A 96,857-nucleotide genomic window follows, 5' to 3' on the forward strand; every position below is an offset into this window, starting at 1 on the left:
AGTTCCGCGAACTGGCCCCCGATATGGATATTGTGATCACCACTGCGCTGATCCCGAACCGTGAGGCGCCCGAGCTCTGGACGCCGGACATGGTCGCCGCGATGAAGCCGGGCTCGGTGATCGTGGACCTCGCCGCCGAGAAGGGTGGCAACTGCAAGCTCACCGTCATGGACGAGAAAATTGTCACCGACAATGGCGTGACGATTGTCGGCTACACGGATTTCCCCAGCCGGATGGCCAAGCAGTCCTCCAACCTCTACGCGACCAACATCCGTCACTTCCTGACCGACCTGACCCCCGAAAAGGACGGCCAGATCGTGCATGACATGGAAGACGACGTGATCCGCGGCGCGACCATCACCCATGAAGGGGGCGTGACCTTCCCGCCACCGCCGCCAAAAATTCAGGCGATCGCGGCGCAGAAGAAGGAAAAGCCCAAGGAGCTGACGCCCGAAGAGAAGAAAGCCGCCGAAGCGGCCGCATTCAAGGCGCAGACCAAGCAACAGGTGACCCTGATCGCCGTGGGCGCTATTCTGCTGCTGGGCGTGGGCCTCGTGGCTCCGGCGAGCTTCATGCAGCACTTCATCGTCTTCGTGCTGGCGGTGTTCGTGGGCTTCCAGGTGATCTGGAACGTTGCCCACTCGCTGCACACACCGCTGATGGCGATCACCAACGCGATTTCCTCGATCATTATCCTCGGGGCGCTCATGCAGATCGGCTCGGGATCCTTCCTGGTGATCCTGCTCGCGGCACTGTCGGTCTTTATGGCGGGTGTGAACATCTTTGGCGGTTTCATGGTGACCCGGCGCATGCTGGCCATGTTCCAGAAGTCGTAAGGGGAACAGACACATGGAATTCGGATTTACGACAGCAGCCTATGTGGTTGCAGCAGTGCTCTTCATCCTCGCACTGGGCGGGTTGTCGGGCCAGGAAAGCGCCAAGCGCGCCGTGTGGTACGGCATTGCCGGCATGGCGCTGGCCGTGGTGGCGACGCTCATTGGCCCGGGCTCTGGCCTGTGGTTCGTGTCAATCATCATGGTGGCGCTTGGCGGCGTGATCGGTGTCCAGCTCGCCCAGCGGGTGCAGATGACGCAAATGCCGGAACTGGTCGCCCTGATGCACTCTCTGGTGGGTCTCGCGGCGGTGTTCGTGGGCTTTAACGCCCATATCGAGCTGGGCCGGGTCATGGCCATGGACGAGACGGGGCGGAAGGCTCTGGAAGGGTTTGCCGCGCTCATCGCCAAAAAGGAGCCCGTGGAGATCTCGATCCTGAAGGTCGAGCTGTTCCTCGGCGTGTTCATCGGTGCCATCACCTTTACCGGCTCGCTGATCGCCTATGGCAAGCTCGCGGGTAAGGTCGACGGCAAGGCGAAAAAGCTGCCCGGCGGTCATGCCCTGAACGCGGGCGCGGCGGCGATCTCGCTGCTGACCCTGATCTGGTACACCAACACCGGTGGTTGGTTCCCGCTGATCCTGATGACGCTGGCCGCGCTGTTCATCGGCTATCACCTGATCATGGGCATCGGCGGCGCCGATATGCCGGTGGTGGTGTCGATGCTGAACAGCTACTCGGGCTGGGCGGCGGCGGCGATCGGTTTCAGCCTCGGCAATGACCTCCTTATCGTGGTGGGCGCTCTGGTGGGCTCATCGGGTGCGATCCTGAGCTACATCATGTGTAAGGCGATGAACCGGAACTTTGTCAGCGTGATCCTTGGCGGCTTCGGCGGCGGTGGCGGCGAGCAACAGGCAGTAGAAGGCGAGATGATCGCCATCGATGCCGATGGTGTGGCCGACGCGCTGAAAGAAGCCGACAGCGTGATCATCGTGCCGGGCTACGGCATGGCCGTGGCGCAGGCGCAGCAGGCTGTGTCCGAGCTGACCAACAAGCTGCGCGGTGATGGCAAAGAGGTGCGCTTTGCCATCCACCCCGTTGCCGGTCGTCTGCCGGGGCACATGAACGTGCTTCTGGCCGAAGCGCGGGTGCCCTATGACATCGTGCTGGAGATGGACGAGATCAACGAGGATTTCCCGCAGACGGATGTGGTCATCGTGATCGGGTCCAATGACATCGTGAACCCGGCCGCTCAGGACGATCCGAACAGCCCCATCGCAGGGATGCCGGTGCTGGAGGTGTGGAAGGCCAAGCAGGTGTTCGTGTCCAAGCGCGGGCAGGGGGCGGGCTATTCCGGCATCGAAAACCCGCTGTTCTACAAGGACAACACGCGGATGTTCTATGGCGACGCAAAGGCCAGCGTGAATGCGCTGCTGCAAAAGCTGGGCTGAGGGAAGCTGACTGAGGCCGGGGCTCTGCCCCGGACCCCGGGGTATTTCCGGACACAAAGAGATAGGGGCGAGTTCTGCGGGGCCCGCCCTTTTTCGTTGGTCTATGCTCGCCGCGCCTTGGTGTCGCGGGGTGTGGACTTGCCCTTGGCGCTGTCTGTGGGCATAGGACAAGTAATCGCCGTTAGCGCGAACCACCTGTCCTGAGACCCCGGGAGATTTCACAGATGACAGCCCAGAGCAGCAGCCCGTTCGATTTATTTGTGATCGGTGGCGGGATCAACGGAACCGGGATTGCCCGGGATGCGCAGGGTCGGGGGCTGAAGGTCTGTCTGGCGGAGATGGGGGATCTGGGCGAGGCGACCTCGTCCAAATCGACGAAGCTGTTCCATGGGGGGCTTCGTTATCTGGAGTTCTTCGAGTTCGATCTGGTGAAGAAGGCCCTGATCGAGCGGGAGGTGCTCTTGGAGGCGATGCCGCATATCTCCTGGCCCATGCGTTTTGTGCTGCCCTACAGTCCGGACATGCGGTTCGAGGGGGATACTCCCACCTCGCGGCTTTTGAGCACCGTGATGCCCTGGATGAAGGGGCGGCGGCCTGCCTGGCTGATCCGGCTGGGCCTGTTCCTTTACGACCACATGGGCGGGCGAAAGTATCTGCCCGGGACGAAGACGCTGGATCTGGCGTCCGCGCCGGAGGGCAAGCCCCTGCGGTCTAGATTCGCCAAGGCCTTTGAATATTCCGATTGCTGGGTGGAAGATTCGCGGCTGGTCGTGCTGAACGCCCGGGATGCGGAGCAGCGGGGGGCACGGATCATGGTGCGCTCGAAGGTTGTTTCTGCAGAGCGGCAGAGGGGCCTTTGGTCCATCACCGTTGAAGATGTGGCGACAGGCCAGCGCGAAACGGTAGAGGCGCGCGGACTGGTGAATGCGGGCGGTCCCTGGGTCGAGAATGTGGTGCGCAACACTGTGCGGATGAACACCTCCGAGGGCGTGCGTCTCGTGCGCGGCAGCCACATCGTAGTGCCGAAGCTCTACGACCACGACAAGGCGTATTTCTTCCAGGGCGAGGATGGGCGGATCATCTTTGCGATCCCCTATGAGACGGATTTTACCCTGATCGGAACGACCGACAAAGATCATGGCAACGACCCTTCGGTGCCAGCGGAATGCACGCCGGAAGAGGCTCAGTATCTGTGCGATTTCGCGGCGAAGTATTTCGAGCAGGCTGTCACGCCCGAGGACATCGTCTGGACCTATTCCGGAGTGCGCCCGCTTTATGACGATGGTGCGAAATCGGCCACGGCGGCGACGCGGGACTACGTTCTGAGCGTCGACGCGGGGCCCCAGACTGACGGGCCGGTGGGGATGGAGCCGCCTCTGCTGAATGTCTTTGGTGGCAAGATCACCACCTATCGCAAGCTCGCCGAGCAGGCTTTGGTGAAGCTGAAGCCCTATTTCCCCCAGATGGGCGAGAAATGGACGGCGGGTGTCGCGCTGCCGGGGGGCGATTTCCCGGTGGACGGGGTGCCTGCGCTGGTGGCTGAGTTGCAGGGCGCCTGCCCGTTCCTCGAGCCCGCTCACGCGGCCCGGTTGGTCCGGGCATATGGCACCGAGGCGCGACAGATCTGCGAGGGGGCGGACAGCTACGCTGTGCTGGGCCGCGATTTCGGCGGCACGCTCACCGAGGCCGAGGTCCGCTGGCTCATCGACCACGAATATGCCCGGAGTGCCGACGACGTGGTCTGGCGCCGGACCAAGCTCGGTCTGCGGATGAGCGCTGAGGAGATCGGGGCTGTGGACGAATGGATGCAGGCGGTCCTTGCCGAGGCAGCCTGATGCGCTCACCTGGCTAAATTTCTTAGTGTGACTGCTCTGGCCGGTATGGCTGGCGCAGGGCATCCCGGCGCGATAGCCTTCTGAGAGAAAAAGTGGCTTTTGCGGGGGAACGTGAGATGGCAGCCGATCTGAGATGGGGAATCGTTGGGGCGTCGGATTTCGCACGCCGAACCATGGCCCCGGCGCTGCATATGGCGGCCGGCGCGCATGTGGTGGCATTGGCCACCCGGGACGCCTCCAAGGCCGCGCCGTTTTCGGCCTACCTGCCGGGACTGCGCGTCGAGTCCGACTATGAGGCGCTGCTGACAGCGGACGATATTGACGCCCTCTATGTGCCTTTGCCGAACCATCTCCACGTGGAGTGGGTGCTCAAGGCCCTACAGGCGGGCAAACACGTTCTTTGCGAAAAGCCCATCGCCATGGCCGCCTCTGAGTTCGATGTGATGATCGCGGCCCGGGACAGCAGCGGGAAACTGGCCGCCGAGGCATACATGATCGTCCATCACCCGCAGTGGCAGCGCGCCAGAGATCTGCTGGCATCGGGCGCCATCGGGACCTTGCGCCACGTGGAGGCGGTGTTCAGTTACAACAATCCCGACCCTGAAAATGTCCGCAACAAGCCCACTATGGGTGGCGGCGGGTTGCGCGATATCGGGGTCTACACCTTCGGCTCCACCCGCTTTGCCACAGGGCAGGAGCCGTTGGACCTGCACGCGACGCTGGAGCGGGAACATGATTTTGATACCTTTGCCGAGGTGACGGCGCGCTTTGACGGGTTTACCTTCCACTCGGTGGTCTCGACCCGGCTCTGGGACCGGCAAGAGGTCGTGTTTCACGGCGACAGCGGGGTGATGGCCCTGACCGCGCCGTTTAACGCGGGGCGCTACGATCAGGCGGAGCTGGTTCTGGAGACGGCGCGCAACACGCGGACGGTGGAGCGCTGGCCCGGGGTCAATCAGTATGTGTTGCAGGTCGAGGCGTTCTGCCGCTCTGCGCAGACGGGCGAACCTTATCCCTGGACGCTCGAGCAGGCGCGCGGCACGCAGGTCATGATCGACGACGCGCTGCGCTATCTGCCGGATCAGTGAGGGTCAGAGCAACCACTCGATGGGGAGAATGCCCAGAACGACGAGGGTGATCTGCTTGACCCAGCTCGTGCCGGGCTCTTCCTGATAGATCTCCGGCAGCTCCTGACCCTCGATCGGCTCGCGCCAGAACATCTTTTCGCGCGGCGTCAGTCCCGGCTGATAGCTGACAAAGGGCAGGGGACCTTCGAAGATATCGCGCAGTTGCTGCGCCATGGTCGGGCTGTTGATCAGGAACCCCATCTCGCAATTCAGTCGCACCGAGCGCGGATCGAAGTTGAACGACCCGATGAAGATCCGATCCTCGTCGATGGCAAAGGTTTTGGCGTGGAGGGCCGCGCCTGACAGACCGAACGGGTGCGGGTTGAAATCCGCCTCAAGCATCTGGCCCCGCAGTTTCAGCTCATAGAGATGGACTCCGGAGGACAGCAAATCGCGGCGGTACTTCGTGTAGCCTGAATGGACCACCAGATGATCCGTGGTGTTCAGCGCGTTTGTCAGGATGCTCACCTCGCGCCCATCCTCGGCGAGGCTGGAGAACAGTTCAGTCCCCTTTTTCCCGGGGACGAAATAGGCGGAGACCACGTCAAGGGACCGTTCCGCGCCCCGGAGAATCTCGGTCATCCCCGAAATCATCAGCTGCTCGTCGGTGGCTTTGCCGAGGCCCTTGACCGGATCGTCGGCCAGCAACCTGACTTCGGTCCATTCCATGGTGGCCCGCCCATCGAGAAAGGCCGCGAGACTGCTGCGGGAGGTGTTGATGACGGGTTGCACGTCCTCGTCCGCGCGGGCGGTGTCGGCGGCTGTACGGAACGCCTCCATATCGCCGTCACCGGAGATGATGCTTTCGACCTCAAAGACCGAGCGCGCATTCCAGTAGCTGTCAAAGCTGTTCAGCGTATCACCCACAATGGGACCGGCGGCGAGGACATCCATATCAATGAAGAAGTTGTTTTGCCCAATCTGGAAATACTCGTTTCCGATGTTGCGCCCCCCGATCACGGTGGTGATGCCATCCACGGTGAAGGACTTGTTGTGCATCCGGCGGTTCATCCGCAGCCCGTCGATCAGATACCCCAGCCCCTTGGGACTGCGGATCGTGGCGGGGTTGAAGAGCCGGATTTCGAAATTTTCATGGGCGTTCAGTGCAGCGAGATAGGCGTCCATTCCCGGCACGCCGTTATCATCAAGCAGGAGCCGGACGCGCACCCCACGCTCTGCGGCGCGCCAGAGCGAGTCGAGCAGCAGCATCCCCGAGGTATCGTCGTGCCAGATGTAATACTGCGCATCGATGGAGACCTCGGCGGCTTCGGCCAGCGCCAGCCGCGTCGCCAGCGCATCGCCTCCGTTCAGGAGGGGGATGATGCCCGATTTCCCGGGATGCTCCGCCGAGACGCTATTGACCCGCTGGGCCAATGCGGTGTCCGCACTGGTGGTGAGTGCCGTGCTTTCGGGACGGTCCGACAGATCGGGCAGGGGGAACAGCACACGCAGGACGACGACAGCAGCCGCGATCGCAGCCAGAAAAAGGAGGAGAAGCTTCAAGATCATACTCTTATGGTCAGCGTGGGCCGGTTGGGGGCGGTCTGGGTCCAACGGGTGGGTCCCGATCTGGTTCCACCCTGACCGAAGGGAAAGCGCCCGGCAGCTTGGCCGGGCGCGTCCGCGTCAGTCTTCGAGGGCTTCGAGTTCGTCGATCATGGCTTCGATCATCGACAGCCCCTTGTCCCAAAAGGCCGGGTCGGAGGCGTCGAGGCCAAACGGAGCCAGCAACTCCCTGTGGTGCTTCGAGCCGCCGGCTTTCAGCATGTCGAAGTATTTCTCCTGAAACTCTGGCGTCCCCGATTCGTAGGCCGCGTAAAGCGCGTTCACCAGACCGTCGCCAAAGGCATAGGCGTAGACGTAGAACGGCGAGTGGACGAAATGGGGGATATAGGCCCAGAAGGTCTGGTAATCGTCCATGAAGTCGAACGCCGGTCCGAGGCTTTCGCCCTGCACGCTCATCCACAGCGCGCTGATCTCGTCAGGCGTCAGTTCTCCCTCCCGGCGGGCATCGTGAAGCTTGCACTCGAAATCGTAGAACGCGATCTGCCGGACCACCGTGTTGATCATGTCCTCGACCTTACCGGCAAGCAAAACCTTGCGCTGGGCGGGGGTTTCGGCCTCCGACAGGAGCTTGCGGAAGGTCAGCATCTCCCCGAACACGCTCGCGGTTTCGGCCAGCGTCAGCGGCGTGCTGGACAGCATTTCGCCTTGGGCGGCGGCAAGGCGCTGATGGACCCCGTGACCCAGCTCATGGGCGAGGGTCATCACGTCGCGCGGCTTGCCCAGGTAGTTCAGCAGAACATAGGGGTGCGCGTCAGTGACGGTGGGGTGCGCAAAGGCCCCGGGTGCCTTGCCCGGCGTCACGCCCGCATCGATCCAGCCCTTGTCAAAGAACGGCTCCGCCAGCTCTGCCAGTTGGGGCGAGAAGGTCGCATAGGCGGACAGCACAGTCTCCCGCGCCTCGGTCCAGCCGATCTTGCGGTCATCTTCCATGGGCAGCGGCGCGTTGCGGTCCCAGACCTGCATCCGGTCCAGCCCCAGCCATTTGCGCTTCAGCTCGTAATAGCGGTGGCTCAGACGCGGATAAGCGGCGACGACGGCATTGCGCAGCGCCTCCACCACCTCGGGTTCCACGTCGTTGGACAGATGGCGACCGGTCTGGGGCGAGGGCATCTTGCGCCAGCGATCCTCGACCTCCTTCTCCTTGGCCAGCGTGTTGTGTACGCGGGCAAAGGTTTTGACGTTGGCCGAAAGGGTCTCACCCAGCGCCCGCGCAGCCTTTTCACGAACCGAACGGTCCTGTTCGCTCAACAGGTTCAGGGTCGCCTCGATCCCCATCACCTCGCCATCGACCTCGAATTCAAGGCCGGAGATCGTCTCGTCGAACAGCTTGTTCCATGCCGACGCGCCAACGACGGACTGGTCGTGCAGAAACTTTTCCAGCTCATCCGACAGCTGGTAGGGCCGCATCTTCCGCAACTTGTCAAAGACCGGACGATAGCGCGCCAGATCGGCGTTCTGGTTAAACAGCCGGTCCAGATGCCCGTCTTCCAGCCGGTTCACTTCGAGCCCGAAGAACACCAGAGGAGCGGTGTGGGCGGTCAGCTTGTCCTGACAATCGGACAGGAACGCGGCGCGTTCCGCATCTGTGGTCACCTGATAATAGCGCAGCCCGGCATAGGACATGATCCGTCCGGCCACCGCATCGATGCGCTCCTGACGCCGGATCGCGCCCAGCATTCCTTCGGCATCAAGCCGGGACAGATTGCCTTCGTATTCCTTCGCAAAAGCGGCGCATTCACTCTCCAGCCACGTCAGATCAGCCTCGATCTCGGGCGCGTCAGGTGCCGGATAGAGGTCGGTCAAATCCCAGACCGGCAGGTCACCAAGCCCGGACCCGCCAGCGGCGGCCTCAACGGTGTCAAAAACGGCGGTGCGGTGCATGAAAACTCCTGTCATCGTTCCGCTTTCACATAAGCGCCGCATCCCGGCCCGCCAAGCCCGCCTGGCTTCATCTTTCCCGAAATACCCCGGGGGTCGGGCCGTCAGGCCCGTGGGGGCAGCGCCCCCTCAGCCATATGCCGCAAGCATCGCCTTCAGATCATCGAGCGTATTGGCCTCTGACACGGGCTTGTCGTGCCTCCACCGGGACATCCGAGGAAAGCGCAACGCGACGCCGGATTTATGCCGGGGGCTCTCCCGGATGCCTTCAAAGGCGATCTCGAACACATGCTCCGGCGTCACCGAGCGCACTGGGCCAAACCGTTCGACCGTATTGCGCCGAACCCAAGCGGTGATCTGCGCAAACTCACGGTCAGTGAGGCCGCTATAGGCCTTGGTAAACGGGACCAGCCGGCCGGCATCCCACACCGCAAAGGTGAAATCGGTAAACAGGTTAGCCCGCCGCCCGTGGCCCTGCTGAGCGTAGATCATCACCGCGTCGATGGTCAGCGGATCGACCTTCCACTTCCACCAGTCGCCCTTGCGCCGCCCGTCGCGATAGGGGGCGTCACGCCGTTTCAGCATCACCCCTTCGGCCATCAGATCCCGGCTGCGGGCACGTTCCGACGCGAGAGTGTCCCACGTCTCGAAGGCGATCAGCGGCGAGACACGGAGTGGCGCGTCGTTGGGCAAGGTCTCCGCCAGAGCATCGAGCCGCGCCCTGCGCTCTTCATAGGGCCGCTCTCGCAGATCCTCTCCTTGCCATTCCAGCAGGTCGTAGGCGTAGAGCAGTGCAGGTGCTTCGGACAGCAGCTTCTTCGGCACTGTCTTGCGCCCGATTCGCTTTTGCAGCGCGTTGAAGGCCATGGGCGCGCCGTTCTCCCACGCGAGCACCTCACCATCGAGCACCGTCCCCTCCGGCACGACGCCAATAAGCCGCTGAAATTCGGGGAAGCGGTCGGTGATCAGCTCCTCTCCCCGCGACCAGAGGAAATGCTCCGCGCCGCGCAGGATGAGCTGCCCCCGAATGCCGTCCCACTTCCACTCCGCCGCCCAGTCGCCCGGATCCCCGAGGCTCTCGGGGCCGTCCTCCAGCTGATAGGCGAGGTAGAACGGGTAGGGGCGGAACAGGTCGCCCCGTGGGTCGGGCGCATGGATCAGCCCCTCCCAACTCGTCGCATCCGGCGTCCAGTCGCCCATCAGTCGGTGCGCCAGTTCCGGCTCCTCGATCCCGGTGGCGCGGGAGAGGGCGCGGGTGGTGAGCTTCTGGCTGACGCCCATGCGAAACCCGCCGGTGATGAGCTTGTTGAACACGAACCGCTCCCGCCCGCCGAGACCATCCCAAGCCTCAAAGATCGCCGCCCGTTTCGCAGCCTCATCTTCGCCCGCCAGCGCCCGGATGCGGGTGATCCACTCGGTCAGGCTGAACTCAAGGCTGCGGGCGGGTTCGGGCAGGACCAGCGCGATGGTCTCCGCCAGATCGCCGACGATAGGATAGCTCTCCTCGAACAGCCACAGCGGGATGCCCGCCCGCTCCGCTGCCCATTGGCGCAGGAGCGTCGTCGTCACCGCGCGCTTGGGCCGGCGACCGGACAGGAGTGCGATGGTCCAGAGCCGGTCGCTCTCGGGGGCCTCGCGGAAATACGTGGCCAGCGCATCGACCTTGGCGTTCGTCTTCGTCGTCTGGTCGAGCGCGGCAAACAGGGCGGCAAAGCGCTTCATTCCGTCTCCTCCGCGCCGCTCTCGGCCTCGTCGCCCTCATAGGCTGTTTCGACCACTGCCGCGTCATAGCCTTGCTCCGAAAGCCAGCGGCGGAAGATCGCGGTATATCCGTGGGTGACAAAGATCCGCTCCGCCCCGGTCTCCGCAATGGCGCTGTTCAGTCCGGCCCAGTCCGCGTGGTCCGACAGCACAAAACCCCGGTCGGCGGCCCGCCTGCGGCGCACGCCCCGGAGCGCCATCCAGCCCGATGCGTGGGCGGTGGAGGCCGGCCCGAACCGCCGCGCCCATCGGCTGCCCAGCGCGGAGGGCGGCGCGACCACGAGTGCGCCGGGGTGGGCCTTCGGATCCAGATCCGGGGTCACGCGGATCGTGTCGGGCAGGGGCAGGCCCTGAGCGCGCAGGACCTCGTTTGTCGCCTCGACAGCGCCGTGGGTCAGGATCGGACCGATGGACGGGTCGAGCGCGGCCAGCAGGCGCTGCGCTTTGCCGAGCGAGTAAGCGCCGAGGAGGCTGGCCTTGCCCTCCCGCGCGTTTGCCGCCCACCAGTCGTTAATCTCCGCCGCGACCTGAGCTTGCGGCTGCCAACGGAACACCGGCAGGCCGAAGGTGCATTCGGAGATGAAGGCGTGACAGCGCACCGGCTCGAAGGGCTCGCAGAGACCATCGGGCTCGACTTTGTAGTCACCCGAGACGACCCAGACCTCGCCGCCGACCTCGACCCGGATTTGCGCTGAGCCCGGCACATGGCCCGCCGGATGGAACGACACCCGCGCGCCGCCCAGATCGAGGGTCTTGCCATAGCGCACCGTGTCGAGCGTGATATCCCCCAACCTGTGGCGCATCACTGGCGCGGCGGCCTCGGTGGCGAGATAGCGGCCCATGCCGGGACGCGCGTGGTCGGCGTGGCCATGGGTGATCAGCGCGCGGTCCACAGGCCGCCACGGGTCGATAAAGACATCGGCGGCAGGGCAGTAGATGCCGCGGTCGGTGAAGGTCAGAACGGGTTCGGTCATCGGATGCTCCCGGAGACGAAGGCTAGCGCGCCGCGTGTCGGCGTCCAGCACCTGCGTTCAGGCATCCGGTGGCAGGAGGCCCAGACCGCGCAGATAGATGCCGATGCTGCTCTCCAGAAGATCTTCGGGCGGGAAGGGGACCTTGGTGCCGGGGGAGTTCCGCGCGAACAGTTCCACCACCCCGTGGCACATGGCCCAGATATGGGAGGACACCATGGTGGGCGGCGGGCGCTTGGCCTCGGGGATGTGCTGGGACAGCGCCTCGGCGGCGGTCTCCAGCACCCCGTTGGCGCGGGAGGCCACGGCGTAGAGCTCGGGCGAGCGCGCCACGGAGATGCCGGACTCGAACATCGCCACGTAATGGCCTGGATGGGTGCGGGCAAAATCGAGATAGGCGCGCCCCGTAGCGGCAAAGGCGCGCAGGGCGGAGGGCTGGCCGCTCTCATAAGCGCGGGTCATCTCGTTGCCGAAGATCTCGTAGCCTTGCCGCGCGCATTCAGCGATCAGCGCCTCGCGACCGTCGAAATGACGGTAGACGGCAGCAGGGGTGACGCCCGCGCGTTTGGCCGCCTCGGAGAGGGTAAAGCCCGTGGGACCTTTCTCCTCGATCAGCGTCAATGTCGCCGTGATCAGTGCCTGCCGGAGATTGCCGTGGTGATAGCCGCGTTTAGCCATCGTCGTGATGGGACCAGATCTCCGGGCCGCCGGCGATCTTCGGGTCGGGTCCGGCGTCCAGTTCCGGATCACGGCCATCATAGTGCACCTGCTGCAGGATGGTGCGAATCACGGCGATGCGGGCGCGGCGTTTGTCATCGGCGCGGATTACCGTCCAGGGGGCGTGGTCGCTGTGGCTGCGTTCAAAGGTTTCGGCAATGGCGGCGCTATAGGCATCCCAGCGCTCCAGCCCTTTGACGTCGATGGAGCTGAGCTTCCACTGCTTCATCGGGTCGCCCTCTCGGTCGAGGAACCGGCGGAGCTGCTCGGCCCGGCCTACGTTCAGCCAGATCTTCACCAGCGTGATGCCTTCCTCGACCAGCATTTTCTCAAACGGGTTCACCTGCTGGAAAAAGGTCTCCCGCTGGGCGTCGGTGCAAAAGCCAAAGACCTTCTCCACCACTCCGCGATTGTACCACGAGCGGTCATAAAGAACGATCTCACCCGCCGCGGGCAGGGTGTTCACGTAGCGCTGAAAATACCACTGGGTCTGCTCGCGGTCGGTGGGTGCAGACAGAGCGACGACGCGGGTGACGCGAGGGTTCATGTTCTCGCGGATGCGCTTGATCGCGCCACCCTTACCGGCCGCATCGCGTCCCTCGAACACCACGGCGACCCTCTTGCCTGTGGCCTTCACATCGGCCTGAAGCCGGACGAGCTGCATTTGCAGGTCCTTCAGGGCAGCCTCGTACTCCTTGCGGTCCATCCGCTCGGGGTAGGGATAATCATCGGTGATGATCTGGCCCTTCTTGCGATGGGAAATCGCGCGGCGGATCTCTGCGGGGGCGGTGTCGTAAAAGCGGCTGATGGCGCCGTTAAATGGCAGGGGCATGACATCTCCTGTTTTGCCTCAGGTTATGCGCGCCAAACGGCAGGTGCAATCACCCGTGATTTGCGCCAAGAGGAGTCGCGAGCAGAGGGAGCGCGGGATGGCACTGGCACGGGCGGCAATGTGGATGTCGGGGGCGGTGGTGTCCTTCTCGACCATGGCTGTGGCGGGCCGGGCGGTGAGCGCAGAACTCGATACGTTCGAGTTGATGACCTACCGGTCGCTCATCGGTATCGCGCTGGTCTGCGCCATCGGAGGGATGTCGGGCACGCTGGGTCAGATCCGCACAGACCGGCTGGGGCTACACCTGATCCGCAACGTGTTTCACTTTGCCGGGCAAAACCTGTGGTTCCTCGCGATCGCGCTGATCCCGCTGGCGCAGGTTTTCGCATTGGAGTTCACTTCACCCATCTGGGTTGCCCTCTTCGCGCCTCTGGTGCTGGGGGAGCGGCTGACACCACGCAACCTGCTGGCGGCGGTGATCGGGTTTTGCGGCATCCTGATCGTCGCGCGCCCCGGCGCGGCGGAGATCGGGCCGGGACAGATCGCAGCATTCTGCGCAGCGCTGGGGTTTGCGGGCTCTGCGCTCTTCACCCGCAAGCTCACCCGCCATGAGCGGATCACCTCGATCCTGTTCTGGTTGACGGCGATGCAAGCGGTGATGGGCCTCATCTGCGCGGGAGCGGATGGGCAGATCGCCTGGCCCTCATCGGCGATCTGGCCGTGGCTGATCCTCATCGGATGCGCCGGGCTTTCGGCACATTTCTGCCTGACCTCGGCGCTCGCCATCGCTCCGGCCCCGATGGTGATGCCGATGGATTTCCTGCGGCTGCCGGTCATCATGGTCGTAGGTTTTTATCTCTACAGTGAACCCGCCGAAATCGCGGTGTTCTTCGGGGGGGCGATTATTATTGCCGCGAACGCGATAAACCTGAGGGCACCAGCCAAATGAGATGGTCAGCGCTCGGGCATACTCAAACGAAAACGGCCCCGGAGATCCCGGGGCCGTTTCTCTGTTAACGGATCGTCCAAGGCTCAGAAACGATAGCCAACCTTCATGCCAACCGCGACGATGTCGTTGCTGTCGAAAGTGGCCCGCTCTTCGCGGGGGATGCCCGTTCCGACGCGGGTGTCGTTCAGCGAGATATAGGTCACGCCGCCCGAAATCGTCACGGCATCCGTTGCCTTGTACGCAAGGCCCAGAGCGATCGACTTGAAGCCGTCGCTGGCCGGGTTGAGCGGGGTCAGGACGTTGTTGTCCTCATCGGGCTCATAGCCGAGCGTAATCGAGCCGGCGAGCTTATCCGTCAGCTGGCGGCCAACACCGATTTTCAGGCTCCACTTGTCGGAGGCTTCGGTCAGGCTGGTGCCGTCATTGCCAGGATCCGCAGCTGCGTCAAACACCCGAGGCGAGGTCTGGAAGTCCTCGTACCACGCATAGCGGAGCTGACCGAACAGCAGCGTCTTGGGGTTCAGACCCATCTGGAAATCCAGGTTCACCGATTCCGGGATTTCGACCGTGGTCGTGGAGGTCACCTGAGCGGGGAGGCCAAACGCCCCCTGAAGTGCCAGAGGCAGATTTTCCTCGGTGTGCAGCTTGTGCTCGGTCTTGCTGTTGTAGGTCAGCGCGACCCGCAGAGCCAGTTCCGGGCGCTCATAGGCGGCACCGATGACGTAGCCGAGATCCCAGTCGTCCTCGAAATCGGCCGAATACCCGCTCAGCCCACCAAAGGCGAGACCGCGTAGCGTCACATCCGCTTCGACGTTGGTATAGCGCAGACCGCCATGCACCGAGTAGTTCTCGTTGAACTTGTAGCGTGCCAGCGCGGTGATCGCCTTGGACTTCAGCTTTGCTTTGGTTCCACCCAGCAGGTTGGACGAATCGCCACCGGGCGTGGGCACGGACGGCGCGTCGTCATATTCCCCGTCCGACCCGAACGGCTTGTCGAAGATGAGAGCGAAGGACAGCTTGTCGTCGATGTCCATCTTCAGCGCGGCGCCGAACTGGTTGAAGTCATTGCCGACATTGTCAATGTCTGCACCGCCCGGAAGCGCAAGGACATTGGGGGCGGCGTAGAGGTCAGAGTCCTCACCCGTCACGTCCGGCATACCATGGGCAAAGCTGAGCTCCGCGTAGTTTCCTTTTTCAAACAGCACGGTGATGTTCTGGCCCGTGCGGTCGACGCCCAGTGCCGAAGCCGCTGCCGGCAACAAGGCTATCGTCGCAGCTGTTGCCAAAAGTTGAGTTGATTTCATCGCGTTTCCTCCAGGTTCCCTTGCGCTGTCTCGCGCACCCTTCCCCACGCATAAGAGCGCTCTTCTGTGGCTCAAACTATGACGGAGCGTCATTTCTTGTGGATTTGTTCAAAATCGCGGCTAAGTCGTCACTGTTTTGCGACAGAATGACAGCAGTCGGCTGAACCGGGATCATTCTTGTAGCAAAGGCGCGACACTCGAACCGTCGTCCGGGGAAATTCCACTCCAATTGACGTTTAGTCATAGTTTGATGGGGCGTTTGGCGGCCTTATTGGTCGCTAGGTGCGCGCGGAGGGGCGCGAGGGACTTCGGAGGACACGCTATGAAGAGAACCCAACTTTTGGCAACGGCCGCGACGGTTGCGCTGCTGCCGGCCGCAGCGTCCGCGATCGGGCTCGACCGGTCGGGGCAGGATGTCGGGGTCCTCTTTTCCGAGGGCAACTATTTCGAATTCAGCGCAGCGCGCGCTTTTGCCCATGTCGATGGCCGGGATGTTAACCAGTATGTTCCGGGAACGGGTATCGTCGCATTCCCCGGCGGAGCAAAATCCGGCGATGCGGCTGGAGATTTCAACCTGTTCGGCGCAGGTCTCAAATACGAGCTGAACGACCAGTGGTCCTTTGCCGTCATTCTGGACCAGCCTTTCGGATCGGATGTGAAATACAATGATGGCCCGGCAATCCCGACACCCGGGGCAGACCGTTCGAACCTGCTCGGCGGCACCAGCGCCAGCGTAGATTCCGAGGCGATCACGGCTCTGGCCCGCTACAAGTTCAATGACAACTACTCAGTTCATGGTGGTTTCCACTACACCCGCCTCGACGCCGATGTCAGCTTGGGTGGCCTCGCCTTTGCGGAGCTCAACGGCTACAAGGTCGATTTCGACAAGGATGGGGATTTCGGTTTTGTCGTTGGTGCCGCCTACGAGCGTCCGGAACTCGCGCTCCGCGTTGCGCTGACCTATCGTCAGGGCACAACTCACAAGATGCACACCAAGGAAGACGTGCCAGCCTATTTCCAGCAGTTTGGGCTGCCGTCGCGCATCACGTCGACCACCGAGATTGACACCCCGGATTCGGTCAATCTCGACTTCCAGACCGGCCTGAACGAGAAGACGCTGCTCTTCGGGCAGATCCGTTACGCGTGGTACGAAGATGTCAAAGTCGCGCCCGATTTCTTCGATGCGGTCGTGGATCCGTCGAATGACGGCGACAGCATTTCCGATATCGACGATGGCTACAGCCTCACCCTCGGCGTTGGCCGCAAGCTGACCGACCGTCTCTCAGGTTCGATCACCTTTGGTTACGAGCATCGCGATGACGACGATCTCGTCTCGCCGCTTTCGCCCAGCAATGGCCAGAAATCCATTGGTCTGGGTCTGGCCTATCAGGCCACCGACCAGATCCGGATCGCCGGGGGCGTACGGTACGTCACCCTGGGTGATGCCAAGCCCGAGACCGGAACCCCGGACGTGGCCCGTGCCAAGTTCGACAACAACCATGTCATCGTCACAGGTATGGAGATCGGATACAGCTTCTGAACGCGACCAACGTGTCAGCAGAACAGAGCGGCCCCGGTTTTCCGGGGCCTTTCTTATGAGACGCGTAGAGTCTGGAGTTTCGGCAAGCGCGACAGGCCTTCGTCTTTATCATCGGAACGGCCGACGACCGGTACGAAGGTCACCTTGTCCGTGATGATTGTTGGAGCGCTTGGAGAAAAAGACGACGCCCTGTGGCGGGCGTCGTCGCTGACACAGAAGCGATATCAGGAGTGGATTGGCCCGTCGCCGCAGGCCAGCGCCGCTTCGCGCACCGCTTCCGAATAGGTCGGGTGAGCGTGGCAGGTTAGGGCGAGGTCCTCCGCCGCCGCGCCGAACTCCATGGCCACGCAGATCTCGTGGATCAGGTCGCCTGCCATGGGGCCGATGATGTGGGCGCCGAGGATCCGGTCGGTGTCCTTATGTGCCAGCAGCTTGACGAAACCATCGGCGGCGAAATTCGCCTTGGCGCGGCCGTTGCCCATAAAGCTGAACTTGCCGACCTTGTAGGGAATCCCTGCGTCTTTCAGTTGCTCCTCGGTCTGGCCGACGGTGGCGACCTCCGGGTGGGTATAGATCACGCCCGGGATCACGTCGTAATTCACGTGGCCTGCCTTGCCCGCGATCACTTCGGCCACGGCCATGCCCTCATCTTCGGCCTTATGAGCGAGCATCGGACCGGTGATGGCGTCGCCGATGGCGTAGATGCCGGAGACATTGGTGGCCCAATGGGCGTCGGTCTGAACCTGACCGCGCTGGGTCATCTCGACACCGAGCTCCGCGAGGCCCAGCCCGTCCGTGTAGGGTTTGCGACCCGTGGCCACGAGAACTGTGTCTGCCTCGACCGTGTGCTCGCTGTCGTCTTTCTTCAGCTTGTAGGTGACGGTGGCCTTCTTGTTCTTCACCTCGACGCCCTGCACGGCGGCACCCATGGTAAAATCGAGACCCTGACGGGACAGCAGCCGCTGGAAGGTCTTTTGAACCTCGCCATCCATGCCGGGTGTGATGACGTCGAGATACTCGATCACGCTCACCTCGGCGCCGAGACGGGCGTAGACGGAGCCGAGCTCCAATCCGATGACGCCTGCGCCGATGACCACCATCTTCTTTGGGATCTTCGGCAGGCTCAGCGCGCCGGTGGAGGAGACCACGATCTCTTCGTCGATCTCGACGCCGGGCAGGGTGGCGACATCGGAGCCGGTGGCGATGACGATATTCTTGGCCTCATGGACCTCGTCGCCTACCTTCACCTTGCCTGCCTCGGGGATCGAGCCCCAGCCTTTCAGCCAGTCGACCTTGTTCTTCTTGAACAGAAACTCGATGCCCTTGGTGTTCTGGCCGATGGTGTCTGCCTTGTACTCCTGCATCACCTTCCAGTCGACCGAAGGGGATTTGCCCTTCAGGCCCATTTTCGCAAAATTGTGCTGGGCTTCGTGGAGCATCTCGGTGGCGTGAAGGAGCGCCTTCGACGGAATGCAGCCGACGTTGAGGCAGGTGCCGCCGAGGGTGTCGCGGCCTTCGACGCAAGCTGTTTTCAGACCAAGCTGCGCGCACCGGATGGCGCAGACATAGCCGCCGGGGCCAGAGCCGATGATGATGACGTCATAAGAAGCCATGGGGTGAGTCCTTTCTCATGGGTCCGGGTTGGGGGCGCTGCCCCCGTCGCTGACGCGACTCCCCCGGGGTATTTTCCTGACACAAAGAGGAGAGATGAGCGGGTGTCGAGTCCTGATATGTCCGATCTGGCGGATCACAGGAGGGCTGCGATCAGCAGGACGAGGGTCGCGCCCCAGCCTGCCATGAAGATGAGGGAGCGGGCGGGGACCCAGCCGAAGGCATAAGCGGGGATGTAAGCGATGCGGGCCGCGAGGTAGATCCACGCGCAGGCGGCTGTGATGGCGGTCGACTGCCCGGTGACGGTGATGATGCCGGTGGCAACGGCGAAGAGCAGGAGCGCTTCGTTGTGGTTGTTAAAGGCGCGCAGGAGGCGACCGGTGCGGGTGGTGAGTTGCTCGGCGATCGGGCGGGGCTGCTTTTCCGGGTCGCGGGGACCCATCGTGGTCTGTGCGCCCAGTTCCAGATTGGCAGGAACCGCGTAGAGGATAAGCTGCACCATTTGCAGGAGCGCGGCGAGGGTGAGGGCGGTGAGTTCCGGGGTCATGGTCAGGCCTCGCAGATGAGGGGAGCGGCAAGGACGCGGTCTTCGTATTGCGCGCCCTGGGCAGCGGTCTGGGCTTCGATCCGGGCGCGCGGGCGGTCTGCCCATGTGCAGCCGGGCTCACGAGCGATTTCTTTTTTCGCCAGTGCGATGCGGGCGTCGAGGTCGCGGGGCTCGTCCGGGTCAAAGAGGAAAATATGCCAGCGCGCGCCATCGCCGGCCGTCTCGGTGGACGCGAAGTGGCGGACGGAGACCGGTTCGCGTGGGGTGGTGACGCAGGCGGAGAGGAAGATGGCAGAGAACAGTAAGAGAAAATTCGGCTTCACTTCAGGACCCGTCGTATTGTAAGCCAGCTGATTGAAATCGGTAATACGACGCACGCAATTATAAGCGTCACGTATATTATCTGATTTTTCCGAAGCATATCAAGCCATTCGGCTCGTGTCGGATGAAGATATCGGCCAAATTCAGTCATTCGGTCCATAGCGTACTTTGCTTCAGCAGAAGAGTAATCCCACGAATTGGTTTCTGCATTCCATTCAGGTGGACCAGGGGGTGCTGGCAGGCTAGTTGGTAAGTACCAAAGTGCAAAAGAAAAGACTGGCAGATATAAGACTGCCAGCAATATTGCGGGCCATATCGCCTTACGGCGCCCTGTCCGGATCCAGAAAAAGACCATTAAGCAGACACCAACGTGAGCAATTATCAACCAAGTTGAGGGCGTCAGTAAACCGTTAATCGAAACTCTCGACGAGTAGCGTACGGCATCAACGAAGTCCATTCCTCCGACGCCCGAAAATTTCTGGAGCACGGTTTCCAGAGATCTGATCAGCGGAGGTAGTAAGAGCATTGCAATAGCCGAATAGGCAAGCCTAATTAGAAAACGGTCTAATGGGCGTATCGACATTTGTTGCGAAGATGTCATTCACCTACCTTACGAAGTTCCCCCGCCGACCGGCGGGGGCGCTCTCAAGATTAATGGTGCGACGATCCATCACAAATCCATCAACAGCCGACGCGGGTCCTCGAGCGCTTCTTTGACGCGGACGAGGAAGGTCACGGCGCCTTTGCCGTCGACGATGCGGTGGTCGTAGCTGAGGGCCAGATACATCATCGGGCGGGCGACGATTTCGCCATTCACCACCATTGGGCGCTGCTGGATCTTGTGCATCCCCAGAATACCCGATTGCGGCGGGTTCAAGATCGGCGAGGACATGAGCGAGCCGTAGACGCCGCCGTTCGAGATGGTGAAGGTACCGCCCTGCATCTCGGCCATGGAGAGCTTGCCGTCGCGGGCCTTTTTGCCAAGCGCGTTGATCTCTTTCTCGATCGCGGCAAAGGACATCTGGTCGGCATCGCGCACCACGGGGACCACAAGGCCTGTGGGGGTGCCCACGGCGATGCCCATGTTGACGAAGTTCTTGTAGACGATATCGGTGCCGTCGATCTCGGCATTGACCTCGGGAACTTCCTTCAGCGCGTGGCAGCAGGCTTTGGTAAAGAAGGACATGAAGCCGAGTTTCACACCGTGCTTCTTCTCGAACAGGTCCTTGTATTCGCTGCGCAGCTCCATGACCCTGGTCATGTCCACCTCGTTATAGGTGGTGAGCATGGCGGCGGTGTTCTGCGCGTCCTTCAGGCGGCGGGCGATGGTCTGACGCAGGCGCGTCATCTTCACCCGCTCCTCGCGGTCGGCATCCTGCGGCGCCGAGGGGGCGCGTGCGGGCGCGGCGGCCTGCGGGGCGGGGGCGCTGGCGGCGGAGACGGCCTTCATCACGTCTTCCTTCATGATCCGGCCATCCTTGCCCGAGCCCTGCACCTGATCGGCGGAGAGACCTTTTTCAGCCATCATCTTCTTGGCCGAGGGGGCGTCCTCGGTTGCGGAGGCGCTGGCAGCCGGCGCAGCGGTCTCGGCCTGTGCGGCAGGGGCGGCAGCGGCCCCGGCACCGCCGGAAAGAACAGCGAGCTGGCCACCGGCCTCGACGGTCTCGCCTTCGGCCTTGAGGATCTTTGTCAGGATACCGGCGCCGGGCGAGGGGACCTCGACAGACACCTTGTCGGTCTCCAGCTCGGCCAGCATTTCGTCGGCCTCGACCCGGTCGCCTTCCTTCTTGAACCAGGTGGAGATGGTGGCCTCGGTGACGCTTTCGCCGAGGGTCGGGACCATGACGGCGATCTCCTGCGCGTCACCGGCATCCGCGGCGGGGGCTTTCGCCTCTGCCTTGGGGGCCGGGGCTGCGCCTTCGCCAGCGTTGATATGGGCCAGCAGCGCGTCCACGCCGACGGTTTCGCCTTCGGCGGCGACGATCTCGCCCAGCGTGCCGGCGGCGGGGGCGGGGACCTCGACGGTCACCTTGTCCGTTTCCAGCTCGCAGAGCATTTCATCCGCCTCGACCGCATCGCCGGGCTTTTTGAACCAGGTCGCCACGGTGGCTTCGGTCACCGATTCGCCCAGGGTGGGCACACGAACTTCGGTCATGGTCTTATCCTTCGATCCCGAGCGCGGCATTCACCAGCGCTTCTTGTTGTTGCTTGTGTTGCGAGGCCAGACCCGTGGCGGGCGACGCCATGGCGGGCCGTCCGGCATAGACCGGGCGGCTGTGCTTGGCCTTGATGCGGGTCAGCACCCATTCGATATTCGGCTCGACAAAGAACCAGGCCCCCTGGTTCTTCGGCTCTTCCTGACACCAGACGATCTCGGCGCCTTTGAAGCGCTCCAGCTCCGCCACAAGGCTCATGGCCGGGAACGGGTAGAACTGTTCGAGACGCAGGATGTAGGTGTCGTCGAGACCTTCGGCATCGCGTTTTTCCAGCAGGTCGTAATAGACCTTGCCAGAGCACATGACGACGCGCTTGATCTCGGCGTCGGGCTTCAGTTGCAGCTCAGAATTCCCGTATTGAGCATCGTCCCAAAGTACCCGGTGGAAGGACGAACCTTCGGTGAACTCTTCCTTGCGGCTGATCGCCATCTTGTGACGCAATAGCGATTTCGGCGTCATCAGGATCAGCGGCTTGCGGAACGAGCGGTGCAACTGACGGCGCAGGATGTGGAAATAATTGGCCGGCGTGGTGCAGTTGGCCACGATCCAGTTATCCTGACCGCACATTTGCAGGTAGCGCTCCAGACGGGCCGAAGAGTGCTCGGGGCCCTGACCCTCATAACCATGGGGCAGGAGGCAGACGAGACCCGACATGCGCAGCCATTTCGACTCGCCCGACGAGATGAACTGATCGAACATGATCTGCGCACCGTTGGCGAAATCGCCGAACTGGGCTTCCCAGAGGGTCAGCGCGTTAGGCTCGGCCAGCGAGTAGCCGTACTCAAAGCCCAGCACCGCATATTCCGAGAGCATCGAGTCGATGACTTCGTAATTGGCCTGATCCTCATGGATGTGGTTCAGCGGGAAGTAGCGATCCTCGCTCTCCTGATCAATCAGCGCCGAATGACGCTGACTGAAGGTGCCGCGACCGGAATCCTGACCTGCGAGACGCACCGGATAGCCCTCGGACAAGAGCGAACCAAAGGCCAGCGCCTCGGCGGTCGCCCAGTCAAAGCCCTCGCCGGTCTCGAACATCTTCTTCTTGGCATCGAGGAGACGGCCCACGGTCTTGTGCAGGTTGAAATCGCCCGGCACCGTGGTCAGGGCGCGGCCGACTTCCTCGAACCGGTCCTTTGAGATGGCGGTCTGGCCGCGCTGGTATTCCTCACCGTCACGCGCGAGGTGGGACCAACGTCCATCGAGCCAGTCAGCCTTGTTCGGACGGTATTTCTTACCGGCCTCGAACTCCTCCGACAGGTGGTTCTGGAAGCCCGACTTCATATCCTCGATCTCGCCCTCGGGGATCAGCCCGTCGCGGACAAGACGTTCGGTATAAAGGGTCAGCGTGGTCTTCTGCTGCTTGATCCGCTTGTACATCTTCGGGTTGGTGAACATGGGCTCGTCGCCCTCGTTGTGACCAAACCGACGGTAGCAGATCATGTCGATGACCACGTCCTTGCGGAACTTCTGCCGGAACTCCGTGGCGACCTTCGCGGCGTGGACCACGGCCTCGGGATCGTCCGCATTCACGTGGAAGATCGGCGCCTCGACCATCAGAGCGATATCCGTCGGATAGGGCGAGGTGCGCGAGAAATGCGGCGCGGTGGTAAAGCCGATCTGGTTGTTCACCACGATATGGATGGTGCCGCCGGTGCGGTGACCGCGGATGCCAGAGAGCTGGAAGCACTCGGCCACCACGCCCTGACCGGCAAAAGCCGCGTCCCCATGCAACAGGATCGGCAGCACTTCGTCGCGATCCGCATCACCGAGCTGGTCCTGCTTCGCGCGGCATTTGCCCAGCACGACCGGGTTCACCGCCTCAAGATGCGAGGGGTTCGCAGTGAGAGACAGGTGGACGGTATTGCCGTCGAACTCCCGGTCGGACGAGGCACCGAGATGGTATTTCACGTCGCCGGAGCCTTCGACGTCGTCCGGCTTGAAGCTGCCCCCCTGAAACTCATTAAAGATCGCGCGATAGGGCTTGCCCATCACGTTGGCGAGCACCGAGAGGCGGCCCCGGTGGGGCATGCCGACGACGATCTCCCTGACCCCCAGCGCGCCGCCACGCTTGATGATCTGCTCCATGGCCGGGATCAGCGCTTCGCCGCCATCGAGGCCAAAGCGCTTCGTGCCCATGTATTTCACATGCAGGAACTTCTCGAAGCCCTCGGCCTCAACCAGCTTGTTCAGGATCGCGCGGCGACCCATCTCGGTGAAGGTGACTTCCTTGCCGTAACCCTCAATCCGTTCCTTGAGCCAGCCCGCTTGCTCCGGATCGGAGATGTGCATGTATTGCAGCGCGAAGGTGCCGCAATAGGTCCGCTTCACGATCTCAAGGATCTGACGCAGCGTGGCCACTTCGAGCCCCAGGACGATGTCGATAAAGATCTTTTTGTCCATATCGGCTTCGGTGAAGCCATAGGATCGGTAGTCGAGCTCGGGGTGGTGATTGGTTTCACGCAAGCCCAGCGGGTCGAGATCGGCGATCAGGTGCCCCCGGATACGGTAGGCGCGGATCAGCATCAGCGCGCGCAGACTGTCGGTGACGGCGGCGCGGATCTGGTTCTGGTCAGGCGCGGCGCCGGTCTCGGCGGCCTTCACCTCCAGCTTCTTCGCGAGCGCTTTGGGGTCTTTTTCCGCCGCCGGGGCAGGCCACTGGCCGTCGAGCGCCGATGTCAGCTCGTCACTGGGCTGGGGCGGCCAGTCATTCCGCGCCCAGGAGGGACCGGCAGCCTCGGCCCGCGCGGCCTCGGCGTCGGTGTCGAGCTGGCGAAAGAACTCCTGCCAACTCTGATCCACCGAGGACGGATCCTCGGCGTAGCGCGCCTGAAGCTGCTCCAGATACGCAGCATTATGCCCCTGCATGAAGCTCGAGGCGTGGAACTGATCGTTCGATGAGTGTTCGGTCATTGTGTCACCTCATGCGGGTTGGGACCGTATTTGTTGGGGCCGGGTTGAGAAGGGCGGGTGAGCCAAATGATCATGGCGATATGAGCCGCAAACACGGCCAAGATGGTGAATACAAAGATACCGTTTGAACTCGGGACGACCACCGTCTGAGGGAGGAGACCGTCGGCAATGTACTCAGGATCAACAGGAACCTCCGTACCGAAGCCGAACCATACGATGAAGGGCAATGAAAATGAGATAACCGGAATCAGAATGCGCCATCCTGACTTTTCAGTGTCGTGCAATCGTCTGACAGATACGGCGACAAGCGGCAGGAGAGTCGCAATGCTAAAAATCGTTTCAAGCCAGCCACCATCATATGAAATGCGCGTGAAGCTGGACTGAGTTTGTTCGCCTTGTTGGTTCACCGCGACCTGCCAGTTCTCGGTCACAGTTGGGCCAAAGATCGATACATTTATGGCCGTGAGAAGAACTGAAGCCAAAAAAAGAAAAAGCACAAACCACCAAAGCTCCGCCCGGGAGGCCCGACCGGAAAAGGTAAAATACTTTTCAAAGCACGTGCGCACAGCGTTGGTAAAGCTCATCGCTCCCTCCTCTGCCATGCAGTCCTTCGGTCTATCATCGTCCCCGCCCCACTATCTCAAATTGGGTCGCGCCCGAATGGGCGCAACCCCGTGTCGCGCTTAGCCGATGGCCTTGAGCACAGCCTCGCCGAGACCCGCGGGGCTCTCGGCCACGACGATGCCGGCCTCCTGCATGGCCGCGATCTTGCTCTCGGCGTCGCCCTTGCCGCCCGCAACGATGGCGCCCGCGTGGCCCATGCGACGGCCCGGAGGGGCGGTGCGTCCGGCGATAAAGCCCGCGACGGGCTTTTTGCGGCCCCGCTTCGCCTCGTCGATCAGGAACTGGGCGGCTTCTTCCTCGGCAGAACCGCCGATCTCGCCGATCATGATGATCGAATGGGTCTCGTCATCTGCGAGGAACCATTCCAGCACGTCGATATGCTCGGTGCCCTTGATCGGGTCGCCGCCAATGCCAACGCAGGTGGACTGACCCAGACCCACGTCCGAAGTCTGCTTGACTGCCTCATACGTCAGCGTGCCAGAGCGGGAGACCACGCCGACGCTGCCGCGACGGTGGATGTGGCCAGGCATGATGCCGATCTTGCAGGCGTCGGGGGTGATGACACCGGGGCAGTTCGGGCCGATGAGCGTGGTTTTCGAGCCTTCCAGCGCGCGCTTCACCTTCATCATGTCGAGCACCGGAATGCCCTCGGTGATGGCCACGACGAGCGGGATCTCCGCGTCGATGGCCTCAAGGATCGAGTCGGCGGCAAAGGGCGGCGGGACGTAGATCACCGAGGCATTGGCACCGGTTTTGGCGACGGCCTCGTGGCAGCTGTCGAAGACCGGCAGGTCCAGATGGCTCTGACCGCCCTTGCCGGGGGTCACGCCGCCGACCATTTTCGTACCGTAGGCGATGGCCTGCTCCGAATGGAACGTGCCCTGCGAGCCGGTGAAGCCCTGACAGATAACCTTGGTGTTTTCGTCTACGAGGACTGCCATGTGGTGGCTCCTTTGCTAATCAAAGTTGGTCGGGGCGCATCACGGCGCCACCGTATTCGGTTTGCGAGACGCCGCCGCCAGAACGGCGAGGGCGAAGGTGATGGGGATGCCGAGTTCCCAGAGTTCTTCCAGCGCGGCAAAGCGGCGGTCGAGCACGTCGGAGATGTCGATGCCGAAGGGGGCGAGCTTACGCCCGATGCCGTCCACGGATTTCGAGATCACCACCAAAACGAGGCCCGTGGCCAGATACCAGGATTGGGCGACCCCATCACGCAGACCCCGCAGGAACTCCCCTCCGTAGCGCCGCGCGGCGAGGAACAGGCAGGTGAGGATCACCAGCAGGATCACCAGCGAGATCAGCTTTTCGACGCCCGGCACCTGATCGCCCAGATATTGGCGGCTCTTGAACAGGCCCAGCGTGAATGGACGCTTGTCCAGATCCAGCTCCCGACCGAACATGGCCAGCAGGATCACCACCAGCGGCCAGGTCTGACGCGTATCGTCCCGGGCCATGGCCCACACCAGCATTCCCGCGACCCCCACATATCCCAGTGCCGAGGCCGTCTCGATGACGCCCCCTTCGCTCAGGAGCGCTTTGCCAACTGACTCGGGCAAGCTCAGCAACACCGCCGCCGCAAGGGCGAGGGCGCCGAGCAACCCGAGGATCGTCAGGATGACGCGTTTATGGGGAGGACGCATTGCAGAACTCAGCCCTTGACCGCCTTCACGATCTTCTCGGCGCCGTCTTTCAGGTCGTCGGCGGCGATGACGTCGAGGCCGGAGGTGTTGATGATCTCCTTGCCCTTCTCGACGTTTGTGCCTTCGAGGCGGACCACCAGCGGAACCTTCAGCCCGACTTCTTTCACCGCGGCGACCACGCCTTCGGCGATCACGTCGCAGCGCATGATGCCGCCGAAGATGTTGACGAGGATACCTTTGACGTTCTCATCGGAGGTGATGATTTTGAAAGCCTCGGTCACCTTCTCCTTGGTCGCACCGCCGCCCACATCGAGGAAGTTGGCGGGCTCGGCGCCGTAGAGCTTGATGATGTCCATGGTGGCCATGGCCAGACCCGCGCCGTTTACCATGCAGCCGATCTCACCGTCGAGCGCGATGTAGTTCAGGTCGTATTTGGAGGCTTCGAGTTCCTTGGGGTCTTCCTCGGTCTCGTCGCGCAGCTGGGCCACGTCGGGGTGGCGGTAGAGGGCGTTGGAGTCAAAGCCCAGTTTCGCGTCCAGCACCTTCAGGTCGCCGCCTTCGGTGACGATCAGCGGGTTGATCTCCAGCTGCTCCATGTCCTTCTCGACGAAGGCTTTGTAGAAAATGCCCATGAGCCTGACGCATTGCTTGACCTGCTGGCCTTCGAGCCCCAGGGCAAAGGCGATCCGGCGACCGTGATAGGGATGGTAGCCGGTGGCCGGGTCCACGTCGAAGCTGAGAATCTTCTCCGGGGTCGACGCCGCGACTTCCTCGATATCCATGCCGCCCTCGGTGGAGCAGACGAAAGAGATACGGCTGGACTGACGATCTACGAGAAGCGCAAGATACAACTCGCGGGCGATGGGCGAGCCGTCCTCGATATAGACGCGGTTCACCTGCTTGCCGGCGGGGCCGGACTGGTGGGTCACGAGCGTGCGGCCCAGCATCTTTTTGGTCTCTTCGGCAGCTTCTTCGACCGATTTGGCCAGACGCACGCCGCCTTTTTCACCCGCATCGGCTTCCTTAAAGGAGCCTTTGCCGCGGCCACCGGCGTGGATCTGCGCCTTGACCACCCACAGCGGCCCGTCGAGCTCACCGGCGGCGGTCTTGGCATCTTCGGCGCGGGTCACGACACGACCGTCAGAGACCGGAGCCCCGAAATCGCGCAGAAGGGCCTTGGCCTGATATTCATGGATATTCATGGGGACGCACTCCGGCTGGTTCCTGTTGCCCGGTTTGTCGCACCGGGTTGGCGATCTGACAAACTTTATCGACAGGAATTGGGGCTGGGGGCGCTAACGGGGTCTGCATGTGATCACAGGGAAAAAACGTGTGATCACAAATCGGCGGATCCGTGCAGGTCGTTGGGCGCAGGACGCGTTGAAAACCGGCGGCATCCTCTCTAAGAGGGTTCAGTGCCGAGACGCGGGAGAAGCAGCATGATGCAAACGGTCGAGCGGGTAGGGCCCGAAAAGGTTGCCGGAGATGCTGTGCCGGTGCTGTTCCTCGCCCATAACGAGCGCCGCCTCCTGCCGGACTTCCTGCGCCATTACCGCAGCTTTGGCAACGTCACCTTTCTGGCGATTGATGATGGTTCGGATGATGGCACACGGGAATATCTGCTGGAGCAGCCGGATGTGACAGTGTTCGCGCCCGCACAGGGCACGGCCTACGCGACCCACAAGGTCGATTGGCGTCGGGAAGTGCTCGACGCGTATGGAACGGGGAAATGGTGTCTCGTCCCGGATGTGGATGAACATTTCATCCACGTGGAGACAAGTTTCGACGCAATGCTGGATAAGCTGGACGGCGAGGGGGCGGAGGTTCTGCTGACTGTGATGGTCGATATGTATGCCGACCGTCCGTTGCGCGATCAGCCTATGCCGGAAGAGGGTCAACGGCTCACTGATCTCTTCCCGTATTTTGATGGCCCGCGCGCGATGCCCGGATACGTTCTGCGTCCGGCGGGCAAGAAGAAGTTGCAGCAGCACCCGACACCAACGGTGAAGATTTTTGGCGGGATGCGTGAACGCGTGTTCAACATTGCGCAAAAGGAGCTTGGCTGGCTCGACCGCTTTGCCATGCAGTATTTCGCCATCGACAAAGATCCCAGCTGGAGCGGTCCCATGCGGATCGTGAGCAAGGCTTTGTCGAAGCGCATCAATGGCGTGGTTGCCGATGCGCAAAAGATGAACAAGGTCGGTCTGTTGAAATGGCGGCGCGGCGGGCAGTTTTCCGGCGGTCCCCACGCCATTGATCAGAAGCTGGCAGAGAGTTCCGGGCGGGCGGCGTTTCTGCACTTTACCTTTGCCGGGGGCGAACAGGCGTTGCGCTACACGGCAGAACGCGGCAGCCATTACGAGGGCGGTCGGTATTACAAGCGGATGCTCGATGCCGAGGATACCATGTCCCGCAGCCCCGTCATCGCTGAGTCTGTGCGGTACGATGGGCCATCGGCGCTGACGGGCATCATCAAGCAGATCACCTGATAGGAAAAGGGGGCCGACATGGCCCCCCTCGGTTTTTCTGGTGTGGGTCGTATCAGCCGAGGGCCACCGCCCGTACATCTTCGTCGATATGGCTCTCGTACTGGGTGAAGTTTTCCGCGAACATGGCGACCAGCTTCTGTGCCTGGGCGTCGTAGGCGGCGCCGTCTTCCCAGGTGCGGCGCGGGTTCAGCAGCAGATCGGCCACACCAGCCACGCTTACCGGCACGTCAAAGCCGAAATTTTCGTCCTTGCGGAATTCGGCGTCGTCGAGGGAGCCATCGAGCGCGGCAGTCAGGAGCGCGCGGGTCGCCTTGATCGGCATCCGGCTACCGGTGCCATGAGCGCCGCCGGTCCAGCCGGTGTTGACCAGCCAGCATTTCGCACCGTGACGGGCGATCTTCTGCTTGAGGAGTTGCCCGTAAGCTTCTGGCCTGCGTGGCATAAATGGCGCGCCGAAGCAGGTCGAGAAGGTCGGCGTCGGCTCGGTCACGCCACGCTCGGTCCCGGCGACCTTGGCGGTGAAGCCCGACAGGAAGTGATACATGGCCTGCGCCGGGGTCAGCCGGGCAATCGGAGGCAGCACGCCGAAGGCATCGCAGGTGAGCATGATGATGTTCTTGGGCTGGCCGCCCAGCGCAGTTGAGGACGCGTTGGAAATGTATTCCAGCGGGTAGGCACAGCGCATGTTGGCGGTCAGGCTGTCATCTTCGAAATCAAGTTCCCGCGTGGCATCGTCATAGACCATGTTCTCGATGATCGTGGCGAATTTCTGCGTGGTCGCGTAGATCTCCGGCTCGGCCTTGGGGTCGAGCCCGATGGTTTTCGCGTAGCAGCCGCCCTCAAAGTTGAAGATGCCGCGATCGGACCAGCCGTGTTCATCATCCCCGATCAGAACCCGGTTGGGGTCGGCTGACAGGGTCGTCTTGCCGGTGCCCGAGAGCCCGAAGAACACCGCGGTGTCGACAGGATTGCCGGGGGCATGGTTGGCGGAGCAGTGCATCGGCATGACGCCCTTGCCCGGCAGCAGGTAGTTCAGGACGGTGAAGACCGATTTCTTGTTCTCGCCTGCATATTCTGTGCCACCAATCAGAATCGTTTTCGCGTCGAAATTCAGCGCGATGACCGTCTCGGAACGGCAGCCGTGGCGGGCCGGGTCGGCCTTGAAGGACGGGCAGTTGATGATGGTGAAATCAGCGGTGAAGTTGTCCAGCGATTCCCGGTCGGGACGGCGCAGCAGGTGACGGATGAACAGGGAGTGCCAGGCCAGCTCGGTGATCACCCGGACATCCAGACGATGGGCTGGATCGGCGCCGCCATGGAGATCCTGCACGAAATAATCGCCGCCCTGCATATGGGCGAGCATATCGGATTTCAGCACGTCGAAGAAGGCGGGCTCCATGGGGGCATTGTTTTCCCACCAGATGGTGTCCTCGACCGAAGGGGTCCGCACCACGAATTTGTCGTTGGGGGAGCGGCCGGTATGCTTGCCGGTCTCAACAAGAAGAGTGCCCCCCTGACCGAGTTCGCCCTCTTTGCGGGCCAGCGCGGCTTCGACCAGCTGTGGTTCACGGAGGTTATAATAGACCGTCCCAAGCCCCTCGATCCCCTGATCTGCGAGCGTGAAGTTCGGGTTGACGCGTCCGTTGGTCATCGTGCCAGTCCTGATAACTTTATTGCGGGAAAAGGTCCCTGAGGGAACCTTCGTGACCCGCCTAACATGGAGGCTCGGCCCCCGAACACCCACCGTTAGCGCCACCGCAGGGGTTTAACGTTATCATCGCCATTCGAACAGTGCGGCAGTTAAGCCAGCATCAAGGAAATTCGGGCAGGTTTGTGGCTGTCGAACGGCGGTGTTGTGCAATTTCGGTTGCCTCATCGCAGTCAGAGCGGGAATATGCGTGAAAACCGGGCATAAGACCCGCGAGCAGTACGAGGAGTCAGTCATGTCGAGGATCGCACTCGTCGACGACGACCGGAATATCCTGACTTCGGTGTCGTTGACGCTAGAGGCAGAGGGATTCGAGGTCGAAACCTACAGCGACGGTCAACAAGCGCTTGAAGCGTTTGAGAAACGGATGCCCGATATGGCGGTGTTCGACATCAAGATGCCCCGTATGGACGGGATGGATCTGCTGCAACGGGTGCGACAGCGCAGCCAGATGCCGGTGATCTTTCTGACCTCGAAGGATGACGAGATCGACGAGGTTCTCGGACTTCGGATGGGCGCTGATGACTACGTGCGCAAACCGTTTTCCCAGCGTCTGCTGGTCGAGCGGATCCGCACGATCATGCGTCGTCTGGAGGTGCTGTCGGGCGACGAGCCGACAGCAACCGAGACCAGCCAGATTATCACCCGCGGCCCCCTCACCATGGATCCGGCGCGTCATATCGTGACCTGGAACGGCCAGCCAGTGACGCTGACGGTGACGGAGTTTCTGCTTCTGCACGCGCTGGCCCAGCGCCCTGGCTTCGTGAAGAGTCGCGACCAGCTGATGGATGTCGCATACGACGATCAGCTCTATGTGGACGACCGCACAATCGACAGCCATATCAAGCGGCTACGGAAGAAGCTGCGCAGCGTCGATCCCGATTTCGCGGCCATCGAGACGCTCTATGGCATCGGCTATCGCTTTAGCGAAGTCTGACCCTCATGTCTCTGCTCTCGGATCAGGACATGTCAGATGGCGGAAGGGCACTTGGGCCTGTCTCGGCTCGTGGGGAAGGGGCGCATGCGTTCGAGGGGCCAACTGCTACCCCGTTTCGCGGTTGGCCGCTCGCCCGCCGGATTGTGCTTCTTAACTTTGCAGCGCTCTTGATCTTTGCCGCCGGACTGACATTGTTCAATCCGTTCCGCGCCCCGCTTCTGACGGACCGGGAGCAGATCCTGACCCAGCGCGCGGAACTCATGGCCTCGGTGTTCGAGGCTGCTCGGTGGGAGGGGGACGCGGCCGCAGCGGGACGTCTTCTGGGGTCGCTCGACCTGACTGGACTCGTGGCAGTCTCTGTGCATTCAGCCAGCGGGCGCGTTCTGGTCCTGCGCTCCGGCCCTGAGGAGCAGCGGTCTGCCGGGTGGATATCCCGGGCATACGCCAAGCTCTCGGGCTCTGCGTTGACCACCAGCGTCCGGCCGGTGCCCGAGGTGTTGGCCGTAACGGCAATGCAAAACGGCGGAGTCGAATTACTGAGACCGCTCGAAAACAGCGGCACCCGGCTCGTAGGGATCGCTGTTCCGGTCTATGGACCTGACAAGATCGCGGGGGCTGTGGGTCTGGTCAGCGATACAGCAGAGCTGTCAGCGCTGCTGGGAGAGGAGCGGCGGCTGGTTCTGCTGATCGCAGCGCTCGCACTGGCGGCATCTGCGGCACTCAGCGTGCCGCTGGCCTCGGCCATCGCGGAACCACTGGCCGATCTTGCCGCCGCGGCCCAGATCCGGGACGGGACAGGTCGCGATGATCGGATCAGCCTGCCCGATCTCTCGGATCGCTCCGATGAGATCGGCGAGTTGTCCGTCTCCCTGCGCGGGATGGTGTCGGCCTTGCACACAAGGATCGAAGCCAATGAACAATTCGCCGCTGACGTGGCTCATGAAATCAAGAATCCGTTGGCCAGTCTCCGATCCGCCGTTGGTGCCCTCCAGATCGTGGACAAGGAACCTCAGCGCACCCGTCTGATGGAGATCATCGACATGGATGTGCGGCGGCTCGATCGGCTGGTCAGCGATATCTCGAACGCCTCTCGTCTCGATGCCGAGCTGGTGAAAGAACAGGAAGAACCGTTCGATCTCTCGAACACGCTGACCCAGATCGCCGATCATATCGGGCTGGATGCGGCGAACCGTGAGATCACCTTTATCGCCGATTTGCCAAGCCATGACGTTCGGATGAACGGGCTCGAAAGCCGCCTCGCACAGGTCTTCGTCAATCTGCTGACGAACGCGCTCTCCTTTTGCAAAGAGGGCGATACGATCCGCATCTGGTGCCGCCAGCGCGATCACCGGGTGATCGTGGTGGTCGAGGATACCGGCCCCGGTATCCCCGATGCGGCGCTCGAAAAAATCTTTGAGAGGTTCTATTCTGAGCGGCCAGAGGATCAGTTCGGAGCCAATTCCGGTCTTGGGCTGGCGATCTCCAAACAGATTGTTGAGGCTCATGGTGGCGTGATTTGGGCGGAGAACATCCGGCCCAGTGGTGCCGGACCAGAGACGCCGTCTCTGGGCGCGCGTTTCGTGGTCGGCTTGCCTGTATGATGCCGGAGCCTCAGGCCACGCTTCATGCGAGCACAGTGGCTGTAGACGGGCAGGCTGTTCTCCTAACGGGGCCGTCAGGGTCGGGTAAATCCTCGCTGGCATTGGCACTCATGGCGCGCGGCGCCACGCTGATTGCGGATGACAGGGTGCATGTGGCGGCGCGCGGCGGGCGGCTGATCGTGTGGGCGCCGCAGAGCATTCTGGGCTTCATCGAAGCGCGCGGCGTTGGGCTGTTGCGCGCCGAGACCGCCCCGCCAAGCCCCGCCGTTCTGGTCGTCGATCTGAGTCGCCCCGAGCCCGAGCGGCTGCCTCCGGATCGCCATAAGGTGATCTGCGGGTGCCGGCTGGATCTTGTATTCGGGGCCGGACACCCCAATTTGTCTGATGCAATCCTGCAATTGATGAAAGGCGGCCGCGCCGAAAATCCTTGAGCCAGACCCTCCCTCCGTCCCGTTTGATCCTCGTCACCGGCCCCTCAGGCGCCGGGCGTACGACATCGATGCGGATCCTTGAGGATATGGGGTTCGAGGTCATCGACAACCTGCCGTTTTCGCTTTTCGATGCGTTACTGGAGCAGGGAACCGCCGGCCGCTCCATGGCGCTGAGCGTAGATGTCCGTAACCGGGATTTCTCCGGACCTGAACTGGTGCGGCTACTGGATCAGGTCTGCGAGGATTCACGGATTGAGGCGGAAGTCCTGTTCCTCGATGCCACGCTCGATGTGCTGATCAACCGCTATTCCGAGAGCCGTCGTCGCCATCCTCTGTCACCAGAGGGCGGTCCGCGCTCTGGCCTGACCCGCGAACTGGAGATGTTGGCGCCTGCCCGTGCCAGGGCCACTGCGCGGATCGACACCTCCCATCTCAGTCCTCACGAGCTGCGCAGCGAATTGCACAGGGTATTCGGGACGGGTCACGATCCAGGGATCGCGATCACGGTCACCAGCTTCTCCTACAAGCAGGCCATGCCGCTTGGGGTTGATCTGGCATTTGACATGCGGTTTCTGCGCAATCCCCATTGGGAAGCGGAGCTGAGGTCGCTGACGGGTCTCGACCCGGCCGTACAGGATTATGTCAAAGCGGATCCGCGATTCGCTGATCAGGTATGCAAGATTTACGAGTTGGTTGAGGCGCTCCTGCCAGAATACAATCTAGAGGGGAAAACGCATCTAAATATCGCCTTTGGTTGTACCGGCGGGCAACACCGCTCGGTTACCGTCACGGAATGGATGCGAGATCGCCTTGAAAAAGCCGGTTGGCGGGTGTCCACTCGACACAGCGTACTTGAGAGGCGCACGCAGGTCGCGTGGCCGGGCAGGGGGGCGCAGCCGTGATCGGCATTGTCATAGTGGCACATGGGGGTTTGGCTGGCGAATTTCTCGCCTCCGTAGAGCACGTGGTCGGCACGCAACCCTCCATTACCGCGATCTCCATTGCCCCGGAATGTGATCGTTCCGCAAAGCAAAGAGAGATCTGCGCTGCCGCCGATCTGGTAGACACGGGCAGCGGCGTTGTGATTGCCACCGACATGTTCGGCGGTTCCCCCTCCAACCTGAGCCTCGCGGCGACCTGCAAATGTGACCGCAGAATAATTTACGGGGTCAATCTTCCCCTCTTGATCAAACTGGCCAAATCCCGTCATCTTCCAATCGCGGACGCGGTTGCGGTGTCGCTGGTGGCAGGCCGGAAATATCTGGATGCCGTCTACACGCCCCAGCCCGACCTGCGAATGGTTGCTGGACAGGAATAATATGTGCATTCGCCAACTTGAGATTGTGAATGAAAAAGGGCTTCATGCCCGCGCCTCGGCCAAGTTGGTTGAGGTGGTCGAGAATTTCGACGCGGAAGCCGAAGTGCGCCATGACGGACAAAGCGCTTCAGGAGACAGTATTATGGGTCTTCTCATGCTGGCCGCGCATCGGGGCACGACGATCGAGGTGGAAACCTCCGGCCCGCAGAAGGATCAGCTCGCCGATGCGCTGGCCGAACTGGTGGCGAACCGTTTCGGCGAGCATATGTGACGCAGGCCCGCGAGGGCCTGCTCACTCTTCACACCAGACGGTTCGGGATTTCGCGCCCTGCGAAATGGGCGTCCAGAGCGTCGGCGACCATCATCCCCATGGCGACCCGCGTCTCGACGACGGCGGAGCCCATATGCGGCGCCAGTACGACGTTTTCCAGCACCCGCAACTCTTCGGGGACATGGGGCTCCTGCGCAAACACGTCGAGCCCGGCAGAGCCCAGCTTGCCCTCCTGCAAGGCCGCGATGAGGGCAGGCTCGTCCACCACCGTCCCGCGCGCGGTGTTGATCAACATCCCCTCGGGACCCAGAAGAGCGAGTTCCTCGGCTCCGATCAGCCCGTCCGTCCCGGCACCTCCCGGAACGTGGAGCGAGACGACATCCGCGCGCTCCATTACCTCGGCGACGGTTCCAAGGCGCTCGCCCCCCGGTTTCTCCGAGCGGTTATAATAGACAATCTTCATGCTAAAGGCCGTCTGCGCAATCCTTGCCACCTCCTGGCCGATCCGCCCCATGCCGATGATCCCCAGCGTCTTTCCCCTCAGACCCCTGCCCAGCAGGTGGGTTGGGGTCCAGCTCTCCCATGCGCCGCGCCGGAGCTGGCGTTCCCCCTCGGAACTTCGGCGAGCCGCCGACAGCATCAGGGTGATCGCCATGTCCGCCGTGGCTTCAGTCAGCACATCGGGGGTGTTGCTGACCGCGACTCCGGCGGCCTTCGCGGCGTCGAGATCGATATGGTTCACGCCCACACCGAAATTACCAATGATCCTCGCTCGCTGGTTCTTATGGATCACATCGGCCCCGACGGTATCGGTGACCGTCACGCAGACGGCGTCGTAGCTGTCCATGGCGGCGCGCAGCTCTGCCGCCGAGAGCGCCACATCCGCGTCATTCAGCGTCACATCATAGTCCCGCGACAGACGCTCTTCGCAGGGCGCCGGCCACTTCCGTGAGAGCAAGACCTTCGGTTTCATGGCATCTTCCTTTTCGGGTTTCGGTTCGGGCCGACAGATTGTCGCAATTGGTCCTTTGCACACCTTCGCCCCGTGTCAAACGAGGCGCAAGTTCAAGGGAGCAAAAACATGACTCAGCCCAGTGATATCGAGATCGCCCGCGCCGCGAAAAAACTTCCCATTCAGGAGATTGGCGCCAAGCTGGGTCTTGCACCCAAAGACCTGATCCCCTTTGGTCACGATAAGGCCAAGATCGAACCCGAGGCGCTGGCCCGGCTGGACGACCGCCCGGATGGCAAGCTGATCCTTGTCACCGCCATCAACCCGACCCCGGCGGGCGAGGGCAAGACGACGACCACCGTGGGCCTGGGCGACGGTCTGAACCGGATCGGCAAGAAGGCGATGATCTGCATCCGCGAAGCCTCCCTCGGTCCGAATTTCGGCATGAAAGGCGGCGCGGCCGGCGGCGGTCACGCGCAAATCGTGCCCATGGAGGACATGAACCTCCACTTTACCGGTGATTTCCACGCCATCACCTCTGCCCACAATCTGCTGTCGGCGATGATCGACAACCACATTTACTGGGGCAATGAGCTGGAGATCGACATGCGGCGCGTCGTCTGGCGCCGTGTGCTCGACATGAATGACAGGGCCCTGCGCCAGATCACAGCGTCGCTTGGCGGCGTGTCCAACGGCTTTCCGCGTGAGGCGGGTTTCGACATCACCGTGGCCTCCGAGGTCATGGCGATCCTCTGTCTGGCGAAGGATCTGGCCGATCTGGAATCCCGTCTGGGCGACATGATCGTGGCCTATCGTCGCGACCGCTCGCCCGTTTATGCCCGCGATATCGGTGCCCACGGCGCCATGGCGGTGCTCCTGAAGGACGCGATCAAGCCGAACCTCGTGCAGACGCTGGAAAACAACCCCGCCTTCGTCCATGGCGGCCCGTTTGCCAACATCGCCCATGGTTGCAACTCCGTCGTCGCGACCCGCGCCGCTCTGAAGCTCGCAGACTATGTGGTGACGGAGGCCGGGTTCGGGGCCGATCTGGGCGCCGAAAAGTTCTTTGACATCAAGTGCCGCAAAGCCGGTCTGACCCCTGCCGCATCCGTGCTCGTAGCCACCATTCGCGCGCTGAAGATGAACGGTGGCGTCGCCAAGGAAGATCTCGGTGCCGAGAATGTCGAGGCCGTGCGAAAGGGCTGCGCCAACCTCGCGCGTCACATCGAGAACGTCAAAAGCTTTGGCGTGCCGGTTGTGGTGGCGATCAACCACTTCTCGGGCGACAGCGACGCCGAGATCGCCGAGGTTCAGAACTACGTGAAAACCCAAGGAACCGAAGCGATCATCTGCCGCCACTGGGCCGAGGGCGGTGCCGGGACCGAAGAACTGGCCCGCCGCGTGGCCGAGATCGCCGACAGCGACATGTCTCACTTCGCGCCGCTCTACCCAGATGAAAAGCCGCTGTTCAAAAAGATCGAAGAGATCGCCAAGCGCATCTACCGCGCCGATGAGGTGATCGCGGATAAGAAAATCCGCGACCAGCTCCGTGAGTGGGAAAATCAGGGCTACGGCAACCTGCCGGTTTGCATGGCGAAGACCCAGTACAGCTTCTCCACCGATCCGGCCCTGCGCGGCGCGCCCACGGGCCACACCATCCCGGTCCGCGAAGTGCGGCTGTCGGCGGGGGCGGGCTTTGTGGTGGTGATCTGCGGTGAGATCATGACAATGCCCGGCCTGCCGCGGCACCCGGCGGCAGAGAAGATCTGTCTCAACGACGCGGGCGAGATCGAAGGTCTGTTCTGACCACCGGGTCTTGACCTCCCGGACCGGACCGGCTTTGCGGTTGCGCAACCGGTGCGGTCCGGTATCAAGTGCAATACAAGCGCGCAATTCGCGCTAAAGATGATTCAGGAGCGAACATGACGGCGAAGCTGATCGACGGAAAGGCTTTTGCGGCAACCATTCGCGGGCGGGTCGCAGACCACGTCGCCCGGCTGAAAGAAGAGCACGACCTGACCCCCGGTCTCGCCGTTGTGCTCGTCGGCGAAGACCCTGCGAGTCAGGTTTACGTCCGCTCCAAGGGCAAGCAGACCAAGGAAGCGGGCATGGCGAGCTTTGAGCACAAGCTCCCTGTAGATGCCGATCAGGAGACGCTTCTGAAGCTCATCAATGACCTGAACAATGATCCAGAAGTCCATGGTATTCTTGTGCAACTCCCGTTGCCGTCACACATGGACTCGAGCCTCGTGATCAATGCGATCGCGCCGGAAAAGGATGTGGACGGGTTCCATGTCATCAACGCCGGGCGGCTGGCCACCGGGCAGGATGCCATGGTGCCCTGCACGCCGCTGGGCTGTCTGATGATGCTGCGGGATCACCATGGCGATCTGTCAGGGATGAACGCGGTGGTGCTGGGGCGCTCAAACATCGTGGGCAAGCCTATGGCCCAGCTGCTCCTCGGCGAAAGTTGCACCGTCACCATCGCCCATTCCCGCACCCGCGATCTGGCGGATGTGGTGCGACAGGCCGATGTCGTCGTTGCTGCCGTGGGCCGTCCGGAGATGGTGCCCGGCGACTGGATCAAGCCCGGCGCGACTGTCATCGACGTGGGCATCAACCGTATTCAGGACGGCGAGAAAACGCGCCTCGTGGGGGATGTGGAATTCGACAGCTGCGCCGAGGTGGCCGGGGCGATCACGCCGGTGCCCGGTGGCGTCGGTCCGATGACCATCGCTTGCCTGCTGGCCAATACCGTCACGGCTGCGTGTCGCGCAAATGGCCTTGCCGCGCCGGAGGGCCTGACTAAGTGATTGCAGAGATTTCATAAGAGAGACGTTGATGAACGATATGTCCCCGAACCCGTCCCGCCGCCGCGATGTGTCCAAGACGCGGGGACGACCGCTCGATGATACGGCTCTCGCCGAGGTTGCTGCGCTGGTCGGCGACGACCTCCGGCGCGATCTGCTGATCGAATATCTGCATCTCATTCAGGACCGCTACAGGCATCTGTCGGCGGCCCATATCCGGGCTCTGGCGGAGCTGATGAAGATCGGACAGGCCGAAATCTACGAGGTCGCAAGCTTCTACGATCATTTCGATCTGGTGAAGGAAGGCGAGACCCCGCCGCCGGCTCTGACCATACGGGTCTGTGACGGCATCGCGTGCCAACTGGCTGGGGCTGAGGCCCTGCATAAGGCGCTGGAGCAGGGCGTGGACGCCGCACAGGTGCGTGTGGTGCACGCGCCCTGCATGGGCGGGTGCGATGTCGCGCCCGCGGTTCGTGTGGGGGACCGGGAGATCGGGCAGGCGGCGGTCGAGGGCGTTCAAGCCCTGATCGGCTCGGGGGACACCGATGTGATGTTGCCCGATTACACGGATCTCGACGCCTATCGCGCCGAAGGCGGCTATACCCAGTTGCAAAAGCTGCGGGACGGTGAGGTGAGCGTCGAACAGGTGATCGAGACGCTGGGCGATGCATCCCTGCGCGGACTCGGGGGCGCGGGCTTCCCCACGGGACGCAAGTGGTCGCTGGTGGGCCAGAACGCCGGGCCGCGGCTGATGACCGTCAACGGCGACGAGGGCGAGCCGGGCACCTTCAAGGACCGCTATTATCTGGAGCGCAACCCTCACGGCATGCTCGAAGGCGCCCTGATCGGGGCCACCTGTGTCGAGGCAGAGGGGCTCTACATCTACATGCGCGACGAGTATCCGGCGGTGCTGGAGATCCTGCGCCGGGAGATTTCCGCGCTGGAGGATGCGGGGCTGGTCGAGCCGGGCTTCATCTCGCTGCGCCGGGGGGCGGGCGCCTATATCTGCGGCGAAGAGAGCGCCATGGTCGAGAGCATCGAGGGCAAGCGCGGCCTGCCACGCTTGCGCCCGCCGGTGATCGGGCAGGTGGGGCTGTTCGGCCGGCCGACGCTGAACAACAATGTGGAGACGCTCTATTGGGTGCCGCAGATCCTTGAAAAAGGCGCGGCGTGGTTCGCTGATCAGGGCAGTGAGGATCATCCAGGGTTCCGGTCGTGGTCGGTCTCGGGCCGGGTGCGCAACCCGGGCGTCTGGAAAGCGCCTGCGGGCGTCACCGTGCGGGAGTTGATCGAGATGGCTGGCGGCATGGCGGAGGGCCATGCGTTCAAGGCGTATCTGCCGGGCGGCGCCTCGGGTGGCATCCTTCCGGCCTCCAAAGGCGACGTGGCCCTCGATTTCGGGGGAGAACTGGCGGAATTGGGCGGGTTCGTCGGTTCTCATGCGGTGGTTGTGTTCAGCGATCAGGACAACATGAAGGATGTCGCGCTGAACCTCATAGATTTCTTTGCCCATGAGAGCTGCGGCCAGTGCACACCCTGTCGGGGCGGCACCGAAAAGCTCAGCCAACTGCTGCGCCGGGAGACGCTGGACGAGGAGGCCATTTCCGATCTCGAACAGGTTATGCGCGACGCGTCGATTTGCGGTCTCGGGCAAGCGGCGCCGAACCCCGTGCGGCATTTGTTGACCTATTTCCGGGAGGACCTGTGACATGACCGGATCTGTGAAAATCACTCTGGACGGGCGCGAGATCGAGGTCGAAGAAGGCCGGACCATCTGGCAGGCTGCTCAGGCGGAAGGCACCGATATTCCTCATCTTTGCTGGCGTGATGAACCGGGTTACCGGTCCGACGGCAATTGCCGCGCCTGCATGGTCGAGATCGAGGGTGAGAACGTGCTTGCGCCGTCCTGTGCCCGTGCCGTGACCGATGGCATGGTGATCCATACGACCAGTGACCGCGCCGTGAAATCGCGGGAGATGGTGTTTGAGCTGCTGGCCGCCGACATGCCTGCTGCCAAAGACGGCCCCGATGACGAGTCTGCGTTCTGGGGCTGGGCACGGGAAATGGGGATCTCTGATGAGGGTGAGGCCCGCTTGCCCGGCGCTGAGACCGCACCCTGCCACGACGTGACCAATCCGGCCATTGCGGTGAATTTTGAGGCATGCATCGCCTGCAATCTTTGCGTGCGGGCGTGCCGCGAAGTGCAGGTGAATGACGTGCTTGGGATGGCCGGTCGCGGCGCCCACGCGGTGCCGGTCTTCGACCAACAGGATCCGATGGGGCTGTCGACCTGCGTGACCTGCGGTGAATGCGTGCAGGCTTGTCCCACCGGCGCTCTGATGGAGAAATCCCTCATGGACACCGAGGCCAAGACCCGCGTGGTGGCCGAAGATGCCCTGGAGGTTGTGAAGTCTGTTTGTCCCTTCTGCGGCGTGGGCTGTCAGACCGAAGTTTCTGTGGCCGATGGCAAGATTGTCCGGGTCGACGGTCGCGACGGTCCGGCGAACGAGAACCGGCTCTGCGTGAAGGGGCGGTTCGGTTATGACTACGCCATGTCGCCGCGCCGCCTGACCAGGCCGCTGATCCGCCGCGACGACGCGCCCAAGGATGCGGTGCTCGACATGTCCAAAGACGTCTCCGAGCTGTTCCGCGAGGCCACATGGGACGAGGCCATGGAGCGCGCGGCAAAGGGTCTCGTCGAGATCCGGGACGCGGATGGGGGCGGGGCGATTGCGGGCTTTGGCTCGGCCAAGGGCTCCAACGAAGAGGCCTACCTGTTCCAGAAGCTCATCCGCGCGGGCTTTGGCACCAACAACGTGGACCACTGCACGCGGCTCTGCCATGCGTCCTCGGTCTCGGCGCTGCTCGAAGGCGTCGGCTCCGGCGCGGTTTCAGCGCCGTTCATGGACGCGGAAAAGGCCGATTGCGTGATCGTCATCGGCTCCCGTCCCACAGTGAACCACCCGGTCGCTGCGACTTATTTCAAGCGCGCTGCCAAGCGGGGAACAAAATTTGTCATCTGCGATCCGCGCAAGCAGGACATGATGCTCCATGCCGAGCATTCGCTTCAGTTCAAGCCAGGCACTGATGTGGCCATGCTGAACGCCATGCTGCACGTGATCGTCGAAGAAGAGCTCTACGAACGCGACTATATCGCCGCCAATGTCTCGGAGTTTGAAGCGCTCAAGGCCAAGGTCGCGGCGTTCTCACCCGAAGAGATGGCGCCGGTCTGCGGCATCGACGCGGACGAGCTGCGCGCGGTGGCCCGCCTCTACGCGACCTCCGAGCGGTCGATCATTTTCTGGGGCATGGGGGTCAGCCAGCATGTCCACGGAACGGATAACTGTCGCTGCCTGATCGCGTTGGCGCTGATCACCGGTCATGTGGGACGGCCCGGCACGGGTCTGCACCCGCTGCGGGGGCAGAACAACGTTCAGGGTGCGTCCGATGCAGGTCTGATTCCCATGTCCTTCCCCGATTATGTGCCGGTGACTGATCCCGAGGCACGGGCGCGGTTCGAGGATGCGTGGGGCCGTCCGCTGGATCCCGAAAAGGGCCTGACCGTGGTTGAAATCATCGACGCCATCCATGCCGGGGAGATCCGGGGGATGTATGTGATGGGCGAAAACCCGGCCATGTCCGATCCCGATCAGAACCACGCCCGTGGCGCGCTGGCCAAGCTCGACCATCTCGTGGTGCAGGATATCTTCCTCACGGAGACGGCGCGCTTTGCAGATGTGGTGCTGCCCGCCTCCGCTCATGCGGAGAAGCTTGGGACCTTTACCAATTCCAACCGGCAGGTGCAGATGGGTCGTCCTGCGATTCCGATGCCCGGCGATGCGCGGCAGGATCTGGAACTGCTGATCGATCTGGGCAAGCGCTGCGGCATGGATTGGGATTATGCCGGACCTGCCGAGGTCTTCGCGGAGATGGCGTCGCTGATGCCGTCACTCACGGGCATCTCGTGGGAAATGGTCGAGGCCGAGGACAGCGTGACCTACCCGCTGGACGGCGACACTCAGAAATGGGTGATCTTCGACCAGGGCTTCCCGACGAAGGACAAACGCGGCAAGCTTGTGCCCGCCGATCTGGTGCCGCCCGATGAGCTTCCCGACAGCGAGTTCCCGATGGTGCTGACCACCGGGCGTTTGCTGGAGCACTGGCACACGGGCGCGATGACGCGGCCCTCTGATGTGCTGGATGCGCTTGAGCCCGAAGCCATGGCGGCCATGAACCCGGGTGAGATCGCGCGGGCGGGACTCTCGGCGGGACAGCAAGTCACCGTAGAGACCCGGCGCGGCACGATCACCGCGACGCTCCGCGCCGACCGGGACGTGGCGGACGGAATGGTGTTTGTGCCGTTCTGCTTCTTTGAAGCGCCCGCCAACATGCTGACCAACCCGTCTCTGGATCCGTTCGGCAAGATCCCCGAGTTCAAGTTCTGCGCTGCGCGTGTGCGGTCCGGGGAGGTGCTCGCCGCCGAGTAAGCCATGCGGTTGCTGCAATGCGGCATTTCGGGATTGGGCGTAGAGCTGCGCCCGTCCTCCCCATAAATACTCCGGCGACCCCATACACGCCGGAGTATAAAATCCATGGCTCACACCTTTGACAGCACCCTCACCGCCTCCGCCTCTGAAAAGAAGGGCGGCCTCTGGGCAGCCCTCAGCCGCGGCTTCGTGGCCTTTTGCGAGGCCCAGTCGCGCCAGAAAGACGTCGCCTATTTCGAGGCCAAGAGCGACGAAGAGCTCGCCGCCATGGGCCTGAAGCGCGCGGACATCGTGCGCCACGTCTTCCGCGACCGGATGTTCCTCTGACCTGACGACTGCGATCACGGGACGCGGTTTCGTGATCGCCTGCCGGGGCGGGCTTGACGATGGGAGCGGATTCTCGCACTGACGCGCAACGTCCAGTGGAGCCCTCATGTCCAGCCCAGCCCCGTTTTCCCGTTTCGAATGGATGATCGCCTGGCGCTACCTGCGCGCCCGCCGCGCCGAAGGCGGCGTCAGCGTGATGACCTGGATCAGCCTGATCGGTATCACCCTCGCGGTTTTTGCGCTGATCGCCACGCTTGCCGTGCGGGCGGGATTCCGGGCGGAGTTTGTGGACACAATCCTCGGGGCCAACGCCCATGTGACGGTCTATTCCGTGCCCTACACGTCCGAGACCGGCGCAACCTCCCGCGCGATTACCGATTATGACGCGATGGCTGAGCGGGTGCGTGCAGTGCCCGGCGTGGTCCGCGCCGCGCCGCTCGTCAAAGGGCAGGTCATGGCGAGCTTTCAGGGCGAAACCCGGGGGGTGCAGGTCTTTGGCATGCGGGCTGACGATCTGCGCGCCTTGCCGCGCATCGCGGATCCGGAAACCTCGCTCGGGTCTCTGGATGGTTATGGCGTTGAGAACAATCCGGTTATTGCCATCGGCACCGGCGTGGCGCGGGAGCTGGGCGTTGTCGTAGGCGACACGATCCGGCTGATCTCGCCTGACGGGGCCAGGACGCCCTTTGGGACCACGCCGCGCGTGTCCAACTACATGGTCGGCTATATCTTTTCCGCCGGACGCTATGATGTGGACGTGACGCGGGTCTACATGCCCTTCGCCGAGGCGCAGGTCTATTTCAACTCCGAGGGTGCCGCGACAGAACTTGAGGTGATCACTGAGCACCCCGAAGAAGTGGACGAGATTGTCGGTCCGATCCTCACCGCGGCCGGCGAGCGGACCATCGGCTGGACGTGGAAGAACGCCAGCGGCAGTTTCCTCCGCGCCCTCGATATCGAGGATAACGTGATGTTCGTCATCCTGTCGGTGCTGGTGCTGATCGCGGCCATGAACATCGTCTCGGGCCTGATCATGCTGGTGAAGAACAAGGGCCGCGACATCGGCATCCTGCGCACCATCGGCCTGACTGAAGGGACGATTCTGCGGGTCTTCTTTATCTGCGGATCACTCACCGGGGTCATCGGGACATTGGGGGGCGTCGCGCTGGGGGTGTTGTTCGCGACCTATATCGATCCGATCTTCTCCTTTGTGAACTACGTGGCCGGTGGCGGGGTCTGGGATCCGTCGATCCGCGGCATCTACGCGCTTCCGGCAAAGCTGCAGTGGGGTGATGTCATGTCCGCGGTGATTCTTTCGCTGGGGTTAAGCTTTGTGGTGACAATCTTCCCGGCGCGCCGTGCTGCGCGGATGAACCCGGTGGAGGCCCTGCGCTATGAGTGACATGATCTCACTGGAACTCGACGGGATCGAGAAGGCCTATAACAAAGGCACCGACAAGGAAGTCGCCGTGCTGCGCGGCGCGTCCGTCGCGATCAAGGCAGGTGAGGCCGTGGCGCTGGTGGCCCCGTCGGGGACCGGCAAGTCGACTTTGCTGCACATCGCGGGCCTGTTGGACACGGCCGATGCAGGCGCGGTGCGGATCGGGGGCGAGGAGATGACCGGCCTCAGCGACCGCCGCCGGACCGGGGTGCGGCGGCGGGATGTGGGCTTTGTCTATCAGTTCCACCACCTGTTGCCGGAGTTCACGGCCGAAGAAAATATTGTTTTGCCCCAACTCGCTGAGGGCGTGGCACAGAGCGTCGCCGCCGGCCATGCGCGGGCTTTGATGGAGAGCGTCGGCGTCGGTGGCCGGGCCGATCACCGGCCTGCGGCGCTGTCGGGTGGCGAACAACAGCGGGTGGCGTTCTGCCGTGCCCTGGCGAACCGTCCCCGGGTGCTGCTGGCCGATGAGCCGACGGGGAACCTCGATCCTGAGACGTCCGATACCGTGTTCGAGGCGATGATGACGCTGGTGCGGGAAACGGGGCTCGCGGCCTTGATCGCGACCCACAATATGGAGCTCGCCGCGCGTATGGACCGGGTGCTGAGGCTCCAGGACGGGCGGATCGTCTGCGATTGATCGGGGTAGGGGCGCTGCCCCCGAGGACCTGACGGTCCTCTCCCCCGGGGTAATTTCTGACAAAAAGAATAAGGGCGCCTCGCGCGGCGCCCCTTGTTTTGGTGTCGGTCAGTTGGTCAGGGCTGTGTCGATGGCCCGAGCAAGTTTGTCCGTGAGTTCGTCGATCTGGTCATCCGAGATGATGAAAGGCGGAGCGAGCAGGATGTGGTCGCCGTGCTTGCCATCAATCGTCCCACCCGCCGGATAGCAGATCAGGCCGTTTTCCATCGCCGCCTTCTTGACCCTTGCATGGGTTTTTCGGGAGGGATCCAGGACGGCTTTGGTCTCGCGGTCGGCCACCAGTTCGATGCCCCGGAAGAGACCCCGACCCCGGATATCGCCCACATGGGGGTGCTGGCCAAGGCGGTCCGTGAGGGCGGCGACGAGGCGGTCGCCCTTGGCGTTGACGCCTGCCACGAGTCCATCGTCGATGAGCCGTTCGAGCACCGCATTGGCGGCGGCGGCGGCGAGCGGGTGGCCGTGATAGGTGTGGCCGTGCTGGAACGCCCCCGAGCCGTCAGCGATGGCTCGGTAGATATGTTCCTGACAGAGCATCGCGCCGATGGAGGCGTAGCCCGCGCCGAGGCCCTTGGCGATGGTGACGATATCGGGGGAGATGCCGTCCTGTTCGCAGGCAAAAAGCGTGCCGGTCCGGCCCATGCCGCACATGACCTCGTCGAGGATCAAGAGGATGCCATGGGTGTCACAGATCTCGCGGATGCGCTTGAAGTAGCCGGGAACAGGAGCCAGCGCGCCGGCAGTGGCCCCCACCACGGGTTCTGCGATGAAGGCGATGACGCTGTCCGGGCCGAGCTCAACGAGTTTCTCCTCCAGCTCATTGGCCACGCGCAACCCGTACTCTTCGGCGCTCTCGCCATCCTGCTGGTCCCGATAGGGGTAGCAGGGAGCGATGTGATGGCACTGGACCAGCAGCGGCTGGTAGTTCTCGCGGCGCCACGCATTGCCGCCCGCAGCCAGCGCCCCGAGCGTATTGCCGTGGTAGCTTTGGCGGCGGGCGATGATGTGTCGTCGCTGGGGCTCGCCCTTTTCAAGGAAGAACTGGCGGGCCAGTTTCAGCGCCGCTTCAACCGCTTCGGACCCGCCGGAGAGGGGGTAGACGCGGGTGATGCCTTCGGGGGCGTTCTCGACCAGCTTACGCGCCAGACGCTCGGTCACGTCGGTAGTAAAGAACCCCGTATGGGCAAAAGCGACCTGATCGAGTTGGGCATGCACAGCGGCGCGCACCTTCTCGTCCGAATGGCCGAGGCAGGAGACGGCCGCGCCCCCCGATCCGTCCAGATAACGGCGCCCGTCGGCGTCGATCAGATAGCATCCCTCTCCGGCGACGGCCTTGCGCAGCGCCGCCGAAGAGCGTCCGAATACCGCCGTATCAGCCACGGGCGAGGAACACCGAGCATTCCGAATAGCGCGCCACGCGCGCCGCATTCGGACCGAGGAGGTTGTCGCTGGAGGAGCCCATGACGATCACGTCCACGTTCAGCTTCTTCGCGGCCGCGGTGATCTCGTCATAGATGCGCCCCCGCACCACGTGGGGGTGGATCTCCTGTGTCTCCGGGATATGCGTGTTCACCCACGCTGTCAGCTGTTCGCCCAGATCGTGAAGCGCCTGCGTGACGAACGCATCGTCAAAGAAGTTAGCGACCATAGGCATGCCGAAATTCGGCATCACGGCGATGATGTGAAGAACACCGCCCTCGGCGAGGTGCAGAGCCCTCGGCAAGGCGTGTTCCCAAGATGCGGGGTCTCCCAGGTCGATGGGGAGGAGGATTGTGTTTGACATATCAGAAAGCCGGTTTGGTTTGGCGACGGCGCTGCAGAACGATAACGAGGCCCAGCAGCAAGAGGGCGGGGATGTAGAAGATCTGCGCCGGCAGACGGCTCGCATTCGGGGCCAGAACCTCCGTGATGCGTACCGGCTTGTCGGCGTAGAAGTCGAAATCGGCGAGCTTTTCCTGCAAAGGAGTGCCGAACATGGGCTCGTCGATGGCGCCGGGGGCCATGCCGGTGAGCATGACGCCGGTGGCGTTCATACGGGCGGCGGTGTCGCCTTCGGGCACGTCGAGGGCCAGTGTCGTCTCGGCCATGTCGCCGGTGTTGAAATCCGGTCCCGCGATCTTGATGCGGATCTTTTCGCCGGTCTGGGCGTCCGCGAGGATCTGTTCGAAGCCCGCCGGGTCCTGCACGGTGAATTTCGGCTGGATTCGGTCAAGCCAGAAATTCGGCACGAAGAGCGTGAAGGCCACGAGGAGCAGCATGAGCGACTCGAAGATATTTGACTTCGCGAGGAAGTAGCCCTGGGTGGCGGCCGCGAACAGCAGCATCGCGATGGTGGCGATGAAAAACACGCTGATCGCCTGGATGATCCCGCCAGTGGTTCCGAGATCCACACCGTAGAGGATGAGGGTCGGATTGTAGATGAACAGGAAGGGCAGCGCGACCGTCCGCAGCGAATAGAAGAAAGCGGTGAAGCCGGTCTTGATCGGATCGCCGCCGGAGACGGCGGCGGCGGCAAAGGACGCGAGGCCCACAGGCGGTGTCACGTCGGCCATGATGCCGAAATAGAACACGAAGAGGTGGGCTGCGATGAGCGGAACGATCAGTCCCTCTTGCGCGCCCAGCGAGACCACGACCGAAGCCATGAGCGAGGACACCACGATGTAGTTTGCCGTCGTGGGCAGACCCATGCCGAGGATCAGGCTGAACACACCCACGAGCAAGAGCATGATGAACAGGTTGCCGAAAGACAGCGCTTCGACGAGACCAGCCAGTTCGGTTCCGATAGGGGTCTTGGTCACCGTTGCGACGATGATGCCCGCAGCGGCGGTGGCGACGCCGATTCCGATCATGTTACGGGCACCCGCGATGAGGCCCTCACGCAGATCAACCAGACCGTCATTGAACGCAGCGCCGGTGCGGCTCTCGCCCCGGAACAGCGCCTTCAGCGGCTTTTGCGTCACGATGATGAACAACATCAGCGCCGTGGCATAGAAGGCCGATTTTGCCGGGGATTGCTGTTCGACCATCAGGAACCAGACGAGGACGAGGATCGGCAGAACATAATGCAGACCGGTTTTCCAGACGTCAGCAACCTTCGGCAGAGCGATGCCTTCGCCGTGATCTTCGAGGGCGGAGGGGTCCAGCTCATGTTGGTTGGCGGAAACCTTAACCAGCCAGAGATAGACAGCCAGCAAACCGATCGCGGCCACCGGTCCGGCGAGGCCGGGCAGGGCGGCGTTCAGACCGTTGATCAGGTAGATCAGAGCCGTGAAGCCGAAGCCGAACACCGCAAACCCGATGGCGAAATTCACAGCCATCCGACCCAGCGAGGATCCGACGCCGAGGGCGGGCATGTCCTTCTTCAGGGCTTCGAGGTGCACGATGTAGACCAGCGCGATGTAGGAGATCACCGCCGGGATGAAGGCGTGCTTGATGACCTCGACATAGGAGATGCCGATGAACTCGACCATCAGGAAGGCCGCCGCGCCCATGACCGGAGGCATGATCTGGCCGTTCACCGAGGAGGCGACCTCGACCGAGCCGGCTTGTTCGTTGGTGAAGCCCACGCGCTTCATCAGCGGGATGGTAAAGGTGCCGGTGGTGACCACGTTGGCGATGGACGACCCGGAGATCAGGCCAGTCATGGCGGAGCCGACGACTGCCGCCTTGGCCGGGCCGCCGCGAAGGTGACCGAGGCCCGCGAATGCGAGCTGAATGAAGTAGTTGCCCGCGCCCGCCTTGTCGAGGAGCGAGCCGAACAGCACGAAGAGGAACACGAAGGCCGTCGAGACGCCCAGCGGGATGCCGAACACGCCCGCGGTGTCGAGCCATTGCGCGGTGATCAGAGAGGTAAAGCTGAGCCCCTCATGTTCGATCAGTTCCGGGATGAGCCAGCCGGTCCCGAAATAGGCATAGGCGAGGAAGATCGCACCGACGATGGTCAGGGCCGGTCCCAGCGCACGGCGGGACGCTTCGAGCAGCAGCACGAGGCCCACGGCGCCGATGATGACCTGCGTCTGGGTCGGCAGGCCAGAGCGGGCGGTGTCGGCCAGCCGGTCGGCGAAGAAGAAGATGTAAAGCGCGGTCCCGGTCGCCACGAGCGCCATGATCCAGTCGGTCAGGGGAACGCGGTCGCGCGGGCTGTGCTTGGTGGCAGGATAGCAGAAGAAGGCGAGGAAGACGGCAAAGGCGAGGTGCAGCGGTCGGGTCTCCGAAGAGTTCAGTACCGGAAATGTACCGCCAAACCAAAGCATTGGCTGGGCAATCCAGAGCTGGAACAGGGACCAGATCAGCGCAACAGCCGCAATCAGCGCCGCAATCGACCGCGAGGCAGGCGAACGGGCTCCGGCATCCGAAGATGCCACCAGATCCTGCAATTCATCGTCGGTGAATTGCCGATCTGTCTCATTCGAGTTGGTCATGAAACGATTGTCTCCCTCTTGGCCCTGTGCCGGATCTCTCGGCACAGGGATTCGTCCTGACGCGTTACTTTGCGGTATTTCCCGGGATTATGCCAGAAACCGCGATCAGCGGATGGCTCTTCGCCCGTACCACGATTGCCAGTCTGCCGGACTCCCGTTGAAGGCGTTTAGATCCACGTCCCCTGCGATCCCCGGAACACGCCCAGTCGCCGAGTACTGCCAGATCCGCCATGGGGTGCGGTCATAGACCTCGCGGACCGGCTTTGCTGTGGAGCGCAGCCAGAATTCGGCGCGCAGTGGCCGAAGGTCGCGGTCGTCCCAGATCTCCTTCGTCGCGTAGACCAGCGGGCGCTGGCCGTAATGACGCTCCAGGATGTCGAGGAAAATCTGCGCCTCGCGGATAACCTCACCCTGCGGCGGACGACGGGTGCAGGTGGGGGAGAAGGGCGTCCATTCCAGATCCAGAACCGGTGGCAGGTCGCCCGCGCGCTTGGGGACGTTACGAATAAACCAGCGCGCCTGCTCGGCAGCTGGGCGGCACCAGTAGAAGAAGTGGTACGCTCCCACCGCGACACCCGCGCGTGCCGCGTTGTCGTGGTTCGCGGCAAAGGCCACATCCAAGAGGTCGCCGCCCTCCGTGGCCTTGATCCAGGCAAAATTCACCCCGGCGCGCTTTGCGGCGTTCCAGTCGATTGTGGCCTGATATTTGGACAGATCGACGCCGTGGACGCGAAAATTGCGGGGGCTCTGACTGCCAAACTCAACCGGATCGGCATCGGAGAATTGCGGCGGACGGGTCTGGGAAGCATTCACATCGGTCCGCACCGGTTCCGACCGGCCACAGGCTGTAAGGAAGACAAGTACAAGGAAAAAAGCACGGCGCATTTGCAGCCTCATGATGATGGACGGGTCGCCCCCAAGCGCGTGACGGTGATCGGCGGCGCGGTCTCCGGGGCACTCTTACTTGTGCCTTAGCATTCGCGTTAAGGGGGTAAAACCTTTCTCCTCCGAAATGCCGAAAAATGTGATAGTATGGGCCTATTGTTCAGTCATTTTTAAAGGAGTACATTTCATGCCAGACGGATCCGTTCCACCGGACGAGCCCCATAAACCAGCTTCCAATGCGATGGGACCCTCGGATCCTTCGACCGAGGCTCTGAGGGAAGAGGCCGCGCCCTGCCGCCCGCGATTGGGTGAAAGGGACACCCGCGGTGCCGAAATTCGCGAGGTGCATTGGTGCTTGCCGGAATTTATGGTGTATCGTTGCGACGATGGAGTGTTTGCGTGCTTCTCCGATGATCCGGAGACAGCCCGCACCCAGTTGAAAAGTTATCTCTCGCTGGGTGTCAGTCTCGCCGAAATCGAACATCTGCGCGGTTTGTGGGACGATGGGCTCGACTTTCGCTGGTGGAATCCGTTCAGTTGGAAACAACCGGTCTCCAAACGGCGCAAACAGATCAGCGAGCTGGCCCATAATCGTGAGGTTGCCCGGTGCATCGCGCAGGCTCTGATCGGAGATGTTGCCGAATCCAAGGCGGGGCTGAGCGCGCTGCGGGAACGCTGGGCGGCGCAAAACCGGAACTGGATGCGGGTCGTGCATCTGATGGTGAATATCCTGCTGGTGCTGTTCGTGGTCATCTTCTGCCTGACCCTGGTGCGCAGCAATTACGTGTCAGCCTTTGGTTTCAACGCAAAAGAGATGACGCTTGCCTCGATGATGGGGGCTGTGGGGGCGTTGTTTTCGACGACGGTCGGTTTGCGCAACATGGCTGTCGATCCGTCCGTGCGTATGATCGTGCATTTCGTCTACGCACTCCAGCGGATCATGGTCGGCGTATTGGGCGCGATGGTGCTGTATATCGGCTTACGAGCTGGCGTGCTCTTCGAACTGATGGCGCCGGGCTTGCAAGAAGCCGAGCCCATTGGTCCCAGTCAGGATTTTGAGCGATATTGGTTGGCCTTTGCGTCCATTCTCGCCGGGTTCAGTGAGCGGCTGGTTCCGAACATGCTTAGCAGCCGTTCCGCTGAAGTGGACCAAGCTGACAGCGGGCCGAAATCTGACACGACGGCCTAGGGGAAATTCGGGGCGCGCTGGATTCTGCCGCGCGCCCCGGATCAGTTTAGTTCGGGATGTCGCCGGACAGGCCTTCGACATAGAAATCCATACCCGCGAGCGTGCCGTCATCGGCGGTCTCGCCTTCGACGAGCCACGCGGAACCGTCCTGCTTGTTGATCGGCCCGGTGAACGGATGGGTCTCGCCGGACGCGATGGCGTCTTTGAGTGCCAGCGCTTCGGCCTTCACGTCAGCAGGCACGGCGTCGGAGATCTCTCCGATTTCCACCATGCCGGGTGCGATGCCGTCCCAGGTGGACTTGCTCTCCCAGGTACCATCCATCACCGCCTGCACGCGGTCGATGTAATAGGGCGCCCAGTTGTCGATGATCGACGAGACGCGCGGCATCGGGGCGTATTCGCCCATATCCGAGGCCTGACCGAAGGTGATCACGTTCCCGGCTTCGGCGGCCGCGGCCTGCGGGGCGGTGGAGTCGGTATGCTGGAGCACCACGTCCGCGCCCTGTTCGATCAGCGCCTTGGCGGCGTCGGCTTCCTTGGCCGGGTCGAACCATGTGAAGGCCCAGACCACGTTGAACTCCACATCGGGGTTCACTTTCTTCGCCGCGAGATAGGCGGCGTTGATGCCGCGGATCACTTCGGGGATGGGGAAGGAGGCGATGTAGCCGATCTTGTTCGACTTGGTCATCCGGCCTGCGATGAGGCCTTGCACAGCCCGGCCCTCATAGAAACGGGCGGAGTAGTTGGAGACGTTCTCGGCGGTCTTGTAGCCGGTGGCGTGCTCGAACTTCACATCCGGAAACTTGGCCGCGACATTCATCGTCGGGTCCATGTAGCCGAAGGAGGTTGTAAAGATCAGATCGGCGCCAGACAGCGCCATCTGAGTCATGACGCGCTCGGCATCGGCCCCCTCGGGGACGCTCTCCTGATAGACGGTCTCGACCTTGTCGCCGAAATGCTCTTCGACGGCCAGACGGCCCTGATTGTGCTCATAGCTCCAGCCGCCATCGCCGACGGGGCCCACGTAGATAAAGCCGACCTTGGTCTTGTCGTCCTGAGCGAACGCGCCGGTGGCCAGCGCGGCCAGCGCCGCGGCGCCGAGCAGGGTTCTTCTGCGGATCATGAGGGGTCTCTCCCTGTTGCAGTGTTGGAAGTGTCGTCGTCTGTGGTGTCGGACTTGTCCGTCCCGGACTGGGTAATCGGCGCGCCGGGTTTCGACGCGCTGGCGCTGCGGCGGACGCCCGATTCCTTCAGGAGTGCGGTGGTGATCAGACTGCCGGGGATCGCCACGATCCCAAGCCCGACCAGCAGCGTCAGCGTCGTAAAGAACCGCCCCCCCGTGGTGATCGGGTAGATGTCGCCATAGCCCACCGTGGTGAAGGTCGCGACCGCCCACCAAAGCGCGTCAGGGATCGACTGAAACGCATCAGGCTGGGCCTCATGCTCGAAATAGTAGATCCCGACAGCGGAGAGGAACATCACGATGGCGGCGAGGAAGATGAAGACCAGCAGCTCTTCCTTGCAGTCCGAGAGCGCCTCCTCGATGCGGAACACCGCGTTGTTGAGCCGCAGGAGTTTCAGCATGCGGAGCGCCAGAAACAGCCGCAGGCTGCGCAGGGCCTGAATATCGGGTGTCATCAGCAGCAGCGCGGGCGCCACCGCCGCGAGGTCGATCAGGCCCCAAAAGCTGAAGATGTAGCGCAGCCTGTGTTCGGCACTCCAGACCCGGACTGCGTATTCGATGGCGAACACCGCGAGCAGCACAAATTCCACGATGACAAGGATGCCGTTCACGGAAGGGGGCAGCGATTTCATGCTCTCCATAGTGATCGCTGCAGCCGTCAGACCGATGGCGACGTAGAGCACGATCACAAAGGCCCGACCATATGTCGGATCTTCGCCCTCCAACGCCAGTCTTGCCCGCTTCTTGGTTATCATCCGTTCGTCATGCCTGCGCGTGGAAGGGTTTGCCGAGACTTGCGGGCGCGGCGGTGCTGCGCCCTTTGCGCCGAGACATAACGACCAGCACAAGGATTGTCACCAGATAGGGGGACATGGACAGATACTCCACCGGCAGCGCCACCCCGGCGGCTTGCAGGTTCAGCTGCAAAACCGTCAGCCCGCCAAAGAGATATGCGCCGATCAGAATCCGACCCGCGCGCCACGAGGCAAAGACCACGATCGCCAGTGCGATCCAGCCCGCGCCCGCCGTCATACCTTCGGTCCATTGGGGCACCCGCACGAGGCTGAGATATGCCCCGCCAAGCCCGGCCATCGCGCCGCCGAAGGCGATGGCGGCGAGGCGGTAGCCCAGCACCTTCAGCCCCAGCGCATGGGCCGCGTCATGGTTCTCGCCGATGGCCCGCAGGGTCAGGCCGGTGCGGGTGCGGTTCAGAACCCACCACACGGCAACCGTCAGGGCGAGGCTGGCATAGACCATCCAGTCATGGCTGAAAAACGCCCGTCCGAAAAACGGCAGATCCGAGAGCGGCCCGAGGTCGAGGCGGGGAGTGGAGGGCGGCTTGATCCCCACATAGCTCTGCCCCACGAGCGATGACAGTCCGAGGCCGAACAGCGTCAGAGCCAGCCCCGTTGCCACCTGATTGGACAGAAGCCCCAGCACCAGCGCGCCGAACACCATACTGAGCGCAGCGCCTCCGAGCGCGGCGGCGCCAAAGCCCAGAACGGGCGAGCCGCTCTCCACCGCGATGGCAAAGCCGCAGATCGCGCCGGTGATCATCATCCCCTCGACCCCGAGGTTCAGCACCCCGGCCTTTTCCACCACCAGCTCGCCCAAAGCGGCCAGCAGGAGCGGCGTCGAGGCGACCATCAGCGAGGCTACCATCAATTCTGGGGAAATGGCGCTTAGATCCATGGCTTACCTCCCTCGCGGTTCATGCCCGCACCTCGCGACGACCCAGCCGGATCCGGTAATTGGTCAGCACATCCACGGCCAGCAGGAAGAACAGCAGCATGCCCTGAAAGGCCTGAATGGCGGCGATTGGAATCCCCAGCATAAAGGACGCAAGCTCACCGCCGATATAGGTCAGCGCCATCAGAAGCCCCGCCAGCACGATGCCGATGGGATGGAGCCGCCCCAGAAAGGCCACGATGATTGCAGTAAACCCGTAGCCCACGTTGAAATCGATGCTGATCTGGCCTGCGGGGCCGGTGGCCTCGAAGATCCCCGCCAGTCCCGCCAGCGCACCCGAGAGGCCGAGGCAGAAAATCACCAGCCGCTCCGGAACGACGCCTGCGAAGCGCGCGGCCCTCGGCGATTGCCCGGCGAGGCGGATGTGAAAGCCCAGCAGATGCTTTTGTAGCAGGATATAGGCGAAGATCACCGCGATGATCGCGGCCACCACGCCCCAGTGAGCGCCCGTGCCCGGGATCAGCTCCGGGTTCGCTGCGGCAGGCCATTGGGACAGGTTGCGCGAGCCGGGAAAGCCCCCGCCATCGGGGTTGCGCAACGTGCCCACGGCCATGGAGGCCAGCAGGTTCTCGGCCACATAGACCAGCAAGAGCGACACGAGGATCTCGTTGGTGTGGAAACGGGTTTTCAGGATCGCCGGGATCATCGCCCAGAGCCAGCCCCCGAGGGCGCCCGCGAGCACCATCATCGGGAAAATCAGGGGCGAGTCGGACGGGTAGAGCGCCAGACCCGCACCCGCGCCACAGAGCGCACCGATGATGTATTGCCCCTCGGCGCCGATATTCCAGATCCCGGCCCGAAAGCCGAGCGCGAGCCCGGTGGCGATCAGGATCAGGGGGGCGGCCTTGACCAGAAGTTGCGGCCTCGAATAGCTGGCGAACTGAGCGTCAAAGAGCGGATCGTAGAAGATAGTGCGGAGCGCGGCGACCGGGTCCTTGCCCAGCACCGCAAACATCAGCCCGCCCGCAACCAGCGTCAGAATCACTGCCAGCAGAGGTGTGGCCCAGGCCCAGACCCGCGAGGGCTGGGCGCGTTTTTCCAGCGCAATCATCGCGTGGCTCCCGTCGTGGGTCTAATGGGCATGGGCGGCCTCCATATCGTGGGCGCCGCCGAGCATCAGGCCGATTTCGCTGACCGTCAGGCCTTCGGTCGGGCGGAAGGGCGACAGGCGCCCTTCGGTCAGGGCGGCAAAGCGGTCTGAGACCTCCATCAGCTCGTCGAGATCCTGAGAGATGACGATCACCGCCGCTCCTTTGGCGGCGAGGTCCAGCAGCGCTTGGCGAATCGTCGCGGCGGCTGCGGCGTCCACCCCCCAGGTGGGCTGGTTGACCACGAGGACGCGGGGGTCCTGCAATATCTCGCGCCCGATCACGTATTTCTGGAGGTTGCCACCCGATAGCGCGCGTGCGGTGGTGCCGGGACCGGGGGTGCGCACGTCAAAGCGGGCAATGATCCCCTCCGCAAAATCCTTGGCGGCGCCCCAGTCGATCAGCCCGCGCCGCGCCAGCCCCTGCCGTCCCGCAGCAGAGACGATCGTGTTCTCGCTCAGGCTCATATCGGGTGCGGCGGCGTGGCCCAGTCGTTCTTCGGGTGCGGCCAGCAGCCCTGCGAGACGCCGGGGCTCCGGGCCTTTGCGTGACAGATCTGTACCGTCGAGGGTCACCGTTCCCGGCGCCGAGAGGCGCTCGCCCGACAGGGCCGAGAGCAGCTCATCCTGCCCGTTTCCGGCCACGCCACCGATGCCCACGACCTCGCCACTCGTCACCGAGAACGACACCTGCCGCAGCGCTGTACCGAATGCATGGGGCGGGGGCAGGGAGAGGTCGCGGATCTCCAGCGCTACGGCGCCGGGTGCGCTGCGGGGGCGGGTTGGCGGATCGAGTCGACGACCGACCATCAGTTCGGCCAGCCGCCCGGCGCTCTCTTCGGCGGGCACACACTGGCCCACCACCTCGCCATGGCGCAGGATCGTGGCGTGGTCGCACAGCGCGCGGATTTCCTCAAGCTTATGCGAAATGTAGAGGATCGAGGTGCCTTCCCCGCGGAGGGTGCGCAGGGTGTCAAAGAGCAGATCGACCTCCTGCGGGGTCAGCACGCTGGTGGGTTCATCCATGATCAGCAGGCGCGGTTTGCCCAGAAGGCACCGGACAATCTCGACACGCTGGCGCTCTCCTGCCGATAGATCGCCGACGATCTGCGCCGGATCGAGGGGCAGGCCGTAGTCTTCGCTGACCTCGCGAATGCGCTGGGCCAGATCCCGGCGGGGTGGCGGGTCGGACATGCCCAGCGCCACATTCTCGGCCACGTCGAGGGCATCAAAGAGGGAGAAGTGCTGGAAGACCATACCCACACCGGCTTCGCGGGCGGCCTCGGGCGACGCGGGAGTGTAGGGCGCGTCATCGAGCACCATCTGTCCGGCATCCGGGGTGACGAGGCCGAAGAGCATCTTGACCAGCGTGGATTTGCCCGCGCCGTTTTCGCCCAGAAGCGCATGGACCTCACCGCGCCCAATGGTGAGGGACACGTTATTATTGGCGATGACGCCCGGATAGGCCTTTGTGACGCCCTCGATCTGCAAGAGTGGTGTGGTCATGCCGACATGCTCTCCGCGACTCGTTCCTTCCAGAAACCCCGCTCAGGGATCTTTGGCAATGGTTTAGGGCGGACTAGAGAGGTGCTGACACGTTCCGGCTGCGTTTGAATTTTGCGCTGCGCCTCTGGCGGGTGGTGGTGTGGGGGCTGCCTGCCTTCCGACCGGCTGCTCCGGCATCCCCCCGGCGATATTTCCGGACAGGTGAAGACCAGATGAGCTCTTTCAGGCGGGCTTGGGCGGTCCTATGGTCAGACCATGACCGAACCGCGATTCATCCATCTCCGCCTCCACACCGAATATTCCCTGCTTGAAGGGGCCATGCGGCTGAAGAAACTTCCGGGTCAGATTGCAGCCATGGGGATGCCTGCCGTGGCCGTGACGGATACCGATAACCTCTTTGCTGCGCTGGAGTTTTCGGTCTCGGCTATGGGCGCGGGGGTGCAGCCGATCATCGGTTGCCAGATCTCGCTCGACTATGGGGCCGAAGCGCCGCGCGGGCAGATGTCGCTGCCTGCGCCGCTGGTTCTGCTGGCCCAGAATGAGACCGGGTATGAGCATCTGATGAAGCTGAACTCGGTGCTGTATCTCGAGGGCGACCGCTCGGTTCCGAGTGTCTCGGTGGACGATCTGGAGCACCATTCCGAAGGGCTGATCTGTCTGAGTGGCGGGCCTGACGGGCCGGTGGGGCGGCTGTTGCAGGCGGGTCAGCGGGACAAGGCCGAGGCGCTGATGGGGCGTCTTGCAGCGGTGTTTGCGGACCGGCTTTATGTAGAGTTGCAACGGCATCCGGGCGAGGGCGGTGCCTTGCCCGAGGCAGAGCGGCTGACGGAGCGCGGGCTGATCGAGATGGCCTATGCCATGGATCTGCCGCTCGTCGCGACCAATGACGTCTACTTCCCCAAGCCCGATATGTACGAGGCCCATGACGCGCTGATCTGCATCGCGGATGGGGCTTATGTGGACCAGAACGAGCCGCGCCGGCGGCTGACCTCGCAACACTACCTCAAGAGCCCGGCGGAGATGTGCGCGCTGTTCGCCGATCTGCCTGAGGCCACGCAGAACACGGTGGAGATCGCCCGACGCTGTGCCTTTGCCGCGTATAAGCGAGACCCGATCCTGCCGCGCTTTGCCGATGACGAGGTGGACGAACTGCGGCGGCAGGCGCGTGAGGGGCTGAAGGAGCGGCTGGCGGTGATCGATCCCGCCGCGCCGGTAAAGGAGTATGAACAGCGTCTCGATTTCGAGCTGGGGATTATCGAGGGGATGGGCTTCCCCGGATACTTCCTGATCGTTGCGGATTTCATCAAATGGGCCAAGGAGCATGACATCCCGGTGGGACCGGGACGGGGATCGGGCGCGGGCTCACTCGTAGCGTATGCGCTGACGATTACCGATTTGGATCCATTGCGTTACAGCCTGCTCTTCGAGCGATTTCTGAACCCTGAACGGGTGTCGATGCCGGATTTCGACATCGATTTCTGCATGGATCGCCGCGAGGAGGTGATTCACTACGTGCAGGAGAAATATGGCCGCGATCGGGTTGGGCAGATCATCACCTTTGGTGCGCTCCTGTCGAAGGCGGCGGTGCGTGATGTGGGGCGGGTTCTGCAGATGCCTTACGGGCAGGTGGACCGGCTCTCGAAGATGATCCCGGTTGAGGGGGTCAAGCCCGTCTCCATTGAGCAGGCCCTGCGCGATGAGCGACGGCTGCGTGAGGAGGCGAAGGCCGAAGAGGTCGTGGACCGGCTCCTGACCTATGGCCAGCAGGTCGAGGGGCTCTTGCGCAACGCCTCGACCCACGCGGCGGGGGTGGTGATCGGGGACCGCTCGCTGGATGAGCTGGTACCTCTCTACCGCGATCCGAAATCCGACATGCCCGCGACCCAGTTCAACATGAAATGGGTCGAGCAGGCGGGGCTGGTGAAATTCGACTTTCTCGGCCTGAAGACCCTGACGGTGATCCAGAACGCGGTCGATCTGATCAACCTGACGAGGCCGATCCATATCGGCCCCGATGGCGAGGAGCTGTATCAGCCCGCGGAGGGAGCGGAAAACCAGATCAACCTGATCCCTCTGGATGATCCGAAATCCTACGAACTTTACGCCAGGGCGCGGACGGTGGCGGTGTTCCAGGTGGAATCCACTGGCATGATGGACGCTCTGCGGCGGATGAAACCGACCTGTATCGAGGATATCGTGGCGTTGGTGGCGCTCTACCGGCCCGGTCCGATGGAGAACATTCCGACCTATTGCGAGGTGAAGAACGGACTCCGTGAAATCGCCTCGATCCATCCGCTGATCGACCATATTCTTGAGGAAACTCAAGGGATTATCGTTTATCAGGAGCAGGTGATGCAGATCGCTCAGGTGATGGCGGGCTATTCGCTCGGCGGCGCTGACCTGCTGCGCCGCGCTATGGGTAAGAAGATCAAGGAGGCCATGGATGCGGAGCGCCCGAAATTCACCAAGGGCGCGCTGGAGAACGGGGTTTCCGAGGAGAAGGCCAAGGAAGTCTTCGACCTGCTGGAGAAATTCGCCAATTACGGCTTCAACAAATCGCACGCGGCGGCCTATGCGGTGGTCAGCTACCAGACGGCCTGGCTGAAGGCGAACCACCCGGTCGAGTTCATGGCCGGCGTGATGAATTGCGATATTCACCTGACAGACAAGCTCGCTGTTTATGTCGAAGAAGCCCGGCGAGGGCTGAAGATCGAGATCGTTCCGCCCTGTGTGAATCGCTCTCAGGCGACGTTCTCCGTCGAGGGCGGCAAGATTATCTACGGGCTGGGAGCGCTGAAAAATGTGGGCGTAGAGGCCATGCGGCTGGTGGTCGAGGGGCGGGGGGACCGGCCCTTTGCGACCCTGTTCGATCTCGCCCGGCGGGTGGATTTGAAACGCGTTGGCAAGCGCCCGCTGGAGATGCTGGCGCGGGCCGGGGCGTTCGATCAGCTTGACCGGAACCGGCGGGCGATGCTCGACAATCTCGACCGGCTGGTGGCCTATTCCGCGGCGGTGCATGATCAGCGCGCCTCCAATCAGGTGTCGCTCTTTGGCGAAGCGGGCGATGACTTGCCCGAGCCGCGGCTGGTCCGCTCCGAGGACTGGCTGCCCATGGAACGGCTGGGCGAAGAACATAAGGCCGTAGGGTTCTATCTCTCGGGCCATCCGCTCGACGACTACATGGCGCCCTTGCGGCGCAAGGGTATCCAGACCCTCGAAGAGGTGACAAAGGCCGCCGAGCGTGGCCCATTAGTGGCAAAGATGGCAGGCTCCATTGCCGCGCGGCAGGAACGAAAATCCGCCCGCGGCAACCGGTTTGCCTTCGTGGGCCTCAGCGATCCGTCAGGTCTCTATGAGGTGGTGATCTTCTCCGATGTACTGGAGGCGAACCGCGATCATCTGGAACCCGGTCAGAACGTGGTCATTCAGGTCGAGGCAACCATGGAGTCGGAGCAGCTGAAACTGCTGGGTCGCTCTGTGTCGCCGGTCGACCCCATTGTGGCCGATGCGGGTAGTGCGGGGCTGAGGATCTATCTCGACGGCACCGGTCCGGTCGATCCCGTGGCGAAGGTCCTGACCCGCGCCGCCGAAGAATCCCGCCAGCGCGCTCGGGGCCCTGTGACCCTCTGCCTGCTCGACCCGACGCTGCCGGGCGAAGTAGAGGTGGCGCTGGGGCAGAGCTTTCCTGTAAACCCTGCCATCAAGGCCGCGCTGAAATCCCTGCACGGTGTCATGAGTGTTGAGGAAATCTGATGCGTTATCTCTTGCTGTGCTTGTCCCTGTTATTGCCCGCCTGTGTCGGTTCGGGCGGCGGCGGCGATATTGCGCCCGAGGTCACCCCGGCCATCGGTGGGATCGCAGAGGCCTGCGGTGTGCGCGGCCGGGCGCTGGGCACGCCGGTCTCGACCTTCCCCGAGCAGGGCAAGGCGCGCTTCACGCTCTACGACACCAACCCGTCCAGCTCCGGTGCGCGGGTCTTTCATGTGACCGGGTTTGCCGACAAATGCCCCCGGGCGATTCAGGCGGGCAACGTCGTCTTCGGCGCGCCCAGCGTTTATGACGTTCTGCGGATTGCCGGGGGTAGCTCAGTCTCGAGCCTTGTGGACACCACCTATGCCAGCATCAAACGGCGGGTTTGCGGGGTCGGACCAACGACCCCATGTCCCGGTGCAAGCATAGACGAGCTGGAGGCGCGGACGCTCTTCGTGACCGTCTACCCCCGTCTTGGCGGCGCACCTTCGGCCACATTGCTCATCGACCGGGGCAAAATCGTCGCAGCCTCTGGCGGATAATCGCCCGCAGACGAGTCTAGCAAAGTCTGGCAGGGCGGCTCAATGGCCGCCATGCCACCTCTTAGAGTGGCTCTATCACAGACGGAACTGCACGATATCCTCTAAGAGCTGTTCGAACTCCTCGAGCGATGCGGCCGTCTCGACCCTTAGCTCGACATCATCCTCGTTAATTTCCTGATCGCTGTAGACAACCAGTCGGGAGACGGTCTCGTCCAGTTCGCCAGTCGCGTCAAAATTGATCACAAACGATCCCTTGAACTGCCCCCGATCCTCATCGAAGCTCACGTCAGAGCTGACGTCAAAGTCCGGCAGGCCCGCATCCGGAGCGGTGACCAGTGACACGATGATGTTGTCTTCATCGGGGTTATAATCTTCGATAACCGTGGAGGTCACTGCGCTGTAAAAACGGTTATCAACCGAGTCCGGATAGGCACGGAAGAATGCGATTTGTTGGGCGTAAAACTCCGGGTCAGGGAAAATCGGGACTACGCCGGTTTGTTCCGCGCTGTGTGCAGCCTCATACTGCTCTGCCGTCGGCAGTGGCGAAAGTATCACGAAAGTGTCCGAGCCTTCACCACCCGTCATCCGGGCCGCGCCGTCCGTCCCCTGGGGCATATTAATTACGTCACCGATGATCAGGAGATCGTCGCCGCCCTTACCGTCGAGGTAATAGGTGTCGCGATCCCTGCCCTCGGGGCCATCCCCATAGCCGACCAACGTGTCGTCTCCGTCAGTCCCATCGATTTCGTTGATGAAGTCCAACGTGGCAAGACTGTCGTCGCCATCGTTGCCGTCCGTCTCCGCTGTGTTCATTCCGGTGTCGTCCTGATCGCCTGTGACGTCGTCCTCCACGTCATCAGCGGCATCGTCAATCAGGCCTGCGACGTCATCCTCTGCATCGTCGATAATGTCGTCGAGATCGTCGTCATCGACGATCGTATCAGCATTGTCTTCGATCAGCTCGAATGCATCGTCATCATGATCGTCATCATGATCGTCATCATCATCAAATAACGTGATGCCGAGGATCGCTGCTCCGAAGATTGCGAGGATCAGCGGGTCCAGCATGGTGTCTTACTCCTGATTATTCGTCACTCTCAGAACTTTTGCATAACCGCCAATTCCCTGCAACTAATGGTTTAGTTGTCTCGACGCACGCCCGTCGACTGACTCGCATGGGGTACGTTTTTTCATGTGTGATTTTCAGCGACACGTCACCAGTGGGGCGGGCGTTCGTCGCCGAGGAATACGCCGCCGGTCGCCTCCGCCTCGCGGCCCCGCTCGCGATCCAGCAAGAGCGTGATCTGTGCTTCGAGACGCGCGATCCGGGCGGCCTGATCGGCGACAACGTCGCTCAGCTCGTCATTGGCACGGATCAGATGCGCTAGCTTTTCCTCGAGTTCGTCGGTTTGCATCGGGTGCTCCTGCTTGCCCTCGCGCCCCCGTTGACCTAGACGAGCGGCGCAAGCCAGAGGGGGCTCTCATGGCCAAACCGAAAAAGCAACCACGTCCCAAGGCAATTACGCCCAAGGGGTTCCGCGACTATTTCGGGTCCGAAGTGACCCGCCGCCAGGAGATGCTGGCTCAAATCGCGCGGATTTACCATCTCTACGGGTTCGATGCGCTGGAAACCTCCGCTGTTGAGACGGTCGAAGCGCTGGGTAAGTTCCTACCCGATGTGGACCGCCCGAATGAGGGGGTGTTTGCGTGGGAAGAGGATGGGGACTGGCTGGCCCTGCGCTACGACATGACGGCGCCTCTGGCCCGTGTCGCGGCGCAGTACCGGCAGGATCTGCCAAGCCCCTACCGCCGCTACACGATGGGTCCTGTCTGGCGCAACGAAAAGCCCGGTCCGGGGCGGTTCCGGCAGTTTTACCAATGCGATGCGGATACGGTGGGTTCGGCGTCGATGGCGGCGGATGCGGAGATCTGCGCCATGCTGGCGGATGTGCTGGAGGCCGTGGGCATCGCGCGCGGCGACTACATCGTCCGGGTGAACAATCGAAAGGTTCTGAACGGTGTGATGGAGGTCGCAGGCCTCGGCGCGCCCGAGCAGGAGGCTGAACGCGGCATCGTTCTGCGCGCGATTGATAAGCTTGACCGGCTCGGCAAAGACGGCGTCCGCGCGCTGCTGGGCGAAGGGCGCAAGGATGAGAGCGGCGACTTTACCAAGGGCGCCGGACTGTCGGATGACCAAGCCGACGTGGTGATCGGCTTTGTCCATGCGCGCCGCGAGACGGGTGCCGAGACGCTGGCGCGTTTGTCGGAACTGGTCGGCCCCTCGGATGTCGGGCGGCAGGGCGTCGATGAGCTCGGCCAAATCGCCGAGCTGCTGGAGGCGCAAGGCTACGGGCCGGATCGGATTGTGATCGACCCGTCCGTGGTGCGCGGCCTCGGCTACTATACCGGGCCGGTCTATGAGGCCGAACTGACCTTTGAGATCCTCGACGAGAAAGGCCGCCCGCGGCAGTTCGGATCTGTCGCCGGGGGTGGGCGCTACGACGATCTGGTCAAGCGTTTCACCGGGCAGGAAGTGCCTGCTACGGGGGTTTCCATCGGCGTGGACCGCTTGCTGGCCGCGCTGACTGCCAAGGGGCGGTTCGAAGGCACTGAGGACGGACCTGTGGTGGTGACCGTCATGGACCGCGCGCGGCTCGCCGACTACCAGTCCATGGTCGCGCAATTGCGCGCGGCGGGGATTCGGGCGGAGCTCTATCTGGGCAATCCGAAGAACTTTGGCAATCAGTTGAAATACGCCGATAAACGCGCGGCGCCCATCGCGGTGATTCAGGGCGAGGATGAGGCCGCGCGCGGTGTCGTGCAGATCAAGGATCTGAAACTCGGCGCGCGTCTGGCCGCCGAGCTCAGCCATGAGGAATGGAAGGACCAGCCCGCGCAGGTCGAGATCCCGCTGGAGCGGCTGGTGGACGAGATCCGGACGCGTCTGGGATGACAGAGCCGGTCTCGAAATCAGCCGAAAAGGCCGAGGCCGCGCGTTTCCTCGCGGCCTTTGTCGAGGCGGGGGCGACGCCGGTCGAGGCGGATGTGCTGTTACCTGCGGAAACGCTGCTCGACCTTTACGGCGAGGATATCCGGGCCCGCGCCTTCACCACCCATGGCCCCGATGGCGAAGCGATGCTGCGCCCGGATTTCACCGTGCCGGTGGTGCAGATGCACATGGCCCGCGGTGGCGAGCCCGCGCGCTACGCCTATGCCGGCGAAGTGTTTCGCCAGCAGATGCCGGACTCGGATCGGTCTGCGGAGTATCTGCAGGCAGGGTTCGAGCTGTTTGGCGGAACGCCGGAAGTCGCTGATGCCGAGTGTTTCGCGCTGTTCCATCGCTTGCTGGCGCCCCTTCGGCCCCGGGTGATGACCGGCGATATCGGGATCCTGACAGCGGTGGTGCGAGGGCTCTCGACGACCGAGGCGCGCAAGACCGCGCTCATGCGTCACCTCTGGCGCCCGCGCCGGTTCCGGTCGCTCATCGACCGCTATTCAGGCCGCGTGCCCTTGCCCGAGGGACGGCGCAAGGTGCTCGATGCCTGCGATCCGTTTGAGGGTGCCGGGCCGGAATTGGGCCTGCGCAGCCGGGCGGATGTGGAGGCGCGCCTGGCCACGTTGCGGCAGGAGCTGGAGACGCCACCCCTCTCGGAAATCGAGACCGGGCTGCTGGATGACCTCTTGTCCCTGCGGGAGATGTCCGACGTGGCGCTGGGGCGGCTTCGGGATCTGGCGGTGGATATGCCGTCGCTTTCGGCCTCGGTCGAGGGGCTTGCGCGTCGGCTCGATGCGCTGGACGCGGCGGGGATCTCGCCGGAAACGCTGCCCTTCGAGGCCAGTCATGGGCGCTCGACGATGGAATATTACGACGGCTTCGTGTTCGCCTTTTCGCTGCCCGGACGTCTTGATCTGCCGCCTATCGCCACGGGCGGGCGCTATGACGCGCTGACGGCGGTGCTGGGGCAGGGACATGCGACCCCGGCGGTGGGTGGCGTGATCCGGCCCGCGCTGACACTGGAGGCGGAGTGATGCTGAAGATCGGTGTCCCCTCCAAGGGACGGCTCATGCAAAAGACCTTTGACTGGTTCAGCGCCCGCGGCCTGACGATGTCCAAGGCCGGAACCGAACGTGAATATTCGGGCCGCATCGACGGGATTGAGGATGCCAGCCTTGTGTTGCTTTCGGCCAGTGAGATCCCGCGCGAACTCGCCGCCGGCCGCATTCATCTGGGCGTCACAGGCTCGGACCTGGTGCGCGAGACGCTGGCCCATTGGGAGGACCGGGTCGAAGAGCTTGCCCTCATGGGCTTTGGCCACGCGGATCTGGTGATTGCGGTGCCGTCCTTTTGGGTCGATGTGGAAACGCTCGACGATCTGGACGCGGCGGCGGCGGCGTTCCGGCGGCGCCATGGCCATCGCCTGCGGATCGCCACGAAATACCACCGGCTGGTGCGGGATTACCTGAGCCAGCACGGGGTCGCGGATTACGTCCTGGTGGACAGTCAGGGCGCGACCGAAGGCACCGTGCGCAACGAGACCGCTGAGGCTGTGGCGGATATCACCTCGACGGGCGAGACCCTGCGGGCGAACCATCTCAAAATCCTCTCCGGCGGCCCGGTGCACGCCAGTCAGGCGACGTTGTTCCGGTCGCGCACGGCCTGCTGGAGCCCAGAGGCGAAGGCCAACCTCAAGGCGATCCGGGAGCGCCTCAAGGCCTGAATCAGATACATCGTTACGAAAAAAGGCCCGCCGGATCGGCGGGCCTTCGTCATTTAAAGGGGCTGCGTTGTTACTCGCGCTGGCCCATGAAGCTCAGCAGGAACATGAACAGGTTGATGAAGTCGAGATAGAGGTTCAGGGCCCCCATGATCGCCGACTTCGCCAACCACTCGCTGTCCATGGCGTGGGCGTGCTGGATGTAGTCCGATTTGATCCGCTGGGTGTCGTAGGCGGTCAGGCCTGCAAAGATCAGAACACCGAGCACCGAAATCGCGAAAGCCACGGCGGAGGAGCCGATGAAGATGTTCACGATCGACGCGATGATGATGCCGATCAGGCCCATCATCAAGAAGGTGCCCATGCCCGACAGATCTTTCTTCGTCGTGTAGCCATAGAGCGACAGACCGGCAAAGGCGGCTGCGGTGGCGACGAAGGTCTGGACGATGGACATGCCGGTGTAGATCAGGAAGATGGAGCTGATCGACAGGCCCATCATCACGGCGAACGCGTAGAAAAACACCTGCGCGGCGCCCGCCGACAGACGGTTGATCGCAGCGCCGAAGGCAAAGACCATGATCAGCGGTGCAAACATGATGAGCCACTTCAGCGGCGACGTGTAGATCGCGGCCCCGAACTGGGTCAGCTGACCATCGACAACCGCAAGGCCCGATACAGCCCAAGCCGCCGCGGCGGTGATGACCATCCCCACGGACATGATGCCGTAGACCTTGTTCATGTGGGCGCGCAGGCCCTCGTCGATCGCCGCCGTCCGGGCACCGGCCCGGGAGCTGATCGTCTGATATTCTGCCATGTATACCTCCAACCGGTTATGCATCAGGCGGTTGCCCACCTGTCTGGCGTATATATTGGGAAGGGGGGCGCCCTGTTCAAGGGATTTGCGCCCGCAGTTGATACCGCTCGCGGTTTGTCGCAGTGGGTTCTGGCTCAGTCACCCATGGTGACCACGACCTTGCCGGTGGATTTGCGCGCCGCCAGCGTGTCCAGCGCTTCCTGAGCCTGCGCCAGCGGAAAGCGGTGGCTGATATGGGGCGAGAGTTTTCCGTCTTCATACCAGCGGAAACACTCGGCCAGACTGTCGCGGATCGCCTCGGGCCGGAAGGTCGCATAGGCGCCCCAATAGAATCCGATCACATCAATGTTTTTTACAAGCAGATGATTGGCTGCGAGTTTCGGCACTTCGCCACTGGCGAAGCCGATCACCAGCAGGCGCGCCTCGGGGCGGGCGGCTTTGAGGGCCGCGGTCGTTGTTGCGCCTCCAACCGCATCGTAAATCACGTCCACGCCCCCCAGAGTCTTCAGCTCGGCCGTGAGATCGCAATCGCTGCTGTCGATGAGGTGATGTGCTCCGGCCTTACGGGCGACCTCCAGCCGGTCGGCGCCGCGCGCGACAGCAATAACCTCCGCCCCCAGCGCGCGCGCTATTTCTACGGCCGTCAGTCCGACACCACCCGCGGCCCCCAGCACGACCATGCGCTCCCCGGCGGAAAGTCGCGCGCGGCGGGTCAGCCCAAGATGGGATGTTCCGTAGGTCACGAGGAAGCCTGCCGCTACGTCAAGCCCCATCCGATCGGGTAGGGGGACCGCTGAAGCTGCATCGAAGACCCCATACTCAGCGAGGCCGCCCTGACCCGCATTGAGTGCAACGCGGTCACCGACGGACAGGCCGACAACGTCAGATCCCAAGGCCTCAATGGTTCCCGCGAGCTCCATTCCGAGTGTCATTGGCAAGGGCGGAATCGCCTGATAAGTGCCCTTTATGGTTAACAAGTCTGCGAAGTTGAGCCCGCAGGCGGCGATTCGCACGAGGATCTGTCCCTGGGCGAGATCGGGCCTCTCAATCTGCTCAAGCCGAGCCGGAGAGGTATGGTCATGGATACGAAAGGCTAACATGCCTTAGTCGTATGGATCATTTACCCACCCGGCAAGAGCGATCCGGATTAGCCGACTTATCCGAAAGAGATATTAACCTGTCCGAATACGTCATTGTCTCAATACGTGTATTGGGTTGTATTCACACAACCCGGCGAAAAGTCGAAGACAAGGAAAACAACAATGACTCATCCCGTAGATGTGCACGTGGGGTCTCGTGTGAGGCAACGCCGGTGGATGACCGGCATGACGCAGCAGCAACTTGCCGAAAAGGTCGGCATCAAGTTTCAGCAGATCCAGAAATATGAAACCGGCATGAACCGCATCAGCGCTTCCCGTCTGTGGGATATCGCTGCTGCTCTCGATGTACCGGTGGCTTTCTTCTTTGAAGGGCTCGACGATAAGCAGGGCGACGCCGAAGAGACGAAGGATATCTTTGCAGAGCGTGAGGCTTTGGAACTGGTTCGCTCTTATTATGCGATCCCCGAAGCGCAGCGCCGTCGGCTGTTTGACCTCGCGAAGGTCCTGTCTGACGTCGCCTGACCCTGGCGGCGCCCGGACCGGGCGCGGCCCATAGACATTGCATGACCTCGACAGTTCCGGCTACGGCTCGGGCAACATAACTGTCGAGGTCACGCCATGTTCACCCATGACCCCAATCTGATTGCCGAACTGACGGATGTTGCCAAAGCGCTTGCCGATGCGGCGGCCGTTGAGACGTTGCGCCATTTCAGAGCTCTGGAGGACGTGGAGAACAAGCTTTCCAAGGGCTTTGATCCCGTCACGGAAGGAGACCGCGCGGCCGAAGCGGCCATGCGCGCTATTCTTGCCGAGCGACGCCCTGACGACGGGATCATCGGCGAAGAATTGGGCCAAAGTCACGGGTCAACCGGGTTTGACTGGGTTCTTGATCCGATTGATGGCACCCGAGCTTATCTTGCCGGTGCCCCTGTCTGGGGGACGCTGATCGCGGTGTCTGATAGCCGTGGGCCTGTTCTTGGCGTGATTGATCAACCTCATATCGGCGAACGATTTGTGGGCACGCCTGAAGGTGCCCGGTATCGAGGTCCGGATGGAGCGCGACGCATCTCGACCCGAGGACACCGCCCTCTGGCTGAGGCGATCCTGCTCTCGACCTTTCCCGAGATCGGCACCGAGGAGGAGCGCGCTGCGTTTCGGCGGGTCAGCGAGGTCGCGCGGCTGACCCGCTACGGACTCGATTGCTACGGCTATGCGCTTTTGGCGATGGGGCAGGTGGATCTCGTGATCGAGGCGGGTCTGAACTCCTACGATATTCAGGGCCCAATGGCAGTTGTGCAAGCTGCCGGTGGAATCGTGACGACCTGGAGCGGAGGTAATGCTGCCGCGGGTGGTCAGGTGGTTGCTGCCGCGAATCCCCAGATCCATGCCGAAGCGATCGCGCGGCTCGCTGGTTGATTTCACCCGTTAGGGTGATCTCAATCTTTCGGAACAAGTTTACCCAAGTGGCTGTTCAAACTTGGGATGAAGACTATGACAACACGTTATTATTCTGTTTCGCTGGCAGCCGTGGTTGGGTCGCTTCTTACGCTTGGGGGCTGTGTGTCGACGGGGGGCGGCACGACCGCTTCGGCAGTCGATGTGAGCAAAGCCCCCGCAATCGCCGTGGGCAGCGATGCGATCACGCAACGGCTGAATGCCGTGCGGGCGCAATACGGGGCGCCGCCGATTAGCCGAAGCCCGAAGGCTGATCAGGCCGCTCAGCGGCATGCTCAGGACATGTATGCCAACAATTTCTACGACCATCACGGCAGCGATGGCTCGACCCACACCAAGCGTTTGCGCCGCAGCGGCTGCAAGGGGGGCGCCGAGAATATCGCCGAAGGTACCTGGCGTGACCCGAATACGGTGGTCGAAGGCTGGCTATCCTCGCCGAAGCACCGGCAGAACATTTTGTATCCGGCGGTGCGGAATTACGGGCTGGCGAAATCCGGGACCAAGTGGGTGATGACGCTGTCGGCGGGGTGTTGAGCGGCGTCAGGCCCGCCGCTCTCCCGCAACCCATACACCGGAAACGGCCCGGTCATCGCCCATCATGATCGTGGGAAAGACGGCTTGCCAGATGTCGTCGGCGCGGGCGGCGCGCTGGGCAATGGCGGGGGTCGAGGCGAGGTCAAGTGCGATCAGATCTGCCGCGCTGTCCGGCGTTAGCATCCCGACCTCTTCCGACATATGCAGGCAGCGGGCGGAGCCTTCGGTCGCCATCCAGATCAGCTCGGCGGGATGCAGGATCTGCCCCGCGAGTTGGCTGACCTCGTAGGCGGCGGCCATGCTTCGCAGCATCGAGAAGGACGATCCCCCGCCTGTATCTGTGGCGAGTCCTATGGGGATTCCTCGTTCGGCGAGGCGTCGGGCCTGAAACAGTCCCGATCCGATGAAGGTGTTCGAGGTCGGGCAATGGATCAGCGCAGCGCCTGCCTCGCTCAGCCGCTCGATCTCTCGCGGCTCCAGATGGATGGCGTGGCCAAAGACGCCGCGCCCGCCGAGCAACCCCGCCCGCTCATACGTGTCGAGATAGTCGCGGGCCTCGGGATACAACTCCCTGACCCAAGCGATCTCGTCCACCTGCTCGCTCAGATGGGTCTGCATCAGGCAATCGGGGTGGTCTTGCCACAGCGAACCCAACGCCCTGAGCTGTTCGGGCGTCGAGGTGGGCGTAAAGCGCGGCGTAATCGCGTAGCGCGCCCGACCGCGTCCATGCCACCGGTCCAGCAGCGCCTTACTGTCGGTGACGGCGCTCTCGATCGTATCGCGCAAATTCTCCGGGGCGTTGCGGTCCATGCAGGTCTTGCCCGCTACCACCGCCATGGCCCGCGCCTCTGCCGCCTCGAAAAAGGCGTCGACGCTGGCGGGGTGGATCGTGCAGTAGCTGGCCAGAGTCGTCGTACCGTGGGCCAGAGCCAGATCGAGGGTCAGATCGGCCTGTGCTCTCGCATATGCAGCGTCGCTGAATCGCGCCTCTTCGGGGAACGTGTAACTGTTCAGCCAGTCGATCAGCCGCTTGCCCCAGCTCGCGATGATGCCTGTCTGGGGATAGTGCATATGCGCATCGACAAACCCCGGCAGCAGGAGCGCGTCACCCATATCGATGACCTCCGCCGGTCCCGGCGTCAGATCGTCGCGGGCGCCCACAGAGATGATGCGCCCGCCGTCGATGTCGATGGCGCCACGGGCGATGTGGATCGCGGACGCGTCGATGCCAAGCTCGAACGGGTTGCCATGATAGTGCAGAATCTGTCCCAGTAATCGCGTCGTCATGACCGGCCCTCCGTTCTGCATCCTGCATAACGCAGTCAGAGGGCGGGGCGCCATCTGTTCCGTGTGGTGGAAATTTCGCGTCAAGCGGGTGGCACCGGACGTTGGCCTGCTCTACACGCAGGGCACTGCCTGATAGACGGAGGTCCGCAATGTCCGAGATCGAACTCGCTGCCGATGCAGAGGATGACGTCTATGCGCTGGATCGCGAAACGATCCGCGAGGTCCGGGCGGCCGTAGAAGCTGAGGATCAGGCGGCGCTTCTCGCGGCAATGGAGCCCATGCACCCCGCCGACGTGGCTGACCTTCTGGAACAGCTCGGGAGCGGTGAACGGCGCGAGCTGATCGCGCTCCTTGGCGACGAGTTTGACGGCGACATTCTGTCAGAACTTGACGAAGGCCTGCGTGAAGAGGTCATCGACGCGCTTAGCCCCGAGGTTCTGACCCAGGCCGTTCGCGAGCTCGAATCGGACGACGTCGTGGACCTGCTCGAAGCGCTTGACGAGCCGGAACAGCAGGAGACCATCCTCGACGCGCTGGAGGGCAGCGACCGTCTGGCTGTCGAGCAGGCGATGAGCTTTCCGGAGAACTCCGCCGGTCGTCTCATGCAGCGGGAAGTGGTTGCCGCGCCAGAGCACTGGACCGTGGGTGACGCCATCGACTTCATGCGCAGCACGCTCGATCTGCCGGAGCAGTTCTACCACATCATCATCGTCGACCCCCGCTACCGGCCGATTGGCTATGTGACGCTGGGCAAGGTCATGTCCTCGGATCGGGTGACGAAGCTGGTGGATGTCCAGGAAGAAAGCTTCCGCACCATTCCCTTCGATCAGGACGAAGAGGACGTGGCCTATGCGTTCAACCAGTATCACCTGATTTCGGCGCCGGTCGTGGATGATGACGGCCGGCTGGTCGGGGTCATCACCATCGACGACGCCATGAACGTGCTCTCCGAGGAGCATGAAGAAGACCTTCTGCTGCTCGCCGGTGTCGGTGACGAATCCATTGCGGACCGGACGTTGCAGATCGTGCGGCAGCGATTCCCGTGGCTCTTGGTGAACCTTGGCACGGCGATCCTCGCCTCCATCGTGATCGCCCAGTTCGAGGACGTGTTGCAGGCGGTGGTGGCTCTGGCCGTGCTCATGCCCATCGTGGCCTCCATGGGCGGCAATGCGGGAACCCAGTCCATGACCGTGGCCGTGCGCGCGCTGGCTACCCGCGACCTCACCGGCTCCAACGGCTGGCGGGTTGTGCGACGCGAAACGCTGGCGGGGCTGCTGAACGGCATGGCCTTCGCGATCATCGTGGGCATCGTGGGGCTGGTCTGGTTCGGGATGCCGATGCTGGGCGTGGTCATTGCGCTGGCCATGGTGATCAACCTCGTGGTGGCCGGGCTGGCCGGTGTGCTGATCCCGATCATCCTCGACAAGGTCGGGGTGGATCCGGCGCTGGCTTCCGGGACCTTTGTGACCACGGTGACGGATGTGGTGGGCTTTTTCGCCTTCCTCGGCCTCGCCGGAGCGATCCTGCTGTGAGCGACATTGCCGCCGTAAAGGCTGCTGCGCGCAAGGCCGCGTTTGCCCGGCGTGCAGAGGATCATCGGCGGCTCGGGGCCGTGGTTGCGCCCGCGCTCACTCGTCTGGCCGAGGCGCTCGACGGGGCCGGGGGTCCGGTCGCGGTCTACTGGCCAATACGGACGGAAATCGACCCGCGTCCGGTGTTGAAGGACCTGTCGACTCAAACGTGCCTGCCCGTCGTGCCGGGCCCGGACCAGCCCTTACGGTTTCGCACATGGTCGGACGGCGACGCGATCGAGCCCGCCAGTTTCGGCGTTCCGGTTCCCGCCACCGGCGACTGGCTCCGGCCCCGCACCCTGATCGTGCCGCTGCTGGCTTTTGACCGGCGCGGCTACCGGCTGGGCTATGGCGGCGGCTTCTATGATCGGACGATTGCGGAGCTCTCCGGCCTCCATCCTTTGCGCTGCATCGGCTTTGCCTATGATGCGCAAGAGGTGGAGGCCGTGCCGGTCGAGGCGACGGATCTGCCCCTCGACCTGATTGTTACCCCGACCCGGACGATCCGGGTCGGGTGAGGGGCGTCATTCGGGGCGCGGGATCACGGTAAACGTCACCGGCACCGCGCCTGCATTCTCAAATTCCAGCGTCACCGTGATGTCATCGCCCTCGGTCATAGGGGAATCGAGCTTTATGAACATCACGTGGTAGTCACCGCGCTTGAAGACGACGCTCTCACCCGCGGGGATATGGATGGCGTCCTGATGTTCCATCTTCATCACCCCGTCCACGTTCATCGAGCGGTGGAGCTGGACCATGGGGACGTCCTCGCTGGTCACGTTGACGAGGGTGTCATCGGTCTCGCCCGTGTTTTCCACCAGCATGTATCCCCCGGCGGCCTTGGCCATGGGGGGCGTGGCGTAGATCACCGGGTCGGAGATCCTCAGCGCACTGGCGTCATCGGCCATGGCGGCGAGCGGCAGGAGGGCAGGCAGGGTCAGCGCCATGAGGCGACTGGAGAATCGGGTCATCATATCTCTGGTCCTTTTGCGATAGGGTCTCGGAAGCGCAAAGGATCAGAGCGGCGGTCCCCGGGGCCAGGTCGCGGAGATCACGGCGGGCACTGACGTCGCATGGAAGTCCGGTGTGTAGGCGATCGGCGCGACGGCAAGGGAGTGAGGTTCGGCACGGTCAGTGACCGGGACCCAGAGGCTCGCCATCACCGCGCAGGGGGAGGCGTGTGACGGCTCATCCGGGTTGTGGGAGTCCGACACGATCACCACTTGCCCGCCCGCACAGAGCGCGATGCCGCCCGGCGCCACCAGTGCCACGGCAAGGGCGCTGGTCAGCAGGATCTGGCTCGCGACGAGCAGGGAGATCACCCGGTGCATCATGTCTCCGGTCTGCGCCTCTCGCGCGGCCGCTGCAAGATGATCTTGCGCCGCACCGGCAGGCGTCCTAGCAGACGGTCATGCGGATCTTGTTTCTTGGCGATGTGATGGGCCGCTCCGGACGGACGGCCATCGGGCAGCACCTGCGCAATCTGCGCGAGGAGCTGAATGTGAGCTTTTGCGTGGTGAACGGCGAGAATGCCACCAATGGTGCGGGCCTCTCTGCGGCCCATGCCAAAGGCATTCTTGAGGCCGGCGCGGATGTGATTACGCTGGGCGACCACGCCTTCGACCAGAAGGAGATGATGCAGTTCTGCGAGGCTGAGCCAAGGATCGTGCGACCGCTAAACTTCTCCAAGGCGGCGCCGGGGCAAGGTGCGCGCGTTTTCGAGGTGCAGGGCGGTGCGCGGGTGCTGGTGGCACAGGTGCTGGGGCAGGTCTTTATGAAGCGCCCCTTTGACGATCCCTTCTCGGCGGTCGAGCGCGCGCTGAAAGCCGCGCCGCTGGGCGGGGCGGTGCAGGCCACGCTCGTGGATATGCATTGCGAGGCGACCTCGGAGAAGATGGCCATGGGCCATTTCTGCGACGGGCGCGCCTCGATCGTGGTCGGCACCCATACCCATGTCCCGACGGCGGATGCGATGATCCTGCCGGGCGGCACCGCCTATCAGACCGATGCGGGGATGTGCGGCGACTATAACAGCGTGATCGGCATGCAGAAGGACGAGCCCATGCGGCGGTTCCTGACCGGGATGCCCAAGGCGCGGTTTGAACCGGCCAAGGGCGAGGGCACTCTGTCGGGGTTGCTGGCCGAGATTGACCCGAAGACGGGCAAGGCTCTGTCCGTTCAGCAGATCCGCCGCGGCGGTCGGTTGTCTCAGAGCTGAGCAGGAGCGGTTGCGGGACGTGAGACGTCCCGCGATGTCGCGATTTTGCGCCGCAAAATCGGGGCCCTCAGGCGACCCGGTTGCGGGCACGACCCCCGCGACGTTGGGACAGGAGCGGACGACGCTCCTCAAGACGGTCCATGATCTCACGCCTGGCCTCGGCGGTCATCCGGCCCCAGCCCGCGATCTCGTCGAGGGTGCGGAGACAGCCGGTGCATATGCGCGCTGCGGGATGCACCACGCAAACCTTGATGCACGGGCTCTCGATCTCGTCCCGTTTCCAAACGGTATCTTCCATGTCCGCCCCCGTCGCTCAAATCCGGGCCAGCCGGTCCAGCGCCCCTTGCAAAATGTAGCCCGCAGCCACCTGATCGACCACCTCGGCCCGACGCGCGCGGGAGGTGTCCGCCTCCAGCAAAGCGCGCTCGGCCGCCATGGTCGACATCCTCTCGTCCCAGAAGGCCAGCGGCAGGTCAAGCTGTCCCGTCAGATTGCGGGCGAACGCACGGGTGGACTGGACCCTCGGCCCCTCGCTGCCATCCATGTTCAGCGGCAGACCAAGGATGATCCCGGCGATGGACCGTTCGGCGGCCAGCGCGATGATCCGCTGGGCGTCGAGGGTGAATTTCTTGCGCCGGATCACTTCCAGAGGCGAGGCCACGGAGCGAAAGCCGTCCGATACCGCGACGCCAATGGTCTTTGTCCCCAGATCGAGCCCCATCAGCGCGCCATTGGCGGGCAGGGCGGCGGCAAAGGTGGTCAGATCGTCATGCACGGTGGCGCCGGTCATTCGGCGAGCCCCGCATCCCGTGCGGTCTGTTCGATCAGCTGAACGGCCTCGGGGCTGGCGGCAAACACCTGACGGGCCTCCGCGACGATGGCTTTGGCCCGGTCGGTTTCGCCCAGCACGCCGAGCGCGCGGATCAGGCGTGCCCATTCGTCCGGGCTGCCGCCTTCCGTCGCGAGGCGTTCCGACAGTCCGTCAACCATGCTTCGGATCATCTGCTGCCGCGCCTCGGGGTCCATCTCCGCTGCCGCCGCCATATCACTGGCATCCGGACCGGGAGCGGTGGCAGGTGGATCATAGCGCACCCCGGCCAGCATCGCGATCTCTCCGATCTGCCCCCGGATGGCTTCGGCGACAGGTGTGCCAGCGGGCTGTGTCTCCAGCACCGGGCGCCAGAGCGTGAAGGTCATGTCCGGGCGGCCGATCTGTGCCAGCGCGAGGCCCTTATAATAGCGCGCACGGGGATTTTCGAGGTCGACCGCGAGGATCGAATCGAGCCGTTGTTCGGCTTCGGTCGAGACGATGCCTCCGGCGGCATAGATCCGCAGCTCCACCGCGTCTGTGGCATCTTCGGTGGTGGCCTTGTCGCCTTTCAGCTCCAGCACACGATCCTGCGCCTCCGCTGCGGCGGCAAAGTTCATCAACCGGGCTTCGTTGCGCGCGAGCAGGGTCCAGCCTTCGAGATCGTCAGGCCGGTCGGCCATGGTCGCCCGCAGCCGCTCCATCAGTTGCGTGAAATTCGGGTCGATCTCTTCGGCATCGTCGGGGCGGGCGGCTGCCACGCGCTCCTCAAGTTCGGCCTGTGACGGGCGGCTCTCGCGGAGTTTCTGGGCCTGTTCCAGCCGGGTCGATAGCGGCAGGTCAGGCACACCCGGCGCCCCGATCCAAAAATAGACGCCCGCCGTCCCGGCCAGCACCAGCAAAGCGGCGATCGCCGCGCCCACGCGGCCCGGACCTTTGCGCCCCTGAGGCCCCGCCTCGCGCGCTTCGGCCTCCAGCAGACGACGGGCGACCTCGGTTCGGGTGCGCGTGGCCTCATCTTCGGTCAGCACGCCCCGCGCCAGATCGCGCTCGATCTCGTCCAACTGGTCGCGATAGACGACCATATCAGGCGACACGGCCCCATCTCTGCGGTCGCGCAACAGCGTGAGCGCGATGGGGATAAGACAAAGGGCGGCAAGCGCGAAGGCGATGATCCAGAACAGCATAGCATCCCTCTAGACCGTTCCTTTGCCGGGAGGAAGCGGTTGAGACAGGGTGCCGCGCCGGCGATGTCGCAAATCTTGTTGAAGATGCCGCTCAGACGCAGCAAACGGGCCGGGCCGGGGCTATGCCAGAGCCGACCGCGCGCCGCCGGATCGAGGAGGGACCCCCCGGATGACACGTTATTCCGCCTTTGCCATCGCCAAACAGGCCATGCGCCATCACATGGGCTGGGACCGCGCTTGGGCCAGTCCCTCTCCGAAATCCCATTATGATGTTGTGATCGTGGGCGCCGGTGGCCACGGTCTCGCAACGGCGTATTGGCTGGGGCGCAAGCACGGTATCACCAACGTCGCGGTGATCGAGAAAGGGTGGCTCGGGGGAGGCAACACGGGCCGCAACACCACGATCATCCGGTCGAACTACCTTCAGGACCCGTCAGCGGCGCTCTATGAAAAGAGCCGCTCGCTCTTTGAGACCATGTCGCAGGACCTGAACTACAACGTCATGTTCAGCCCCCGTGGCGTGTTGATGCTGGCCCAGACCGAACACGAGAAGCGCGGCTATCTGCGCACCGCCCATGCCAATATGCTGCAAGGGGTCGAGACGCGCTGGATCGGCCCGCAGGAGGTCAAGCGCATCTGCCCGATCATGAATATTGACGGGCCGCGCTATCCGGTCCTCGGCGGCCTCTGGCAGGAGCGGGCCGGGACCGCGCGCCATGATGCGGTAGCCTGGGGCTACGCGCGCGCCTGTTCCGACATGGGCATGGACATCATCGAGCAATGCGAAGTCACCGGCGTCACCCGCGACGGCGACAAGGTCACCGGCCTGTCGACCACGCGCGGCGAAATCGGCTGTGGCAAGCTCGGCATCGTTGTGGCGGGCCATTCGGGGCGTCTGGCGGAGATGGCGGGGTTCCGTCTGCCGGTCGAATCGGTGCCGTTGCAGGCGCTTGTCTCCGAGCCGATCAAGCCCTGCATGGATATCGTCGTCATGGCCAACACGGTGCACGGCTACATGTCCCAGTCCGACAAGGGCGAGATGGTCATCGGCGGTGGCACGGACAGCTTTAACGGCTACCACCAGCGCGGGTCGTTCCATCACATCGAGGAGACGGTGCGGGCACTGGTCGAAACCTTCCCGATGATCTCGCGGCTCAAAATGCTGCGCCATTGGGGCGGCATCGTGGACATGACCGGCGACCGCTCGCCGATCCTGTCGAAAACGCCGGTCGGGAACTGCTTTATCAATTGCGGCTGGGGCACGGGCGGCTTCAAGGCCACGCCTGGCTCGGGCTGGGCCTTTGCCGAGCTGATGGCCAAGGGGCATTCGCCGCTCACCGCCGAGTTCGGAATGGAGCGTTTCCGCGAAGGCCGCTTCATCGACGAATCTGTCGCCGCCGGCGTCGCCCACTGACCTCTGAGGGGATATCACCATGTTGAGACTTCACTGCCCCAATTGCGGTGTGGATTGTGACGAGACCGAGCTGAGCGCGGGCGGCGAGGCCCATCTGACGCGCTTTGGCCCCGGCTCGGAGGATGACGACTTCGAGAGTTATCTCTTTATGCGCAAAAACCCCAAGGGCGTGCATTTCGAGCGCTGGCGCCATGTCATGGGCTGCGGCAAGTGGTTCCATGCGGCACGCAACACGGTCAGCCTGCGGGTCTACGGGACGTACCCTGCGCAGGTCACCGCACCGCCTGAGGCGTTGCTGGCGGAAATCGACGCCGTCGAGCCTGGCTGGCGCAATAAGGAGGAGGCGTGATGGCCCATCGTCTGGCAACCGGAGGTCGCCGCATCGACCGTTCGCGCCGTCTGGGGTTCTCCTTTGACGGACAGTCGCTCGAAGGGGTGCAGGGGGACACGCTGGCCTCGGCGCTGATGGCCAACGGGCAGGTCCTGATGGGCCGGTCGTTCAAGTATCACCGTCCTCGCGGCCCGGTCACCGCTGGTCATGAAGAACCCAACGCGCTGGTCGGTCTGGGGCAGGGCGGGCGGTTCGAGCCGAACGCCCGCGCGACGACGACCCCGCTCCATGAAGGGCTGCGTGCGCAGTCCCAGAACCGCTGGCCGTCGCTGAAATTCGACGTGGGGGCTGTGAACGCAAAGCTGTCGCGCTTCCTGCCCGCGGGCTTTTATTACAAGACCTTCCTCTGGCCCGCATCGTTCTGGCACAAGGTCTACGAGCCGATCATCCGCCAGTCCGCCGGTCTGGGCCGCCCCCCCGAGGGGTCGGACGCGGATCGTTACGAGCATTTCTATCACCACAACGATGTGACCATCGTCGGCGGCGGTGTCGCGGGTCTGGCCCGGGCACTGTCGGAGGCTCAGGACGGCAAGCGCGTCCTGCTGATCGATCAGGACGACCGCTGGGGCGGGCGCGCACTGACCGACGGGATGCGCGACGGCGCGACCATTGACGGCCAGAGCGCTGAGACGTGGGTTGCCGATGCCGTGGCCCGGCTGGAAACGATGGAGAACGTGACTCTGCGCCTGAATCTGCAGGGCACCGGCGTCTATGACCACGGCTGGATGACCGCCTATGAGCGGATCAGCGACCACCGGCCCGGTACCGAAGGCCCGCGTCATCGCCTGTGGAAGATACGCACCGGCCATATCGTCACCGCTACCGGCGCCATCGAGCGGCCTCTCGCCTTTGCGGGCAATGACCTGCCGGGGGTGATGCTGGCCTCGGCCATGCGGGATTTTCTCGATGATTTCGGTGTCGCTGTGGGCTCCAAGGTCGTCGTGGTCACCAATAATGACGACGCCTATCGCACCGCGCTGGCGCTCCATGAGGCGGGCGTGACCGTGCGCGCCGTGGTCGATGCGCGGACCTCCGTCACCGGCGCGCTGCCAGGACAGGTGCGGGATGCGGGGATCGAGATCGTCACCGGATCGGGGGTCAAAGCCACGGGCGATCAGGTCGTGCGCAGTGTCGAGCTTTGCGCCATTGGCGGGGACGGCACCTCGAAAGGGCGGATCTCCTGCGACGCCGTCGCCATGTCCGGCGGCTGGTCCCCGGTACCGCATCTGTGGTCCCATTGCGGCGGCAAGCTCCTCTGGGACGACGCGCGGGCGTTCTTCTACCCTGATGCAAACCGCCCGCCGCTGGGTGCCGATGGCGGCGCAATGGTCTCGGCCGAGGGCGCGGCTGCGGGGGATCTGACCCTGTCGGCGCTGACCCAAGGCCCCGAGGAGGCGCCCATGCGTCCCGTCTGGATCATGCCGGAAAAGGCGGGTCCGGAGCTGCGGACCAAGATGTTCCTCGACTACCAGAACGACGTGAAGGTGTCGGACATCCAGCTGGCGGCGCGGGAGGGCTTCATCAGCGTGGAGCACGCCAAGCGCTACACCACGCTGGGCATGGCGACAGATCAGGGCAAGCTCAGTAATATCAATGGTTTGGCGGTCCTTGCTGATGCAAGAGGTGAGCCAATCCCGACCGTAGGGACGACAACCTTCCGCCCTCCCTTCACGCCGATCTCCATGGGATCGATTGCGGGTGAGGCAAGGGGTGAGATCTTCCAGCCGCTGCGCCGTACACCGATCCACGCTTGGCATGAGGAAAACGGCGCCGATTTCGAGCCCGTGGGCCAGTGGCGTCGTCCCTATTGCTACCTGCGTCCGGGTGAGGATCGCCACTCCGCGGTAAAGCGCGAAGTGCTGAATGTCCGCAGCAATGTGGGCCTGCTGGACGCCTCGACGCTGGGCAAGATTGTGGTGAAGGGACCTGATGCGGGCAAATTCCTCGATCTGGTCTATACGAACATGATGTCCACGCTGAAGGTCGGGCGGTGCCGCTACGGGCTGATGTGCTCGGAGAACGGCTTTCTGATCGACGATGGCGTGGTGGCGCGGCTCTCGGAAGACAGCTACCTGTGCCACACCACCACCGGCGGCGCGGACCGGATTCACGCCCATCTGGAGGAGTTCCTGCAGACCGAATGGTGGGATCTGCAGGTCTACACGGCCAATGTGACCGAGCAATGGGCGCAGATCGCGGTGGTCGGCCCCAATGCCCGCAAGGTGCTGGAGAAACTCGGCGGCATGGATCTTTCGAAGGACGCGCTGCCCTTTATGGCCTGGGCCGAGGGTGCGCTGGCCGGGATCCCGGCGCGGGTCTTCCGCATCTCCTTCTCGGGGGAATTGTCCTATGAGGTCGCGGTTCCTGCCAATCAGGGTCGCGCGCTTTGGGACAAGCTGTTGGAGGCGGGCGCGGAATTCGACATCCAGCCCTATGGAACAGAGGGGCTGCACGTGCTGCGCGCCGAGAAGGGCTTTATCATGATCGGCGACGAGAGTGACGGCACGGTGATCCCGCAGGATCTCGGCCTGAACTGGGCGATCTCGAAGAAGAAGGACGACTTCATCGGTAAGCGTGGGCAAGAGCGGTCGCATATGACCGATCCCGACCGCTGGAGGCTGGTGGGGCTGGAGACGCTCGATGGCTCGGTGCTGCCAGATGGCGCCTATGTGGTCGATGAGGGCGAAAACGCCAATGGTCAGAGGAACATGCAGGGCCGCGTGACCTCGACCTATTACAGCCCGACCCTTGACCGGGGCATCGCCATGGCGCTGGTCCGTCGCGGGCCGGAGCGGATGGGCGAGGTGCTGGAAATCCCCGGCACCGATGGCCGCAGCTATAAGGCGCGGATCTGTGATCCGGTCTTCTACGACAAGGAAGGAGTGCGGCAGGATGTCTGATCTCGCAACACCGCTGAACGGGCGCCGCGCCGTGGGCTATGTCACCGTGTCGGAGGATGCGCCCCGGGGGATGATTTCCCTGCGCGGCGATCTGTCCGACGGGGGCATCGCAGAGGCCGTGCGCGCCGTGACGGGAGCCAATCTGCCGGAGCCGCTGGGCCTGACCGCCGGAGAGGCCGGGCAGGTGGCGTGGATGTCGCCCGATGAGCTGCTGCTTTTCGTCGCTCCGAACCAGACCACAGACGCGCTGACCGGTCTCAGGTCCCGTCTTGAGGGCGTGCACCACCTGGCGCTGGACGTCACCGACATGCGGGCCGCGTTCCGGCTTGAAGGGCGTGGAGTGCGCGAAGTGCTGGCCAAAGTGACGCCGGTGGACATGCAGACCCTCGCGCCCGACACCGTTCGGCGCACGCGCCTTGCGCAGGTCGCGGGAGCTGTGTGGTTATCGGATGAAGAAACCGCGCATGTGGTTTGCTTCAGCTCCGTGGGCACTTATGTATTCGACGTGCTCGCCACGAGCGCGGCACCGGGCGGCGAGGTCGGCGTCTTCTGATCTCTCTGCGGCCCTGCAAAGGGCTTGATTTTATGTTGTTTGCGCGGCCACAAGGGGCGCGTATGTAGAATTTTACACGGAGGACCCAGAATGGCGTTCGAACTCCCCGATCTTCCCTATGCCCATGATGCTCTTGCTGCCAAAGGCATGAGCCAGGAAACCCTCGAATATCATCACGATCTCCACCACAAGGCTTATGCCGATAAGACCGCCGAGCTGGTTTCCGGCTCCGAGTGGGACGGCAAGTCCATCGAGGAGATCATCAAGGGCACCTACAATGCTGGCGCCGTGGCCCAGTCGGGTCTGTTCAACAACGCGTCCCAGTACTGGAACCACGTGCAGTTCTGGGAAATGATGACCCCCGACGAGAGCAAAATGCCGGGCGAGCTGGAAAAGGCGCTGGTCGAGAGCTTTGGTTCCGTCGACGCGTTTAAGGACAAGTTCTCCGCCGCCGGTGCCGGTCAGTTCGGCTCCGGCTGGGCTTGGCTCGTGAAGGACACTGATGGCGGTCTGAAGGTCACTTCGACCGAGAATGGCGTGAACCCGCTCTGCTTCGGTCAGACCGCTCTGCTGGGCTGCGATGTGTGGGAGCACTCCTACTACATCGATTTCCGCAACAAGCGTCCGGCCTACCTGACGAACTTCCTCGACAATCTCGTGAACTGGGAAAACGTCGCCTCGCGCCTGTAATCTCATTGCGATACTGACGAATGGGGCCGCGCCGGTGGGATGCGGCCCTGTTTCTTTGGAGGACATGCGATGCTGATCCAGATGGACGGGCTCCCGGCAGAAACGCTGGCGATCTTGCGCGCGCCCGTGGGTTTGCCGGCGGGAATGGCGTTCCAGCCGGTCTCCATGGAGGCGGTGCTGGGGCAGGAGGACAGCTATCGGGTGATCGCCTCGGTCGCCCTGACTGAACATGCCGTGACAGCGGATGTGGCGGAGTGGATCTGGGCTCAGATCGAAGACGCTGCACCCCTCGTGGTCAAGATCGGTGCCACACGCGCCCGGATCGGCGAGGCGGCTGCACTGGCCTGGGTTCTGGACCGGGAGCGTGACGGCTGAGGCCATCGGTTTGGAAATCGGGGCGGAGTTCTCTAGGCTGAGGACAGCGCGATGCGGGCTCCGATTCGGAGCGCGGGTCGGTTGCTGAAATTGAATTGTCCCGAGGAGAGCGCGTATGTTCCGCAAAATCATGGTTCCGGTAGATTTGGCACACGCAAAGGCGTTGGAGCGCGCCATCGGTGTCGCCACGACCCTCGCGGGACAGTGGAATGCCCCGATCACCTTCGTGGGCGCGACGTCGCCGGAGCCGGGGCCGTTGGGACACAACCCGCAGGAATACGCAGCCAAGCTGGACGCCTTCGCCGCTGACATTGCGGCGCGGGACGGGGTGACCGCCGACGCCCATGCGCTGACCCTGAACGACCCGACCGCCGATCTGGACAAGGCGCTGGTCAAGGCGATCTCCGAGACAGGCGCGGACCTTGTGGTCATGGCGTCGCACGTGCCCGGGCTGGCGGAATATGTTTGGCCGTCCCATGGCGGAGCCGTGGCGCGCCATGCGACGGCCTCGGTCTTCGTGGTCCGGCCTGCGTGAAAGCCATCACGGATATTCTGATCGTCGGCGGTGGCGTTATCGGTGTCGCCACCGCGCTGGAGCTGCAATCCCGCCTGCCGGACAGCTCCATCACGCTGCTGGAGAAGGAATCCGAACCTGCCCGTCACCAGTCCGGGCATAATTCCGGTGTCATCCATGCGGGTGTCTATTACGCCCCCGGCAGCCTCAAGGCGCGGTTCTGCCGTGAAGGCGTCGCGGCGACCGAGGCGTTCTGCTCTGAGCATGGCATTCCCTTTGATCGGACGGGTAAGCTGATCGTCGCCACGAGCGAGGCCGAGGTCACGCGGATGGAGGCGCTCGGGCTCCGCGCGCGTCAGAACGGCATCGTCATTGAGGATGTGGACGAGGCGGGGTTGCGGAAGATGGAGCCCCATATCAGCGGGCTCGCGGCGCTGTATTCTCCCTCCACCGGCATCACCGATTACGGGCGGATGACCGAGGTGATGGCGGAGCTCTTTACGGCGCGTGGGGGCGAGATCCGCTACGGAGAACGGGTTATCTCAGGCGAGGAAACCGCCGCCCATGTCACAGTGACCACTGACCAGCAGAGCTATCAGGCGGGGAGGGTGGTGACCTGTGGCGGGCTCCACTCTGACCGGCTGATCCGGGCCTTTGGGCAGGAGCCGGGCTACCGCGTCGTTCCATTCCGGGGGGAGTTCTATCGGCTGATGAACCAGCCCGAAGACCTCGTTAGCCACCTGATCTACCCGGTTCCCGATCCGGAGCGTCCCTTTCTCGGGGTGCATCTGACACGCAAGATCAGGGGTGGATTTACCGTTGGCCCCAACGCCGTTCTCGCGTTCAAACGCGAAGGCTACCGCCTGCGGGACCTGTCGCTGGGGGATACGGCGCAGACCCTCAGCTATGGCGGGTTCTGGCGGATGCTGGCGCAGAATGCGGGATCGGCGGCGTCGGAACTGACTGCTTCGGTGTCAAAGCGGGCGTATCTGGCGCGGATCCACAAATATTGCGCGCGGGTCGAACTGCGGGATCTTGCCCCGTACCCAGCCGGGGTTCGTGCGCAAGCCATCGCGCCGGACGGGCGGATCATCGACGATTTTCTGTTCGTCCAGTCGGAGCGTTGCCTCCATGTGGGCAACGCCCCGTCGCCTGCCGCGACCGCCTGCGTGCCCATCGCACGGCACATCGCAGGGCAGGTCCTCCGCGAGGCGCCTGCAGCAGCGTGATTGGGCTCAGTCCTGACCGCGATAAGGCGGGACGTATTGCAGACCCATATCCCAGGGGAAAAAGATCCACGTGTCCTGACTGACCTCGGTGATGAATGTATCTACCTGCGGGCGCCCCTTGGGCTTGGCATAGACCGTGGCGAAATGGGCTTTGGGGTACAGCTCGCGCACCAGTTCCAGCGTGCGGCCCGAATCTACCAGATCATCCACCACGAGGATGCCTTCGCCGTCACCCATCATCCCGGCATCGGGGGCCTTGAGCACCTTCGCTTCGCGCTGGTTCTGGTGGTCGTAGGATTTGACGCTGATCGTATCCACATGACGGATGTCGAGCTCCCGGGCGACGATCATCGCCGGTGCCATGCCGCCCCTTGTGATCGCAACGATCGCGCGCCAGCCGCCCCCCTTTTCGCCCGCATCGCCGTCGGGACCCATCCCGTCGAGCCGCCAGGCCAGCGCCCGTGCGTCCCGGTGCAGCTGGTCCCAGCTGACGTGAAAGCCTTTTTCGTGGGGAAGGCGCTCGGTCATGTTTGTCTCCTCAGGTGAGGGCCACTTTCAGCCCCAGAAGTCCCAGAATGCTGCCCATGCCACGGTCGAGCCACACCTTCGCACGCCCATAGGCGGCGCGCGGGTGGGGCAGCGAAAAGGCACGGGCGACGATCACATACCACAAGGTTTCGACCCACAGAATATTGGCCAGCACGATGGCCTTATCCGAGGCGGTCGCGGTGACGGGCATCACGCCGACGAAAACGGCGCCGAAAAAGATGGCGGGTTTCGGATTCGCGATTTGCGTGGCAAGGCCCAGACGCACTCCGGAGGCCATGCTGCGGGGCGAGGCGTCGGCGCTGCTCGCCGGCATCGGGTCACTGGCGTGACGCCACATCTTTACGGCCAGCCAGATCAGAAACAGCCCGCCACCTATCTTCAGTACGAGAAAGAGAGGGGGCATCAGGGTGAAGAGCAGTGTCAGACCCGCTAGCGCTGCAAAGGCCCAGATCGCCGCACCTATGCCAAATCCCAGTGCCAGCGCAGCCGCCGGACGAAATCCCTGTGAGATCGCCGTGCGCACCGACAGAACGAAGGATGGTCCCGGAGAGATCGCGGCCATCAGATGTGCGAGCGCCACTCCGAAAAAGGCGGCGAGGCTCATGCCTCACCGCCTTTGGGTATGTCGATGAATTGCCAGTCGGGGCTCATCCCTTGGTGATATCCGGGGCCTCGGGGTTCTTCATCCCGATCACATGGTAGCCGCTATCTACGTGCAGCACCTCGCCGGTGACCGCGGAGCCCAGATCGGACAGAAGGTACAGCGCGGACTTGCCGACCTCTTCCTGCGTCACGGTCCGGCGGAGAGGCGAATTATACTCATTCCACTTCAGAATATAGCGGAAATCGCCAATGCCGCTGGCGGCCAGCGTCTTGATCGTGCCTGCTGAGATCGCGTTCACGCGGATGCCGTCGCGGCCGAGATCTTCGGCCAGATAGCGCACACTGGCCTCAAGCGCAGCCTTGGCGACGCCCATGACGTTATAGTGGGGCATGACCTTCTCCGCACCGTAATAGGTGAGTGTGAGTGCCGAGCCACCTTCGTTCATCATCTTCTCCGCGCGCTGCATCACGGCAGTGAAAGAATAGCAGGAGATATCCATAGACATCAGGAAGTTCTCGCGGCTGGTCTCCACATAACGACCGCGCAGCTCGTTCTTGTCCGAAAAGCCAATGGCGTGGACGACGAAATCGAGATTGTCCCAGCGCTCGCCGAGCGCGGCAAAAAGACCATCAATGCTTTCGGGGTCACCGACATTGCATTCGATGACCATATCGCTGCCAAGCTGCTCTGCGAGGGGAATGACCCGCTTTTTCAACGCATCGCCCTGATAAGAGAAAGCGAGCTCGGCGCCCTGATCGGCCAGAGTTTTGGCAATGCCCCAGGCGATCGACTTGTCATTCGCCAGACCCATGATGAGTCCGCGCTTGCCCGCCATCAAATTACCGGCCATCTCTTTCCCTCTCAATTGGTTGCGCTCGCTTTAAGCGATCGCGCAATCTGCTTCAAGACCAGCAGGAGGTAGCACGGTGTCAGAGAAGACCAGCATTTTCGGTGCGGACAACCCCTTTCAACTGATTCGGTCCTGGATGGCCGAAGCGGAGGTGTCGGAGCCGAACGATCCGAATGCAATTTCCCTTGCGACGGTAGACGAGAATGGAATGCCCAACGTCCGGGTTGTTCTTTTAAAAGAGATCGAAGAAAGTTCGTTCGTTTTTTATACAAATTACCGTAGCGTCAAGGGACAGGAATTAGAGGCCTCCGGAAAGGCTGCATTCAATTTATACTGGAAAACACTCGGTCGACAAATTCGGGTTCGAGGCATAATATCGAAAGAAGATACGAACCAAGCGGATAGGTATTTCGCGTCTCGGGATCTGGGATCTCGCTGGGGCGCATGGGCCTCGCAGCAGTCTCAACCCCTTAAAGATCGGGCGACGCTAATGGCACAGGTCGAAGACGTGCGTGAGCGTTTCGGCGAAAATGTGCCCAGGCCTAGCCATTGGGGGGGGTATCGCTTGACGCCGCATGAGATAGAATTCTGGCAAGCTGGTGACAGTCGGCTCCATGATCGCGAAGTCTGGAAACAACTAGCGGGCGATAATTTTTGGGAGGCAAAGCGGCTTTCACCCTGAGCGGTAGTATCCTATGGTTTGACGGGCGCCACAGAAGCTCTGTGGCGCGTGATGCAGGAGGCGACCCATCCGGGTTGGCCATCAATTAAAAAAGAGCCGCCTGCGGCCATGGGATACGAACTATGAGTGAATCCGACCCCGGTCTGGTCGTTGAGGGCATTGTGAAATGGTACGATACCCGCAAGGGGTTCGGCTTTGTAATATCTGACGCGATAGACGGCGATATTCTGTTGCACGAGAATGTGTTGCGGAATTTTGGACGGAACAGCATCGCGGAAGGCAGCGCTATCACAATGCTGACCGTCCAATCTGACAAAGGTGTGAAAGCGGTGGAAATCCTCGCGGCACATCAGCCCGAGCCCGCGACTGGGACGACTGAGCGTCCGTTGATGTTCTCTGAGGAGGAGGTGTCGGGTCCGCTGCAACCCGCACGGGTGAAGTGGTTCGACAGGGTCAAGGGGATCGGCTTTGCGAACGTGTTCGGCGTGGCGGACGATGTCTTCGTCCATGCAGAGGTTCTGCGTCAATCACCTCTGTCCGACCTGCTACCGGGTGAGGCAATCGCAGTCATCGTCACGGAGGGCGAGCGGGGGCTTTTGGCAACCCGTCTCGCGGTCTGGGAGGATGCTCTGCGAGACGACGGCTCTGACGCGTAGCGCGGTTTGGTCACTGACAGTCGTTGAAATGGTCGCTACTGCGGGAGCCACTGCCCTACGTTGGAGCTTTCGGTGTCAGCGCGGTCTGAGCATCGGTGCTCAGCAGACACCGGCAGCTATGCTCAAGGGCGATAATCCAAAGGTCTTAACTCACCCAAAGAGGCGTTGACCCGTAGGGAAAGCTGCGCAGAATAAAGCCTGTCAGGTTTGGGGAACGTTGGTTGTGCGGATGATTGCGAGAGTTTTGTCGGTGGGTGTCGCGATCGCCTTGGCGGCATCACCGGTGCTGGCCTGCGCGCCCGAGACGGTGGAACTGCGCGGCGACTGGGGTGCGGCGCGGTTTGCGGTCACCCTCGCTGATACCCCGGATGAACGGGCTCGGGGGCTGATGTTCGTCGAGGATATGCCGCTCTCCGAAGGAATGCTGTTTGTCTATGAGCGGACGGGCCCCGTTAGCTTTTGGATGCGCAACACGCTGATCCCGCTTGATATGGTGTTTGTCTCTGAGAAGGGCGTCGTCCAGTACGTGCATGAGAACGCCATTCCTGGGGATGAAACGCCGATTTTTGGCGGTGCAAACATCCGCGTGGTGCTGGAAATCAACGGTGGTCTGGCCGACCAACTGGGCATCAAACCTGGCACCCAGATCCGGCATCCGGCGCTGGATCAGGATCTGGCCGCCTGGCCATGCGCCGCTGAGTAAGGTCAGATCTTCTCGATCGTCACCCCTTCATTTTCAAAGGCCAGATGCCCGGCGATCGCCGCGACCGCATCCTTCGGGTCTTCATAGCTCCAGCCCGCATCTTTCAGCGTCACGGACTTCGTCTGAATCGAGTAGTACGTCGCCTGTCCCTTGTGCGGGCAGGACGTCACCGTGTCCGACGGGTCGAGGAATGCTGTCGCGATATCTGACCGCGGAAAATACACCACGTCAGGGTAGCCATTCTCGCGAAGAATCAAAGCTTTGCTGCTTTCACCGATCACGGCGCCGCCTGCGCGGACAACCCAGGTTCCCGGCGCGTCTTCTATGGTGATCGTGGCGGACATGGGCATTCTCCTAGCGGTCAGTCAATTCTTGACGACCTTAACAACTCCCTGACGGGGCGCAACTTCTCAGGTCTCCAAGGGGGCGCAGACCTGACCCAGCCAATGCGCGACCTCAGCCGGAACGCGTCCTGTCATCTGGCTGGCAATGGCCCCATGATACGCGTCGATCCACGCCCGCTGCCCCCGGGACAGAGCGTTAATGTCAATCAGGCGCCGATCAATCGGCGCCCAAGTCAGCGTGTCAAAGGCCAGCATTTCCCGGTCGGGGTCGGCATGGGGCAGATCGTGGGCGGGGACGACGACCACGAGGTTCTCGATGCGGATCCCGAAATCGCCCTCGCGGTAATAGCCCGGCTCGTTTGACAGGATCATGCCGGGTTCAAGCGGAACGCGCGATACGCGGCTGATCCGCTGCGGCCCCTCATGGACCGAGAGCGCCACGCCGACCCCGTGGCCGGTGCCGTGGTCGTAATCGAGCCCCGCCCGCCACAGCGCCGCACGGGCCAGCGGGTCAAGATCGGCGCCTGACAGGCCCTTGGGCCAGCGGGTGCGGGACAGGTCGATCATCCCTTTGAGCACGCGGGTAAAGGCGTTGATCTGCTCATCCGTGGGCGTGCCCATGGCAACGGTGCGGGTTATATCGGTGGTGCCGTCTTCATACTGCCCGCCCGAATCGACAAGCAGCAGGTCGTTGGGGGCAATTTGACGGTTGCTCTCGTGGGTGACCCGGTAATGGGGCATGGCGGCGTGGGGGCCCGTGCCCGCGATGGTGTCGAAGGAGATATCGCGCAGCAGTCCCGTGTCCCGGCGCATCTCCTCGAGCCGCGTCACGACGTCGATCTCGGTGAGCGTTGCACCATCCGCGATGGCGTCACGCTGGGTGTCGAGCCAGTGCAGAAAGCGGCACATGACGGCAGCGTCCCGTTGATGCGCCTCGTGGGTGGCCTTGATCTCGGCCGGTGTTTTGCGCGCCTTGGGCAGGATGCAGGGATCAGCACCCCAGGAGACCGGAATGCCTGCGTCTTCGAGCGTGGTGGAGAGTAAGACTGGAGCCGTATCTCGGTCCACACGGACGGGACCGCTGAGATTGGCGAGCGCGGCAATCAGGGCGGACGGGGGCAGGGCGGTGAGGTCTGTACCGGCGCCATCGAGCTTCTCCGGCTCCATGAAGAGCGAGACCGACCTTGTGTCGCGGTCGATGATCGCAAATCCATGGGCGACTGGGTTTCGAGGCACATCGCTGCCACGGATGTTCAGCAGCCAGCAGAGGGAGTCGGGAAGAGTGATGACCGCTTGCGCCTCTCCAGACTTGGCCAAAGTCTCGCAGATCTGGTCGATCTTCTCCTGCCGGGACATCCCCGCAATCTCTTCCGGAAAGGACCGCACCGCGCCGCTCGGCGGCTCCGGCTGGTCGGTCCAGATCCTGTCGAGCGGGTTCTTTGTCAACGGGCGCAGCTCGACCCCGTCGCCCACCGCCTCACAGAGTTGGTCAATTTCGGTGCGGGTGTGCAACCACGGGTCAAAGCCCAGCACGTCGCCATCTGTCAGCCGATCCGCCAGCCAGCCCGAGGGCCGCTCCGCCGGAAAGGGGCGGGGGTCGAAAAGCGGCTCGACCTGTTGGCTCACCTGCACCGTGTAGCGCCCGTCGACAAAGATCGCAGCCTCGTCCGCGGTGATTGCCGCGATGCCCGCCGAGCCGGTGAACCCCGTCAGCCATTGCAGGCGCGCATCCCGCGGCGCAACATACTCGCCCTGATGGGCATCGGCGCGTGGCACGATAAAGGCGCTGAGTCCGGCCTCGGCCATGGCCTGCCGCAATGCGGCCAGCCGTCCCGGTCCCGCCGCGCGGTCGCCTTCGGTGTCAAAGCTCTGGAACATGGGTTCAGTCCCTCAAAATGGCCGCGTCAGGCGACATGCCGGATCCCCATGACCCGGGCGCGCTTGCGTTTGTCGCTGTCGAACAGGTTGGCAAGTTGCTCGGTGATCGCGCCCGCCAGCTGCTCTGCGTCCGTGATGGTGACAGCGCGGTCGTAGTAGCGCGTCACGTCATGCCCGATCCCGATGGCGCAAAGCTCCACCGCGCGTTTCCGCTCCACCATGGCGATCACATCCCGGAGGTGTTTTTCGAGATAATTCGCGGGGTTGACGGACAAAGTTGAATCATCGACTGGCGCGCCATCGGAAATCACCATCAGGATCTTGCGCTGCTCGGGCCGCGCGGCGAGCCTGCGGTGGGCCCATTCCAGCGCCTCGCCGTCAATATTCTCCTTCAGGAGTCCTTCCTTCATCATCAGACCCAGATTGGTCCGCGTCCGCCGCCACGGCGCGTCGGCGGATTTGTAAATGATGTGCCGCAAGTCATTCAGCCGCCCTGGAGTTTGCGGACGCCCTGCGGCGAGCCATTCCTCGCGGCTCGTCCCGCCTTTCCACGCGCGGGTTGTAAAGCCGAGAATCTCTGTCTTTACGCTGCACCGCTCCAGCGTATGCGAGAGCACATCGGCGCAGATCGCCGCGATCGAGATCGGCCGCCCCCGCATTGAGCCTGAATTGTCGATCAGCAGCGTCACGACCGTGTCGCGGAATTCGGTATCCTTTTCGATCTTGAAGCTCAGGGGCGTTGTGGGGCTCACCACCACCCGCGCTAACCGTCCGGCGTCGAGGATGCCTTCCTCCCGGTCAAATTCCCATGACCGGTTCTGTTTCGCCTGAAGCCGCCGCTGCAATTTGTTCGCCAGACGCGACACGGCGCCCTTCAGTGGCTCCAGTTGCTTGTCCAGATAGCTGCGCAGGCGCTCCAGCTCGGCGGGCTCGGCCAAATCCTCGGCACGCACGATCTCGTCATGGGTCTGCGCGTAGACGGTGTAATTAATGTCCGCCTCGCTGACAGGGGGCGGGGCCGGGGGCTCGGGGTTGGCGTCACCCTCGGGCATGTCGCTTTCCTCGCCCTCCGAGGTCTCGGCCATGTCATCCATGGAGACGCTCGCCTCGGCGGCGTCGGTCTGAGTCTCCTGCGACTGGTCCGGCGCGGCGTCGTAATCGTCGCTCTCGCTGTCATCGCCACCACTGCTGTCGGGCTGCTGGTCGTCCTCCGCGCTCTCCGGCTCGGCGCTGTCCTCCATGTCCTCATCGGGTCCATCGGGATCTTCGCCCAGCTGGTCGCCATAGCCCAGATCGTCAATCACCCGGCGCGCCATTTTTGCAAAGGCCGTCTGGTCCGCGAGCACCTCGCTCAGATCTTCGAGCGTCGCCCCGGCCTGCGTCTCGAACTCTGTCCGCCAGAGCCGGGCGATATTCTCGGCACCCTCGGGCAAGGGACGCCCCGTCGCCATCTGCCGGATCAGGTATCCCGCCGCCACAGCGAGGGGCGCTTCTTCCCGGGCGATCAGAGATTTATATCCTTTGCGGGCAGCTTCGGCCTCGATCTTCACGTCGATATTGGCCGCAGTCCCGGGCATGGCGCGCGCACCGACGGCCTCGCAACGGGCGGCCTCCATCGCATCGAAAATTTCGCGGGCCATGTCGCCGTCGGGGACGTAGCGGCTGTTGGTTTTGTGGTCGTGAAAGCGTTTGCGCAAAGCCAGCGAGTCCGCCGTGCCCCGCGCCAGCATCACCTCTTCCCGGGTCATCCGGCGCGAAACCTGCGGCAACCGTATCCCGTCCGCCGACAGCCCCGGCGGGTCGACGCTGTAGGTCACGTTCATCTCCGGATCATTGGCAATGGTCCGGGTCGCCTCGGCGAGGGCCTTCTTGAACGGTTCGGCGGGGTTGTCCTGCGATGTGCTCATGAGGCGTAATCTAGCTGATCCGGGGCCGGGTACAATCGCTGTCAGGTCCCGATCGGACAGAATGTCTCCGGTCTTTCGGTTGACCCCGGCGGCAAGAGCGGAAACACTGTGCGGCCAAACCCTTCGCCTGTTGTTTTTCTGGAGAACCCCATGATCCCCAACCGCGCCCTCTTTGGTCCAGGCCCCTCAAACGTCTCCCAGGCGGTGCTCGACGCGACGGCTCAGCCTTGCATCGGCCATCTCGACCCCGTTTTCGGCGCGATGATGGAGGACGTGAAGGACATGCTGCGGCAGGTCTTCGGGACCACGAATCCGGTCACGTTTCCTATGTCGGCTCCAGCCTCACTGGCGATGGAATCGGCGCTGGTGAACCTGCTGGAACCGGGCGATACGGCGATCATCGGGATCAACGGTGTGTTCGGCGGTCGGATGGCCGATATCGTGGACCGCGCGGGTGCCAAAGCGGTGAAGGTCGAGTTCGAGTGGGGCACGCCCTGTGATGCTGACGCCATGGCCGAGGCTATTCGCGCCAACCCCGAGGCCAAAGTCGTCGGTTTTGTCCACGCGGAGACCTCAACCGGCACCCGCACCGATCCCGCGCCGATCTGCCGCGCTGCCCGTGAGGCGGGGATGCTCACGATTGTCGACACGGTGACCGGTCTCGTGGGCTCCGAGGTTACGGTTGATGACTGGGGCGCCGACGTGGTCTATTCCGGCACCCAGAAATGTCTCAGCGTCCCCCCCGGCCTCGCGCCAATCACCTTCTCCCCGCGCGCGATCGCGGCAATCGAGGCGCGCAAAACCCGGGTCCAGAGCTGGTTTTGCGATCTCAACCTTGTGCTGGGTTACTGGTCCGGCGACGGCGCGCGCTCGTACCACCACACGGCTCCGGTAAATGCGATCTATGGCCTTCATGCCGGTCTGAAAGATGTGTTGGACGAAGGTCTCGCGCCCGCCCGCGCCCGCCACGAAGCTGCGCACCAACAACTGGCCCAGGCGATGGATAATCTGGGCTTGAAATTCCTCGTGGCGCCGGAGAACCGCTTGCCTCAGCTAAATGTGTTTACGTTACCCGAAGGGATGGATGAGGCTGGTCTGCGCGCAAAACTACTCAATCAGCATGATGTAGAGATCGGCGCTGGTCTTGGTCCTCTCGCGGGCAAGGTCTGGCGAATCGGTTTGATGGGAGAAAATGCGCGCCCGGAACGGGTTGAGCTTCTGACCAATGCGATTCGCACTGTCATCGGCTGAGTGCGGGAAACGGCGCGGTTTGCCGCGCCTTTTCAAATTAATTTCCCTAAAATCGGATTGTATCCGCTTGGATAGTCAGAGAGCGGAGCGTCGGGGGCGTACTTCGGCAAGTGTCGTGTCCAAAGTTAATAATAATCAGGGTAGGGTCGTTGACTTGCAGAAAGAGGTTATATTCCAAATCGGCTTTAACAAATGGGGCACCTCGTCCATTTTTATGTTGTTTCTTGAGTCTGGCTACAACGCTGTGCACTTCGGGGTACTGCACCGAAGTGAGATCGGATTGAGACGGCTAAAGTAGGCCGGTGTTCAAGGAGTGAAGCGGCGAAAGCGGCCACGATCACGGTATGATCCCCCTCAGGTTCACATACATCACAACATTTGTTCGGGTCTGCCGCCGGTTCAAGGATTTGAGGATTTTGATGCATTCTCCGACATGGAGTATTCCGATATTGACGGTGAAATAAAAATCGAGAATTTTAAATTGTTTGATCGGTTTGCAATGCCTATCCGAATGCAAAATTCATCTTGAACCAAAGAGACAAAGATACTTGGCTGGCCAGCCGATCGCGTCATGGGGGCAGTAAGCGTGCGGGCGAGCCTGGGCACGATTTGCGGCGACATATGGTTCGCCTCAGTCTGCCACGAGAAGAAGTTCAAAGACGGTGGAGTGAAGAGTATGACCGCCACGTGAACTTCGTCCCGTTTTCCGGACATTCTGATTGTTGACTCTACGCTGCGATTTTCCAACTCAATTCTGTGAACGCCTCTGCCGGTGTCTGGTAGCCGATGGCTGAATGGCGGCGCTGGCGGTTGTAGAAGACCTCGATGTACTCGAAGATAGCGGCCTTGGCCTGTGCCCTTGTTGCGAAGCACTGGCGGTGGACCAGCTCCTTGTTGAGCGACGCAAAGAGGCTCTCCATCGGGGCGTTATCCAGACACTCCCCTTTGCGGCTCATGGATTGGATCAGCTTCGCGCGGTGGATGATCTTGCGATAGTCCCCACTGGCATATTGCATGCCGCAGTCCGAATGCAGGATCAGGCCCGGGAGCGGACCGCGCCGGTCCAGGGCCATCCAGAGCGCATCACAGCAGAGCTCCGCTTTCAGATGTTCGGCCATGGACCACCCCACGATTTCGCGGGACGCATGCGCCATTGTCCTTGGAGTTGCCCATCGCGGCGCCACCGGTCGGAGCCCGATGGGCGACGGCGGACAAAGGCACATTCCTTGACCGCAGCGAGGTAGAGCCAGCCCTCGCCGGTACCG

88 protein-coding genes and 1 pseudogene (1 of these 89 running past the window's edge) are annotated in these 96,857 nt (G+C 62.9%); 45 read left to right on the forward strand and 44 right to left on the reverse strand.

The window, feature by feature from the left end; all coding sequences use genetic code 11:
- From FEV53_RS00565 to FEV53_RS00580, 4 genes are all read left to right on the forward strand, one after another.
- On the forward strand, window positions 1-836 hold the 3' portion of the coding sequence (locus tag FEV53_RS00565; protein ID WP_142832865.1) for a Re/Si-specific NAD(P)(+) transhydrogenase subunit alpha. Its footprint begins 736 nt before the window's first position; the window shows 836 of its 1,572 coding nt (coding positions 737-1,572); the start codon falls outside the window, past its left edge; the stop codon is at window positions 834-836.
- Between the two features lie 13 nt (window positions 837-849).
- Window positions 850-2,283, forward strand: coding sequence for an NAD(P)(+) transhydrogenase (Re/Si-specific) subunit beta (locus tag FEV53_RS00570; RefSeq protein WP_142832866.1), 1,434 nt, complete (start codon window positions 850-852; stop codon window positions 2,281-2,283).
- A gap of 224 nt (window positions 2,284-2,507) precedes the next feature.
- Complete coding sequence (gene glpD, locus FEV53_RS00575; RefSeq protein WP_142832867.1) at window positions 2,508-4,118, forward strand: glycerol-3-phosphate dehydrogenase; 1,611 nt, start codon at window positions 2,508-2,510, stop codon at window positions 4,116-4,118.
- A gap of 116 nt (window positions 4,119-4,234) precedes the next feature.
- Window positions 4,235-5,206: a Gfo/Idh/MocA family protein gene (locus FEV53_RS00580; RefSeq protein ID WP_142832868.1), complete on the forward strand. Its 972-nt coding sequence runs from the start codon at window positions 4,235-4,237 to the stop codon at window positions 5,204-5,206.
- A 3-nt stretch (window positions 5,207-5,209) separates the two neighbouring features.
- On the opposite strand, the gene FEV53_RS00585 is transcribed toward FEV53_RS00580, so the two are convergent.
- The 6 genes from FEV53_RS00585 to ppk2 all read right to left on the reverse strand — a co-directional run bounded on the left by FEV53_RS00585 (window position 5,210) and on the right by ppk2 (window position 12,970).
- Window positions 5,210-6,754: a phospholipase D family protein gene (locus FEV53_RS00585; RefSeq protein ID WP_142832869.1), complete on the reverse strand. Its 1,545-nt coding sequence runs from the start codon at window positions 6,752-6,754 to the stop codon at window positions 5,210-5,212.
- Window positions 6,755-6,871: 117 nt separating this feature from the next.
- Window positions 6,872-8,692 carry a M3 family oligoendopeptidase gene (locus FEV53_RS00590; RefSeq protein WP_142832870.1) on the reverse strand — a complete coding sequence of 607 codons (1,821 nt, stop codon included), beginning with the start codon at window positions 8,690-8,692 and terminating at the stop codon, window positions 6,872-6,874.
- A gap of 126 nt (window positions 8,693-8,818) precedes the next feature.
- Window positions 8,819-10,411 carry an ATP-dependent DNA ligase gene (locus tag FEV53_RS00595; RefSeq protein ID WP_142832871.1) on the reverse strand — a complete coding sequence of 531 codons (1,593 nt, stop codon included), beginning with the start codon at window positions 10,409-10,411 and terminating at the stop codon, window positions 8,819-8,821.
- Window positions 10,408-11,424: a ligase-associated DNA damage response exonuclease gene (locus tag FEV53_RS00600; RefSeq protein WP_142832872.1), complete on the reverse strand. Its 1,017-nt coding sequence runs from the start codon at window positions 11,422-11,424 to the stop codon at window positions 10,408-10,410. Before FEV53_RS00600 ends, FEV53_RS00595 begins: the two co-directional genes overlap by 4 nt.
- 57 nt (window positions 11,425-11,481) lie before the next feature.
- Window positions 11,482-12,099, reverse strand: coding sequence for a TetR/AcrR family transcriptional regulator (locus FEV53_RS00605; protein WP_142832873.1), 618 nt, complete (start codon window positions 12,097-12,099; stop codon window positions 11,482-11,484).
- Window positions 12,092-12,970 (reverse strand): polyphosphate kinase 2, encoded by an 879-nt coding sequence (gene ppk2 / locus FEV53_RS00610; RefSeq protein WP_142832874.1) that lies wholly within the window; start codon window positions 12,968-12,970, stop codon window positions 12,092-12,094. The genes FEV53_RS00605 and ppk2 overlap by 8 nt, the downstream gene beginning before the upstream one ends.
- A 97-nt stretch (window positions 12,971-13,067) precedes the next feature.
- On the opposite strand from ppk2, the gene FEV53_RS00615 reads away from it, so the two are divergent.
- Window positions 13,068-13,919 (forward strand): DMT family transporter, encoded by an 852-nt coding sequence (locus FEV53_RS00615; RefSeq protein ID WP_142832875.1) that lies wholly within the window; start codon window positions 13,068-13,070, stop codon window positions 13,917-13,919.
- 83 nt (window positions 13,920-14,002) lie between these two features.
- Here FEV53_RS00615 and FEV53_RS00620 read toward each other — a convergent pair whose 3' ends face one another.
- Window positions 14,003-15,223: an OmpP1/FadL family transporter gene (locus FEV53_RS00620; RefSeq protein WP_185962036.1), complete on the reverse strand. Its 1,221-nt coding sequence runs from the start codon at window positions 15,221-15,223 to the stop codon at window positions 14,003-14,005.
- Between the two features lie 322 nt (window positions 15,224-15,545).
- Here FEV53_RS00620 and FEV53_RS00625 point away from each other — a divergent pair, with 322 nt between their 5' ends.
- Entirely contained in the window at window positions 15,546-16,763 is a 1,218-nt protein-coding gene (locus FEV53_RS00625) for an OmpP1/FadL family transporter (RefSeq protein WP_185962037.1), read from the forward strand.
- Between the two features lie 224 nt (window positions 16,764-16,987).
- Here the strand turns inward: FEV53_RS00625 and lpdA are convergent, their stop codons facing one another.
- From lpdA to sucC, 9 genes are all read right to left on the reverse strand, one after another.
- A complete protein-coding gene (gene lpdA, locus FEV53_RS00630) occupies window positions 16,988-18,376 on the reverse strand; it encodes a dihydrolipoyl dehydrogenase (RefSeq protein ID WP_142832878.1) in 1,389 nt (462 codons plus the stop codon).
- Between the two features lie 134 nt (window positions 18,377-18,510).
- Window positions 18,511-18,921 carry an MAPEG family protein gene (locus tag FEV53_RS00635; protein ID WP_142832879.1) on the reverse strand — a complete coding sequence of 137 codons (411 nt, stop codon included), beginning with the start codon at window positions 18,919-18,921 and terminating at the stop codon, window positions 18,511-18,513.
- 2 nt (window positions 18,922-18,923) lie between these two features.
- A complete protein-coding gene (locus FEV53_RS00640; protein WP_142832880.1) occupies window positions 18,924-19,244 on the reverse strand; it encodes a hypothetical protein in 321 nt (106 codons plus the stop codon).
- A gap of 668 nt (window positions 19,245-19,912) precedes the next feature.
- Window positions 19,913-21,397 carry a 2-oxoglutarate dehydrogenase complex dihydrolipoyllysine-residue succinyltransferase gene (odhB, locus tag FEV53_RS00645; protein WP_142832881.1) on the reverse strand — a complete coding sequence of 495 codons (1,485 nt, stop codon included), beginning with the start codon at window positions 21,395-21,397 and terminating at the stop codon, window positions 19,913-19,915.
- A gap of 4 nt (window positions 21,398-21,401) precedes the next feature.
- Window positions 21,402-24,368 carry a 2-oxoglutarate dehydrogenase E1 component gene (locus FEV53_RS00650; protein WP_142832882.1) on the reverse strand — a complete coding sequence of 989 codons (2,967 nt, stop codon included), beginning with the start codon at window positions 24,366-24,368 and terminating at the stop codon, window positions 21,402-21,404.
- Complete coding sequence (locus FEV53_RS00655) at window positions 24,365-24,952, reverse strand: DUF805 domain-containing protein (RefSeq protein ID WP_185962038.1); 588 nt, start codon at window positions 24,950-24,952, stop codon at window positions 24,365-24,367. Before FEV53_RS00655 ends, FEV53_RS00650 begins: the two co-directional genes overlap by 4 nt.
- A gap of 99 nt (window positions 24,953-25,051) precedes the next feature.
- Window positions 25,052-25,933: a succinate--CoA ligase subunit alpha gene (gene sucD, locus FEV53_RS00660; RefSeq protein WP_142832884.1), complete on the reverse strand. Its 882-nt coding sequence runs from the start codon at window positions 25,931-25,933 to the stop codon at window positions 25,052-25,054.
- A 39-nt stretch (window positions 25,934-25,972) separates the two neighbouring features.
- On the reverse strand, window positions 25,973-26,632 hold the full coding sequence (locus FEV53_RS00665; RefSeq protein WP_142832885.1) for a hypothetical protein: 660 nt from the start codon (window positions 26,630-26,632) through the stop codon (window positions 25,973-25,975).
- Window positions 26,633-26,640: 8 nt separating this feature from the next.
- On the reverse strand, window positions 26,641-27,834 hold the full coding sequence (gene sucC, locus FEV53_RS00670; RefSeq protein ID WP_142832886.1) for an ADP-forming succinate--CoA ligase subunit beta: 1,194 nt from the start codon (window positions 27,832-27,834) through the stop codon (window positions 26,641-26,643).
- Window positions 27,835-28,071: 237 nt separating this feature from the next.
- Here sucC and FEV53_RS00675 point away from each other — a divergent pair, with 237 nt between their 5' ends.
- Window positions 28,072-29,121 (forward strand): glycosyltransferase family 2 protein, encoded by a 1,050-nt coding sequence (locus FEV53_RS00675; RefSeq protein ID WP_142832887.1) that lies wholly within the window; start codon window positions 28,072-28,074, stop codon window positions 29,119-29,121.
- Window positions 29,122-29,173: 52 nt separating this feature from the next.
- Here the strand turns inward: FEV53_RS00675 and FEV53_RS00680 are convergent, their stop codons facing one another.
- The gene (locus FEV53_RS00680) at window positions 29,174-30,772 is read right to left on the reverse strand and encodes a phosphoenolpyruvate carboxykinase (protein WP_142832888.1); all 1,599 of its coding nucleotides are present in this window, start codon (window positions 30,770-30,772) and stop codon (window positions 29,174-29,176) included.
- A 292-nt stretch (window positions 30,773-31,064) separates the two neighbouring features.
- Here FEV53_RS00680 and FEV53_RS00685 point away from each other — a divergent pair, with 292 nt between their 5' ends.
- From FEV53_RS00685 to FEV53_RS00710, 6 genes are read left to right on the forward strand one after another with little or no spacing between them, the layout of a single operon-like run.
- The gene (locus FEV53_RS00685; protein ID WP_142832889.1) at window positions 31,065-31,766 is read left to right on the forward strand and encodes a response regulator transcription factor; all 702 of its coding nucleotides are present in this window, start codon (window positions 31,065-31,067) and stop codon (window positions 31,764-31,766) included.
- A 29-nt stretch (window positions 31,767-31,795) separates the two neighbouring features.
- Window positions 31,796-33,367 carry an ATP-binding protein gene (locus FEV53_RS00690; protein ID WP_221931562.1) on the forward strand — a complete coding sequence of 524 codons (1,572 nt, stop codon included), beginning with the start codon at window positions 31,796-31,798 and terminating at the stop codon, window positions 33,365-33,367.
- Window positions 33,364-33,798 (forward strand): HPr kinase/phosphorylase, encoded by a 435-nt coding sequence (locus tag FEV53_RS00695; protein WP_246100691.1) that lies wholly within the window; start codon window positions 33,364-33,366, stop codon window positions 33,796-33,798. Before FEV53_RS00690 ends, FEV53_RS00695 begins: the two co-directional genes overlap by 4 nt.
- A complete protein-coding gene (rapZ, locus tag FEV53_RS00700; protein ID WP_425465462.1) occupies window positions 33,795-34,700 on the forward strand; it encodes an RNase adapter RapZ in 906 nt (301 codons plus the stop codon). Before FEV53_RS00695 ends, rapZ begins: the two co-directional genes overlap by 4 nt.
- Window positions 34,697-35,116 (forward strand): PTS sugar transporter subunit IIA, encoded by a 420-nt coding sequence (locus FEV53_RS00705; protein ID WP_142832891.1) that lies wholly within the window; start codon window positions 34,697-34,699, stop codon window positions 35,114-35,116. Before rapZ ends, FEV53_RS00705 begins: the two co-directional genes overlap by 4 nt.
- Before the next feature lies 1 nt (window position 35,117).
- Window positions 35,118-35,387 (forward strand): HPr family phosphocarrier protein, encoded by a 270-nt coding sequence (locus FEV53_RS00710; RefSeq protein WP_142832892.1) that lies wholly within the window; start codon window positions 35,118-35,120, stop codon window positions 35,385-35,387.
- Window positions 35,388-35,415: 28 nt separating this feature from the next.
- Here FEV53_RS00710 and FEV53_RS00715 read toward each other — a convergent pair whose 3' ends face one another.
- On the reverse strand, window positions 35,416-36,360 hold the full coding sequence (locus tag FEV53_RS00715) for a 2-hydroxyacid dehydrogenase (RefSeq protein WP_142832893.1): 945 nt from the start codon (window positions 36,358-36,360) through the stop codon (window positions 35,416-35,418).
- Between the two features lie 108 nt (window positions 36,361-36,468).
- On the opposite strand from FEV53_RS00715, the gene FEV53_RS00720 reads away from it, so the two are divergent.
- The 7 genes from FEV53_RS00720 (at window position 36,469) to FEV53_RS00750 (ending at window position 46,044) form a co-directional block, all read left to right on the forward strand.
- Window positions 36,469-38,145 (forward strand): formate--tetrahydrofolate ligase, encoded by a 1,677-nt coding sequence (locus tag FEV53_RS00720; protein WP_142832894.1) that lies wholly within the window; start codon window positions 36,469-36,471, stop codon window positions 38,143-38,145.
- A 116-nt stretch (window positions 38,146-38,261) separates the two neighbouring features.
- Window positions 38,262-39,152: a bifunctional methylenetetrahydrofolate dehydrogenase/methenyltetrahydrofolate cyclohydrolase FolD gene (folD, locus tag FEV53_RS00725; RefSeq protein ID WP_142832895.1), complete on the forward strand. Its 891-nt coding sequence runs from the start codon at window positions 38,262-38,264 to the stop codon at window positions 39,150-39,152.
- 28 nt (window positions 39,153-39,180) lie between these two features.
- Window positions 39,181-40,857, forward strand: coding sequence for an NAD(P)H-dependent oxidoreductase subunit E (locus FEV53_RS00730; RefSeq protein WP_142832896.1), 1,677 nt, complete (start codon window positions 39,181-39,183; stop codon window positions 40,855-40,857).
- A 1-nt stretch (window position 40,858) separates the two neighbouring features.
- Entirely contained in the window at window positions 40,859-43,636 is a 2,778-nt protein-coding gene (fdhF, locus tag FEV53_RS00735) for a formate dehydrogenase subunit alpha (RefSeq protein ID WP_142832897.1), read from the forward strand.
- Between the two features lie 105 nt (window positions 43,637-43,741).
- Window positions 43,742-43,963 carry a hypothetical protein gene (locus tag FEV53_RS00740; RefSeq protein ID WP_142832898.1) on the forward strand — a complete coding sequence of 74 codons (222 nt, stop codon included), beginning with the start codon at window positions 43,742-43,744 and terminating at the stop codon, window positions 43,961-43,963.
- A gap of 106 nt (window positions 43,964-44,069) precedes the next feature.
- Complete coding sequence (locus tag FEV53_RS00745; RefSeq protein ID WP_142832899.1) at window positions 44,070-45,365, forward strand: lipoprotein-releasing ABC transporter permease subunit; 1,296 nt, start codon at window positions 44,070-44,072, stop codon at window positions 45,363-45,365.
- Window positions 45,358-46,044 (forward strand): ABC transporter ATP-binding protein, encoded by a 687-nt coding sequence (locus tag FEV53_RS00750; protein WP_142832900.1) that lies wholly within the window; start codon window positions 45,358-45,360, stop codon window positions 46,042-46,044. Before FEV53_RS00745 ends, FEV53_RS00750 begins: the two co-directional genes overlap by 8 nt.
- 108 nt (window positions 46,045-46,152) lie before the next feature.
- Here the strand turns inward: FEV53_RS00750 and FEV53_RS00755 are convergent, their stop codons facing one another.
- The 4 genes from FEV53_RS00755 to FEV53_RS00770 all read right to left on the reverse strand — a co-directional run bounded on the left by FEV53_RS00755 (window position 46,153) and on the right by FEV53_RS00770 (window position 51,407).
- Window positions 46,153-47,481 (reverse strand): aspartate aminotransferase family protein, encoded by a 1,329-nt coding sequence (locus FEV53_RS00755; protein ID WP_246100692.1) that lies wholly within the window; start codon window positions 47,479-47,481, stop codon window positions 46,153-46,155.
- Entirely contained in the window at window positions 47,474-47,884 is a 411-nt protein-coding gene (locus FEV53_RS00760) for a universal stress protein (RefSeq protein ID WP_142832902.1), read from the reverse strand. The genes FEV53_RS00755 and FEV53_RS00760 overlap by 8 nt, the downstream gene beginning before the upstream one ends.
- Before the next feature lies 1 nt (window position 47,885).
- Window positions 47,886-50,522 carry a TRAP transporter permease gene (locus FEV53_RS00765; protein WP_142832903.1) on the reverse strand — a complete coding sequence of 879 codons (2,637 nt, stop codon included), beginning with the start codon at window positions 50,520-50,522 and terminating at the stop codon, window positions 47,886-47,888.
- A gap of 105 nt (window positions 50,523-50,627) precedes the next feature.
- On the reverse strand, window positions 50,628-51,407 hold the full coding sequence (locus tag FEV53_RS00770) for a GH25 family lysozyme (protein ID WP_142832904.1): 780 nt from the start codon (window positions 51,405-51,407) through the stop codon (window positions 50,628-50,630).
- Window positions 51,408-51,486: 79 nt separating this feature from the next.
- On the opposite strand from FEV53_RS00770, the gene FEV53_RS00775 reads away from it, so the two are divergent.
- On the forward strand, window positions 51,487-52,596 hold the full coding sequence (locus FEV53_RS00775; protein ID WP_142832905.1) for a hypothetical protein: 1,110 nt from the start codon (window positions 51,487-51,489) through the stop codon (window positions 52,594-52,596).
- Between the two features lie 46 nt (window positions 52,597-52,642).
- Here the strand turns inward: FEV53_RS00775 and FEV53_RS00780 are convergent, their stop codons facing one another.
- Genes FEV53_RS00780 through FEV53_RS00800 form a run of 5 tightly spaced genes read right to left on the reverse strand, consistent with a single transcriptional unit; the run spans window position 52,643 to window position 58,121 of the window.
- Entirely contained in the window at window positions 52,643-53,719 is a 1,077-nt protein-coding gene (locus FEV53_RS00780; RefSeq protein WP_425465463.1) for a BMP family ABC transporter substrate-binding protein, read from the reverse strand.
- Window positions 53,716-54,534 (reverse strand): ion transporter, encoded by an 819-nt coding sequence (locus tag FEV53_RS00785; RefSeq protein WP_142832906.1) that lies wholly within the window; start codon window positions 54,532-54,534, stop codon window positions 53,716-53,718. The genes FEV53_RS00780 and FEV53_RS00785 overlap by 4 nt, the downstream gene beginning before the upstream one ends.
- A 7-nt stretch (window positions 54,535-54,541) precedes the next feature.
- Window positions 54,542-55,471, reverse strand: a complete 930-nt coding sequence (locus FEV53_RS00790; protein WP_142832907.1) for an ABC transporter permease — start codon at window positions 55,469-55,471, stop codon at window positions 54,542-54,544.
- A 19-nt stretch (window positions 55,472-55,490) separates the two neighbouring features.
- The gene (locus tag FEV53_RS00795) at window positions 55,491-56,579 is read right to left on the reverse strand and encodes an ABC transporter permease (RefSeq protein ID WP_142832908.1); all 1,089 of its coding nucleotides are present in this window, start codon (window positions 56,577-56,579) and stop codon (window positions 55,491-55,493) included.
- 21 nt (window positions 56,580-56,600) lie between these two features.
- Window positions 56,601-58,121 carry an ABC transporter ATP-binding protein gene (locus FEV53_RS00800; RefSeq protein ID WP_142832909.1) on the reverse strand — a complete coding sequence of 507 codons (1,521 nt, stop codon included), beginning with the start codon at window positions 58,119-58,121 and terminating at the stop codon, window positions 56,601-56,603.
- 255 nt (window positions 58,122-58,376) lie between these two features.
- On the opposite strand from FEV53_RS00800, the gene dnaE reads away from it, so the two are divergent.
- Window positions 58,377-61,874, forward strand: coding sequence for a DNA polymerase III subunit alpha (gene dnaE, locus FEV53_RS00805; protein WP_142832910.1), 3,498 nt, complete (start codon window positions 58,377-58,379; stop codon window positions 61,872-61,874).
- The gene (locus FEV53_RS00810; protein WP_142832911.1) at window positions 61,874-62,413 is read left to right on the forward strand and encodes a hypothetical protein; all 540 of its coding nucleotides are present in this window, start codon (window positions 61,874-61,876) and stop codon (window positions 62,411-62,413) included. Before dnaE ends, FEV53_RS00810 begins: the two co-directional genes overlap by 1 nt.
- A gap of 75 nt (window positions 62,414-62,488) precedes the next feature.
- Here the strand turns inward: FEV53_RS00810 and FEV53_RS00815 are convergent, their stop codons facing one another.
- Both FEV53_RS00815 and FEV53_RS00820 read right to left on the reverse strand, forming a co-directional pair.
- Window positions 62,489-63,481: a hypothetical protein gene (locus tag FEV53_RS00815; RefSeq protein ID WP_142832912.1), complete on the reverse strand. Its 993-nt coding sequence runs from the start codon at window positions 63,479-63,481 to the stop codon at window positions 62,489-62,491.
- A 146-nt stretch (window positions 63,482-63,627) separates the two neighbouring features.
- The gene (locus FEV53_RS00820) at window positions 63,628-63,828 is read right to left on the reverse strand and encodes a SlyX family protein (RefSeq protein WP_142832913.1); all 201 of its coding nucleotides are present in this window, start codon (window positions 63,826-63,828) and stop codon (window positions 63,628-63,630) included.
- A 68-nt stretch (window positions 63,829-63,896) separates the two neighbouring features.
- On the opposite strand from FEV53_RS00820, the gene hisS reads away from it, so the two are divergent.
- Genes hisS through hisG form a run of 3 tightly spaced genes read left to right on the forward strand, consistent with a single transcriptional unit; the run spans window position 63,897 to window position 67,131 of the window.
- The gene (gene hisS, locus FEV53_RS00825) at window positions 63,897-65,366 is read left to right on the forward strand and encodes a histidine--tRNA ligase (protein ID WP_142832914.1); all 1,470 of its coding nucleotides are present in this window, start codon (window positions 63,897-63,899) and stop codon (window positions 65,364-65,366) included.
- The gene (locus tag FEV53_RS00830; RefSeq protein ID WP_142832915.1) at window positions 65,363-66,442 is read left to right on the forward strand and encodes an ATP phosphoribosyltransferase regulatory subunit; all 1,080 of its coding nucleotides are present in this window, start codon (window positions 65,363-65,365) and stop codon (window positions 66,440-66,442) included. The genes hisS and FEV53_RS00830 overlap by 4 nt, the downstream gene beginning before the upstream one ends.
- Window positions 66,442-67,131, forward strand: coding sequence for an ATP phosphoribosyltransferase (gene hisG, locus FEV53_RS00835; protein ID WP_142832916.1), 690 nt, complete (start codon window positions 66,442-66,444; stop codon window positions 67,129-67,131). The genes FEV53_RS00830 and hisG overlap by 1 nt, the downstream gene beginning before the upstream one ends.
- A gap of 70 nt (window positions 67,132-67,201) precedes the next feature.
- Here hisG and FEV53_RS00840 read toward each other — a convergent pair whose 3' ends face one another.
- On the reverse strand, window positions 67,202-67,942 hold the full coding sequence (locus tag FEV53_RS00840; protein ID WP_142832917.1) for a Bax inhibitor-1/YccA family protein: 741 nt from the start codon (window positions 67,940-67,942) through the stop codon (window positions 67,202-67,204).
- 134 nt (window positions 67,943-68,076) lie between these two features.
- A complete protein-coding gene (locus FEV53_RS00845) occupies window positions 68,077-69,042 on the reverse strand; it encodes an NADPH:quinone oxidoreductase family protein (RefSeq protein WP_142832918.1) in 966 nt (321 codons plus the stop codon).
- Between the two features lie 162 nt (window positions 69,043-69,204).
- On the opposite strand from FEV53_RS00845, the gene FEV53_RS00850 reads away from it, so the two are divergent.
- From FEV53_RS00850 to FEV53_RS00860, 3 genes are all read left to right on the forward strand, one after another.
- Window positions 69,205-69,564, forward strand: a complete 360-nt coding sequence (locus FEV53_RS00850; RefSeq protein WP_142832919.1) for a helix-turn-helix domain-containing protein — start codon at window positions 69,205-69,207, stop codon at window positions 69,562-69,564.
- Window positions 69,565-69,660: 96 nt separating this feature from the next.
- Window positions 69,661-70,458, forward strand: coding sequence for a histidinol-phosphatase (hisN, locus tag FEV53_RS00855; RefSeq protein ID WP_142832920.1), 798 nt, complete (start codon window positions 69,661-69,663; stop codon window positions 70,456-70,458).
- Window positions 70,459-70,533: 75 nt separating this feature from the next.
- Complete coding sequence (locus tag FEV53_RS00860) at window positions 70,534-71,031, forward strand: CAP domain-containing protein (RefSeq protein ID WP_185962042.1); 498 nt, start codon at window positions 70,534-70,536, stop codon at window positions 71,029-71,031.
- Window positions 71,032-71,037: 6 nt separating this feature from the next.
- Here FEV53_RS00860 and guaD read toward each other — a convergent pair whose 3' ends face one another.
- Window positions 71,038-72,318 carry a guanine deaminase gene (guaD, locus tag FEV53_RS00865; protein WP_142832922.1) on the reverse strand — a complete coding sequence of 427 codons (1,281 nt, stop codon included), beginning with the start codon at window positions 72,316-72,318 and terminating at the stop codon, window positions 71,038-71,040.
- Between the two features lie 149 nt (window positions 72,319-72,467).
- Between guaD and mgtE the strand changes: the two genes are divergently transcribed.
- Window positions 72,468-73,850, forward strand: a complete 1,383-nt coding sequence (gene mgtE / locus FEV53_RS00870) for a magnesium transporter (RefSeq protein ID WP_142832923.1) — start codon at window positions 72,468-72,470, stop codon at window positions 73,848-73,850.
- Window positions 73,847-74,407, forward strand: coding sequence for a 5-formyltetrahydrofolate cyclo-ligase (locus FEV53_RS00875; RefSeq protein ID WP_142832924.1), 561 nt, complete (start codon window positions 73,847-73,849; stop codon window positions 74,405-74,407). Before mgtE ends, FEV53_RS00875 begins: the two co-directional genes overlap by 4 nt.
- Window positions 74,408-74,413: 6 nt before the next feature.
- Here FEV53_RS00875 and FEV53_RS00880 read toward each other — a convergent pair whose 3' ends face one another.
- Together FEV53_RS00880 and FEV53_RS00885 are read right to left on the reverse strand one after the other, a co-directional pair.
- Window positions 74,414-74,863 carry a copper chaperone PCu(A)C gene (locus FEV53_RS00880; RefSeq protein ID WP_142832925.1) on the reverse strand — a complete coding sequence of 150 codons (450 nt, stop codon included), beginning with the start codon at window positions 74,861-74,863 and terminating at the stop codon, window positions 74,414-74,416.
- A gap of 42 nt (window positions 74,864-74,905) precedes the next feature.
- The gene (locus FEV53_RS00885; protein ID WP_142832926.1) at window positions 74,906-75,223 is read right to left on the reverse strand and encodes a hypothetical protein; all 318 of its coding nucleotides are present in this window, start codon (window positions 75,221-75,223) and stop codon (window positions 74,906-74,908) included.
- Between the two features lie 77 nt (window positions 75,224-75,300).
- On the opposite strand from FEV53_RS00885, the gene FEV53_RS00890 reads away from it, so the two are divergent.
- Complete coding sequence (locus tag FEV53_RS00890; RefSeq protein WP_142832927.1) at window positions 75,301-76,107, forward strand: TIGR00282 family metallophosphoesterase; 807 nt, start codon at window positions 75,301-75,303, stop codon at window positions 76,105-76,107.
- Window positions 76,108-76,174: 67 nt separating this feature from the next.
- Here the strand turns inward: FEV53_RS00890 and FEV53_RS00895 are convergent, their stop codons facing one another.
- The 3 genes from FEV53_RS00895 to ccmI are packed head-to-tail and all read right to left on the reverse strand — an operon-like array spanning window position 76,175 to window position 78,102.
- The gene (locus tag FEV53_RS00895; protein ID WP_142832928.1) at window positions 76,175-76,405 is read right to left on the reverse strand and encodes a DUF1289 domain-containing protein; all 231 of its coding nucleotides are present in this window, start codon (window positions 76,403-76,405) and stop codon (window positions 76,175-76,177) included.
- A 15-nt stretch (window positions 76,406-76,420) separates the two neighbouring features.
- Window positions 76,421-76,897, reverse strand: coding sequence for a Holliday junction resolvase RuvX (gene ruvX, locus FEV53_RS00900; protein WP_142832929.1), 477 nt, complete (start codon window positions 76,895-76,897; stop codon window positions 76,421-76,423).
- Window positions 76,894-78,102, reverse strand: a complete 1,209-nt coding sequence (ccmI, locus tag FEV53_RS00905) for a c-type cytochrome biogenesis protein CcmI (protein ID WP_142832930.1) — start codon at window positions 78,100-78,102, stop codon at window positions 76,894-76,896. Before ccmI ends, ruvX begins: the two co-directional genes overlap by 4 nt.
- A gap of 169 nt (window positions 78,103-78,271) precedes the next feature.
- Between ccmI and FEV53_RS00910 the strand changes: the two genes are divergently transcribed.
- The 8 genes from FEV53_RS00910 to lhgO all read left to right on the forward strand — a co-directional run bounded on the left by FEV53_RS00910 (window position 78,272) and on the right by lhgO (window position 86,168).
- Window positions 78,272-79,516 carry a sarcosine oxidase subunit beta family protein gene (locus tag FEV53_RS00910; RefSeq protein WP_142832931.1) on the forward strand — a complete coding sequence of 415 codons (1,245 nt, stop codon included), beginning with the start codon at window positions 78,272-78,274 and terminating at the stop codon, window positions 79,514-79,516.
- A 19-nt stretch (window positions 79,517-79,535) separates the two neighbouring features.
- On the forward strand, window positions 79,536-79,865 hold the full coding sequence (locus tag FEV53_RS00915; protein ID WP_142832932.1) for a sarcosine oxidase subunit delta: 330 nt from the start codon (window positions 79,536-79,538) through the stop codon (window positions 79,863-79,865).
- The gene (locus FEV53_RS00920; RefSeq protein ID WP_142832933.1) at window positions 79,865-82,807 is read left to right on the forward strand and encodes a sarcosine oxidase subunit alpha family protein; all 2,943 of its coding nucleotides are present in this window, start codon (window positions 79,865-79,867) and stop codon (window positions 82,805-82,807) included. The genes FEV53_RS00915 and FEV53_RS00920 overlap by 1 nt, the downstream gene beginning before the upstream one ends.
- Entirely contained in the window at window positions 82,800-83,360 is a 561-nt protein-coding gene (locus tag FEV53_RS00925; protein ID WP_185962045.1) for a sarcosine oxidase subunit gamma, read from the forward strand. The genes FEV53_RS00920 and FEV53_RS00925 overlap by 8 nt, the downstream gene beginning before the upstream one ends.
- Window positions 83,361-83,450: 90 nt before the next feature.
- Window positions 83,451-84,050, forward strand: a complete 600-nt coding sequence (locus tag FEV53_RS00930) for a superoxide dismutase (protein WP_142832935.1) — start codon at window positions 83,451-83,453, stop codon at window positions 84,048-84,050.
- 69 nt (window positions 84,051-84,119) lie between these two features.
- Window positions 84,120-84,425 (forward strand): hypothetical protein, encoded by a 306-nt coding sequence (locus FEV53_RS00935; protein ID WP_142832936.1) that lies wholly within the window; start codon window positions 84,120-84,122, stop codon window positions 84,423-84,425.
- A 115-nt stretch (window positions 84,426-84,540) separates the two neighbouring features.
- Window positions 84,541-84,960, forward strand: coding sequence for a universal stress protein (locus FEV53_RS00940; RefSeq protein WP_142832937.1), 420 nt, complete (start codon window positions 84,541-84,543; stop codon window positions 84,958-84,960).
- A complete protein-coding gene (lhgO, locus tag FEV53_RS00945) occupies window positions 84,957-86,168 on the forward strand; it encodes an L-2-hydroxyglutarate oxidase (protein WP_246100694.1) in 1,212 nt (403 codons plus the stop codon). The genes FEV53_RS00940 and lhgO overlap by 4 nt, the downstream gene beginning before the upstream one ends.
- 6 nt (window positions 86,169-86,174) lie before the next feature.
- Here lhgO and gpt read toward each other — a convergent pair whose 3' ends face one another.
- Genes gpt through fabI form a run of 3 tightly spaced genes read right to left on the reverse strand, consistent with a single transcriptional unit; the run spans window position 86,175 to window position 88,171 of the window.
- Window positions 86,175-86,696: a xanthine phosphoribosyltransferase gene (gpt, locus tag FEV53_RS00950; RefSeq protein WP_142832938.1), complete on the reverse strand. Its 522-nt coding sequence runs from the start codon at window positions 86,694-86,696 to the stop codon at window positions 86,175-86,177.
- 10 nt (window positions 86,697-86,706) lie between these two features.
- A complete protein-coding gene (locus FEV53_RS00955) occupies window positions 86,707-87,321 on the reverse strand; it encodes a LysE family translocator (protein WP_142832939.1) in 615 nt (204 codons plus the stop codon).
- 43 nt (window positions 87,322-87,364) lie between these two features.
- A complete protein-coding gene (fabI, locus tag FEV53_RS00960; RefSeq protein WP_142832940.1) occupies window positions 87,365-88,171 on the reverse strand; it encodes an enoyl-ACP reductase FabI in 807 nt (268 codons plus the stop codon).
- 76 nt (window positions 88,172-88,247) lie between these two features.
- On the opposite strand from fabI, the gene pdxH reads away from it, so the two are divergent.
- From pdxH to FEV53_RS00975, 3 genes are all read left to right on the forward strand, one after another.
- Window positions 88,248-88,853, forward strand: a complete 606-nt coding sequence (pdxH, locus tag FEV53_RS00965; protein ID WP_142832941.1) for a pyridoxamine 5'-phosphate oxidase — start codon at window positions 88,248-88,250, stop codon at window positions 88,851-88,853.
- A gap of 122 nt (window positions 88,854-88,975) precedes the next feature.
- Window positions 88,976-89,509: a cold-shock protein gene (locus FEV53_RS00970; protein WP_142832942.1), complete on the forward strand. Its 534-nt coding sequence runs from the start codon at window positions 88,976-88,978 to the stop codon at window positions 89,507-89,509.
- A 229-nt stretch (window positions 89,510-89,738) separates the two neighbouring features.
- On the forward strand, window positions 89,739-90,212 hold the full coding sequence (locus FEV53_RS00975) for a DUF192 domain-containing protein (RefSeq protein ID WP_142832943.1): 474 nt from the start codon (window positions 89,739-89,741) through the stop codon (window positions 90,210-90,212).
- A gap of 2 nt (window positions 90,213-90,214) precedes the next feature.
- On the opposite strand, the gene FEV53_RS00980 is transcribed toward FEV53_RS00975, so the two are convergent.
- The 3 genes from FEV53_RS00980 to cobT all read right to left on the reverse strand — a co-directional run bounded on the left by FEV53_RS00980 (window position 90,215) and on the right by cobT (window position 94,341).
- Window positions 90,215-90,556 carry a DUF427 domain-containing protein gene (locus FEV53_RS00980; protein ID WP_142832944.1) on the reverse strand — a complete coding sequence of 114 codons (342 nt, stop codon included), beginning with the start codon at window positions 90,554-90,556 and terminating at the stop codon, window positions 90,215-90,217.
- 66 nt (window positions 90,557-90,622) lie between these two features.
- Window positions 90,623-92,434, reverse strand: coding sequence for an aminopeptidase P family protein (locus FEV53_RS00985; protein WP_142832945.1), 1,812 nt, complete (start codon window positions 92,432-92,434; stop codon window positions 90,623-90,625).
- A gap of 26 nt (window positions 92,435-92,460) precedes the next feature.
- The gene (gene cobT, locus FEV53_RS00990; protein WP_142832946.1) at window positions 92,461-94,341 is read right to left on the reverse strand and encodes a cobaltochelatase subunit CobT; all 1,881 of its coding nucleotides are present in this window, start codon (window positions 94,339-94,341) and stop codon (window positions 92,461-92,463) included.
- Between the two features lie 150 nt (window positions 94,342-94,491).
- Between cobT and FEV53_RS00995 the strand changes: the two genes are divergently transcribed.
- Complete coding sequence (locus FEV53_RS00995; RefSeq protein WP_142832947.1) at window positions 94,492-95,592, forward strand: pyridoxal-phosphate-dependent aminotransferase family protein; 1,101 nt, start codon at window positions 94,492-94,494, stop codon at window positions 95,590-95,592.
- Between the two features lie 507 nt (window positions 95,593-96,099).
- Window positions 96,100-96,318: pseudogene (locus tag FEV53_RS22075) on the forward strand (hypothetical protein); the annotation flags it as partial.
- A 2-nt stretch (window positions 96,319-96,320) separates the two neighbouring features.
- On the opposite strand, the gene FEV53_RS01000 reads toward FEV53_RS22075, so the two are convergent.
- Window positions 96,321-96,710 (reverse strand): IS3 family transposase, encoded by a 390-nt coding sequence (locus tag FEV53_RS01000; RefSeq protein ID WP_246100695.1) that lies wholly within the window; start codon window positions 96,708-96,710, stop codon window positions 96,321-96,323.
- Between the last annotated feature and the right edge of the window lie 147 nt (window positions 96,711-96,857).

The organism is Palleronia caenipelagi (assembly GCF_007004065.1).
Lineage (GTDB): Bacteria > Pseudomonadota > Alphaproteobacteria > Rhodobacterales > Rhodobacteraceae > Palleronia > Palleronia caenipelagi.

What these genes read in the sequence shown, in the direction of transcription:
- FEV53_RS00570 (WP_142832866.1), top strand. Translation starts at nt 850, where the DNA reads ATGGAATTCGGATTTACGACAGCAGCCTATGTGGTTGCAGCAGTGCTC.
- glpD (WP_142832867.1), top strand. Translation starts at nt 2,508, where the DNA reads ATGACAGCCCAGAGCAGCAGCCCGTTCGATTTATTTGTGATCGGTGGC.
- FEV53_RS00580 (WP_142832868.1), top strand. Translation starts at nt 4,235, where the DNA reads ATGGCAGCCGATCTGAGATGGGGAATCGTTGGGGCGTCGGATTTCGCA.
- FEV53_RS00585 (WP_142832869.1), bottom strand. Translation starts at nt 6,754, where the DNA reads ATGATCTTGAAGCTTCTCCTCCTTTTTCTGGCTGCGATCGCGGCTGCT.
- FEV53_RS00590 (WP_142832870.1), bottom strand. Translation starts at nt 8,692, where the DNA reads ATGCACCGCACCGCCGTTTTTGACACCGTTGAGGCCGCCGCTGGCGGG.
- FEV53_RS00595 (WP_142832871.1), bottom strand. Translation starts at nt 10,411, where the DNA reads ATGAAGCGCTTTGCCGCCCTGTTTGCCGCGCTCGACCAGACGACGAAG.
- FEV53_RS00600 (WP_142832872.1), bottom strand. Translation starts at nt 11,424, where the DNA reads ATGACCGAACCCGTTCTGACCTTCACCGACCGCGGCATCTACTGCCCT.
- FEV53_RS00605 (WP_142832873.1), bottom strand. Translation starts at nt 12,099, where the DNA reads ATGGCTAAACGCGGCTATCACCACGGCAATCTCCGGCAGGCACTGATC.
- ppk2 (WP_142832874.1), bottom strand. Translation starts at nt 12,970, where the DNA reads ATGCCCCTGCCATTTAACGGCGCCATCAGCCGCTTTTACGACACCGCC.
- FEV53_RS00615 (WP_142832875.1), top strand. Translation starts at nt 13,068, where the DNA reads ATGGCACTGGCACGGGCGGCAATGTGGATGTCGGGGGCGGTGGTGTCC.
- FEV53_RS00620 (WP_185962036.1), bottom strand. Translation starts at nt 15,223, where the DNA reads ATGAAATCAACTCAACTTTTGGCAACAGCTGCGACGATAGCCTTGTTG.
- FEV53_RS00625 (WP_185962037.1), top strand. Translation starts at nt 15,546, where the DNA reads ATGAAGAGAACCCAACTTTTGGCAACGGCCGCGACGGTTGCGCTGCTG.
- lpdA (WP_142832878.1), bottom strand. Translation starts at nt 18,376, where the DNA reads ATGGCTTCTTATGACGTCATCATCATCGGCTCTGGCCCCGGCGGCTAT.
- FEV53_RS00635 (WP_142832879.1), bottom strand. Translation starts at nt 18,921, where the DNA reads ATGACCCCGGAACTCACCGCCCTCACCCTCGCCGCGCTCCTGCAAATG.
- odhB (WP_142832881.1), bottom strand. Translation starts at nt 21,397, where the DNA reads ATGACCGAAGTTCGTGTGCCCACCCTGGGCGAATCGGTGACCGAAGCC.
- FEV53_RS00650 (WP_142832882.1), bottom strand. Translation starts at nt 24,368, where the DNA reads ATGACCGAACACTCATCGAACGATCAGTTCCACGCCTCGAGCTTCATG.
- FEV53_RS00655 (WP_185962038.1), bottom strand. Translation starts at nt 24,952, where the DNA reads ATGAGCTTTACCAACGCTGTGCGCACGTGCTTTGAAAAGTATTTTACC.
- sucD (WP_142832884.1), bottom strand. Translation starts at nt 25,933, where the DNA reads ATGGCAGTCCTCGTAGACGAAAACACCAAGGTTATCTGTCAGGGCTTC.
- FEV53_RS00665 (WP_142832885.1), bottom strand. Translation starts at nt 26,632, where the DNA reads ATGCGTCCTCCCCATAAACGCGTCATCCTGACGATCCTCGGGTTGCTC.
- sucC (WP_142832886.1), bottom strand. Translation starts at nt 27,834, where the DNA reads ATGAATATCCATGAATATCAGGCCAAGGCCCTTCTGCGCGATTTCGGG.
- FEV53_RS00675 (WP_142832887.1), top strand. Translation starts at nt 28,072, where the DNA reads ATGATGCAAACGGTCGAGCGGGTAGGGCCCGAAAAGGTTGCCGGAGAT.
- FEV53_RS00680 (WP_142832888.1), bottom strand. Translation starts at nt 30,772, where the DNA reads ATGACCAACGGACGCGTCAACCCGAACTTCACGCTCGCAGATCAGGGG.
- FEV53_RS00685 (WP_142832889.1), top strand. Translation starts at nt 31,065, where the DNA reads ATGTCGAGGATCGCACTCGTCGACGACGACCGGAATATCCTGACTTCG.
- FEV53_RS00690 (WP_221931562.1), top strand. Translation starts at nt 31,796, where the DNA reads ATGTCAGATGGCGGAAGGGCACTTGGGCCTGTCTCGGCTCGTGGGGAA.
- FEV53_RS00695 (WP_246100691.1), top strand. Translation starts at nt 33,364, where the DNA reads ATGATGCCGGAGCCTCAGGCCACGCTTCATGCGAGCACAGTGGCTGTA.
- FEV53_RS00710 (WP_142832892.1), top strand. Translation starts at nt 35,118, where the DNA reads ATGTGCATTCGCCAACTTGAGATTGTGAATGAAAAAGGGCTTCATGCC.
- FEV53_RS00715 (WP_142832893.1), bottom strand. Translation starts at nt 36,360, where the DNA reads ATGAAACCGAAGGTCTTGCTCTCACGGAAGTGGCCGGCGCCCTGCGAA.
- FEV53_RS00720 (WP_142832894.1), top strand. Translation starts at nt 36,469, where the DNA reads ATGACTCAGCCCAGTGATATCGAGATCGCCCGCGCCGCGAAAAAACTT.
- folD (WP_142832895.1), top strand. Translation starts at nt 38,262, where the DNA reads ATGACGGCGAAGCTGATCGACGGAAAGGCTTTTGCGGCAACCATTCGC.
- FEV53_RS00730 (WP_142832896.1), top strand. Translation starts at nt 39,181, where the DNA reads ATGAACGATATGTCCCCGAACCCGTCCCGCCGCCGCGATGTGTCCAAG.
- fdhF (WP_142832897.1), top strand. Translation starts at nt 40,859, where the DNA reads ATGACCGGATCTGTGAAAATCACTCTGGACGGGCGCGAGATCGAGGTC.
- FEV53_RS00740 (WP_142832898.1), top strand. Translation starts at nt 43,742, where the DNA reads ATGGCTCACACCTTTGACAGCACCCTCACCGCCTCCGCCTCTGAAAAG.
- FEV53_RS00745 (WP_142832899.1), top strand. Translation starts at nt 44,070, where the DNA reads ATGTCCAGCCCAGCCCCGTTTTCCCGTTTCGAATGGATGATCGCCTGG.
- FEV53_RS00750 (WP_142832900.1), top strand. Translation starts at nt 45,358, where the DNA reads ATGAGTGACATGATCTCACTGGAACTCGACGGGATCGAGAAGGCCTAT.
- FEV53_RS00760 (WP_142832902.1), bottom strand. Translation starts at nt 47,884, where the DNA reads ATGTCAAACACAATCCTCCTCCCCATCGACCTGGGAGACCCCGCATCT.
- FEV53_RS00765 (WP_142832903.1), bottom strand. Translation starts at nt 50,522, where the DNA reads ATGACCAACTCGAATGAGACAGATCGGCAATTCACCGACGATGAATTG.
- FEV53_RS00770 (WP_142832904.1), bottom strand. Translation starts at nt 51,407, where the DNA reads ATGCGCCGTGCTTTTTTCCTTGTACTTGTCTTCCTTACAGCCTGTGGC.
- FEV53_RS00780 (WP_425465463.1), bottom strand. Translation starts at nt 53,719, where the DNA reads ATGATCCGCAGAAGAACCCTGCTCGGCGCCGCGGCGCTGGCCGCGCTG.
- FEV53_RS00785 (WP_142832906.1), bottom strand. Translation starts at nt 54,534, where the DNA reads ATGATAACCAAGAAGCGGGCAAGACTGGCGTTGGAGGGCGAAGATCCG.
- FEV53_RS00790 (WP_142832907.1), bottom strand. Translation starts at nt 55,471, where the DNA reads ATGGATCTAAGCGCCATTTCCCCAGAATTGATGGTAGCCTCGCTGATG.
- FEV53_RS00795 (WP_142832908.1), bottom strand. Translation starts at nt 56,579, where the DNA reads ATGATTGCGCTGGAAAAACGCGCCCAGCCCTCGCGGGTCTGGGCCTGG.
- FEV53_RS00800 (WP_142832909.1), bottom strand. Translation starts at nt 58,121, where the DNA reads ATGACCACACCACTCTTGCAGATCGAGGGCGTCACAAAGGCCTATCCG.
- dnaE (WP_142832910.1), top strand. Translation starts at nt 58,377, where the DNA reads ATGACCGAACCGCGATTCATCCATCTCCGCCTCCACACCGAATATTCC.
- FEV53_RS00810 (WP_142832911.1), top strand. Translation starts at nt 61,874, where the DNA reads ATGCGTTATCTCTTGCTGTGCTTGTCCCTGTTATTGCCCGCCTGTGTC.
- FEV53_RS00815 (WP_142832912.1), bottom strand. Translation starts at nt 63,481, where the DNA reads ATGCTGGACCCGCTGATCCTCGCAATCTTCGGAGCAGCGATCCTCGGC.
- FEV53_RS00820 (WP_142832913.1), bottom strand. Translation starts at nt 63,828, where the DNA reads ATGCAAACCGACGAACTCGAGGAAAAGCTAGCGCATCTGATCCGTGCC.
- hisS (WP_142832914.1), top strand. Translation starts at nt 63,897, where the DNA reads ATGGCCAAACCGAAAAAGCAACCACGTCCCAAGGCAATTACGCCCAAG.
- FEV53_RS00830 (WP_142832915.1), top strand. Translation starts at nt 65,363, where the DNA reads ATGACAGAGCCGGTCTCGAAATCAGCCGAAAAGGCCGAGGCCGCGCGT.
- hisG (WP_142832916.1), top strand. Translation starts at nt 66,442, where the DNA reads ATGCTGAAGATCGGTGTCCCCTCCAAGGGACGGCTCATGCAAAAGACC.
- FEV53_RS00840 (WP_142832917.1), bottom strand. Translation starts at nt 67,942, where the DNA reads ATGGCAGAATATCAGACGATCAGCTCCCGGGCCGGTGCCCGGACGGCG.
- FEV53_RS00845 (WP_142832918.1), bottom strand. Translation starts at nt 69,042, where the DNA reads ATGTTAGCCTTTCGTATCCATGACCATACCTCTCCGGCTCGGCTTGAG.
- FEV53_RS00850 (WP_142832919.1), top strand. Translation starts at nt 69,205, where the DNA reads ATGACTCATCCCGTAGATGTGCACGTGGGGTCTCGTGTGAGGCAACGC.
- hisN (WP_142832920.1), top strand. Translation starts at nt 69,661, where the DNA reads ATGTTCACCCATGACCCCAATCTGATTGCCGAACTGACGGATGTTGCC.
- FEV53_RS00860 (WP_185962042.1), top strand. Translation starts at nt 70,534, where the DNA reads ATGACAACACGTTATTATTCTGTTTCGCTGGCAGCCGTGGTTGGGTCG.
- guaD (WP_142832922.1), bottom strand. Translation starts at nt 72,318, where the DNA reads ATGACGACGCGATTACTGGGACAGATTCTGCACTATCATGGCAACCCG.
- mgtE (WP_142832923.1), top strand. Translation starts at nt 72,468, where the DNA reads ATGTCCGAGATCGAACTCGCTGCCGATGCAGAGGATGACGTCTATGCG.
- FEV53_RS00880 (WP_142832925.1), bottom strand. Translation starts at nt 74,863, where the DNA reads ATGATGACCCGATTCTCCAGTCGCCTCATGGCGCTGACCCTGCCTGCC.
- FEV53_RS00885 (WP_142832926.1), bottom strand. Translation starts at nt 75,223, where the DNA reads ATGATGCACCGGGTGATCTCCCTGCTCGTCGCGAGCCAGATCCTGCTG.
- FEV53_RS00890 (WP_142832927.1), top strand. Translation starts at nt 75,301, where the DNA reads ATGCGGATCTTGTTTCTTGGCGATGTGATGGGCCGCTCCGGACGGACG.
- FEV53_RS00895 (WP_142832928.1), bottom strand. Translation starts at nt 76,405, where the DNA reads ATGGAAGATACCGTTTGGAAACGGGACGAGATCGAGAGCCCGTGCATC.
- ruvX (WP_142832929.1), bottom strand. Translation starts at nt 76,897, where the DNA reads ATGACCGGCGCCACCGTGCATGACGATCTGACCACCTTTGCCGCCGCC.
- ccmI (WP_142832930.1), bottom strand. Translation starts at nt 78,102, where the DNA reads ATGCTGTTCTGGATCATCGCCTTCGCGCTTGCCGCCCTTTGTCTTATC.
- FEV53_RS00910 (WP_142832931.1), top strand. Translation starts at nt 78,272, where the DNA reads ATGACACGTTATTCCGCCTTTGCCATCGCCAAACAGGCCATGCGCCAT.
- FEV53_RS00915 (WP_142832932.1), top strand. Translation starts at nt 79,536, where the DNA reads ATGTTGAGACTTCACTGCCCCAATTGCGGTGTGGATTGTGACGAGACC.
- FEV53_RS00920 (WP_142832933.1), top strand. Translation starts at nt 79,865, where the DNA reads ATGGCCCATCGTCTGGCAACCGGAGGTCGCCGCATCGACCGTTCGCGC.
- FEV53_RS00925 (WP_185962045.1), top strand. Translation starts at nt 82,800, where the DNA reads ATGTCTGATCTCGCAACACCGCTGAACGGGCGCCGCGCCGTGGGCTAT.
- FEV53_RS00930 (WP_142832935.1), top strand. Translation starts at nt 83,451, where the DNA reads ATGGCGTTCGAACTCCCCGATCTTCCCTATGCCCATGATGCTCTTGCT.
- FEV53_RS00935 (WP_142832936.1), top strand. Translation starts at nt 84,120, where the DNA reads ATGCTGATCCAGATGGACGGGCTCCCGGCAGAAACGCTGGCGATCTTG.
- FEV53_RS00940 (WP_142832937.1), top strand. Translation starts at nt 84,541, where the DNA reads ATGTTCCGCAAAATCATGGTTCCGGTAGATTTGGCACACGCAAAGGCG.
- gpt (WP_142832938.1), bottom strand. Translation starts at nt 86,696, where the DNA reads ATGACCGAGCGCCTTCCCCACGAAAAAGGCTTTCACGTCAGCTGGGAC.
- FEV53_RS00955 (WP_142832939.1), bottom strand. Translation starts at nt 87,321, where the DNA reads ATGAGCCTCGCCGCCTTTTTCGGAGTGGCGCTCGCACATCTGATGGCC.
- fabI (WP_142832940.1), bottom strand. Translation starts at nt 88,171, where the DNA reads ATGGCCGGTAATTTGATGGCGGGCAAGCGCGGACTCATCATGGGTCTG.
- FEV53_RS00970 (WP_142832942.1), top strand. Translation starts at nt 88,976, where the DNA reads ATGAGTGAATCCGACCCCGGTCTGGTCGTTGAGGGCATTGTGAAATGG.
- FEV53_RS00975 (WP_142832943.1), top strand. Translation starts at nt 89,739, where the DNA reads ATGATTGCGAGAGTTTTGTCGGTGGGTGTCGCGATCGCCTTGGCGGCA.
- FEV53_RS00980 (WP_142832944.1), bottom strand. Translation starts at nt 90,556, where the DNA reads ATGTCCGCCACGATCACCATAGAAGACGCGCCGGGAACCTGGGTTGTC.
- FEV53_RS00985 (WP_142832945.1), bottom strand. Translation starts at nt 92,434, where the DNA reads ATGTTCCAGAGCTTTGACACCGAAGGCGACCGCGCGGCGGGACCGGGA.
- cobT (WP_142832946.1), bottom strand. Translation starts at nt 94,341, where the DNA reads ATGAGCACATCGCAGGACAACCCCGCCGAACCGTTCAAGAAGGCCCTC.
- FEV53_RS00995 (WP_142832947.1), top strand. Translation starts at nt 94,492, where the DNA reads ATGATCCCCAACCGCGCCCTCTTTGGTCCAGGCCCCTCAAACGTCTCC.
- FEV53_RS01000 (WP_246100695.1), bottom strand. Translation starts at nt 96,710, where the DNA reads ATGGCCGAACATCTGAAAGCGGAGCTCTGCTGTGATGCGCTCTGGATG.